99 protein-coding genes and 3 pseudogenes (1 of these 102 running past the window's edge) are annotated in these 115,343 nt (G+C 66.2%); 50 read left to right on the forward strand and 52 right to left on the reverse strand.

Annotation, left to right across the window (positions count from 1 at the left end; translation table 11 throughout):
• Positions 1–205: 205 nt before the first annotated feature.
• Entirely contained in the window at positions 206–574 is a 369-nt protein-coding gene (locus ACT86A_RS20765) for a hypothetical protein (RefSeq protein WP_445093837.1), read from the reverse strand.
• 115 nt (positions 575–689) lie between these two features.
• Here ACT86A_RS20765 and ACT86A_RS20770 point away from each other — a divergent pair, with 115 nt between their 5' ends.
• The 4 genes from ACT86A_RS20770 to ACT86A_RS20785 all read left to right on the forward strand — a co-directional run bounded on the left by ACT86A_RS20770 (position 690) and on the right by ACT86A_RS20785 (position 2,807).
• The gene (locus tag ACT86A_RS20770) at positions 690–1,823 is read left to right on the forward strand and encodes an NsdA family TPR-like regulatory protein (RefSeq protein WP_445093838.1); all 1,134 of its coding nucleotides are present in this window, start codon (positions 690–692) and stop codon (positions 1,821–1,823) included.
• Between the two features lie 242 nt (positions 1,824–2,065).
• Positions 2,066–2,221, forward strand: a complete 156-nt coding sequence (locus ACT86A_RS20775; protein ID WP_445093839.1) for a hypothetical protein — start codon at positions 2,066–2,068, stop codon at positions 2,219–2,221.
• Entirely contained in the window at positions 2,218–2,571 is a 354-nt protein-coding gene (locus ACT86A_RS20780) for a hypothetical protein (RefSeq protein ID WP_445093840.1), read from the forward strand. The genes ACT86A_RS20775 and ACT86A_RS20780 overlap by 4 nt, the downstream gene beginning before the upstream one ends.
• Entirely contained in the window at positions 2,568–2,807 is a 240-nt protein-coding gene (locus tag ACT86A_RS20785; protein ID WP_445093841.1) for a hypothetical protein, read from the forward strand. The genes ACT86A_RS20780 and ACT86A_RS20785 overlap by 4 nt, the downstream gene beginning before the upstream one ends.
• 18 nt (positions 2,808–2,825) lie before the next feature.
• On the opposite strand, the gene ACT86A_RS20790 is transcribed toward ACT86A_RS20785, so the two are convergent.
• Positions 2,826–3,245 (reverse strand): MarR family winged helix-turn-helix transcriptional regulator, encoded by a 420-nt coding sequence (locus ACT86A_RS20790; protein WP_445093842.1) that lies wholly within the window; start codon positions 3,243–3,245, stop codon positions 2,826–2,828.
• An 89-nt stretch (positions 3,246–3,334) separates the two neighbouring features.
• Between ACT86A_RS20790 and ACT86A_RS20795 the strand changes: the two genes are divergently transcribed.
• Both ACT86A_RS20795 and ACT86A_RS20800 read left to right on the forward strand, forming a co-directional pair.
• Entirely contained in the window at positions 3,335–4,060 is a 726-nt protein-coding gene (locus ACT86A_RS20795) for a glucose 1-dehydrogenase (RefSeq protein WP_445093843.1), read from the forward strand.
• 172 nt (positions 4,061–4,232) lie between these two features.
• Entirely contained in the window at positions 4,233–5,741 is a 1,509-nt protein-coding gene (locus tag ACT86A_RS20800) for a plasmid pRiA4b ORF-3 family protein (protein ID WP_445093844.1), read from the forward strand.
• Between the two features lie 172 nt (positions 5,742–5,913).
• Here ACT86A_RS20800 and ACT86A_RS20805 read toward each other — a convergent pair whose 3' ends face one another.
• The 4 genes from ACT86A_RS20805 to ACT86A_RS20820 form a co-directional block, all read right to left on the reverse strand.
• Positions 5,914–6,345 (reverse strand): DUF4189 domain-containing protein, encoded by a 432-nt coding sequence (locus ACT86A_RS20805; protein ID WP_445093845.1) that lies wholly within the window; start codon positions 6,343–6,345, stop codon positions 5,914–5,916.
• 38 nt (positions 6,346–6,383) lie between these two features.
• Positions 6,384–6,977: a DUF4352 domain-containing protein gene (locus ACT86A_RS20810; RefSeq protein ID WP_445093846.1), complete on the reverse strand. Its 594-nt coding sequence runs from the start codon at positions 6,975–6,977 to the stop codon at positions 6,384–6,386.
• A 33-nt stretch (positions 6,978–7,010) separates the two neighbouring features.
• On the reverse strand, positions 7,011–7,502 hold the full coding sequence (locus tag ACT86A_RS20815; RefSeq protein WP_445093847.1) for a hypothetical protein: 492 nt from the start codon (positions 7,500–7,502) through the stop codon (positions 7,011–7,013).
• A 451-nt stretch (positions 7,503–7,953) separates the two neighbouring features.
• Entirely contained in the window at positions 7,954–8,280 is a 327-nt protein-coding gene (locus tag ACT86A_RS20820; protein WP_445093848.1) for an Rv1352/Rv1906c domain-containing protein, read from the reverse strand.
• Between the two features lie 833 nt (positions 8,281–9,113).
• Here ACT86A_RS20820 and ACT86A_RS20825 point away from each other — a divergent pair.
• Positions 9,114–11,054: an N-6 DNA methylase gene (locus ACT86A_RS20825; protein ID WP_445093849.1), complete on the forward strand. Its 1,941-nt coding sequence runs from the start codon at positions 9,114–9,116 to the stop codon at positions 11,052–11,054.
• 46 nt (positions 11,055–11,100) lie between these two features.
• Here the strand turns inward: ACT86A_RS20825 and ACT86A_RS20830 are convergent, their stop codons facing one another.
• From ACT86A_RS20830 to ACT86A_RS20845, 4 genes are all read right to left on the reverse strand, one after another.
• Positions 11,101–13,062: a UvrD-helicase domain-containing protein gene (locus tag ACT86A_RS20830; RefSeq protein ID WP_445093850.1), complete on the reverse strand. Its 1,962-nt coding sequence runs from the start codon at positions 13,060–13,062 to the stop codon at positions 11,101–11,103.
• A 130-nt stretch (positions 13,063–13,192) separates the two neighbouring features.
• The gene (locus tag ACT86A_RS20835) at positions 13,193–15,409 is read right to left on the reverse strand and encodes a 3'-5' exonuclease (protein ID WP_445093851.1); all 2,217 of its coding nucleotides are present in this window, start codon (positions 15,407–15,409) and stop codon (positions 13,193–13,195) included.
• Positions 15,410–15,440: 31 nt separating this feature from the next.
• Positions 15,441–17,678, reverse strand: coding sequence for a 3'-5' exonuclease (locus tag ACT86A_RS20840; RefSeq protein ID WP_445093852.1), 2,238 nt, complete (start codon positions 17,676–17,678; stop codon positions 15,441–15,443).
• Positions 17,678–24,013 carry a DEAD/DEAH box helicase gene (locus ACT86A_RS20845; protein WP_445093853.1) on the reverse strand — a complete coding sequence of 2,112 codons (6,336 nt, stop codon included), beginning with the start codon at positions 24,011–24,013 and terminating at the stop codon, positions 17,678–17,680. Before ACT86A_RS20845 ends, ACT86A_RS20840 begins: the two co-directional genes overlap by 1 nt.
• A 252-nt stretch (positions 24,014–24,265) precedes the next feature.
• On the opposite strand from ACT86A_RS20845, the gene ACT86A_RS20850 reads away from it, so the two are divergent.
• The 6 genes from ACT86A_RS20850 (at position 24,266) to ACT86A_RS20875 (ending at position 28,108) form a co-directional block, all read left to right on the forward strand.
• Entirely contained in the window at positions 24,266–24,430 is a 165-nt protein-coding gene (locus ACT86A_RS20850) for a colicin E3/pyocin S6 family cytotoxin (RefSeq protein ID WP_445093854.1), read from the forward strand.
• Positions 24,431–24,479: 49 nt separating this feature from the next.
• Entirely contained in the window at positions 24,480–24,710 is a 231-nt protein-coding gene (locus tag ACT86A_RS20855) for a DUF7683 domain-containing protein (protein WP_445093855.1), read from the forward strand.
• Between the two features lie 274 nt (positions 24,711–24,984).
• Positions 24,985–25,620 (forward strand): DUF3558 domain-containing protein, encoded by a 636-nt coding sequence (locus ACT86A_RS20860; RefSeq protein WP_445093856.1) that lies wholly within the window; start codon positions 24,985–24,987, stop codon positions 25,618–25,620.
• Positions 25,621–25,738: 118 nt separating this feature from the next.
• Complete coding sequence (locus ACT86A_RS20865; RefSeq protein WP_445093857.1) at positions 25,739–27,001, forward strand: hypothetical protein; 1,263 nt, start codon at positions 25,739–25,741, stop codon at positions 26,999–27,001.
• Between the two features lie 20 nt (positions 27,002–27,021).
• On the forward strand, positions 27,022–27,495 hold the full coding sequence (locus ACT86A_RS20870; protein WP_445093858.1) for a hypothetical protein: 474 nt from the start codon (positions 27,022–27,024) through the stop codon (positions 27,493–27,495).
• Between the two features lie 112 nt (positions 27,496–27,607).
• The gene (locus ACT86A_RS20875) at positions 27,608–28,108 is read left to right on the forward strand and encodes a hypothetical protein (RefSeq protein ID WP_445093859.1); all 501 of its coding nucleotides are present in this window, start codon (positions 27,608–27,610) and stop codon (positions 28,106–28,108) included.
• 396 nt (positions 28,109–28,504) lie between these two features.
• On the opposite strand, the gene darG is transcribed toward ACT86A_RS20875, so the two are convergent.
• The 4 genes from darG to ACT86A_RS20895 all read right to left on the reverse strand — a co-directional run bounded on the left by darG (position 28,505) and on the right by ACT86A_RS20895 (position 32,893).
• Positions 28,505–29,575 carry a type II toxin-antitoxin system antitoxin DNA ADP-ribosyl glycohydrolase DarG gene (gene darG, locus ACT86A_RS20880; protein WP_445093860.1) on the reverse strand — a complete coding sequence of 357 codons (1,071 nt, stop codon included), beginning with the start codon at positions 29,573–29,575 and terminating at the stop codon, positions 28,505–28,507.
• 14 nt (positions 29,576–29,589) lie between these two features.
• Positions 29,590–30,231, reverse strand: a complete 642-nt coding sequence (darT, locus tag ACT86A_RS20885) for a type II toxin-antitoxin system toxin DNA ADP-ribosyl transferase DarT (RefSeq protein ID WP_445093861.1) — start codon at positions 30,229–30,231, stop codon at positions 29,590–29,592.
• Between the two features lie 353 nt (positions 30,232–30,584).
• Entirely contained in the window at positions 30,585–31,481 is an 897-nt protein-coding gene (locus ACT86A_RS20890) for a phosphotransferase enzyme family protein (protein WP_445093862.1), read from the reverse strand.
• Positions 31,482–31,483: 2 nt separating this feature from the next.
• Positions 31,484–32,893, reverse strand: a complete 1,410-nt coding sequence (locus ACT86A_RS20895) for a helix-turn-helix domain-containing protein (RefSeq protein ID WP_445093863.1) — start codon at positions 32,891–32,893, stop codon at positions 31,484–31,486.
• A 514-nt stretch (positions 32,894–33,407) separates the two neighbouring features.
• Here ACT86A_RS20895 and ACT86A_RS20900 point away from each other — a divergent pair.
• From ACT86A_RS20900 to ACT86A_RS20925, 6 genes are all read left to right on the forward strand, one after another.
• Positions 33,408–33,875: a hypothetical protein gene (locus ACT86A_RS20900; protein ID WP_445093864.1), complete on the forward strand. Its 468-nt coding sequence runs from the start codon at positions 33,408–33,410 to the stop codon at positions 33,873–33,875.
• A complete protein-coding gene (locus tag ACT86A_RS20905) occupies positions 33,872–35,128 on the forward strand; it encodes a phosphomethylpyrimidine synthase ThiC (RefSeq protein ID WP_445093865.1) in 1,257 nt (418 codons plus the stop codon). The genes ACT86A_RS20900 and ACT86A_RS20905 overlap by 4 nt, the downstream gene beginning before the upstream one ends.
• A gap of 4 nt (positions 35,129–35,132) precedes the next feature.
• Positions 35,133–36,164 (forward strand): nucleotidyltransferase domain-containing protein, encoded by a 1,032-nt coding sequence (locus ACT86A_RS20910; RefSeq protein WP_445093866.1) that lies wholly within the window; start codon positions 35,133–35,135, stop codon positions 36,162–36,164.
• Positions 36,165–37,145, forward strand: coding sequence for a UDP-glucose 4-epimerase GalE (gene galE / locus ACT86A_RS20915; protein WP_445093867.1), 981 nt, complete (start codon positions 36,165–36,167; stop codon positions 37,143–37,145).
• A gap of 16 nt (positions 37,146–37,161) precedes the next feature.
• Positions 37,162–37,962, forward strand: a complete 801-nt coding sequence (locus ACT86A_RS20920) for a class I SAM-dependent methyltransferase (RefSeq protein WP_445093868.1) — start codon at positions 37,162–37,164, stop codon at positions 37,960–37,962.
• A gap of 327 nt (positions 37,963–38,289) precedes the next feature.
• Positions 38,290–38,601: a hypothetical protein gene (locus tag ACT86A_RS20925; protein ID WP_445093869.1), complete on the forward strand. Its 312-nt coding sequence runs from the start codon at positions 38,290–38,292 to the stop codon at positions 38,599–38,601.
• Between the two features lie 134 nt (positions 38,602–38,735).
• Here the strand turns inward: ACT86A_RS20925 and ACT86A_RS20930 are convergent, their stop codons facing one another.
• Positions 38,736–39,029: a hypothetical protein gene (locus ACT86A_RS20930; protein ID WP_445093870.1), complete on the reverse strand. Its 294-nt coding sequence runs from the start codon at positions 39,027–39,029 to the stop codon at positions 38,736–38,738.
• A 21-nt stretch (positions 39,030–39,050) separates the two neighbouring features.
• On the opposite strand from ACT86A_RS20930, the gene ACT86A_RS20935 reads away from it, so the two are divergent.
• Together ACT86A_RS20935 and ACT86A_RS20940 are read left to right on the forward strand one after the other, a co-directional pair.
• Positions 39,051–39,923, forward strand: coding sequence for a polymorphic toxin type 44 domain-containing protein (locus ACT86A_RS20935; protein ID WP_445093871.1), 873 nt, complete (start codon positions 39,051–39,053; stop codon positions 39,921–39,923).
• Entirely contained in the window at positions 39,920–40,354 is a 435-nt protein-coding gene (locus ACT86A_RS20940; RefSeq protein ID WP_445093872.1) for a hypothetical protein, read from the forward strand. The genes ACT86A_RS20935 and ACT86A_RS20940 overlap by 4 nt, the downstream gene beginning before the upstream one ends.
• A gap of 188 nt (positions 40,355–40,542) precedes the next feature.
• Here ACT86A_RS20940 and ACT86A_RS20945 read toward each other — a convergent pair whose 3' ends face one another.
• A complete protein-coding gene (locus tag ACT86A_RS20945; RefSeq protein ID WP_445093873.1) occupies positions 40,543–40,866 on the reverse strand; it encodes a hypothetical protein in 324 nt (107 codons plus the stop codon).
• A gap of 68 nt (positions 40,867–40,934) precedes the next feature.
• Positions 40,935–41,282: a hypothetical protein gene (locus ACT86A_RS20950; RefSeq protein WP_445093874.1), complete on the reverse strand. Its 348-nt coding sequence runs from the start codon at positions 41,280–41,282 to the stop codon at positions 40,935–40,937.
• Positions 41,283–41,449: 167 nt separating this feature from the next.
• Between ACT86A_RS20950 and ACT86A_RS20955 the strand changes: the two genes are divergently transcribed.
• On the forward strand, positions 41,450–42,775 hold the full coding sequence (locus ACT86A_RS20955; protein ID WP_445093875.1) for a helix-turn-helix domain-containing protein: 1,326 nt from the start codon (positions 41,450–41,452) through the stop codon (positions 42,773–42,775).
• 17 nt (positions 42,776–42,792) lie between these two features.
• Positions 42,793–43,455, forward strand: a complete 663-nt coding sequence (locus ACT86A_RS20960; RefSeq protein ID WP_445093876.1) for a GDSL-type esterase/lipase family protein — start codon at positions 42,793–42,795, stop codon at positions 43,453–43,455.
• Between the two features lie 739 nt (positions 43,456–44,194).
• Here ACT86A_RS20960 and ACT86A_RS20965 read toward each other — a convergent pair.
• From ACT86A_RS20965 to ACT86A_RS20975, 3 genes are all read right to left on the reverse strand, one after another.
• Positions 44,195–45,325 carry a hypothetical protein gene (locus tag ACT86A_RS20965; protein ID WP_445093877.1) on the reverse strand — a complete coding sequence of 377 codons (1,131 nt, stop codon included), beginning with the start codon at positions 45,323–45,325 and terminating at the stop codon, positions 44,195–44,197.
• 30 nt (positions 45,326–45,355) lie between these two features.
• Positions 45,356–49,915 (reverse strand): DNA methyltransferase, encoded by a 4,560-nt coding sequence (locus tag ACT86A_RS20970; protein WP_445093956.1) that lies wholly within the window; start codon positions 49,913–49,915, stop codon positions 45,356–45,358.
• Positions 49,916–50,013: 98 nt separating this feature from the next.
• A complete protein-coding gene (locus tag ACT86A_RS20975) occupies positions 50,014–52,881 on the reverse strand; it encodes a helicase-related protein (RefSeq protein WP_445093878.1) in 2,868 nt (955 codons plus the stop codon).
• Positions 52,882–53,133: 252 nt separating this feature from the next.
• Here ACT86A_RS20975 and ACT86A_RS20980 point away from each other — a divergent pair, with 252 nt between their 5' ends.
• Positions 53,134–53,859, forward strand: a complete 726-nt coding sequence (locus ACT86A_RS20980) for a hypothetical protein (protein WP_445093879.1) — start codon at positions 53,134–53,136, stop codon at positions 53,857–53,859.
• A complete protein-coding gene (locus ACT86A_RS20985) occupies positions 53,849–55,270 on the forward strand; it encodes a serine/threonine-protein kinase (RefSeq protein ID WP_445093880.1) in 1,422 nt (473 codons plus the stop codon). Before ACT86A_RS20980 ends, ACT86A_RS20985 begins: the two co-directional genes overlap by 11 nt.
• Before the next feature lie 101 nt (positions 55,271–55,371).
• Here the strand turns inward: ACT86A_RS20985 and ACT86A_RS20990 are convergent, their stop codons facing one another.
• Both ACT86A_RS20990 and ACT86A_RS20995 read right to left on the reverse strand, forming a co-directional pair.
• Entirely contained in the window at positions 55,372–55,767 is a 396-nt protein-coding gene (locus tag ACT86A_RS20990; protein WP_445093881.1) for a PIN domain-containing protein, read from the reverse strand.
• Positions 55,755–56,015 carry a type II toxin-antitoxin system Phd/YefM family antitoxin gene (locus tag ACT86A_RS20995; RefSeq protein ID WP_445093882.1) on the reverse strand — a complete coding sequence of 87 codons (261 nt, stop codon included), beginning with the start codon at positions 56,013–56,015 and terminating at the stop codon, positions 55,755–55,757. Before ACT86A_RS20995 ends, ACT86A_RS20990 begins: the two co-directional genes overlap by 13 nt.
• Positions 56,016–56,056: 41 nt before the next feature.
• On the opposite strand from ACT86A_RS20995, the gene ACT86A_RS21000 reads away from it, so the two are divergent.
• Positions 56,057–56,479: a CHAP domain-containing protein gene (locus tag ACT86A_RS21000; RefSeq protein ID WP_445093883.1), complete on the forward strand. Its 423-nt coding sequence runs from the start codon at positions 56,057–56,059 to the stop codon at positions 56,477–56,479.
• Positions 56,480–56,875 (forward strand): hypothetical protein, encoded by a 396-nt coding sequence (locus ACT86A_RS21005; RefSeq protein ID WP_445093884.1) that lies wholly within the window; start codon positions 56,480–56,482, stop codon positions 56,873–56,875.
• Positions 56,876–56,914: 39 nt separating this feature from the next.
• Here ACT86A_RS21005 and ACT86A_RS21010 read toward each other — a convergent pair.
• Positions 56,915–57,052, reverse strand: a pseudogene (locus ACT86A_RS21010) (IS3 family transposase); the annotation flags it as partial.
• A gap of 416 nt (positions 57,053–57,468) precedes the next feature.
• On the opposite strand from ACT86A_RS21010, the gene ACT86A_RS21015 reads away from it, so the two are divergent.
• Positions 57,469–57,726 (forward strand): hypothetical protein, encoded by a 258-nt coding sequence (locus ACT86A_RS21015; RefSeq protein WP_195046562.1) that lies wholly within the window; start codon positions 57,469–57,471, stop codon positions 57,724–57,726.
• A gap of 62 nt (positions 57,727–57,788) precedes the next feature.
• Entirely contained in the window at positions 57,789–58,118 is a 330-nt protein-coding gene (locus tag ACT86A_RS21020; RefSeq protein WP_445093885.1) for a DNA-binding protein, read from the forward strand.
• A gap of 186 nt (positions 58,119–58,304) precedes the next feature.
• Here the strand turns inward: ACT86A_RS21020 and ACT86A_RS21025 are convergent, their stop codons facing one another.
• The gene (locus ACT86A_RS21025; protein ID WP_445093886.1) at positions 58,305–58,541 is read right to left on the reverse strand and encodes a hypothetical protein; all 237 of its coding nucleotides are present in this window, start codon (positions 58,539–58,541) and stop codon (positions 58,305–58,307) included.
• Between the two features lie 660 nt (positions 58,542–59,201).
• Between ACT86A_RS21025 and ACT86A_RS21030 the strand changes: the two genes are divergently transcribed.
• Both ACT86A_RS21030 and ACT86A_RS21035 read left to right on the forward strand, forming a co-directional pair.
• Positions 59,202–59,396: an antitoxin VbhA family protein gene (locus ACT86A_RS21030; protein ID WP_445093887.1), complete on the forward strand. Its 195-nt coding sequence runs from the start codon at positions 59,202–59,204 to the stop codon at positions 59,394–59,396.
• A 12-nt stretch (positions 59,397–59,408) separates the two neighbouring features.
• Positions 59,409–59,976: pseudogene (locus ACT86A_RS21035) on the forward strand (Fic/DOC family protein).
• Positions 59,977–60,043: 67 nt separating this feature from the next.
• Here the strand turns inward: ACT86A_RS21035 and ACT86A_RS21040 are convergent.
• Positions 60,044–61,210, reverse strand: coding sequence for a lipase family protein (locus tag ACT86A_RS21040; protein ID WP_445093888.1), 1,167 nt, complete (start codon positions 61,208–61,210; stop codon positions 60,044–60,046).
• A 599-nt stretch (positions 61,211–61,809) separates the two neighbouring features.
• Here ACT86A_RS21040 and ACT86A_RS21045 point away from each other — a divergent pair.
• Positions 61,810–63,330: an alpha/beta hydrolase gene (locus ACT86A_RS21045; protein WP_445093889.1), complete on the forward strand. Its 1,521-nt coding sequence runs from the start codon at positions 61,810–61,812 to the stop codon at positions 63,328–63,330.
• Positions 63,331–64,173: 843 nt separating this feature from the next.
• Here ACT86A_RS21045 and ACT86A_RS21050 read toward each other — a convergent pair.
• The 4 genes from ACT86A_RS21050 to ACT86A_RS21065 form a co-directional block, all read right to left on the reverse strand.
• Positions 64,174–64,461, reverse strand: a complete 288-nt coding sequence (locus ACT86A_RS21050; RefSeq protein ID WP_445093890.1) for a hypothetical protein — start codon at positions 64,459–64,461, stop codon at positions 64,174–64,176.
• A gap of 119 nt (positions 64,462–64,580) precedes the next feature.
• Positions 64,581–65,498, reverse strand: coding sequence for a hypothetical protein (locus tag ACT86A_RS21055; RefSeq protein WP_445093891.1), 918 nt, complete (start codon positions 65,496–65,498; stop codon positions 64,581–64,583).
• A complete protein-coding gene (locus ACT86A_RS21060; protein ID WP_445093892.1) occupies positions 65,495–65,680 on the reverse strand; it encodes a hypothetical protein in 186 nt (61 codons plus the stop codon). Before ACT86A_RS21060 ends, ACT86A_RS21055 begins: the two co-directional genes overlap by 4 nt.
• Before the next feature lie 4 nt (positions 65,681–65,684).
• A complete protein-coding gene (locus ACT86A_RS21065; RefSeq protein WP_445093893.1) occupies positions 65,685–65,975 on the reverse strand; it encodes a hypothetical protein in 291 nt (96 codons plus the stop codon).
• A gap of 104 nt (positions 65,976–66,079) precedes the next feature.
• Between ACT86A_RS21065 and ACT86A_RS21070 the strand changes: the two genes are divergently transcribed.
• Positions 66,080–66,331 carry a hypothetical protein gene (locus tag ACT86A_RS21070; protein WP_445093894.1) on the forward strand — a complete coding sequence of 84 codons (252 nt, stop codon included), beginning with the start codon at positions 66,080–66,082 and terminating at the stop codon, positions 66,329–66,331.
• Between the two features lie 96 nt (positions 66,332–66,427).
• Here the strand turns inward: ACT86A_RS21070 and ACT86A_RS21075 are convergent, their stop codons facing one another.
• The 6 genes from ACT86A_RS21075 to ACT86A_RS21100 all read right to left on the reverse strand — a co-directional run bounded on the left by ACT86A_RS21075 (position 66,428) and on the right by ACT86A_RS21100 (position 77,945).
• The gene (locus tag ACT86A_RS21075; RefSeq protein WP_445093957.1) at positions 66,428–70,123 is read right to left on the reverse strand and encodes a multifunctional oxoglutarate decarboxylase/oxoglutarate dehydrogenase thiamine pyrophosphate-binding subunit/dihydrolipoyllysine-residue succinyltransferase subunit; all 3,696 of its coding nucleotides are present in this window, start codon (positions 70,121–70,123) and stop codon (positions 66,428–66,430) included.
• Positions 70,124–70,297: 174 nt separating this feature from the next.
• Positions 70,298–74,224, reverse strand: a complete 3,927-nt coding sequence (locus tag ACT86A_RS21080) for an ABC transporter ATP-binding protein (protein WP_445093895.1) — start codon at positions 74,222–74,224, stop codon at positions 70,298–70,300.
• Between the two features lie 50 nt (positions 74,225–74,274).
• Positions 74,275–75,057 carry an ABC transporter permease gene (locus ACT86A_RS21085; protein WP_445093896.1) on the reverse strand — a complete coding sequence of 261 codons (783 nt, stop codon included), beginning with the start codon at positions 75,055–75,057 and terminating at the stop codon, positions 74,275–74,277.
• Positions 75,054–76,046 (reverse strand): ABC transporter ATP-binding protein, encoded by a 993-nt coding sequence (locus tag ACT86A_RS21090; protein WP_445093897.1) that lies wholly within the window; start codon positions 76,044–76,046, stop codon positions 75,054–75,056. The genes ACT86A_RS21085 and ACT86A_RS21090 overlap by 4 nt, the downstream gene beginning before the upstream one ends.
• Positions 76,043–76,810 carry a hypothetical protein gene (locus tag ACT86A_RS21095; RefSeq protein WP_445093898.1) on the reverse strand — a complete coding sequence of 256 codons (768 nt, stop codon included), beginning with the start codon at positions 76,808–76,810 and terminating at the stop codon, positions 76,043–76,045. Before ACT86A_RS21095 ends, ACT86A_RS21090 begins: the two co-directional genes overlap by 4 nt.
• Before the next feature lie 109 nt (positions 76,811–76,919).
• On the reverse strand, positions 76,920–77,945 hold the full coding sequence (locus tag ACT86A_RS21100) for a glutathione S-transferase family protein (RefSeq protein ID WP_445093899.1): 1,026 nt from the start codon (positions 77,943–77,945) through the stop codon (positions 76,920–76,922).
• A 459-nt stretch (positions 77,946–78,404) separates the two neighbouring features.
• Here ACT86A_RS21100 and ACT86A_RS21105 point away from each other — a divergent pair, with 459 nt between their 5' ends.
• Positions 78,405–79,661 carry a class I adenylate-forming enzyme family protein gene (locus tag ACT86A_RS21105; protein ID WP_445093900.1) on the forward strand — a complete coding sequence of 419 codons (1,257 nt, stop codon included), beginning with the start codon at positions 78,405–78,407 and terminating at the stop codon, positions 79,659–79,661.
• A gap of 7 nt (positions 79,662–79,668) precedes the next feature.
• On the opposite strand, the gene ACT86A_RS21110 is transcribed toward ACT86A_RS21105, so the two are convergent.
• Positions 79,669–80,415, reverse strand: coding sequence for a tyrosine-protein phosphatase (locus ACT86A_RS21110; RefSeq protein WP_445093901.1), 747 nt, complete (start codon positions 80,413–80,415; stop codon positions 79,669–79,671).
• 415 nt (positions 80,416–80,830) lie between these two features.
• Here ACT86A_RS21110 and ACT86A_RS21115 point away from each other — a divergent pair, with 415 nt between their 5' ends.
• Positions 80,831–81,313, forward strand: a complete 483-nt coding sequence (locus ACT86A_RS21115; protein ID WP_445093902.1) for a TetR family transcriptional regulator — start codon at positions 80,831–80,833, stop codon at positions 81,311–81,313.
• 50 nt (positions 81,314–81,363) lie between these two features.
• Positions 81,364–82,542: an alanine racemase gene (locus ACT86A_RS21120; protein ID WP_445093903.1), complete on the forward strand. Its 1,179-nt coding sequence runs from the start codon at positions 81,364–81,366 to the stop codon at positions 82,540–82,542.
• Between the two features lie 6 nt (positions 82,543–82,548).
• Here ACT86A_RS21120 and ACT86A_RS21125 read toward each other — a convergent pair whose 3' ends face one another.
• Entirely contained in the window at positions 82,549–85,905 is a 3,357-nt protein-coding gene (locus tag ACT86A_RS21125; protein ID WP_445093958.1) for an AAA domain-containing protein, read from the reverse strand.
• Positions 85,906–86,145: 240 nt separating this feature from the next.
• Positions 86,146–87,933, reverse strand: a complete 1,788-nt coding sequence (locus ACT86A_RS21130; RefSeq protein ID WP_445093904.1) for a DEAD/DEAH box helicase — start codon at positions 87,931–87,933, stop codon at positions 86,146–86,148.
• A gap of 62 nt (positions 87,934–87,995) precedes the next feature.
• On the opposite strand from ACT86A_RS21130, the gene ACT86A_RS21135 reads away from it, so the two are divergent.
• A complete protein-coding gene (locus tag ACT86A_RS21135) occupies positions 87,996–88,850 on the forward strand; it encodes a carbon-nitrogen hydrolase family protein (RefSeq protein WP_445093905.1) in 855 nt (284 codons plus the stop codon).
• An 11-nt stretch (positions 88,851–88,861) separates the two neighbouring features.
• Positions 88,862–89,485 (forward strand): phosphoribosyltransferase, encoded by a 624-nt coding sequence (locus ACT86A_RS21140; RefSeq protein WP_445093906.1) that lies wholly within the window; start codon positions 88,862–88,864, stop codon positions 89,483–89,485.
• A 65-nt stretch (positions 89,486–89,550) separates the two neighbouring features.
• On the opposite strand, the gene ACT86A_RS21145 is transcribed toward ACT86A_RS21140, so the two are convergent.
• From ACT86A_RS21145 to ACT86A_RS21160, 4 genes are read right to left on the reverse strand one after another with little or no spacing between them, the layout of a single operon-like run.
• Positions 89,551–90,399: an ESX secretion-associated protein EspG gene (locus tag ACT86A_RS21145; RefSeq protein ID WP_445093907.1), complete on the reverse strand. Its 849-nt coding sequence runs from the start codon at positions 90,397–90,399 to the stop codon at positions 89,551–89,553.
• An 11-nt stretch (positions 90,400–90,410) separates the two neighbouring features.
• On the reverse strand, positions 90,411–91,727 hold the full coding sequence (locus ACT86A_RS21150; RefSeq protein ID WP_445093908.1) for a PPE domain-containing protein: 1,317 nt from the start codon (positions 91,725–91,727) through the stop codon (positions 90,411–90,413).
• Entirely contained in the window at positions 91,720–92,154 is a 435-nt protein-coding gene (locus ACT86A_RS21155; protein ID WP_445093909.1) for a type VII secretion target, read from the reverse strand. Before ACT86A_RS21155 ends, ACT86A_RS21150 begins: the two co-directional genes overlap by 8 nt.
• Before the next feature lie 40 nt (positions 92,155–92,194).
• Positions 92,195–92,923, reverse strand: a complete 729-nt coding sequence (locus ACT86A_RS21160; protein ID WP_445093910.1) for an alpha/beta hydrolase — start codon at positions 92,921–92,923, stop codon at positions 92,195–92,197.
• Between the two features lie 103 nt (positions 92,924–93,026).
• Between ACT86A_RS21160 and ACT86A_RS21165 the strand changes: the two genes are divergently transcribed.
• Positions 93,027–93,938 carry an SMP-30/gluconolactonase/LRE family protein gene (locus tag ACT86A_RS21165; protein ID WP_445093911.1) on the forward strand — a complete coding sequence of 304 codons (912 nt, stop codon included), beginning with the start codon at positions 93,027–93,029 and terminating at the stop codon, positions 93,936–93,938.
• Between the two features lie 660 nt (positions 93,939–94,598).
• On the opposite strand, the gene ACT86A_RS21170 is transcribed toward ACT86A_RS21165, so the two are convergent.
• Together ACT86A_RS21170 and ACT86A_RS21175 are read right to left on the reverse strand one after the other, a co-directional pair.
• Positions 94,599–95,219 (reverse strand): Uma2 family endonuclease, encoded by a 621-nt coding sequence (locus ACT86A_RS21170; protein ID WP_445093912.1) that lies wholly within the window; start codon positions 95,217–95,219, stop codon positions 94,599–94,601.
• Between the two features lie 80 nt (positions 95,220–95,299).
• Positions 95,300–96,001: a hypothetical protein gene (locus ACT86A_RS21175; protein WP_445093913.1), complete on the reverse strand. Its 702-nt coding sequence runs from the start codon at positions 95,999–96,001 to the stop codon at positions 95,300–95,302.
• 296 nt (positions 96,002–96,297) lie between these two features.
• Here ACT86A_RS21175 and ACT86A_RS21180 point away from each other — a divergent pair, with 296 nt between their 5' ends.
• Both ACT86A_RS21180 and ACT86A_RS21185 read left to right on the forward strand, forming a co-directional pair.
• Positions 96,298–97,470, forward strand: coding sequence for an acyl-CoA dehydrogenase family protein (locus ACT86A_RS21180; RefSeq protein ID WP_445093914.1), 1,173 nt, complete (start codon positions 96,298–96,300; stop codon positions 97,468–97,470).
• Between the two features lie 9 nt (positions 97,471–97,479).
• Positions 97,480–98,604: an acyl-CoA dehydrogenase family protein gene (locus ACT86A_RS21185; protein ID WP_445093915.1), complete on the forward strand. Its 1,125-nt coding sequence runs from the start codon at positions 97,480–97,482 to the stop codon at positions 98,602–98,604.
• Positions 98,605–98,646: 42 nt separating this feature from the next.
• Here the strand turns inward: ACT86A_RS21185 and ACT86A_RS21190 are convergent, their stop codons facing one another.
• Positions 98,647–99,078 (reverse strand): hypothetical protein, encoded by a 432-nt coding sequence (locus tag ACT86A_RS21190; protein WP_445093916.1) that lies wholly within the window; start codon positions 99,076–99,078, stop codon positions 98,647–98,649.
• Between the two features lie 349 nt (positions 99,079–99,427).
• Between ACT86A_RS21190 and ACT86A_RS21195 the strand changes: the two genes are divergently transcribed.
• Both ACT86A_RS21195 and ACT86A_RS21200 read left to right on the forward strand, forming a co-directional pair.
• The gene (locus ACT86A_RS21195) at positions 99,428–99,652 is read left to right on the forward strand and encodes a hypothetical protein (protein WP_445093917.1); all 225 of its coding nucleotides are present in this window, start codon (positions 99,428–99,430) and stop codon (positions 99,650–99,652) included.
• Positions 99,653–99,739: 87 nt separating this feature from the next.
• Positions 99,740–100,579, forward strand: a complete 840-nt coding sequence (locus tag ACT86A_RS21200; protein ID WP_445093918.1) for a GNAT family N-acetyltransferase — start codon at positions 99,740–99,742, stop codon at positions 100,577–100,579.
• Positions 100,580–100,708: 129 nt separating this feature from the next.
• Here ACT86A_RS21200 and ACT86A_RS21205 read toward each other — a convergent pair whose 3' ends face one another.
• The 3 genes from ACT86A_RS21205 to ACT86A_RS21215 form a co-directional block, all read right to left on the reverse strand.
• Positions 100,709–102,448 (reverse strand): serine/threonine-protein kinase, encoded by a 1,740-nt coding sequence (locus tag ACT86A_RS21205; RefSeq protein ID WP_445093919.1) that lies wholly within the window; start codon positions 102,446–102,448, stop codon positions 100,709–100,711.
• Entirely contained in the window at positions 102,424–104,214 is a 1,791-nt protein-coding gene (locus ACT86A_RS21210) for a serine/threonine-protein kinase (protein ID WP_445093920.1), read from the reverse strand. Before ACT86A_RS21210 ends, ACT86A_RS21205 begins: the two co-directional genes overlap by 25 nt.
• Positions 104,215–104,340: 126 nt before the next feature.
• A complete protein-coding gene (locus tag ACT86A_RS21215) occupies positions 104,341–105,549 on the reverse strand; it encodes a serine/threonine-protein kinase (RefSeq protein ID WP_445093921.1) in 1,209 nt (402 codons plus the stop codon).
• Between the two features lie 122 nt (positions 105,550–105,671).
• Here ACT86A_RS21215 and ACT86A_RS21220 point away from each other — a divergent pair, with 122 nt between their 5' ends.
• Together ACT86A_RS21220 and ACT86A_RS21225 are read left to right on the forward strand one after the other, a co-directional pair.
• Positions 105,672–106,439 carry a deoxyribonuclease IV gene (locus ACT86A_RS21220; RefSeq protein WP_445093922.1) on the forward strand — a complete coding sequence of 256 codons (768 nt, stop codon included), beginning with the start codon at positions 105,672–105,674 and terminating at the stop codon, positions 106,437–106,439.
• A 617-nt stretch (positions 106,440–107,056) separates the two neighbouring features.
• Positions 107,057–107,989 (forward strand): TauD/TfdA dioxygenase family protein, encoded by a 933-nt coding sequence (locus ACT86A_RS21225; RefSeq protein ID WP_445093923.1) that lies wholly within the window; start codon positions 107,057–107,059, stop codon positions 107,987–107,989.
• Positions 107,990–108,016: 27 nt separating this feature from the next.
• Here the strand turns inward: ACT86A_RS21225 and ACT86A_RS21230 are convergent, their stop codons facing one another.
• The gene (locus ACT86A_RS21230; protein WP_445093924.1) at positions 108,017–108,301 is read right to left on the reverse strand and encodes a hypothetical protein; all 285 of its coding nucleotides are present in this window, start codon (positions 108,299–108,301) and stop codon (positions 108,017–108,019) included.
• A gap of 149 nt (positions 108,302–108,450) precedes the next feature.
• On the opposite strand from ACT86A_RS21230, the gene ACT86A_RS21235 reads away from it, so the two are divergent.
• On the forward strand, positions 108,451–109,662 hold the full coding sequence (locus tag ACT86A_RS21235; RefSeq protein ID WP_445093925.1) for a CaiB/BaiF CoA transferase family protein: 1,212 nt from the start codon (positions 108,451–108,453) through the stop codon (positions 109,660–109,662).
• Between the two features lie 231 nt (positions 109,663–109,893).
• A complete protein-coding gene (locus ACT86A_RS21240; protein ID WP_445093926.1) occupies positions 109,894–110,850 on the forward strand; it encodes a hydroxymethylglutaryl-CoA lyase-like TIM-barrel protein in 957 nt (318 codons plus the stop codon).
• Between the two features lie 114 nt (positions 110,851–110,964).
• On the opposite strand, the gene ACT86A_RS21245 is transcribed toward ACT86A_RS21240, so the two are convergent.
• The 3 genes and pseudogenes from ACT86A_RS21245 to bla all read right to left on the reverse strand — a co-directional run bounded on the left by ACT86A_RS21245 (position 110,965) and on the right by bla (position 112,472).
• Positions 110,965–111,240, reverse strand: a complete 276-nt coding sequence (locus ACT86A_RS21245) for a hypothetical protein (RefSeq protein WP_445093927.1) — start codon at positions 111,238–111,240, stop codon at positions 110,965–110,967.
• A gap of 120 nt (positions 111,241–111,360) precedes the next feature.
• Positions 111,361–111,555 (reverse strand): annotated as a pseudogene (locus ACT86A_RS21250) (serine hydrolase); the annotation flags it as partial.
• Entirely contained in the window at positions 111,546–112,472 is a 927-nt protein-coding gene (gene bla, locus ACT86A_RS21255) for a class A beta-lactamase (RefSeq protein ID WP_445093959.1), read from the reverse strand. The gene bla and the pseudogene ACT86A_RS21250, both read right to left, overlap by 10 nt.
• Before the next feature lie 168 nt (positions 112,473–112,640).
• Here bla and ACT86A_RS21260 point away from each other — a divergent pair, with 168 nt between their 5' ends.
• The 3 genes from ACT86A_RS21260 to ACT86A_RS21270 form a co-directional block, all read left to right on the forward strand.
• Positions 112,641–113,516 carry a LysR family transcriptional regulator gene (locus tag ACT86A_RS21260; protein WP_445093928.1) on the forward strand — a complete coding sequence of 292 codons (876 nt, stop codon included), beginning with the start codon at positions 112,641–112,643 and terminating at the stop codon, positions 113,514–113,516.
• A 53-nt stretch (positions 113,517–113,569) separates the two neighbouring features.
• Positions 113,570–114,475 carry a serine hydrolase gene (locus tag ACT86A_RS21265; protein WP_445093929.1) on the forward strand — a complete coding sequence of 302 codons (906 nt, stop codon included), beginning with the start codon at positions 113,570–113,572 and terminating at the stop codon, positions 114,473–114,475.
• A 114-nt stretch (positions 114,476–114,589) separates the two neighbouring features.
• On the forward strand, positions 114,590–115,343 hold the 5' portion of the coding sequence (locus tag ACT86A_RS21270; protein ID WP_445093930.1) for an ABC transporter ATP-binding protein. It continues 20 nt past the right edge of the window; the window shows 754 of its 774 coding nt (coding positions 1–754); its start codon is at positions 114,590–114,592; its stop codon lies beyond the right edge, outside the window.

Here is a 115,343-nt window from a genome sequence, read left to right on the forward strand (position 1 = left end):
TGTCGACAGCACGATTCGCGTGCCGTTGACAGTCGATTCCGCCCGGCCAACCGACAGGAATACAACACAACATCGCAGAGCGGCGGGCCGTCGACGTTGACCACTGCAGGCAGTCAGTCGTCGTAGTCGGATGGCCAGAAGATCATGGCGAAGACCACCACCAATGGGATGGCGATTACGAACATGAGGCCGGTCTGAGCCCAGCTCATCGGCGCACCCCGCCGATGATTGTCCAGCGGGTGAATGATGCTCGGGGCGCGGCGCATTCGACATCGACCACGGCCATGAGCCGATCCAAGGTCACCAAGTCGATGTGCGCCGAAGACGGAAGCAAGACCACGTATGCCCTGGACGCTCCGACCTGTTCGACCAGACTCAGTGCCGAACTGGTGTCGGCCCAGTGCAGCGTGTAGCCCAACCGCCGCGCCAGACGCCGCACCTGGCCCGCGTCCCATTCCAGTGTCGGCAAACACGGATCTATCCAGCCGATCGCGTCCAACGCCATTCCTCCCCTGCTGGTCTGGATGGTGTGCACCCGCCGCCGGGGACCGGAGTCGACCCGGCGGCGGGGCATGAAAATGGACGGTAGGCGGGCATTTTGGGGTCCGGAAGGATTACGGTGGTTGCAGGGCGTCTGCAAGTTGTTTGCAAAGCGCAATTGGTCGCGGCGGTCGGGAAAGATGTGCGAAATGAACGATGCGCCCATGCTCGGCCCCGCGCTGCGCGCCGCTCGGGAGGCAGCGGGCGTCGGGTTGCGGGAATTTGCCCGACAAACACACTGGAGCGCCGCCTATTTGAGCCAGGTCGAGCGTGGGCTACGACCGGTCAGCGGCGACATACGGCAGGCGTACGCGGCGGCGCTGGGCACCGCACCAGAGACATTGACGCCGCCGCCTGGTGATCCGTTGCGCATCGCGCATGAGTGGCTGTTGAGCGACCCGCCTTCGGCCGAACACATGGCGTCTGGGCGGCGGATCGGGTCGAGCCTGGTGGACGAGATGGAGCGGCGCGTGGTGGAGCTGCGCCGACTGGATGACGTGGTGGGCGGGACAACGTTGCACCCGGTGGTGCGGTGCGATCTGGACGCCACGCGGGCCGTGGTGCGCGACGGCACGCATGCCCCGAACACGCGGCGCCGGTTGTTGCGGGTGGTCGGCGAGCTGTCACAACTGGGCGGGTGGGTCTACGCCGACGCCGGGCACTACCGGCAGGCGCAACGCGTCTACCTGGACGGCGTGACGGCAGCAACCGGGGCCGGAGACAGGCCGCTGGCAGGGCAACTGCTTTCGACGCTGAGTTACCAGCTTGCCAACGTTGGCGACCCGAAAGAGGCTGCCCTACTTGCGCGTACGGCGCTGCACGGTACCGCCGAATCACCGCCCATCGTGCGGGCGCTGCTCGGTGAGCGCGTCGCGTGGGCGTCAGCGAAGTCCGGGGACGCCGACAACGCACGGCGCGCGCTCGATGCGGTGGACGACGACTACGACCGTCGGCGACCAGGGGACTCCGAGCCGGACTGGACATACTGGCTCGACCGCGACGAAATCGACGTGATGCGCGCACGCTGTGCCGTGCAGCTCGGCGACATCGCCGAGGCGGAGACGCTGTTGTCGCCCGTGGTCGAGCGGTATCCCGCCGACAGGCAGCGAGAAGCTGCACTGTACCGGTCCTGGCTGGCCGAGGCATACGCGCGCACTGGGCAGAACGACGCCGCGCGCGAGACGTTGCACCGGGTGCGGGCAGATGCCGCCGAACTGGGCTCGGTGCGGCTGGAGCAGCGGGTAGCTGAGGTTGAGGCCATTTTCACGGAACGCCGCGTGTGAATGGCAGCGGTGGACGTATCGAATCAACGGCAGACGCGCAGGTCAGTCACCTGAGACCTGGTGCCTCTTGCATGAAGGTCTGAGCAGGTAGGCCCTGGAGTACACGCGCCGCTCTCCGAGAGCAATTCGGCGGTGGCGCAATGGCTTTGGATGACTGGTGGGCGAGATGATCCGAGGCGGCTACTACCTCGGCCATTCACTGTCGTCGACGGTCCAACCTGCACACCTGCACCATTCGAAATATGTATCATCGGCTCGAGTTCGATGTCTTCGACGAGACCCACAACGAATCCGGCATCAATCACGGGCATCACAGGAGGTGGGAGAAACTCACCCAGGAGATGCAGAATGCCCTGGTGAAAGCCGGTGTGGTGAACAGGAAGGGCCAGCCGCTGTGAGTACCTATCAACGGCTGGATCCGATCGAGCGCAACGAGGCCATCCCGTTGCTCGAATCAGGTGCGGGCCGGGTGGTGGCCGAAACCATTCTCCGAGTGGCGCTTCATGATCCAGATGCAGCATGGGTGACCGACCGGGCCTTGGCCCTCACTGACAGTCCCGACGACGACGTACGTAACAGCGCGGCCACCGCCTTGGGGCACATCGCTCGTATCCATCGCAGCATCGACCGTGACCGGGTCGTGCCCGCACTCCAGCGCCTTGTGGACGATCCAAAGACCGCTGGCCGGGCCGACGACGCCCTGGACGACATCGCAATGTTCGCCCCACCTGGTGCAGGCACAGAGTGACGAACCTCTATGGCTGCCGGACGACGTACATCGTCTGGGCAGGGAACTTCCAGTTCGGCACCATCGAGGCCGAACGCCTGGCCGACGACTGCGCAGGTGACTTTCGAGGAGCGAACGGGGCTGATGTGAAACGAATTGGCCGGTCTCAATACCCTTTTGACACGCAACAGCGTGGCGAGGCTATGGGCTACATCGCCACCATCATGACCATGTCACGCCGACTCACCCGAGCATGACCGATCCTGGACTCACACTCAGCGATTGTCTGCGAGTGCTGATGCGGCTTTCGTCAGCTGAGCAATCAGTCGCGCTCGATCGGTACGGGGCAGCCGGTCGGTCAGCTCCTCGGCGAGCGCGGCGCGAATATCCCCCCGGACCGCCATACCCGGCCTGGTCAGCACGACCCGGGTGATCCTGCGGTCTGCGGCGTCGGCTTCCCGCACCAGGAACCCGCGTCGCTCCAGCCGATCCACCATGCCGGTCACGTTGGTCTTGTCGCAGCCGAGCAACGCCGCCAGCTCACCGAACGACGGCTGCCGACCGTCCAACGCGCACAGCAGTTCAGCTTGCTGCATGGTGATTCCCAGGCGCCGCGCGATGATCCCGTAGATGGCTCGCACCTCGCGATGCAGCCCGGCAAAGGCAGTGGCCAGCGCATCGTCCTCCGAGGTCATGCGGAGAAGTTTAGATCATCGACAATTGACACTCCAGGAGAATTAGTTGAGTATCACGACTATCTAAGAACTCATCTATTGGAGGTGCCATGCCGGTCGCGATCGTCACTGGAGGGTCCCGCGGAATCGGCCGTGCCATCGCCGAACGACTTGGCTCCGACGGCGCCTCGGTGGTCGTGAACTACCACTCGAATCGGTCCGCGGCGGACGAAGTGGTGCAGCGGATCGAGTCCGGCGGCGGCCAGGCCGTTGCCGCCCGCGCAGACGTGGCCGACCCGGCTCAGCTGCGCGGCCTGTTCGACGCCGCCGAGGAACACTTCGGCAAGCTGGACATCCTGGTGAACAATGTCGGCATCGCCCGCTTCGCGCCCATCGCGGAGGCGACCGTCGACGACTTCGACGAGATATTCGCCGCCAATACGAGGGCCACCTTCGTCGCGCTGCGGGAGGCCGCCAACCGCCTGAACGACGGCGGCCGAATCGTGCTGGTGTCATCCGGCGTCACGGTGACCCACCGCCCCGGGTCCGGCATCTATGCCGCGAGCAAGGCCGCGAGCGAAGCACTGGCCCAGGTACTGGCCCAGGAACTCGGTCCGCGCGAGATCACCGTCAACAGCGTGCTGCCCGGCGCCGTCCGAACCGAAGCGCTCGCCGCGAGCAGAGGCCGGGCGCTGACCGAACAGATCATCGACCAGACCCCGCTCCGACGCATTGGTGAGCCCAGCGACATCGCGGATATCGTTGCCTTTCTCGCTTCCGACGGGGCGCGCTGGATCACGGGCGAAACCATCCGCGCCGGCGGAGGTCTCTTCTGAGCTGAAGCCTGATTCCGCGCGAATCAGACCACAACAAAAAGGGGGATTCATCTCCAGCGTGTCGATATCGCCGTGGGGCGAGGCAGTTCACCCCCAGCCACGTCTGACGAGAGTTCCCGGACGCTCACTGGGGCATTCCGCCCGGCGGACCGAGAGTAGTGTACGGACCGTGATGGGACTCGGTTCTTTGCCAGGCGATGACGGTGCGTCGCAGGCCGGTGGGCTGATCGCGTTCCCGCTGGCGTCGGCGCCGGATGATCCGGCTGACCGGAACGCGGTGCCTTCGCGGCGGCGTCCGCGCCGTTCCGAGCTGGTGACTTTCCAGGTGCGGATCGACTTGCGTTACACCTCACCGCCGGTGTGGCGGCGGCTGGAGCTGGCCTCGGATCTGTTTCTCGACGAATTGCACGACATAGTGCAGAGTTCATTCGGTTGGGATGACAGCCATTTGCATCAGTTCGGCAGCGGGCGTGAATATTACGGTGCCGGGACCGAGTACTACTTGTGCCCGCAACAGATTGCATTCGGGGAACAGGGCGTTCCCGAGGATGAGGTCCGGCTCGACGAGGTACTCACCGAGATCGGCGAAGTGCTGTTCTACTGCTACGACTTCGGCGACGACTGGCAGCACATGGTGAAATTGGAGAAGGTGTTGCCGCGCACCGCGCAATCGTCGCGCGCGCGATGCATCGCCGGGCGGCGCCGCGCACCGGTCGACGACTGCGGTGGTGTGCCCGGATTCGAACTGCTCGACGCGGCGACCGATCCCGAACACAAAGACCAGGCTCTGGCTCGTGTCGAGTTCATCGACCAATTCGGCGACGACGTCGATGCCGATGACTGGGCGCCCATCGCGTTCGACATCGACAAGATCAACGCCGAGCTGGCCGGTTTCGGGGTCGGCGGCAGTACCCGTGATACGCCCGCCCCGCAGTCGCCTGGCTTCGGACGGGTGCCGGGTGTGCTGGTCGACGCTCTGCTCCACTTGCCGAGCCCTGAGCAGCGGAAGCTCCGGCGGCTACTGGCCGAGGCCGGATTGGACGGCCCGGTCGAGGTCGATATCGATACCGCCGCCGCCCTGGCTCGCCCCTTCCGTATCTTGCTCGACCACGTCGGGCGGGACGGTGTGAAACTCAGTGCGGCCGGGTATATGCCGCCTGCGGTCGTCGCGGCGACCTTCGCCGACCTCGGACTCGCCGAGCGTTGGATCGGCAAGGGGAACCGGGAAGATCTCACGCCGCAGGTTGCTGAACTGCGGCAATCTGCGCAGCGGCTCGGGTTACTCCGCAAGTATCAGGGCCGTCTGATGCCGACCACAGCGGCCCGTCGTTTGTACGACGATCCGGTGGGGTTGTGGTTCCACATTGCCGAACGGTTCAGTGCGCTGAGCAAAGGCAGCCCGGGGAAGGAGGCTGCCGCGGTGTTCCTTCTTGCCATCGCCGCCGGCCGAGCCGAGCAGGCCGACCAGATCGCGGCGGAATGTGTGACCGCGCTCGGCTGGCGGGATTCGGCAGGTCGGATGGCAGGCGGGCATGTCGCATGGCTCGTGCGGCCCGTCGTCGATGTGCTGGTGATGGGTGGGTTGTTGCAGGAGGAGTATCAGGATCTGCGGGTTGTCCGCAGTGCCGGGCCGAATGCGGCGGTGTTCGCGCGGGCGGTGCTGGGTGCTATGGCGGGTTGAGTCGATCGCCGAGTTTCCGGGTCCGCTGGATCTGCCGAGATCGGACCGGTCGCAGTTCCTGCGAAGTGCAGCGCAATCCCGTGCTACGTGGACATTGGAGTGAACCGGCAGGTGATCAACCAGCCGGTCGCCCGTTTCGGTCACGTGTGCTTCGAACACGTCGGTGAGCAGCTTACCGCTGGCACTGCGACCACCAGACGGATACGCCGCGTCCGGGGTTCTTCAGCACCGCGTCGAAGTCGGCCTCGGTGAGACTGTTTCCGACCGAGTAGGAGTAGATGCGGCCGACCTTCTCGCCGCTGGAGATCCGGTCTCCCGCGGCGACGGCGCCGCACTGCCCGCTGGCGAAGGTCAGGACGATGCGGCAGTCGTGCACCGGCGCGCTCGATCCGCTGGGCGGCGGAATCCGGCGGTCGCAGTTGGTGATCGCGACGTTCTTCGCCTCTTCGAGGTCGGTGTAGTTGTATGCGCTGTTCAGCAAACCGTTGTTAACGGACACCGCCACAGCCGTCCACTGGGGTGTGTCGGCGTAGGCCGGACCGGCGGTTGCGGTGGCCCCGGCGATACAGGTCAGCAGGATTCCGGTGGTGATCGAGATTTTCATCAGCGCGACTTTCGTTGTAGTAGAGGTGTTATCGGCCGTCATTTGACCGCGACGCGGGCGCCACCGGAGAACATCGAGTCGTGAAACTCGACCGCGGCCGGCGTGGTGCCTTCGGGGACGTCGAACGCGAGGATCACCGAAATCTTGTTGCCAGGGTTGATCTCCGATACCAGGTGCGCGTTCAGGTTCAGCTCGGCGCGAGTATCGTTACCGAATACCCGGCCGCCGTCGTCGACGAGCTTCTGGTTGTCGCCGAAGTAGGTCTGCGGTCTGTCCCCGGTGTTGGTGACCTCGATGTGCACCAGGATGTATTCGCCCTGGGCGTTCTGCTTCAAGAACTGGTTGTCGCCCACGGTCTTTACCGGTGCGTCGACCTGGGTCACGACGAAGCTGAACTTCCCGTCTCGTACATTGGTGCCGGCAGGCGCCGCGACAGTGCGTTCGTTTTCCTGCTTCGCCACTTCGTGTGCGGCACTACCGATCAGCAAGGCGCAGCCGCCGAACAGCAGGATGATGCAAGCGAAGAAGCCGCCCAGCACCCAGGGCCAGACGCGCCGCTTCCGCTGGGGCGGATCCGGGACGAACGGCGGTTGGCAGCTCGTCGGCAGATGAGGTTGCTGTGGGTTGGTCATGATGATTGCGATTCCTTTGGGGTAGTGGTGAAGTCAGGCAGCGCCGCTGGCGAGGATGTCGGTGACCGATACCGTGAGCAGGTCGTTCGGTCCGCTGGTACTGACGCTCTCTTCCTGCGCGATCCGATAGCTGACGTTGTCGGCGGAGTCCCCGCGGGTGAAGGTGAAGTTGTTGATCTTCGGGCCGTCCTCACCACCGCGGATCTCGTAGATCACCGTCCACTTCTTGCCGGCCGGGATTTCCTGTTGAAACAGGAACGTAGGGTCGACGTGGACATTGACATTGCACCCGGCCGAGCCGAAGCAGCTCTTCTTGACAGTCGTCAGGGACAGCGAGATCTGGTCGGGTGTTGGATGGAACACCGGCTTCGGTGCGGCTGCGGTCGTTGTAGGTTGCCGCCACGGTGTCGTGGACGGCGTTGGCGCCGTACGTGCAGTATCCGCATCGCACGCCGACAATGGCGCCATCAGCAAAGCGGCGGTGGCGACCGAAAGCGCAATAGCAGTCCGGCGCAGGCGCACCAACGGGGTGCGTCGAGGCCAGAGGAGGCTGGAACCACGATACTCAGACATTTGCGATTTCCTCTAATTTTTCGCCACGGGAGCTTGCGACTGTTGATTCCGGTATCACGCAGCCGGGTCCTGGCGCAGGTGTCATCGGCACTGAATGGATCAGTGCTGGCAATGTGGGGGATCGAAGGTGTAGAACTTGCCGACGGCCGTTGGGCGCCGACTACGTGTATTGCGAGAAGCGGAAGTGTTGCGCTCTTTTCCGGATTTTGCGACTTTGTTCGTTGCCCCGTTGATCAAGGCGACGCAGCTGCCGGACAGCAGCAGAATTACGGCGACGATCGCGCCGAGCACCCACGGCCACACCTGCTTCTTCCTCGGTGGCCGCGGGTAGTGGGGTCCCGGCGAGAAGCCGGATGGGGATTGGTCACGGTGACTCCTTGGGAGAGAGGGGCAATGGGGGAGATCAGTTGTCGAGCGTCCAGCGGCACCCGGTGACCGTGACGACGTCGCCGTCCCGCAATGTCACGTACGACTCACCGGTGTAGCTCTGGATGTCGATCAGCTCGGAGCTGCGGGCGCCCTTGTAGGGCAGCCATTCGATGAAGTAGAAGCCGTAGTCGCTGTCGCGGGGGCCGGCAGTGTGATAGATCCCGGACGCGACATCGGTGCCGACGACCTGGGTGCCTTCCTTCAGTGACGTGCGAGGGGCGGCTTGCGCGGTGCCTGTGACGGTGAGGATGCCTGCGGTCGTGAGGAGCGCGGCAGTTGCGGTACGAACGATCGTGTTCATGAGAATTCCTCGGGTAGAACGGCAGTGGCTATTCAGTTGTCGTCGGGATTCGGCGCCGAATCTCGCGGAGCAGTCGCCGCCAGAGCCGCACGGTCGGATGAGGTTTCGGCGCCGCGAGCGCTGCAGAGGATCTGGCGAGCCGCGCGGCGAGCTCGGCGGGGGTCGGAAACGGACCACTGCCGAGCGGAACGTCGAGTGTGATCGGCGCCCGCGCAGTTAGAGCCGCCGTGCCGGCGGCGCCGCTATGGACGGTTCTGGCGGCGGAGTACTGCTCCAGGGACTTACTGGTCAAATGCCACCCGTGGCAGGACGGGCACTCGTAGCTCCGCTTCTCCCGGCGCCGTGGATCGCTGGCGTCGAGGCCGCTGAGGACGAGCTCGGCGTCAGAGCGGGTGAAGTATCGGCGTTTGCCGTGGAAGCATCGAGTCGTCGGCATCCAGAACCACTGTTTGCACAGGTCGTCGCCCTGCAGGAGGGTCAGGATGGATGGATTGCCGGATCGGGGCCGACGATGGCGAAGGTGTCGGCGGGTGGACATACGTTCTCCTGTCAGGCGCATGCGGGTACGACGAATCACGGCTCGATGCCGGGTGTTGGGTGAGATCTGTTGGGGGACAGAGTCTTTGGCTGCTCTGCAATCGACGTTGTTCGCCGTTGTTGCAATGAAATTAGCATCTAGATGTCGAGCAAGCAAGCGATTGACATTGTTTTCAATCAGATTAGGTGTGGCGATAAGCCCCTGCCTGCGGCTTTGTTGAAAACATCGTCAATCTGACGCCGTGTTATCTTGGGCTACGACCTCCTCCGAGTGGGGGCTGGTCGGGAGGAGGCTCATGTCGGACTCAACGCCCACGGTCGCTGCGGCGGAGATCGCACGGCTGGCCGGCGTCACCCGTGCGACCGTCAGCAACTGGCGGCGTCGGCATGCCGATTTCCCGGCGCCGGTGTCCGGCGGAACCGAAGCTCGGCCGGTGTTCGATCTCGGTGAGGTGCAGGAATGGCTGCGCGGGCACGGTGTACGGTCCGCTGACTCGCCTGTCCAGCGGCTGCGTACGGTTCTCCGCGCCGAGGTGGATCCCAGCGAAGTGCCCGCATTGATGAAAGCCGTCAGCGATCGGGATGTTGCCGGTGGCACCGCGGTGCATGCCGCGATTCATGACGCGGTCGCGAAGGCCGGAATCAAGGCGACATTGGATGTGCTCGCTGAACGTGGGCTGGATGCGGTGCCGAGCACAGGCGTCTATCCAACGGACCTGCCGGTCGCCGCGTTGATGGCCGACCTTCTTGCCGCCGCTTCCTCCCTCGAACCTCAGAGCATTCTCGATCCTGCCTGCGGCAGCGGTGCCCTCCTGCGCGAGGCTGCCCGGATCGGTGCCTCAACCCTGGCAGGACAGGACGTGTTGGCCGTCCAGGCTGCCCGCTCCGCCGCCTTGTTGCATGCGGAGCTCCCCGATGTCGGTGTCGAGATCCGCACGGGCGACAGCCTCCTGTCCGATGCTTTTCCGGGCGAGCAGTTCGACGCGATCCTGTCGAACCCCCCATATGCGCAACGTGATTGGGGCGCAGACCAGCTGGCCCTCGACCTCCGGTGGGAGTACTCGGTGCCCCCGCGAGGCGAATCCGAACTGGCTTGGGTCCAACATGCCCTATCCCACGTACACCCCGGTGGCACAGTGATCGTTCTGCTGCCGCCGGCCGTCGCCTCGCGGACATCCGGGCGACGGATCCGGATGGAACTGTTACGCGCAAATGCGCTGCGCGCTGTCATCGCGCTCCCGCCCGGGGCGTCGACCCCCAAGCAGGTGGGCCTGCATATCTGGGTGCTCCGCCGCCCAGATACTGCGGCTAGGTCCGAGTTCGTTCTGTTCACCGACGCCGCTAGAGTCCTCGACTCCGGGGAGAGCCAATCGGATTGGCAAGCCTTGGCCGAGCGAGTGACCGACACTTGGCGTGCCTTCGACCACAGTGACGTGGAAGCCGCCACAATTGCCGGATTCACCGCCGTGGTTCGCGTCATGGATGTCCTCGACGACGACATCGACCTCACTCCGGCCCGTCGAGTCCGCGCCGCCGTCGACCCCGACAGTATCGCTGCTTCCGCCCACGCCGCCATCGAGCTCCTCGGCCACAACCTGGCTGAACTCCGTACCGCTGCCGAGACCATCGAGCGTTGGTCCCCGGGCGGCAACCTCACCCTGCGGACGGCCACCGTCGGTGACCTCGAACGAGGTGGCGCGGTCCACCTGGTCCCACTAGCGGCGGAAGATCAGGCCGTGGGTTCACCCCAGCGCCCGGTACTGTCTGGTCGTGACCTGCTCGCCGGCCGGGGGCCGTGCGGTCTCACCGGCCCCGGCGTCCACGCCTCCACCGAGGTGATCCGCGAGGGCGACATCCTGGTCTCGCGATTTCGCGATGACCATGGCACCGCACCTGGTGCTCGGGTGGCGGAAGGCGCCGACGTGGGGGCAGTTCCCGGGGCAGGCGTGATCGTTTTTCGTGCCGATCCCGCCCGATTGGATCCATGGTTCTTTGCCGGTTTCATCGGCAGCCCCGACAACTCGGCGGCGATGTTCGGCGCGACGACCATCCGGATCGACCCCACCCGCTTGCGGATTCCGATTCTGCGGCTCGAAGATCAGAAGCCATATGCCGAGGCGTTCCGTCGGCTGCACCTGCTGCGTGTGGCGGCGGCCCGGACGGCCGATGCGGCGCAGCGAGCGGCGGAGCTGATCGGAACGGGGTTGACCTCGGGGGCGATCGAACCGCCCAGATAGTTCTCGGCTATCTCGGGCGGGCCGATCGGTCGCCGAAACTTCCGGATCAATCGGTCAGATAGGCAACCCACAGGTAGTCGCGCGGGCGGCTCGTGGCGACGAGAAGTTGTCTGGCGAGCATATCGGCCCGGTCCCTGTCGCCCCCGGAGAGCTGTGTCGGATCGGTGGGCGGCTCTTCGGTGATGTGGAAGACCGCGGCGAAGTCCATCCCTTTGGCGCGCCTGACCGTGCCGACCTTGATCGGACCGACCTGGCTGCCATCGTAATGTTCCAGCGAAATCGCGGGGAAACCCGCGCGCCGCAGGACTTGCAGATAGCGGTTCGCCTCGTTGGGCCAATTGACGATCACCGCGATCTCGGCGCTGGAAGGTAGTGATGCGTCACGGATCGCTTGGGGGAGTGCCCGGTCGATGCCTCGACGTTGGACGCGTACGTCGCGCGCTTGGCCGCCGGGCAGCGTGGATTCGCTGTCGCGGAGGATGACGCCGGCACCGCCGTCGAGGTCGTCCACGGTGTTGCCCGCCTCGATCCGTTGCGAATACCGCAGGACAGCTTGCCTGTTGCGGTAATTCTTGCGGAGCACGCGGCCACGGCCACCGGCGAGAGGGATGCCTGCTTCGGAGAGGGTGCAACCACCGGCGTAGACCTGTTGTTGTCCGTCGCCGACCAGAAGCAACGGTGCATCAGGACCGCCGCCCGCTATCTGGTGCACCAGCTCGAGCTGCCGAAGTGTGAAGTCCTGTACCTCGTCCACCACCACCATCGCGTAATCCTCAGTGCTGTCGAGGGGGCGCTGTTTCAGCTCGTCGACGGCCAGCGCGATGACGTCGTTGAAGTCGTGCGCGCCGCGCGCTTCGAGGCCCTGCTGATAGGGCGTGTACCAGTGTTCCCAGACATACTCGCGCTTGTTCGAATGCAGACTGATCCCTTCGCGGCCGGTACGTTTGACCGTCTTGTACCTCCCCAGTTCCGAAATCCCTCGGCCTTTGATCACCCGATCGATCTCGTCGGTCCAGTAACCGTGGTCGGTGCCTTCGACACGGTCCAAAATGTCCCGGGCGCCCTGCCACGCCTTGGCCAGCGCTGTATTGATCGCGCCCTCATCGAGATCGAAATCGATTCCACGGCTGCGTAGGAAGCCCGTTGTCCAGGCATGCAGCCCGGTGAACTTGGCGCGATCTGCCGCGTGCGGAGCAAGACGCCGGAACCCTAGTTCGTGGTAGGCGGGTAGCGTCTTGACGAACGTGGTGAACAGAAGCCTGCCTGGATTGCGCTTGGCGAAATGGGCCATGCGATGTAGTGCTACGACCGACTTTCCTGTCCCGGCCGGCCCGCTGAATCTCGCCGGACCATTGAAGGTGGCATGCACGTGGGAGAGCTGATCCGGGTCGAGAAAGGTCATCCAGTCGCCGAACGGCCGGGCCAGCGCGACATTGCGAGCCGCGGAGCGAAGGTCGACTTCATCGAATAGTTTTCCGGCGTCGATGGATTCGGATTCGGGAGCATCATCGGCACGTAGCCACTGGTGTGATGACAGTTTCGCCGCGGCGGTCGCCGCGAGTTCGTCTGCGCGCTGGGCGCGCATTCGTTGATCACCGCGCACCAGCATGCCGACGAACCCGGGTTCGTCGGCGACAAGGAAGCGACCGTCGGCGAGGAAGTGCTGCGCGTCGGGCACCAACAGCACCAGCTCTACGGAGTACGGAACGAACTGGGTGCCGACGAGAGCGAGGCGGGCGAACGACTCTTCGGCATTCTTGCGAATTTTCGCTATGGTGGCGTAGTCCGGCACCGACTCGGCGAAGACGAGCGCGAAGACGCCGGTTCGTCCCACTGCGAACGCGGCTGCTCGATCCGAGCGCGGCGTACTACGCTCCACCAGAAGATGCCAGCCGCGGACGGTCAGCAGACCGGCGAGAAAGCGGCGCTGTGCGGAAGTCAGCTGTCGCTGCTCGGACAGGGTGCGTTCGGCCCAGCGGGCAACCCGCTCACGATGAATGTTCGCCATGATCCCCCGATCTGCACGGCCGGACGCTGCCCCGGCACACGGGTTCAAATACCTTGTTGTCCAACATAGTTGAAGATCGAAGGTGGAGAAACGGAATCAGACAACACCGGCCTTGGTGATGGGATTCGTGTCATGCCAGCAGCTCTGATATCCGCCCACTCCAGATCACCACCAGCTGGTCACGCGCGCGGCTGGCCGCAACATAAAGCAGAGATCGTTCGCGCCGCTCGGCTTCGTCGCGCTCCTCCGTCGGCACATTGCGCACCCTCTGCTGTGCTGGCACATGCTCCTGGTCGATGCCGGCGAGCACCACGCATCGGAATTCCAGCCCCTTGGAACGGTGCATCGTCAGCACTGTCACCTGGCTCCCGGACGGCAGCGCGTCGCCGAGAACCTCTGCGGCTACACCACGCTCGCCTAGCGCCCGCACCAGGAAGTCCCGTTCACGAGCGCTGTGGGCGAGCACCGCGATTTCACCCGGACCGATACCATCCTCATCGATCCAGGCGGTGACCTGGTCCGCGATGGCCTGCAGTTCGGCGGCGGCGCAATCGCAACGGATCAGTGCCGGGGCAGGCCCCAGCCGTGCGGAGGTGTAGCCGGCGGTGGATTCCTCGCCCTCCTCGAGGTCGTGGTAGGTCGTTCCTTCGAGAATGCTGACAGCGAAGTGCAGGTTCTGAGCTGTGGTGCGGTAATTGTGGGTGAGCTTGCCGTTGCGGCCGCCGCGAATATTGATTCCGAGCCTGCTGAGCACGACAGGCTGACCGTAGATGCGCTGGTGCGAGTCCTCGGCGATGAATAGGTCGTTGGGAGCTTCCGCGACGAGGGCGCGCAGCAGCTTCCAGTGCGTGGCATGCAGATCCTGCGCCTCATCAACGATCACATGGTCGGCAAGGTACTGCCCGGTGGATTCGGCGCGCCACTGCAGATCTGCCGCGGCGAGCGCGAGGACCTCTGGAAAACTCAAACGGCCAGCGGCTCGGCCCAGTTTCCGGAATTGGGCGATGATCTGCCACACCGCAATTCGCTGGGGTCGGCTGAGTCGGACGCCGCGGCCGGCTCGCGAAACCTTCAGGTATTCCGTTTGCGTGGTCACCTGGTTGCCGAGCACCACGTTGACGTATTCGGTCGACAGGAACGAGGTCTGGGCGAGACGACGGTCGAGGTTGTGCTCCGCTGATGAGGTTGCTTCCGCCCAGCCGATATCGGGCGAAACTGCCTGGCCCGAGCGGGCCGGCGTATCGGCGCCGAACACAATGCGAAAGGCCGAGTCGAGATCGGTGGTGTTCCGAAGATGGGCGGCTGCCAGCCTGTCGATCCCGGTGACGTAGACGCCGCGCTCACCCGGTCGGTCGGCGAGCGTGATCGTCGGATCCAGAGCGAGAAGACTGTCACGAAGCCCCTGCGCGAGGGCCTTGTTGAAGGTCGTCAGCACGATCCGTGCGCCAGGGTTCTGCCTGGCGAGGTGACGTGCACGATGTAAGGCGACAATGGTCTTACCTGTTCCCGCGCCTCCGGATAAGCGGAAGGCGCCGCGCTGGTCCTGCTCCACGAACCGGCGCTGGCTCGGATGCAGGAAGGTCCGCCAGGCCGTGAAATCACCGCCCTCGATCACTCGGCGCAGCTCGTCGCTGTCATCGACCAGGGTGAACTGCATCCTGCTGGCCGGATGGGACAGGGCAGCCAGAATCTGCTCGTTTTCGTCGAGAACCGGTTCCGGATACGGCTCTGCCAAGCCCAAAGCATCACGGATGTCATCGATGGAACGCCCCACCGCCAGTTCGAGGATCGCGTTCTGCTGCCAGGCGACTTCTGTCATCTGCGCCACGGTGAACACGCCGTCTTGATCCTGTGCGCGGAGCACTTCAGCGGCTAGGTCCGCATCGAGGCCGAGATGGTCCGTGAGTTGTTCGAGGGTGTAGCCCGCACCGGCCAGGTAACCAAGCGTCGGCCGTGCTGGTGCCCCGCCATAGCGATGGGGGACGTCCGGCCGCTTTCTGCCTCCGTCGAGCTGGCTGACAATGCCTTCGAGGACGCCATTGATCGGGTTGACCCGCAACGTCGCCTGCTCGGCAAGCTTGTTGGCGACGTCATGCTTCCACGTGCCGAGGTAGATGTAAGTCGGCTCGCCGAATCGGTCGTCGACACGGAACATGACGGCCCGATAGTTGAGGTCGACCCGCCCGGTACGCACACGGGCGTCGACGGCTCCGCGCAGCGGCTCGATGTGCAGGCCGGGTGCGGTGTCGTCAGCGCGCAGCTTGTCGAAGAAGTCGCAGACTTTATCTTTGATCGATCCGTCGATCTTCGGCATCGCCTTGTTGTTCGCCAGGACGAGATTGGCCACGCCATACCCCACTTCGTTCGATCGGCGTCGGTTACCCGCGGTGTCGGCCGCCGACGCTTGCTGCCTCGATCAAGCTGGGCCGGAGGAAAGCCGATGCCCGGCCACTCCAGGTCACGACGAGCTGATCGCGGGCACGGCTGGCCGCCACATAGAGCAGGGACCGCTCCCGCAGTTCGGCGTCACCGCGCTCTTCCTCAGGCGCCTCATTGAGGACGGACTTGGCGGGAACGTGGGCTTCGTCTACACCGGCGAGGATCACCTTGGCGAATTCCATTCCCTTGGCCCGGTGCATCGTCAGCACCTGCACATGACCGGGGCCTGCGGGGTTGTCGTCGAGAACGCGCGCTTCGATGCCACGTTCGCCCAGAGCGCGCACGAACTGGCTGCGTTCGTTGCGGCCTCGGGTCAGGATCGCGATGCTCGATGGTTCCACGCCCTCGCCCAGCCATCCGCGCACCGTTTCGGTGACTCGATCGAGTTCCTCGGCCAGCGAATTACATTCCACCAGAACAGGTTCCGGCCCGGTGCGGGCAGAGCGATAGCCGTGGGTGGACTCGTTCCCTTCCTCCAGGTCCTGGTAGTCACCGCCGGAGAGGATGTCGACGGCGAACCGCAGGTTCTGCGCCGTCGTCCGGTAATTCAGCGTGAGTCGGCGGGAGCGGCCCACGATCTTGACACCCAGCCGGCCGAGGACGACCGGCTGACCGAAGATCCGCTGGTGGGAGTCCTCGGCGATGAACAGGTCGTCGGGGCCTTCGGCGACGAGCGCGCGCAGCATCGACCAATGGGTGGCATGCAGGTCCTGCGCCTCGTCGATGATGACGTGATCGGCGACGAATGGCTCACCTGCGGCGCTTCGCTGCCGTAGGTGCTCCGCGGCCAGCGCCAATACCTCCGGGAAGCTGACAGTTCCATCCATGCGGCTGTGCCGCCGGAATGCTTCCATCAGCTTCCAGACCGCGATCCGCTGCGGACGGTTCAGCCTGACACCACGCCCCGCCCGCGCCACTGTGGCGTACTCCGTGACGGTGGTGACCTTGTTGGCCAGGACAACAGCGGTGTACTCGTTGTCGAGGAACGCGGCTGTGGTGAGGCGCGAATCCAGCGACGTATCAACAGATTTCGTGACCTCGCGCCAGACCTTGGCGGTATCGGTGCGCCGGGAGGAGACGGTGGTGGCACTGCCGAGTACCGCTTCGGTGACAGGGATGAGGTTCCGCGCGCGAACAAGAACATCGCTGGCGAGCTTGTCGACTCCGTCGATGTAGACGCCTGGTTCGCCGGGGGCGGATGCGATGGTGACGTCCGGTTCGAGGGTCGTCAGATCCGCCTGGAGTTGCCGAGCCAGAGTCCGGTTGAAGGTGGTCAGGACGATGCGGGCATTCTTGTTCTGCCGCCAGAGATTGCGTGCCCGATGCAGCGCCACCACGGTCTTGCCGGTGCCGGCTCCACCGGACAGCCGGAAGGCGCCGTTGTAGTGCTTCTCTGCGTAGGTGCGCTGCTCTGGGTGCAGGAAGGTCCGCCAGGCGGTGAAACTGCCGCCTTCGATGACGCGCCGGAGCTCGTCGGTGTTCTCACCGACATAGGTGAAACGCAGTTGCGAGGCGGGATGGGTCAGTGCCTGCAGGGTCTGCTCGTCCCGGCCGAGCGTGGCGTCGACAGGGTTCTCGTCGAGTCGCAGTTTCTCCCGGATGTCGTCGAGGGCGACGCCGCATGCCAGGTCGAGAATCGCGGAGCCTTGCCATCCGTCGACCTCGGCTGCGAGGTCGTTGAGTTCGTGATCGTCGGGGGCCGCGAGGACCTTGACCGCCAGCTGCGGTGTGAGTCCGAGCTCGCCGGTGAGTTGAGCGAGCGTGAAGCCGAGGCCTGAGAGGTAGCCTCGCTGTTGCGGAGCTGTTGCGGTGGCAGCGGGAACGATCTCCGCGCCGGCCTCGTGCACGATCAGGTCGAGTACCCCGTTGACCGGGTTGACCTGCAGCTCGGCGCGGGGCGCCAACTCTGCGGCCGCAGCATCCTGCCACGCGCCGACGTAGACGTAGGAACTGTCGCCGTTGGCAGGTACGACCTGGAACAGGATCGCGCTGTGGCCCAAGCCGATCCGCCCGAGCCGGACACGCTCGTCGCGCGCGCCGGGGACGGTCTCGATGAGCCCGGCGGCGGCCGACTCGTCGTTCTGGACGGTGTCGAGGAAGTCGTAGACCCGGCGCTGGACAGCCCGCTCGAGTTCGACGCCGGACTTGCTCGTACTGGTCATGACGATGTGCGCCATCACATCACCCCGTTCGTCTTCAGCGCTTGGACGAGCTCTGCCGGATCAGCCGGGCAGATCGTCCAGCCCTGCTCGGTCATCGTAGGGGCCGCATCGGGGCTTTCGAGGAGCACCCCGATACGGGCATCCGCCCACCCGATATCGATGACGTCACCACGATCGGTTTCCAGACCGAGCTCCGGTACCGGCGCCCCCACCGCGGCCAGGCCGAGGACGAGTTCGCGTTCGGCGTCGGAAATGGTGTCGTCATAGAGGGCCTGCCATTCGGGGGTGAGTCCGGCGCCGGTGGAGTCGGGACCGCGCTCGGGCACGGTGCTGTCGGCCGCCAGCAGGCTGCGGGTGGTGACCACGTGGTCGGCGAGGCCGAACCAGTTGGCCAGGCGCAGCCATTCCTTCCAGGCGTGACCCTCGCGCAGTTCGAGCGTGTCGTCGCGGTCGTCCAGGGCGAGAACTGCGTCGAGGACCTTCTTGTCCTTGCGCAATGCGGCGGTGAGGGTCAGCGGCCCGTCGGTGTAGGACCAGCACGCGTATTCGCCTGCCGTGATCTGTGATCCGTTGCCCTCGATGAGATCCAGCGCCCAGCCGGCGATGGCGTCACCGTCGCCGGGCACCCGGCCGTCGAGCATGAACATCAGTGGCAGCCAGTGCCCGACGGCGTTCCAATCCTCCCGTTCCGGGTTGAGCATGAACTCGATCAGCTGGGTGATCGGATCTGCGTGCAGGAGTTTGAACAGAGCGGGCCGCAGGTTTCCGTGGTTGAGGGTGAACTTGGCGAGCTTGTCGGTGTACCAGGACGGCTGCATCGGCTGGGCGCCCGTGAATTGCAGCAGATCGTCGTGGCTGAACGACCACACCAGTACCCCACCCGACCGCAGGATCTCCCGCTTGCGGGCATCGTCGGTGACTCGGTTCTTTCCGGGCACCGCGTGGAACCGGCGACCGTCGGCGAAGAGGGCGATGATCGGGATGTCCGGGTCGGCGGTGCGGAGCTGGAAGTCGGGCTGGCTGTTGCCCATGAGTACCTGGGGTTCGAGCTGCCACGTCCGGATCTTCGAGCCCGGCAGCTTGATCGTCGCTGTCGGGCCGTAGGTGCCCGGCTTCTCGACGATCGTGGCTCCCATGGTGGTGAGGCGTTCGGTGAAGGCACGGTAGAACTCCCGCTCCAGCGGCGACTCTTCACTGCCGAGACGTTTCTCCGGCGTCTCCTCGGTGATCGATGCCAGCCAGCTGTCCGCATCCGGTTCACCGCCTTGGCAGGCGAGTAGGTCGTCGAGCACCTTGGCGGCGGTGATCCGCGAAACCTTGTCCAGTTCCCGCGGCGGTGCGAACGGCAGCAGGCACTTGTGGCAGGCCAGCCGGTCGGTGCAGTCGCAGTTCTTCACCACCTCCCGTGCCGCGGCCAGCACCGCCCACACCCGCGCCGGATTGGCGAAGTCGGCCAGGTAACCAGTGCCGCCGGGCACGGTGTCGTGGATGAGCAGAGCGCGCTGATTCGGTGCGTGGAGTGCGTCGGTGATGGTGGCGACGTCGAGATGTTCCGGTGAGCCACCGATCACCTGACGCAACCCGAGCAGGATGGCCGCGCTCAGGCTCGGATGGGCGAACGAGTCGTATTCCAGCCAACTCGGCAGGTGCAGCAGTACCGCCTGTGTCCGCAGCGTCCGCGCAAGGGCGATCTCGCGAACGTGCTTCTCGTCGTCGGCTTTCCGGTACTTGCACCAGCTGCGGTGCTCGTGCGGTTGATTCTGTCCGGCGATCTTGTCGAGCTGTCCGCAGCCGGAGCACACCCGGAACAACCCACCGGTTGTCGTATTGCCGGCGATGGTGCGTTTGCCGCCCTGGGAGTTGCGCCGCCCCATATTGATCCAACGAATATCCATGCGGCGCAAGTACTCCGCGCCGAAGTCCTGTTCGGCGACAAACCAGCGTTTGGTGATGTTGTCGGGGTTGACGTCGGCCGCGGTGAGGACAGTGAAGGACTCCTTGCGCCGTTCGTCGCGGATGTCGGTGATCGCTGATTCGTCGCGGCGGACTTCGGCGGATACCTTCGTCATCTCGACTACCTGCAACTGCTGACTCACATCAGCGATGGCCGAGGTGTGGCAGCGGGGGCACTGGATCGGCGGCGGGCTCTGATCCGCGGCGTGGCTGATCCCGGTCCACCCACACGATGGGCACACCCGCCAGGTGTGAATGGCGGACTCACCCGTGCCGAGGTCGACAGCGTCGATCTCGACAGCCAGTCCCTGCGCGTAAAACGTGGCGCCCGGTGCGAGCTCGGTCAACGCGACCCGGGAACCGCGCCGGTAACTGGCTGTGTCCTCGGCGTATTCGTTGGTGTCGGGGTCGATCCAGGTGATGCCGACATCCAGGGTGACCGCATCGTCGAGCAGCGTGTAGTTGGGCAGCACTCCGTAGCGTTCGAGCACGCCGACCCAGTGCTCGGTGGTGAGATCGCTGATGCTGCGGGACAGCAGTTTCAGCGTGCCACGTGCCGTGCGGAGGTCGCGTTTGTCGTCGTCGGTCGCGGCAGGCGAGTTGGCTCGCTGCTCGAATTCGGGGATCGCGGCGTCTACGGCGGTGCGCCGGTGGCGCAATTCGTTGACATCGCGGTTCCAGCGGTGCACCGCTTCGCGCAGCAGCACGCCGAGCCCGCTGTGGTCGCCGAGACCGGGTGGTGTGGCCCAGGTTCGCAGGTTGGCCGCGGCGGTTTCGCCGAGGGTGTCACCGAATTGGGCGAGGAATTCATCGAGAAGCAGATCGGCGTCCTCATCGGCGGTTTCGACGAGGGTGCCCATCCAGGTCCCCTCGTCGAAACTCGACAGGACGTTATTGGCGCTACCCGGGTCCTCGGCGCCGGCCCTCCGGGACAGCCGGTCGACGATGTGCGCGATGTATTGGCGCTGCAGGATCTCTTCGGCGGTGAGGAAGGTGGCAGGCGGGCGGACCTCGCCCTGGATCACCGAGGTCGGGTCGCCGAGCTTTGGCAGATGCTCGCCCCGGCCACGCACGAACGCGAGCGCCAGGGAGTTGCCGGTGAGACGTCCGGCGCGGCCGACTCGCTGCAGGTACGACGAGACCGTGCGCGGCATCGAGCCGAGCATGACGGTGGACAGGTCACCGATATCTATACCCATCTCCAGGGTGGGCGTGGCGACGAGCACGTTCGGCGCGGCGGGGTCGGTGGCTGTGGTCTTGAACTTGGTCTCGTATTCCAGCCGGGTCTTTGTCGGGAGCAGCGAGGTGTGTTCCCGGGCGACGACCCGCTTCATTTCCGAGCTGTCGTAGAGACTGCGATAGAAGTTGTCGTGCTTGGCCGCCCGAGTCAGCTTGCCGGGGCAGCGGGTGAGCAGGCAGGGCGCGCTGTCGAGCTGGTCGATGACGGCGGCGCTGCCCGGTGTCGGGGTTTGGCAGACATCGCAGACCAGCAAATACCGCATGTCCGCGAGCCCGTCGGCATCGGGAATCCCGACAAGGATCGAGTCGTGGGTCAATTGGTAGGCGGTGAGCGACTTCTCGGTGCTCTCCGTGGTGACGATCCGCTCCTCGGCGAGCACGTCGAACAGCGCCCGAGCGAGGAAACCGCCCTCGTGCGGCGACACATTCAGGCACTGCGCCGCCCATCGCGCATACCAGGACGTGGCTGCTGTGATGGGGTCGAAGCCCTCGGGGATTGTGCGCCCGCCTACAGCCGGAAACGCCGGGGCAGGCCGGCCCTTCGGAAATGCGGGCATGCCTTGACCTTTGGGCCGACCACCCCACACCCACCGACGGTTGGCGTCGCGTTGCACGTACTTCGTCAGCCATTCATGCGAGATCGCGCCACGGGTGCGCATGCGTTCTGCCACGCCACGCACCCACTGGGTGACCGCGTCAGAGGCCGGTGCGGAGAACGCAAGCTGGTGCTCAGTGCGTTCGAGTGCGGCGGCACCGAGCTGCGCAACCCGTTGCGGTGAACCGAGATCTACCTCGGCGACCACACTGCCGGTCAGCTCGAGGGTGCGGCCCAACCGCGACTGCAGACCGAATTCGAGGTCGATGTCGAACTGGACGCGCCGCGTAACATTCTTGGCCGCTTTGCGGCGTAGCGCGGCGGGCCGGTCCGGCTGCCAGTACGCGGTGAACTCGTCGTGCTCGACGATGTCGGGAGGCAACAGCCGGTAGCGCCGATTCGGGTCCTCACCGGCTCGGTCGAGCACAGCGGCGCACAGCTCCGACAGGGTCAATGTCTGTGACCCGCTCACCCGGTCGCCCAGTGCATTCCGCAATGTCGAGCGCAAGCTGAGCGTGTGCGATCGCGCCTGGACGAACCCCGCCCGATGCGCCGCGTCCTGCACGCTGTCGGTGAAGATCAGTGCCTTCTTCTCAGCGTTGTCGAGGCGCGCATCACCGAAGAGGTTCGACAGGGCCACCGACAGCTGGGTGGCGATGGCACTGCCGAGGAACCTGATCCCGTCCTCGGCGCCGCATGCCGGGCACAGGTCCTTCGTCGAGTTCTCGTCGGCTTCGGGGCCGCTCAGGTACAGCACCGGCAGCACCCGTCCGTCGAGCAGGTCCGAGCTGTCGGCGTCGGGACGCTTGTCGATGATCTCGCGATCGTCGACCCGGAACCACTGCAATCCGTCTACGGCGTTGTCGAGTTCGGCCTCGGTCGGCGCCGAGATCAGCGCACGGAACCTCGGCCCGCCGGTCGCGTGATAGCCGCGGATGTCGTCATCGCTGGAATCGAGCGTGCTGCCGGTCGGTGCCAGCCGCACACCCCATCCCGACCGCCCGCAGTGCCGGCAATACAGTGACGGGTAGTACTCGGTCGTCGGATCATCGAGCTTTCCGTCGTCGGACCACCGGAACAGCGGAGTCACCGTGGCCGCCCGGTCGATCCGAGACAGTTCCCGAAGCCACAGGTGCACATCGACATTGAGCGCCGAACGTCCGGCTTCGGCCCGCAGGTGCGACAGTGCGGCAAGCAGATATCCGAGGTACCGTTCCCGCTGCGCTTGTCCTCGTGCGAGATCCCGCTCACCGGTGTGCGCCGGCAGCGCTCGCACCGCAAGGTCTTCGATCGAGCAAACGTCGAGGGTATTGCGCAGCAAGCGTGCGACGGTGCCGTGCCGCTTGATCAGGTCGAGCATGTCGGTCTCGTCGAGCCGGTTCAAGCTCGCCGCAGCACGGTCGAAGGTGTCATCGATATCGGAGGTCTGGCGGAACAACGTGGCCAGCACCGAAGCCGTCAACCGCTTGTTCGTCGGGGCCTGCGCCGCAACCTTGTTCAGTTCCTCGACCGCGTCCGCGATTACCGGCTCGATCGGTGAGAAGGTCCGGTCCAGCGCGAGGCTGCGCGCTGCCAGCCAATCCTCGACCGAGAGTCGTGTCTCTCCGATCAGGGCGTCTTCGCCGAACGTTTCCCCGAACACGGTTTTCGCGAACGCCAGCATGGTCTCCGGCGAAGAGTCCTTGGATCCGAGCGTCGCCGACGTCGCCACCGGGGTGATCTTGCCCAGCGGCCGCTTCCGGTCTTCCTCGCCGACGGGCGATCCCGACGTCCAGTGCGCCTTGATCGTCAACCCGAGCCGCCGCAACAGCATTGCCACATCAGTGCCCTGCGCACCGTCATAGGTGTGGAATTCGTCGAGAACGACGTACTGCAGCGAATCCGCCGACTGCCGCCACAGCGCTGCCCGATCCGACCGCAACAGCATGTGGTCGAGCATCTTGTAGTTGGTGAGCAGGATGTCGGGCGGTGAATCGTGCATCAGCCGTCGGTCGGTGATGAGACCCGCCTCCGACACCAGCGTTCGCCCACCCGAGGACTGCTCGCCGGTGTAGAGCCCGGCGGTGATTCCTGACAGCTCGGGATGCCCGGTGATCATCTTCGCCAGTCGCTGCTCCTGGTCGTTGGCCAGGGCGTTCATCGGATAGATGATCAGGGCCTTCATCCCCACGACCCCGGCCTTCTTGGCTCGCAGCACATGATCGAGGATCGGGATCAGGAACGACTCGGTCTTACCCGAGCCGGTGCCCGTGGTAACCAATGTGGGCTGGGGCCGTCGCTGGAACTTGGTCGACAACCGTTCGAACGCCGCTGCCTGGTGCCCGTACGGCTCGAAGTACTTCGGCCACCAGTCCAGGTGCATTCCCCAGTTGCCGCCGGCAGGGGAGAAGGGCAGCCGGAGGCGGACGTAGGGGCCCTTGAACAGGCCGTCCTTGGGATGGCCGATGAAGTCGGTGAGGGCGCCCTGCGTGTCCGGGTCGGTCAGGGCGAAGGTTGTCGTCAGGTAGTCGGTCAAACCCTCCCGCAGCCGCTCGGCTTGCAGAGTCGGAAGCAGGGCCCCCACGTGTGCTCCTCGAATATCAGTCGGCTGTTGGGCCGGGTCGTTATGGAAGGCATCTGACCTGTGGTTCGTCAGGTGCTTGCCACGTCTTTTGGATGCTAGTCGACCGGGCTGTCTCGGCTGGTTGTTTGTACGGTCAGGGTCGTTCGGGCCATTGGACGCTAACACGACCTCGACGCCGATGCAACGTTTGACGATGTTTTCACTGACTCCCAGTCTGGGTGAAACCATTCAGGCAGGTTTGGGGAGCGATCGATGAGGCAGCGATGGGAGGACAGCAAGGGGAATTCGTATGAGTGGGACTATCAACACGGAAAGGTGGAGGCGTATGACAAGAATGGAAATCACCTAGGCGAGTTCGACCCTGATTCGGGAGCCCGAACCAAACCTGCCGATCCTTCACGTAGGCCAGGCTGGTGAGCATCGGAACAGATCGCCGTCGGCCATCGCACGAGTACCGGAGAATTCATTGAACTATTTGGAAGCCTATGACAAGCAGACGGGATTGCTAGTTGTCGAGTATCCGTTGCGGGGTATAGATGTTCCTGACTTGAAGAGGATGTTGGGCATCGACGAAAGTATCGAGATTTATGGATATGATCTTCTTCCGGCGCAAGCGGAGGAGCTCGCTCAATACGTCGATGATCCTTTCAAGGTAGACGATTCTTGCGACTATCAAGTCGGCTTCTTTCGCGAGTAGTCCACTCGATTGAGGCGGACCAATCCAATCGTCAGGAGTCAATGTGGATTACTTGGACCAGTGGAATGGCGTCAACAGCATGCTTCATTGCAGCGGGCGGAGCCGAAGATAGGTGATCTTGCCATGTGCATCCACCGTGACTCCGAGCTCACCAGTGCGTGAGCTGACGTGGACCGTTACCTCTTTCAGTGGTCCTGCGATGATCACGAACGACTAGTGACCGTCTGGTCCCGCTGGGATAGGGTGGCGACCCCAAACGATTAGGGTTTCGATGATGAGAAGAAGGTTCGCAGCTGGTTGCCTGGTGGTGAGCGCGACGATGCCGGTCGCCTGTGCTGGTAGTTCCACCAATCAGGCCACGAACACCGTGGTTTCGGCGACGGCCTCGCCCGCGACGTCTGCCAAGATGACCGCCTCCGTGAAAGTGAACGTTCCACCGGCGCCGGTGCAGAGCGGCGCCCAACAGGTTCGGTTCGATCCGTGCGTGCGTGTGGGTGACGACGTGGTGACCCAGGCCGGATTCGACCCGGCGACTCGCGAAAGATCCACAGCCGAAATCGTTTCCAGCCTTTTCACGGAAATCGGCTGCCAATTCTGGCGTGAGACACTCATCGATGGCGAGAAGTACCCCACTGGCTTGGTAACGGTAACGTCGAGCGACTTGACTCTTGACGACATCCGGAAGAACCCTGGCAACAGCATATTCAACTCCGATCCGATCGGCGGGCGCGAGGCCGTGCTGTACCGGACTCCACAGGTTGAGGGCGTTTGCTCGGCATCGGTCAAATCATCCGACGGGACTTTCACGGTTGGCCTGCATGTGCAGCTCGGTCCGGTTGCCGTGCCGCCGGCATGTGACCAGATCCGCCAGATCGCCGAGACCTTCAGCGAATCACTCGGCGCCGCCTAGTACCTTCATTTGACGGACCATGCCAGCACGCATAGAGTCCAGATGGCCGCGAATTCGGAGGTGGGGCAACAATGTTCGGCTGCACGTCGGGGAAAGTACAGAGTTAGGGCATATGCAGATGACTGAGACATTCGCGGCGAATCCCAGCGAGATCGCTGGTCTGAGTAATCTTGTCGCCTCGATAGCTGGGGACGCACTGTTGGCGTCCAGCTTCGTGGCGAAGGAGGGGAAGGCGGCGGATTGGCTCCACGGGCCGATCATCGACACGCTGGTGGCCCCTATCAATGATGCGGCTGATTGGATGTCTCAGCGCCACGCGGTGCTCGCGAATACCACCCTGGGCACCGGTATCGAGCTCAATAAGGCCGCCTGGATGTATCACAGCCAGGATCAGAAGTCCTACGCCGAGCTGAACGCGCACACCGAATCGAATCTCCAGGTAGGCGACAGCACCAAAGAGATCGGCGTGACCGCGCAATATGCCGGTGCCGCTACCTACCCGAAGCCGGAGTCTTTCAAACTCGAAGCGCCGACGGCGAACAAAGAGGAGCTTGCCGGTCTCATCGCCGAAGTTTTCCCCGTGCTCGGCAATGTGAACGAGTCCATCAAGAGCATCACTCGCGCAGCGGGAACTGAATACGATCCGCTGGTAACATGCTTGGAGCCGATTCCAGGAAACTGGTCCGAGATCCGCAGGCTCGGTGAGGTTTACAAGGCAGCTGGCAACGGGCTCGAGGCGTGCGGTAAGAATCTCGAATCCGGCGTGAAGCGGATCGACGGTAACGCGGACGGCAAACCCAACTGGGACGGTCGAGCCTCCGTATCCTTCAGCGAGTGGGCGACCAAACAGGTTGCGGCCATGAAATGGGAAGGTCCGGTCGGCCGGATCGTCAGTGATTGTGCGGGAAAGGTTGCCGACGAAATCAGGAACGGCATCAAATCCATCCTTGACGGCCTGTGGGGGATGCTCAACAAGTATGTCGATTTCGACGACATCAAAGGCGCTCTCAAGTCGGTCGCCAATATCTTGTCCGCGGCCGTACCAGGTCTCGGTGCTGCCCGCATCGCCAAGCTGGTCTATGACATCGGTGTGCTCATCAATGCCGCTATCAAGGTGGTCGGCAAGATCAAAGAGCTCGCCGATGCCTTCAAGAAGCTCCTCGACATCATCAAGGATCCGGTAGGCCAGTTGAAGAAGAAGGGGAAACAGAAGCTGGATGAGGCCATCGCGCCCGTCACCAACAAAATTGACGACGCGACCCGTAAGGCGGCCCTCGCCAAGGATATCGAAACAATTTCCCATTACGGCGATACCGTGGACCGCCCGACACAGTCGTATGACGCCGGGTCCGGCACCGCACCGTGGGAGAACGCGTCGTGACGCGGCCACAATGGGGCAGCATGCGGGAGCCCGACCTCGACCCTCAGGTGGAGGCGATCGCCCGTAAGGTCATGGACGCGGTCGACGACCTACGCACCGCAACCATCCGCCTGGCCAACATAGACATCGACGAACTGTTCGACGGTCCCACCGAGGTAACCGAGGAATTCATCTCGATGGTCGCTGGCATGGACTCCGCGTCCCCGGCGCTGAAGGCATACGCTGCACGAGTCGGCAACGGTGAATGCCGTTGGCGCGACATCGAAACTCTCGCCAGCCCGGTACCACCGGAAGTCGCCGAGATGAAGAGCTCGCCCCTGTTCACCTGGAAGTGGACCCCGGAACCCCCGCAAGCGCCAACACCGCCTCCAGCCCCCTCGTGGCCGCCCGCCCCGAACCCCACCCGTCGTCCGCGACCAGCCGAAACCGTGGTTGGCCCCAGCGACTGGCCGGACGACTTCGAGGACTACCCCGATGAGCGGCCCTGGCGCTGAGACGCAGTGCGCCGTGACTTCGCGTTCCGAGATGTCGTTACAGTCGGTGGATCAGTGCCGGTTTGTTCGAGGAGTTGGTATGGGGCGGCGGTGCCGGAAGATGATCGGCCCGATGTCGCTGGTGTGGACGCTGGGGGTCGCGGTAGCCGCGGTGGCTTTCATGGCGGGCGTGCTGAACCTGGGTGCCGCGATAGCCCAGTGGACCGGTTCGCAAGTCGCCATGGCGCTGTTTCTTCCGGTGAGTGTACTACTGGGCACAGGTGCGTGGATGCTCGTGCTAGCCGCCGCATGGCGGCTGCGTCGGAATTACCTGCGGCGGGCCGGGATCGCGATGTCCGCGGTGGTGGTCGAGTCGGATCTGCGATACAAGTACCGTTCGGGCACGCTCAACTTCGATTTGTGGCGGGTACAGGTCGAAGCCCAGTTCCCGCACCCGGACTCGGGTGCGGACGCCCGTGTGCAGAAGCAGTACCTGTACCCACAATTCCGCGAGGTCAAAGCGAGAGCATTGGCCGAACGACTGAGCGTCGGCTCCTCAGTTCCCGTTGTGGTCCACAAGAATTCCGCATTGTTGGACATTCCCAAACGGCCCGTCTGGACCGATATCTGGTGACCGTCACCGCGGTTGGGCCCAGTAGAATCGGCAGTCAGCCCGCTGTTGGGGCCGTCCGCCCCGACCACCCCTGCGGCGGCGCACAGCTGGACGGAGGTCATTGCCAGCGAGGCTGGTGAAATAGTCGATCACTCTCGACGGCTGGCGGTGAAGCAAAGGGTCGGTGGCGGACCTGGCGAGGCTCGCCTGTCCAGGGGGCGCCATACCTGTCATAAGGGTTTCCGAGTTCGGACGCCGTTCGTTCGCCTTGTTCGATGAGATCAGCCCGGAACATCTCATTGGAACCGATTTCGTCGTCAGAGGGGCCTCAGCACCGTGAATTTGCAAGGTATTATTCACTTCGACGATTACTGCGAGATCCGATGGTGTCAATTACCTCGGAGGCGGGTGGATATTTTATCCTGCATTGCAGGCTTCTGCCGATGGCAGCCAGTTCTGGCTAGACAGATGCGCTAGCGCGGTGTCGATGTGATTATCGGTGAACAAGGCCGCCTTCCGCGGTGTCCAATTCCGAATGCTGGCGATGACATCGTCGCGTCGGGTGGTGCGTTCGTGCGTAACTGTCCAGTGCACCGTTGCAAGCAACTCGAGGCCGTACATACTGGTAAATCCATCGGTCAATGCGATCACACGATCGACCCGAGCCGCGGTATCGGGGTCTTCCGCGAGAACACGGTCCGCGCGTGCGTGAGCGGTGGCCACAACACATATCGGCTCGGCCTCCGAGACCTTCGCGCTGCCGTCGCCGAACCCTGAAATGAAGTGTCCTTCCATTTCGCGCAACGCTTTTCGGAGATTGTCTGCGTACGGTCCGTACTGTCCTTTGGTGAAATTGAGACGCAGGCGCTGACCGGCCTGCTGGAGAAAGTACGCCAACTTCTGGATCTCGATAGGGCTGGCTTCGTGGAATGAATATTCTTCGTATGCGTGAAGCAGGCGGATCACAGCGGCGCGGGCTGCCGTCATACGCGGCGCAGACGTGCGGTTGATCATTTCGGAGGCAGATGGGGCGCCCCCGGGAGGGTAGATACGGATGTCGACAGTATCGGCCACAGGACGTAGTGCCTGCCACAGGAGAGGGGCGACATCGGACCAGTCGAGCCCTCCGTTCCCGCATCCGAGCGGCGGAATGGCGATGGAACGGATGTCGTACTTCTGGATCGCGGCGATCAGTGATGGCAGACCCGCGGCGATGTCGCGTAGATCGCTCGACGAGCGCCAGTGGCGCTTCGTCGGGAAGTTGATGACGAAACGCGGTCCGGTCATGACGTCGGTTTCCCAGACCTGCACTTGCCCGACGCGGAGCTCACCTGCTTTGGCTGCGCGTTCGTACTCCTTGAACATGTCCGGGTATGCCCGCTTGAACTGAAGGGCGATGCCCTTACCCATGACGCCGACAGTGTTGACGGTGTTGACGAGTGCTTCGGCATCGTCGCGCAGGAGGTTCCCGTGTTCCTCGCGGAGCATTGTCGACCTCCTCATCAGAAGTACCATTCGGGTTTGGTCGCCACCCTTGTTGTGGCGCCATGCGTGCTGAGCAGCGCGCTGACCTCGGCCATCGTGCGCTCATCAGCAGTAGCTACGCCGAGGATATTATCCCAGGGTACGCGCTGATGGACCAGTAGCTCGGCTTGGCGACGGTCGGAGCGGTCGGGGTCTTCAGCCGTGTCCTTCCAGTAGCGAGCTTGCATCAGTGCCCAGTCGACTGACGCGGTCAGCACGTCGTCGTCTGTGGTGAACCGGGCCAATGGAGTCGCAGCGTGACGGTCGGAGGTGACGACCACATGCCCACGGCTGCGTAGATGCTGCACGCTGGTCACCAGGTAGGCGATCCGGGTGCAGTCGGTCACGCCCTCACCGACCTTCCCCCGCGAGATCGCATTGAGCATCGGGCTTCGTGGTGCGAAATAGAACGGGACGTAATCGGCCAAGGTACCGCGAGAACCTGCATCCACGAGCCGGCGCGCGCGACGTTCTTTGATGTGGCTGTAGGCGATCGAAACCTTGGTCAGGCCGCGAGCTGATGCTTCGGTATCGCTCCATACGCCTTCGGTGATCATCGACGGCAGGTGCTCGATGCGTGTGATGTGGTAGACCCAGGTCGGGAATGGTCGATCTGTCATACACGTTCCTGCGCCAGGGGGGAGAAGTAGCGGTGGCCAAGTTCCATGTCGCGTTCGCGGTCGACGCTGGGGGAAGGGTTCTGCATAGGCATTCCGTCGATGGTGAGGTCGATGTGGGAGGGAGTCGTTTTGCGGTATTCGGAGGACAGTTCGGTGGGGGGTTGGCGGACATTGGTGTTGTGGAAGCGCTGCCGCCGCGAAACATTCTGCACATCAAAAGGACTCCCGACCCAACCGACAATCCTGGCCCGGAGTTCGCAGTGTGTTCGTCAAGGACTTGGTGCGGCAGCGTTCGCCCAGGTGACGATCAGGATCGGGTCTGTTTGCCCGCACTCTTCTGGCTTGGTTCATCTTCAGCTGACCGTCTGCCATACGACGCTACGGTCTGCGGTGCGTAGCGATTCGACGCGGCGGCGAAGTTCACGAGCGGCTTGGGGCACGGTCGCGGCGAGCCGTATGTAAGAACCGAGCGAGTGGTATTCGGTGATATCTCGCAGTAGAGGCCAGTCCGGCCAGTCGAGCAAGTCGTATCCGTAGGCGTTGACGAACTCGGCCCGTTTGCTGTTCGGGGTGTGGAAGTGGTCGGGCAGGGTGCCGGCCAGGTCGAGTTCGCGCGGGCCGAGGCAGGCGTTGTCCCAGTCGATGAGCACCCAGCGATCGTTGTCCAATACGACGTTCTCGTCGTGTGCGTCTGCATGCACCAGTCCCTGGCCGAGGGGGAACGCAGTCGTGTCGAACGCTGCGATCAGCTCGTGAGCTCGCGCGCGGAGCCAGGTGCGCTCTTGGCAGGTCAACGCTGGTTCTTCTCGAACATCGTCAGCATCGAGCGCATCGTGTAGTCGCTGCAGCGGTTGGTATTTCGGAATGCTGAACGGCGGCACCGGCTGTGCGTGCAGGCACCGCACGAGACGGGCAACGTCGGCTGCGGGCGGCCGGCCGGGGCTTGCCCGGTAGGGCCAGAAGGTCGCGACCGCGGCTCCGGTCAGTACCGGCTGTGGTCCGGGTAGTGGGTTCAGCGCGACCGCCGATTCGGTCGTTGTGTTCGCGAGCCATCGGGTGACCGCGATGCTGGTGGCAGCACGCCTTCGACGCAGCGTCGTGTCCGGCGCCAACCGAACGACGGTGTCGTCGACCAGCCAGACAGCGTTCGACCGCTGATGCAGCAGCTGGGCTCTGGTTGAACTCAAACCATATGTCCGGCAAGCCTTTTCGAGTTCCGCCAGGCCGGGGAGGGCGTCGTCCGCTGCCATGGTCAGACCGCCAGCGCGGCCGCGATATCAGCTCGTAGCTCCATGACACCCGGCGCATGTTGATGGCGTGCGGCGACGGCATCCAGATCGCGCAGGCGCGCGTAGCAGCGCTGCGAGGACAGCGAAGTGACCGCAGCGACGGCATCATGCCCGGTTCGCACGGCCGAGTCGGTGTCGCCGGCTTGGAAATGTGCGACGGAAAGGGTCGGCAGGACGACGGCACGGCTGCGTTCGTGTTCGGCCGGGTGGCCTTGAACCGCGACAGTCAGGTGAGCAGTGGCCGGCTCGGCGTATTGCAGATGGGTCAGCGACAAAAGGTGCAGTGAATGCCCTTGTTGGGCAGCGATTTCCGCGCTGGTGACGAACCATGCCCATGGTGGTGTTGTGTCGGCTGTTGCTGCGGTGTAGAGGTCTCGGGATCCGTCCAGGGCTCTGTGGGTCGGCTCTGGTTCGCCGAGCATCGCCCAGCACCATGCGGTGACGGCGTGGATGTATCCGGCGGTGATCTGGGATACCGGGTGCCGTCGGCTGATGGAGGTGGCCGCGGCCAGCTGGGCGAAGGTCAGGGCATCTTTCGGCCGCTGCAGGTGCAGCGCCTGGTGGGCCATGTCGAGCAGGATGACCACCATCATGTCGGTGGACCGCAGGTGGCCGTCGGCGCGCTGTGCGGTGTGCAGGGCGTAGGTCCACAGCCGTCGAGCGGCGTTGTGGTCCTCGACGTCGTAGGCCAGCCATCCGGCCATGCTGGCCAGATCGGCGGTAGCGATCTGCAGGCGGCCCCGCACGCCCGGGGTGCATGCGGCATCGTCGAGGGCGGCGACCTGATGTAGTTGGCTGAGGGCGGCGGTGCGGCAGAGGCCACCGCCATGGGCGAGGTCCCAGCGGCGGAATCCGTCGCTGATGGCTTCGATGGCGTCGATGTCGGTGTCGCCGATGTGTGGTCTGGTGACCGGTTCGAGTCGGCCGGGTAGCAGGCCGGCCAGTCGTTCGAGTTCCGGGTGCAGCCTCGATCCGAGCGCTGCCGCGGTTGCCAGGGTGACGAAATCTCTGCGGTCCACCCAGTCCACCTCCTCGGTGGCCAGGCTACTGGCCGCAGGCGTGGTGGTGTCTACATGGAAGCCGAGCAGTTGCGCGGGCACCGCGAATACCTTCGAGATCCGGGCAGCCAGCTTGGCGCCGGTCAACCGCCGCGCTCCGGCTTCAACCTCGGAGACCCGTGCCTGGCTCAACCCGACCAGCCCGGCCAGCTGGGACTGCGACAACCCGGTGCAGTCCCGGATCGCGGCGAATACGACACCGAAGTCGTGGTCGGACAACGCGGTTCGAATCGCATCGGTGGTGAAGAAGCCGTCGGGCAGTGGCTGGCGGAAGCCGGCTGCTCGAGCGCATCCGCTGCACAGGCGCGCGGCCATGTCGAGTGCGGTCCCATTTCCGCAGGATCGGCACTGGTGTCGGTTTCGCATGAGTCCACGCTTTCGGCGGGGCCGCGGCTGGTTCACCTCACCGTAACCCGCGGTAGCTGGTGTCGGCCCGGAAAGTGATCGGTTGCTTTCGAAGCAGCAATCCCCAGCGGGGATATCCCGCACGGAGATTGGGCCGCGTGCCGGTAGGCGAGACGCTGAATGCGGCCTCCAAGGGCAGGACCTTTAGCTCGGAAACGCGAGCAACCAGCCACGTCACGATGCTGACGTACACCCGCTCCCGGATGCCACTGACTCCCGATCAAGAAGGGCGGCGGAAACGAATGCTGACATCGGCAGATAGGCGGGACCTTCTCAGCGCCCGCTACCAGGATTGCGGCCAAGACCCGGGAGGGCTCGGCCACGACTGTGCCCGGCTCGTATTGGGCCTGCACGCCGGGCACGGGCCCGGATGCGTTCCCTATCAGACAGCGCTGGCGTCGCTGTCGACGGTCTTGGACTGATCATGCTCGACGTCCTGCCGACCAAGCACGAACTTCTTTTGGCCATCACCGGCCACAACGTCACTGGGGCGGTCTGCGAGTGGGCGCGCGAGCTGGCAGCTCTGCACGCCCAGCGCGGCCAGGCTCCGGAGCGGGTGCAGGAGATCGACTGCCGCAGAACGGACATCGTGACCGCAATCGATGACTGGCTGTCCGGTCTGATTCCGCACCTCGACGACCGGAACGACATGGTGTCGGTCGGTGCGCTCATCGACCACGCTGCCGCGGCAGCGAACAGGTCGCTGGTGGTCCTGGCGACCGACGGCGCGAACTGCATACGGATGCACGAGGCGTGGACACATCTGGGCGAACTGGAACTGATGTATGACCACCTGCTCGCCGACCTCACGGGCCGGCCGGCCACGCCGCCTCCTCGGATCGTCAGCAAATGCCATTGCAGTGGAACACTATTGGAAGGAGCCGTTGAATGACTGTGTTGACCGCCGACCCCCAGTTCATCGAGACCTGCGCCGCGGAAGGCATTGATCCCGAGGACGCGGCCGTCGCCATCGCGGCCGGGCAGCTGGTGTTTCTGCGCAGCGCCGCCAGCCGCACCCAGAACGGCTATTCGCCGCTGCTGGTCGGTGCCGGAACGCGCCGCAAGATCAGCGCTCTGATCGGGTTGGGTCCCAAGGACACCGATCGCGACAAGATCGTGCAGACGATGAGCGTGATCCTGGCCGCCCGTCCGGACGCGGTGATGGACCTGACCACCAACCCCGAAGGGATCGCGCTGCGCCGCGACCTCAAGGAGGTCATGGGCGTGCCGCTCGGGGCTTGCGTCACCTATGACCTGTTCACCGACCCACGCAAGAAGCTGTCCCGTACAGAGTTCCTCGACCGGTTCGAAAAGGGCCTTGCCGGAGGCGTCGACTTCGTACTCGCCCACTTCGGGATAAATCCGGCACTGGCGGAGATGATGGCCCGGTCGAACCGGATCATGCCCACCACCTCGCGCGGTGGTGGCCTGATCGACCGGTATATGCGCATCCACCGGTGCGACAACCTGCTGCTGGAACACCTCGACGGCATCATCGACATCTGCCGCCGGCTGGAGGTGGTCGCGGATCTGGGCGATATCTTCCGGCCGGGCGCCACCGCCGATGCGGGTGATGAGATGAAGTGGGCGGAAATCCAGCTGCTCGCCGAAGTCCGCAAGGAGATCTTGGCCGCAGGAGTGCAGGTGCTGTGTGAATCCGGCGGTCACATCCCGTTGCACCGGATCGGCAAGCTGATCCCCGCCTACAAGCAGGCTCTCGGCGGCGCCCCATTGTGGCTGGCCGGGCCGATGGTCATCGACAACGCTGTGTCGTTGGACTCGGTCGTCAACACCATTGGTATCGCGACCGCCGGCGCCTGCGGCGGCGACATGTTCGCCTCCATCACACAGGCCGAGCACTACGCGATGCCGACCGCCGGGGACACCGCCGAGGCGGTCCGCAACGCACGTGTTGCGATCACCGCTCTGGAGCTGAGCCGCGGCAACGCCGCCGAGATCGCCCGGCAGGAGGCGATGAGCCGGGCCCGCCGCAAGAATGCCTGGAAGACCCAGGCCGAGCACGCGATATTCCCGGATCTGGCCAACCAGGTGTTCCTGCAGCAGGATCTGCTCACAGACGGCAAGCCCTGCACGATCTGCGGAATCTACTGCCCGCACGTGGTGACCGCGAAGGTCGGGCGATAGCACGATGGACACCACCACCCTGGCCCGGCGCATCATCACCAGCCTGCCCGGCCCCGACCCCGCCGTCACCCTCGCCGCCCGGGAGGTCGCGGACTCGCTGCGCAAGCTGGGCGAGTTGGTGCCGGCCCGCGACTGGCTCATCGTCGGCGGGTCCCTGGCCCGCGGGGAGCCGAGCTTCACCCGCACCAGCAGCGAGGAACCGAAACTGCTCAGCGACATCGACCTGCTGTACGTGCACTCCGGTGAGCGGCCCTCAACCTCCTTGCGAGAGGTACTGAGTCTCGCCGAAACCGTCTTCCCCGCAGTGGAATTGATGTCGATGCCCGTCAAGCACTATCAGGCCGTCTCCACCTCGCTCGGCCACGACTTCAAGAACATCGGCGTGCCGCTCACCCGCCACGGTCTGCCACCGCACACGCGAGTGCGGCTGGACGAACGCGACGCATACGAGATCCTGCTGTACTACGTGATGTGCTGGTTCTGGTCCGGCCTGTCCGAAAGCTGGTTCGACGGAGACGCCACCACCGAGTTCCACCTCACCGTGAACCGGCTGTGCATGAAGGTGCTGCGCGCCACCGCGATGCTCGACGGTGCCTACCGCCACCACGATCTGCACCTGATGGCGCCGCCGGTGGCCGAACGGATGCGTGCCGAGCTGAGCTGGCGGAACAACCCGCTCGGCCGGCCCGCCGACCCGGGGCGGTTCTGGTCCTACCTGGACGAGGCGTTCCGGCGGTTCGATGCCCGGTTCGGGCGGCCGCGGCCGGACGCGGTGGCCTTCAGCCCGTACGCGCACACCCCTAGCGGTCACATCGTCGCCGAGTACCAGCAGACCGCACAGCGCCTGGGCCGGTCGCTGGCACATACCTGGGTCGCGACCGGGAACTGTGCCGATGTCGCTACCGTGGTGCCCAGTGCCTGGGCCCGTATCACCGGCTGGACCGGAACGAACCCGCCACAAGGCCCGAGGCAGTACTTCCGTGAACACCGCACCGCCATCCACGACCATCTCCTCGCCATGAAAGTGCAGGTCTAAGTGAAGGTTCTGGTCACCGGCGGCGCCGGCTACGTCGGCGCCACTGTCGCCCGCATGCTTCTGGACCACGGCCACCAGGTCACCGTCATCGACGACCTGTCCCGTAATGACGACCGGCAGATCCCCACCGCAGCGGAATTCATTCGCTGCCGGGTCCACGACATCGCCGAAGTCCTGACCCCCGACGCCGGATTCGATGCGGTATTGCACTTCGCTGGGCTGATCGCCGCCGGGGAATCGATGCAGCATCCCGGGTGCGGATGGCATTGGGACAACAACACCCGCGCCTCCCTGGCCCTGCTCGACGCCATACACACCGCAGGTGTGCTGAGACTGGTGTTCTCCTCGACCGCTGCGGTATACGGCGAACCGACCGAACTGCCACTGACCGAGAGCTCGCCAACCAACCCGGTCAACACCTACGGCGCAACGAAACTGGCCGTCGACCACGCCATCAGCTCCTACACCCGCACCGGATCTCTGGGCGCGGTCTCGCTGCGCTACTTCAACGTCGCCGGCGCCCACACCAACCCCGACAGCACCATGATCGGCGAACGCCACACCCCAGAAACGCACCTGATCCCGCTCGCACTGGACGCCGCCGGGAACGGCAGCACGTTCAAACTGTTCGGTGACGACTACCCGACCCCCGACGGCACCTGCATCCGGGACTACATCGGACTAACCGACCTCGCGCGCGCCCATCTGCTCGCCGTGGAGGCGATCCAGCCCGGTGAGCACCGCATCTACAACCTGGGCAACGGCATCGGATACAGCAACCAGCAGGTCCTCGACGCTGTTCGCGAAGTCACCGGTATGCCGCTGAATATCGAGATCGCCCCACGCCGTCCTGGGGATCCCGCCGCCCTCTACACCTCATCGGTGCGCGCTCGAGAAGAACTCGGCTGGACACCAGCCCAACCCAACATCGCCGACATCGTCGCCGACGCCTGGCGATTCCACCAGCAGCAGTCACACTGACCAGGAGGAAATCCTGATGTCTGCACCATCATTGGACAGCGAATACTCCGACACCACCGCGCTGGCCACCCGCATCGACACACATGCCCGATACTCCCAACACCCCGACGACCCGATTTCCGCAGTTCTCGACGCGCTCCGCCTGACCGGAACCGAGGACCTCGCCGACATCGGCTGCGGCGACGCACGATTCCTCATGCGCGTCGCCGACAGCGACCACCACGGAAGGCTGGTCGGCGTCGACAACGCCCCGGCGATGGTCGCAGCCGCCGCGCAGGTGCCCGGCGCGGCGGCCGTCCTCGCCGATGCGACACGAATACCGTTTCCCGACAATACCTTCGACATCGCCACCGCACGGCACATGCTGTACCACCTGGCCGCACCCCTGGACGCGCTGCAGGAGTGGCGGCGCATCACCAAACCTTCCGGCCGGGTCGTGGTCACCGTGAACCACGCCAACACATGCCATCGCACCCACCAGCTCGTGGTCGAGCACGCCCGCCGGCACGGGATCACCGAACCCGCCGGACTGATGAACCCGGACGTCCACTCCGGCACCATCGCCGACATGATGAGCACCGTGTTCCCCCGGCACACGGTCGTCACCTGCGACAACACTCTTGTCTTCAACGAATCGGCGCCAGTGCTGCGCTTCGCCGAATCACTGTTCAGCTTCTGCGGAATCGCCGCCGACACCCCCGAACGACCCCAAATCCTGGCGGACCTTTCGGACACCCTCGATACCTGGTTCGACGCGCATCCCGGCCAGCAGTGGCGAGACCCCAAGGGCTACAGCATCATCGTCGCCTACCTCTGAGGCCGAGTTCGGCAAAGGGCCTATAGCCGTCAGCGAGGCGCTGCCGGCCCCGCTGCAGGCAGGCAGGCTGGGGTCGGGCTCGATGAGCAGCCTTCCGCCTAGCGTCCCAGGCGCTGGCTGATCGCGGTCCTCGTGACCGAGATCGGGCCGCGGGCGACCAATCTCAGGGCTACCACCGGCGCGAAGACCAGCCAGGATGAGCTCCGGTGGTAGTCGCAGTAGAACCGCCACGCGCTGCGATCAAGGCTAGCCCGAGGCTAGACTCGTGCCCTGAAAGATGGGCGCCACCCGGGTAGGCGGCGGTGTGACTAGGGAGGGGAGTGTTTCATGCTCGACGCTGACATCCAGCAGTTGCGCAAGCTGGCGACCACAGTGGCTGACGTGGGCGTCAAGATCGACGAGATCGATGTGCGCACGACCGGTGACTCGATCCGTACCGCTTTGCCCGGGTGCGAGATTGGGGCGGAATGCGCAACCGCGGGTGAGTACATCGAGGGTGCGTGGTTGCGGGTTTCGTGGCGTCTGGCCAAACTGGCGACGTTGATCACCTCGTGTGCCGACAGCTACTCGATGACTGACGACGAGTTCAAGCAGAAGCTGAATTCGATGACCTTCGACTCGGCAGGAGGGCACCACTGATGCCGACGCGGTCAGAACTCGACAGGTGGGATGTCGACAAGCTCCGCGTCTGGGCGACCGAGATCCGGACCGACAGCACCTACTATCAGAACGAGCTTCGGCGAATGAACACCCACTTCGCCGACACTCAGTGGTCAGGAAAGGCCAAGGACGCCGCGGGGGACCGCGTCGCCGAGCATGTCGACGAGGGCCGGAAACTCGCCATTGAGAACGGTGAGTTCGCTGACGCGTTGGACGCTGGCGCCGGCCGACTGGAGAGCGAGCGGAATACCGTCCGCGCGAAGGTCGGTGACGCCGAAGGCGATCAGACCACCGCGGCGACGTTCAAAGTCAGCGATAAATGGTTGGTCGAGATCAATACCGTCGAGTTCCCCGTCGACGAAGAGGATTCGCGATTCAAGCAGATTCCAATCCAGCAGCGGGCGCACCAGGATGCGATAAATTCCGCGGTGAACAGCCTCAATACGGCAATCGGTGAGTTCAAGACCGTGATCGCGACGAACGCGCAGGAGATTCGCACGCGCGGCAATCAGTTCGGTGACGGAAACTCCAGGATATCGGCAGCCTCGCCGCTGACCGCGCAGCAGGTCGCAGCGGCCAAGACCGAGCTAGATCGCCTGATCGCGTTGAAGTACATGGGCGTTCGGGTTGATCCGACGACTGGCGAACCGATCGACACCGCGCTGGAATGGGCGAAGAACGAATACAGCAAGTGGCAGCAGCTCGCGGACAAACAGCTGAACCTCGCGGACTACACCGACAGTGAGAATCGATTCACTCGAGCGGAGAAGTTCATCTTCGATGAGATGAAGACCAATATCGCCTCGACGGAGGTTGCCCGCATGTCGCATCTCAACAACCCGAACTGGTGGGAGTTCGCCTCGCCGACCACCAACGACAAATCGGCTGCCGCGTTGCAGTTCTACAACATGGTCAAGACGGGCGGCCCATGGGATCACAAGCCGATCCTCGAGGAAAAGTTCAATTTATCCTCGGAAAATGACTACTACTTCAAAGATCCGTCGCAGGATCGAGCGGTGTTCTATGACATATATTCGAATATCCACTATGGATATGTCGGTCGCGCGGCGGGATTCTCGGAGGAAAACCTGATTGCGGCTGCCAACCTCGGCACCGGCGCGACGGGCGTAAATGACGCGGGTGACGACATCACCATGCGCATCGGTTCCCAGCTCTACGAGAAGTACGGCAGTAACCTCACGCAGGCGCAGCTCCATGAGGGTATCGAGCAGGCGATGAGGGAGATGGATTCGGCGATGAGCTCGGGGAAGACGACCACGCAAATCCGGGTTACTCAATGAAGCCGGACGACGGTTCCGGTCCGGCGGGACCCGCTCGGTCGACGGCTGGCATTCTCACGCTGTATTTTATTGTCGCCGTTGCTGCGGGGCTCATCACCTCGAAGGTGATAACCAGCGCCGTCGCGCGATCGTGGCACGACTGCGACGCGGCGGGTCCGGGCGATCACCTCATCTTGGCGGTGATGTGGCTGCCGAACGCGATCGCGGTCGCATTGTGGTGGGTTTTGGCACTCATCGTGAGTCACCGGCTCAGGGGGCGCGTGCACGAAGCGATCCGCCTGCCGTTGACCCTGCTGGTGTGCGTCATCGGGTCGCTGTCAGCTTTGTGGATCATGATGCATTGGCTGCACGATCCGGGAGGCACAATTGTCAATCCCGTTTGCCCGCCGGGAAATACGCCACCGTGGTGGCCGACCTGGTTGCCGTTGTAGGCCCCGAAACGGGCAGTGACCGTTACGCGGTGGGACCGGCGGGTTCCGCTGAGAGGTGGTGACTTTGTTTGTGGCGGTTCGCCTTCGCAGCCAGCGGATGGTCGGCTTGTCGCTGTGTTCCGGCAACGTCACCGACAGGATCAGCACGGCCGATGGCAGGCCGATCGCGATGACGATCCCGAGTGTGATCACTGTTCGCGTCCCGTCTGCGTGGTGATTGCCGACCACGGGGGATATTCCTGTGTTCCGGTGATCAGGTCGGTGGCTTGGGTGACTTTCCACCAGGGGGCGCCGGGCTGGAGAGTGCCGAGGTGGGGGACCACGACCGCCTCCGCGGCGTGCTCGAGGGAGTACTGCACAGCGATCAGCGCGGCCAAGACGTCGACGGTGTCGGTGTGCACGGTGTAAACGATCTGCAGTCGGTGCTTCCGCGTCAGTGCTTTCAAGGTGGCGGGGTCGTGGTCGCTGTGCAGCAGCGCAATTGCTCGTATCGGATTGTTCATTTCCGTCAAAGCGCCTGTCCCTTCACGATTCGGGATCGAAGTACCGCGACCGAGAGGGACATTCTCAGGACCGGTGGTCACTGTGAGGCCTCGATGTACTGTGCTGCGAGTCTGAACCGGGGGCAGCCGTGCTTGGTGTGATCGGCCATCACGTGGATGGCGTGTGCTCGCCCGCGAATGGGTTCGGTGCTTTTGCAGCCCGCCGGAGAATCGAGGTGGCGGAGGCCGGCGACGCGCTCGAGGAGGTCCCGGTTCCGGGTGTGCCAGAGTCGCAGGGTGGCCGCCATCGACTGGTTGTGCGTGCGCCTGGTGGGGAGTTTCGGTAGTTCCTGACGCATGCAGTCGCCGATCGGGGCGATGCCGGTCGGGATCGGCTTCACGCCGATCGGCTCGTGGGCGCTGGTTTCGGCTGCGGGTACGGGCATAACGGTCGGCTCCGGGTTCTGTCGGGGCGAAAGTTGAGCGTGCGCCTCTGCGGATTGCGGTAATAATTGCTTCCAGCATTGCCGTGTCGTCGCGGCAGAAGGACTCACCGAACCCGTACTGAGCCCGTATCCTGGCGGTACTACAGCGGAGGGGAGAACGCCGAGAGATGACGATTATCAGGTGGACCGGCCTCGAGGTCGCCGCGCTGCGTACGGCGTTGCGAGACACGCAAGTTCAGTTCGCGGACCGGATCGGATGCTCTCTGGAAGCGGTCGGCGAATGGGAACGCAGGGGTGTCGACATCACCCTTGGGGCGAAGTACTCCGAGTGCATGGACACCACCCACAGGAGGCTCGACGACGAGGAGCGGGCGCGCTTCGATGCCGCGCTTCAGAAGGGACGAACGGAGTTCGCTAGCGTATCCGCGCAACTTTCCGGAGTTCCGACCTTTTGCTTGCGGTCACCCGCGGTGATGATCCGGCCGAGCGGCGAGGGAGTCTCGGATAGCTCACACGGCGATTCGCACGATGACGGTATTTCCGCCTTGCGGCGGATGCTTATGGGATACATCCCGGATGTGCCGCCATCCAGACAGTCCGAAATCGCTGCTACGGTAGCGAGCGCATGGCACCTGTTCTTCTCGGCCCGGCTCGGCGAAATGGAGCAGGCGCTTCCCGCCGCTCTGGCGGGTGCGTATAGCGCCGCCGAGGAGGCAACCGGCGAAAGGCGCCGGCAGATACACGTTTTGCTCGCACAACTATTACATGCAGCCTCCAACCTTCTTGGCTATGTGGCACATACGGACTTGGCAGCCCTCGCCATCTTCCGCGCGGATTCATTGACCGCAGAAAGCGGAGATGAGCTGACGCGGGCCGCCATCAGAGGATCACAATCGTGGCTTTTGACGAAAAGTGGCCTGTACGACGATGCTGTCGCGTGCGCAGAAGATGCCGCTGCCGAGATCGAGCCACGGTTGTCTACGGCTACAGCGCGCCATATCGCCATCTGGGGAGAGCTTCTTTGCTATGCGGCATTCGCAGCCTCTCGAACTGGGGACTACCGTGAGGCACGGCAATTTCTCCGCCTGTGTGAATCGGCCGGGATGCTGCTTGATGACGAGTACAGCAGCAGACCTGAGGCGTCCAATGCTTTCGGTCGCACCTCTGCGGCCAGCTTCGGTGTGATCAACGAGATCGGAGCAAATCGGCCGCGTGAAGCTCTGAAACTTGCTGCGGTCATAACCAGCGGTGATGCGGGAATTCCACCCACGCTGCTGAGCCGTAGGCTCGTTAATGTCGCACAGGCTCAGATCGGGAATCGAGACGATGCTGGGGCCGTGGATACGCTTCGCCGAGCATGTTCGATGGCTCCAGAATTCGTTCGTCACATACCCCTGGCTCATGCGCTGACCGATGAACTGCTGTCTCGTCGAGGCAACCTGCTCACGAATGGTATCGGCGGGGTTGCCGAACACCTCGGTTCGTTTGAATGACCTTAAGGAACCCGACTTTGATCGTTAACCCCTCCGCATTCACCGTTCTGTGCTTCGGAGATTCCAACACCTTCGGCCAGCCCTCCGAAGGACGCGGTCGATGGCCAGTCGATGTGCGCTGGACCGGACGGCTGCAGCAAATACTGGGAACCGAGTATGCGATTATCGAGGAAGGTCTCGGCGGCCGCACCACCGATCTTGACGACCCGGATAGAGATGATCGCAATGGCCGCAAGTACTTTCAACCTTGTCTCCGTAGCCACTCGCCGTTGGACATCGTGGTCATCATGCTGGGAAACAACGATCTCAAGGCCAAGTTCGGTCGGGAAGTAGACGCCGTCGCTACCGCGCTAGAGGGCTATATCGACAACATCGAGGGCACCGCCTGGACCCGGGCCGGTGGAGTGCCGGCGACGCTGCTGGTCAGTCCGATACATCTCGACGCCGACCAGCCTGCGTTTGCCGAGCAAAGTTCCGAATACGATTCCGAATCCGTGCGTAAATCGCGCGAGCTTGGCGAGGCCATACGCCACGTCGCGCACAAGCGCCGTGCCTTGTTTGTGGATGCGGCTACGGTTGTGCGTGCGGGAATTGACGGTATACACCTGAGCCGCGACTCTCACGAGCAGCTTGCGAAACTGATAGCTCTAGAAATATCCACGATGTCGGGTAGAAACTAACCGAGCAGTACTTTCGACCTACGACCGGATCGCGGATGCCTCCCAGCGAAACCGCTGCTGATGGGAAGGCCTGACACTAAGGCCTTCCCGGTAGCGGTGTGCCGCGGTGGTCAGATTGGATAGCGAGATCTGACCAATAAGAGCACTTTCCGGCAGCAATCCTCTTGAATATAGAGATCCTCTCTTGCGGCCGGTACATGCAGGTATCTCGGCGCGTGCAATCCTACGTTCCGTATACAGCTGTTATGTCTTTTTGGGGGTCTCGGCAACCCTCTGTCCCGCGAGCGCCTCGGCCTGGTGGCGAAGTCCGCCGAGTAGAAAACAAATTCGAGCTCCAAGATGCGTAAGCAGGCCTAGTGATATTGCCATAAGGGCGATTCGTGGCCTTCCGGCGGTCACGATCAATTGAATGACCAATAAGCCGGTAACGGTGACTGAGACGTAAGTAGCTGCAAAGACGCTTCTTGCGAATCTGTACGCTGGCTTGATTGGGTCAACGCCGACCCAGGGTTGCCCATCATCTCCAGAGAGATCCTTAATTCTGTTCAAGCTGAGCGTGCACAAGCCAAAGAGAACTCCGGATATGATCGAGGCTCCCGATAGAAGCTGGGCTGCCTGGACATCGGGTCTAGTTACAGCGGTATATCCGACGATAAATGATGGTATTGCTATGCTCGCTACAAATCTGGAAATTGTAAATCTTCCATCAGGTATACGGCGCATCCCGTAGATGGCTGAATCAAACGAGAGCTGAAGTCTCCTCGATAGATTCGACGTCTTGGCTCGGAGTATCACTTGGTTTGACCTCCATCAGTATCGCCGTGTCCGGGTGGCTCCAGTCTCCCGAGTCCCACCCCGGTGGTAGGGCGACGCCACCCGACCGTGCTAAGTCTCCCACTGCGGTACGACAATCGCGGATGAACCGATCCTGAGTGGGGGAACCGAGTGACGTGTCATCCATGACGTAGGTCTGCTGGGGGTCCAAGCCTTCAAACACGATCGTGCGGCTGAGGCCGTCTTCGGTCAGGACTGTTGCCTTGATCTCCGCGACGTCGTCACGTAATCGGATCTGGAACCGGGGGTCGGCAAGGTCGTCCACCTCGAGCGGCGCGTCGATCTGCCGAATGCCTTCGGGCGTGCGCATGCGGGTATATCTCCGGCGAAAGCGACGAAGGATATGACCGGGGACGGGAGCGTCCGTGGCAGCCCAGATCTCTCTGGTCTGCTTGGTCATACCGCGTTCGAAACCTGCTGCCTGGCTGGTCGCCGACGGTGTATCGGCGCTTCGGAGCGCGACCTCAAATCCGACCAGCCGGTTGTCATCAACGGCATTCTCTACCTGACTCCAGAGGGATGCCTCGCGAACCGTCGAGATGCGCAGCTTATATCCACGATAGGCAGTAGCGAATTGCTGCGCAAGCTCTTTTCTCCATTCGGTTGGCAGCGTATACCTTCCGTTTTTCTCGATCAGCAGCCATGCTTGGTTGGAGTTGTACGGAACTACTGCGTGGACCCAGTACGGCTCCCACTCGACGCCAGATCGCTCACGCGATTGCTTCTCCCCATCTCTCGTAAGTTTGATCGAACTGGCTCTCCCGGATTCACCGCCCTCCATGCGCCAACAAATTGTTCGGCCCTTACGCCGAATATCTGATGGAAGTCCGAAATGGCGTTCGTCTCGCTCAACTAGTCTGTCTGCCGGCAATGCTTCAATAAACGAGCTGATGACATGTAACAGATCTGCTCCAGCGCCATTGAAATTGGCCGCATAAGGTTCGCGATCAATGCTTTCCGGCCTAAAGACTCTACGATCCAATTCGACCCGCATGCCATACGGCACAATCCGTCTGTCGGATCCCCATTTGCCCATAGATATCTCCTCAGTGAATCTTGTCTAGTACTATTCTTCTATCGTCATTCGTGGTACGTGCCTCGCTCTCGTAGTGCCGCGCTCGTTCAGAGACCAGTCTTGGGCAACCTCCGAGAAGTATTTATGGGCGATTTTCATGTCGAATTCTCGGTCTACGCTAATAAAAGGTTCTTGGTAGGCAATGCCGTCCACGGTTAGGTCTGATTTCGGAAGGGAGCCCTTTTTGCGGTATTCGGAGGCGAGTTTGGTGGGGAGTTGGCGGCCGTTGGTGTCGTAGAGGGCTTCGCGTTCGTATTTTTGGAGGACGGGGAATTGGGTGCGGTAGATGGTGAGGAGTTCGTCGGCGGTGATGTTGAGCATTACGGCGACGATGGCGTCGATTTCGATGAGGGCTTGGCGGCGGTCGGCGTCGGTGCGCAACGGTGTGCTCCAGGTCCAGTCGGGTCCGATCGCACCGAGGTCCGGATTGCCGCTGTAGGCGGTGGCAAGGCCGGGTACCCAGGAGTCCTGTAGCCAGATGGGGTCGTAGAGCTCTGCCCAAAGAGGAGCGTACGGTTCGACCAGGCAATTGAGTCGAAGAGTGCGCAGGACCAGGGCACTTTCTAGCGAATGACCCCGGATGTGGGGAAGCCGGCGCATCAGTCCATGCTTCAGTTCGGTGGCGCCGCATGCCTTGATGAGGAAGTCGGCCAGTACGGACGACCAGATTCCCGATGCAACTACCAGGTCGGTTGACGTGGGGAGCTTGGCTGTCAAGACCGTTCCAACAAATGCTGGTCCGGGCGGGACTATGGCTGAGTGAAGTGTGCGGACTGTTGCGGAGTCGGCCATTCGGCGCCAGGCGAGGCGGAAGTAGGACGAGCTTGGTTGGTCGTTCCACTTCGGGTATGCGGCTTGGTATTCGGGGAGGGGACGGGCGGGCTGGTAGTTGGTTCTCGGGATGAAGTTGTCTGGGATTGACTGGAGGTCGATGGGGGAGTAGTCGACGTTGCTGCGCATGGTCGGGTTGCCCTGTTGGTAGATCGGGCAGGCGACGGTGAGGTGGGGGCCTTGGAGGATGGTGTTGTCGAGGGTGTCCGGGACGGCGGAGCGGGATTCGAAGAAGCCGAGTTTACGGTCACGGTCTTCTTCCCAGCCTCGCGTCCATTGGAATTCGATATCGGTGAGTCGCGGTGCGGCGGCAATCTTGTCGAGAACCGCTGCACTCGCGCGGTTCACGGGGTACAGCATGCGGGCTTCGACAGCGGGGGTGCCGGGTTCGTCGATGAGGGTGGCCCAGCCGGCGAGGTCGGATTCGGTGATGTCGATGATGCGTTCGGGGTGGGGGCGGACGTCCCATTTCCCGTCGGGGTCTTTCACGCCGGGGACGATGGTGGAGCTGTCGTTGCCTGAGCGACGGGCGTGGAGTGAGCGGGCAGGGACGTCAGGGTGGTAGAGCGCTGAGCCCTGGAGGAAGTGGACGGTGGAGTCGCTGCCGTAGACGTGGACGCCGTACTGGCGGGTGTTGTTGATCTCAGTGAAGAGCTTGAACTCATTGCGGAACTGCCAGTGCCGCTTGAGTCGTCGGTAGCAGGCTCGCCGGAGTCCTTGAGCGCGGGCTTCGGTGAAGTGGCTCTCGGGGTGGATCAGCGACGTGATGCCGCGCGCGGACGATGATCGCCAGGTCCGCTCCATGAAGCAGCGGTACAGGTCGGGCTGCAGGCCGGCGAGGACTGGTCGGTCGATACCGGAGCCGACGTGCCGGTTTTGGCCGGCCTGTGCAGCTCGCTCGTCGAGCAGCATCGCACGGACGGCCGGGATGGCAAGCGCCCATGTAGCTTTGGCCTTCTTCTCCGCCTCGGAGGCTTTGTGCGCCAACTGCCACCACGGATCGAACTCGGCCAGAACGCCTGCCTCGTCCCAGTCCGGCCGCACCCACGGCGGGTTACCTACCTGCAAGTCGAACCCGCCTCGCGCGAAGACCGGTGCGAAATCAAGCTCCCAATGGTGGAACCCCTGCGCTTGGGCGATCCGGGCAGCGACCGCCAGCCAAGGGAATTCGGAGAGAGCCGCATCGACAGATCTGGCCTGCGCGTACACTCGATCGTGGTCCTCGGCGATATCGAGTTCGGACCAGTCCATGTCTGAAGCGAAGCTGAACTGCCCGTCTCTCTGGAACTTGCCCGCCCTTGCGGTTTTGCCGAGAACCGCCTCGAGGCCGCCGACCCATTGGTCCCAGTCCGGCGCTGCGATATCGCCGGTCACAGGCCACGACCACAGTGCACACCAGGCGTCCATTACCCGCCGCAGCCGCTGGTAGGTGCCGTTCTCGTCATTGAGCACTGCTTCGATCTGTTCGCGGGAAACGGCGGGGACATGGTCGACAGGCTCGCTGCGCCATAGGTGCAGATCACGCCGAATTTCGGATTCCGCGATGGTGAGGCGACGCAGCGTGAATTCCCACAGGGTTTCCACGCGCTGAGCCAGGGAGGCGAGACGTTTGGTCATCTCCTTGGAAGGAGACTTGCGGATCTCGTTGCGCCACAACCGGAGTACTTCGCGTTGTTCCGGAGCGTAGGTTTTGGCTTCGGCGGTGTCGACCACTGCGCCCCAACCTTCGGCGGGGAGGAGGAAATGGTGGATTCCGGCGCCGATTTCGGCGCCGAGGGGGATATCTTTCGGCACGGTCTTGAGCCAAGCCTTTTTGGCCAGCTCACTGGGCGCGTATACCGCTCGGCGCGCACCGATCAGCGAGTTGCCCCGTCGCAGGTGCAGCCCGAACCATGGTGCTTGCAGCCCGGCAACCATGGTGTCCAGCCACAGCGAGATTTCAGCCAGCTCGACAGCGGTCGCATTGAGGTCGACCCCGTACACCTGGTGAAGGGCGATATGCGCCTTCACCTTCTGCAATTCGACCGTGTATTGGTCAGCATCGATCAGCTCGCCCAGATCCTCCTGCTTGCGCTTGAGGTATTCGGCGGCGAGCTGACGGACAGCCTCGATGGCGAACGCGCCGGACCCGAGGGCGGGCTCGCAGATGGTGAGGGAGAGGATTTCCTCGGGGGTGGTGCGGTGCCCGTCTTGGTCGAGGAGTTCTTCGAGGGCTTGGGAGACAACGAACTTCGTCAGGACTTCCGGCGTGTAGTACGACGCGGACTGCTGGCGTTCGCGGCCCGCGAGGCGGAAGACGAAGGTGCCCTTGTAATGGATGACCGGCTTGTTTTCGTGGGTGACGGGGTCCTCGGCACACACGAAATCAGAGGGGGACAGGTGGTCGGCGCGGTTGACCGGAACCACCCAGGAACCCTTCTCCGGGTTGCCGTCCTTGGCGACCTCGTAGAGGTCTTCTTCGGCGAAGAAGCCGGTGTAGGACATCAGGCCCTCGTAGACCGCGCCCAGCTGGTTTATGCCCAGTTCGGCGTAGCTGATGAAGCCGCGGTCGGCGCCCTTGCGGGACTTGCTCTCCTTGGTGAGCAGCAGGTGGGCGAGGACCTGTTGGGTGGTTTTGTTGCCGAGGCCGACTTCGTCGATAAGGGCGGTTGCCTTGGGGGAGAACAGGTCTGCGCGCAGGGGGTTGAATTCGAGACCGGGGGCCGGGTCGTCGGTGACGTTCTCGCGAACCTTGGGCGTGTGGCCCTTGTCGACGAGGTCGAACAGCCGCTTCAAGGATTCGTACAGATGTGTGCCCGTGCGGGCGTGGTTGGAGACCAGTTCGGTGAGGGTGAGTTCGCGGAGGCGGTCGAGGCCGTAGCCCTCCTCGTATTCGGCGGCACCGGTCGGCAGCACCTGCATTTCCGGTGATGCTTCGGCGTAGAGCAGGAACAGGATGCGATACAGAAACCGCAGGGAGTGCTTGGCGAGCTCGTTGCCGTCGATGCCGTCCATGGTCAGCCCACGGGCGCGGCGGCGGCGAACGACCTCGTTGGCGATGATTTCGATGGACAGGCGGATGCCTTCGCGCAGGTCTTTGGAGACGCCGACGGTGTGTTTCACCGAGTCTTCGAGGACGCCGGTCCACCAGATGTTGCCGTCGGCGTCGGGCTTGAGGGCCTGGTGGCCGAATATCGCTGCGGCGCGGTCGATTTCGCCGCCACGGGCGTCGTGGCGGCGTTCGACGACTACAAGCAGGTCCACGGCGAGGTAGCGGCCTTCGGCCCAGCGTTCGGCTTCGGCGAGCAGGAGCCAGCGGCCGGCTTGGACGACGACGAAGGCCGGTGGGGTGTCGGATCGGAATGCGGCGGAGACTGCTTTGGAGGCCGATTCGAGAGGCTTGTTGTCTTCGACGGCGGGGGTGATCAGGGTGCCCATGCCCAGGAAGTCTTCGATCGACTCGACTGGGTCGGCTTGCAGGAAAACTACGTTCGGGGTGCCTGCCAGTTGGGCGTCGGGGATGGTGAGTTCGGAGCCTGCGCGTTCGGCGGTGAAGGGGGTCAGTTCGCCGTCGAAACCGAATGCGGTGCGGACAGCGGCGTGGGCCTTGGGGGCGGCCTCGGGGTTCTCGGCGAGGGCACCCAGTGCGGTGTGCAGGTCGCCGGCGGCGGACAACAGGGAGCTGCGGACGGTCTTCCGACCCTCTTTGGCCTCGGCGTCCCAGGCCTTGCGCAGCTCCATCACCTTGCCGTGAAACGACTCCTTCACCGAATCGGTGGTGAAGTAGTGTTCGCTGATCCAATCCTCGCCGACGACGATGGAATCGAAAGAGGCCACGGTTACTGGTCCTTTCCGGGGACGATCACCAGCAGTGGGCGCACCAATTGCTGGGTGGGGGCGAGGGATTCGGCGAGGCGTTGTTCTTCGGCGATGCGGCGGGCGTAGGTGTCGACCTTCTTCTTCTGGCTGCCGACCAGTTCGAGTTGGACGGCGCCGGAATGCCAGCGGTCGGCGCGGCGGCGCCATTGGGCGAGGCGCTCGTTGGCGGTGCGTTCCTGCTCGCCGAGGACGAGTTTCATCGACTGGGTAGCTTTGTCGACCGCGATGGGAATCAACTGTTGGAAGCGTTCCGGAGCGGGGATCGGGCCGGGGTTCGCGGTCCCCGGCTTCAATCCGGTGTCGGTGAGCAGGAAGTCGAGGTTTTCCAGCGGGGTAGAGAAGGCCAGCGTGGGGCGTTCGGTGTCGGGGAACTCGACGGTGGAGAACACGCGCGAGACGAGCTGGCCGCGGCGGTTCATCAAGGTGCCCATCAGCAAGACGGTGACGGCGTCGACAACGCCGCGGATGACGAAGATCTGATTGCGGCCCAGGGCGGACAAAGCGCGGTCGCTGGCCCAGTCGAGGACCGGGTGCAGCGGGCCGAGGAAGTGGGCCTCCGGCCAGGTGGTGTTGTTGATGCCTTTGCCTTGGCGGGCGGCGCGGAGCTGGGCGTCGCCGACCTGGCGGGAGGTGGCGAGCTTGAGATGGGTGTCGATGCGACCCTTCTCGCGATAGTTCTGCGGCAGATGCGCTAGGCGCTGGCGGAGGTCGGGAGGCGGGACCAGTTCGGCGATACCGTGATTGGCGTGGATGGTCCAGCCGACACCACCATTGCCGGGAGCCGCATGCGGGACGTCGTCGTAGGCGGCGCGCAGGGCTTCGTCGAGGAAGCCGATGTCGTCGGTGTAGAGGCTCTGGCGGGGGAGCTCCGGGAGCACGGGGGTGTCGTCGTTGTCGAGCTGGGCGAAGAAGGCGTCGAAATCGTCGCCTTCGAGGACGTCTTCGACCGTCCTGACCTGATCGTCGAGGTCGGATTTCCGGGCGAGGACATCGCGGATCGCCGATTCCTCGTCGCCCACACTGTGTTTGCCCATCAGCGAGGCGACGTCACCGAGCGTGGAATGCGCCTGGTTCTCGCGTTCGAGCAGGCGCGACAGCACGCGCAGGTCACCGGAGAATTCGGGATCCGAAGGCTCCAAGATGAGGGAGGAGATCACCGGCGGGAACTTCTGGCCGTAGCGATCTACTCGGCCGTTGCGCTGTTCGATGCGGATGAGCGACCACGGGATGTCGTAGTGGATCAGGTTGTGGCACTGGGCATGCAGGTTCACGCCCTCGGACGCGACATCGCCGGTGACGAGGACCCGGATCGGGGAGGTTTCGAGTTTGAAGCTGTCGACGATCTCCTGCTGCTCCACATCGGACAGGCCGCCGTGCAGCATGGCGATGTTCTCCGGCTTCAAGCCGAGAGCGGCGGGTAGGAGGTCGGTGAGCCACTTCAACGTGGCGACACGTTCGGCGAAAACGACGGCGCGCAGGGACGACTTGGGGCTGACACCGATCTCGCGCAGGCGGGAGACCAGGGCGGCCTGCTTGCCTGCCGACTCGGTGAACGCCTTGTCGTTGAGGTCGCTGAGCGTGTTCAGGGCGGCCAGTTCGATGCGCTGGGCGGGGGTGCCGTCGCGGAGCTTGTCACGGCGCTGGTTGATCGACTCGCGCAGAGCTGCCGGGGAGGACAGGAAAGCCTTGGCCAGCGTCCACGGGAACAGGGCCTTGGTTTCGCCGGAATACGGAGAAGCGCCGGTTTCCGGGTGCAGCCATACCTGGGAGAGTTCGCGAGCGACAGCGTCTTCGGCGTCGGACGGCTGCACGAGGCGGTGCACCGGCTCGGCGCGTTCGGCCCAGTCGCTGCCGACCTCCGCGGCAACTTCGTCGTGGTGACGGTGTCGGCGGATCAGCAGGTTCTGCACATCCTCCTTGGTGAAGGAGCCGTCGGCGGCGACCGCGGTGGGATCGAGCAGGCGCAGGAGTTCGGCGAAGGATTCCTCGCGGCCATTGTGCGGCGTCGCCGAGGCCAGGATCAGGGCCTCGGTGTTGGGGGCCAGCACCCGGGCCAGCTCGTTGTTCTGGGTGCCGACATTGGTGAGATTGTGGGACTCGTCGATTACCACCGCATCCCAGTGCTGGCGTTCCAGATGTGCCTTGTAGCGGGGACTTTTGAGCGTGTCGATGGAGATGATCGCGCGCTTGTAGTAGGTGAAAGGGTTGCGGGTGGCGGGGAGCTTCTGGCGGACCTTCTGGATGCCTGCCGAGTCGAGGCGGACGAACGGTAGCGCGAAACGGCACCACAGTTCGTGCTGCATCTGCTCGAGGACGTGCTTCGGGGTGACGATCAGGATCCGCTCGCCGCGGCCGCGGCGAACCAGCTCCGACAGGATCATGCCGATCTCGAGGGTCTTGCCGAGGCCGACCGCGTCGGCCAGCAGAATCCGCGGCCGGATGTGCTGGGGGTCGAGGGCTTTGGCGACGGCGGCGCGCTGGTAGCCGAGCGAGTCGGCGAGCATGTGGGTCGAGACAGTGACCGTCTGGTCGCCGTAGGGGAACGGGGTTTTGCGCAGGAGGGCCTCGAGCCACAGGCGGGAGTTGCGGTAGCCGGAAGAACCGTCGGGGATGACCTGGGCCTTGGCCGGGTCGAGCACCTCGATGTGGTCGAGGCTGTCATAGAACGTGGCGGTGGTGTCCGCGACCAGCTCGGACAGGCCGCGCACGTGCAGCAGCCAGCCGTCGGACCCCTGCTCGGCGGAGGTGACCAGCCATTCCTCGTCGCGGACTACGACGATCGAGCCGGGGGCGACGTTGAGCTCGCGAGGCTCGACGGGGTGGGGCATCAGGGGTACTCCTGGTGGGTCGATGCAGAGGAGATCCAACTTAGTACCGGATCGGAAGTCATTCGGAATTCTGCATGTTTAGCTTCGGGATTGCATGTCGTTCGGTGGTCTCCCCGAACCTTAAGATGCACTGAAAACTATGTCAATTGATGAAGAGTGGAGGTTTGCGTATTCGGGCGAGTAAATGGTCCGACCAGCAACGCAGCTGGCGCGCTGCTACCGTTGTCGCATCCGAAAAGGACAGGTGGGGAGGTGGCGATCGTGGAGAACGACGCGGCGGGGGCGCCGCCCGGGCTGGCCGCCGACGCCGTGCTCGCGCCTGACGTCGCCACCTACACCGCGCTGCGAACCTCCGTTTTCGCATTCCGCTCGCCGGTCGCGCCGGAGCTCGTCGCCGGAGACGGTCCGCGTCCGACGGTGTCGATCGGTGAGCTCGCTGAGGCCGGGGCGCTGACCGTGCTGGAGTCGCCACCCACCCTTGTGGCGATCGCGAGTGGAGCTCCGATGTTGACGGCCAAGGACATTCGTCTCGGCCGGGAACCGTCGAGAAATGGCGATCCAGGCACGCCCGGCGCGGTGTTCGGGCAGCCGGGCGACGTGGTGGTTGTGACCGGAGTCGGCCATGCGGTGGTGTCGATGCGCACGGATGCGGCGCTGCTCGCGCCAGGGGTTGTGGTGCTACGGGTCAATCCGGATGTCATCGACGCGTGCTTCTTGTCCGGAGTCGTGCGAGCGGCCGCAGATGCCGCGGACAGCCGACCGATCGACCTGTTCGGGGTCGCCTTTCCCCGGGTGCCGATCGGTGAGCAGCGGACCGTCGGCGAAGCGGTCGCGCAACTGATGGAGATCGAGCAGGCATGGCGCGGTCAGCGTCTCGCTGTCGAACGCATGGTCAGAGAGGGCCTGTCCGGGCTCTCCTCGGGAACGCTTCGGATTGCGGACGGGGCGGGCAATGCGGGTGGGGCGCATGGCCAATGACATGGTGCCACGGATCATCGCCGAGCGTTACGAGCTGATCGAGGTCATCGGTAGCGGCGGCATGGGACGGGTATTCCGTGGGTTCGATCGTAGGCTCAAGCGCCGGGTCGCTATCAAAATCATCCATCCCCATCTGGCCGAGAACGACGAATGGGAACGCCGTTTCGTGCGGGAAGCCGAACTGATGGCGCGGATGAGTCATCCCGGTATGGCCACGGTGTTCGACGCCGGCATCGACGCGGGGCCACCCGAGCAGCCGTTCCTGATCATGGAATACGTCAACGGTGTCACGCTCGACAGCATCCTGGCTGTCCGCGGTCGGCTGCCGCTGGGCGCGGTCGCCGGAATCTGCGCGCAAACCGCAGCAGTGCTTGTGGAGGCCCACGGGCACAGGATCTTCCACCGCGATCTCAAACCATCGAACCTCATGCTCTGCGCCGACGGAACAATTCGTGTGCTCGACTTCGGCATCGCGGTCGCGCTCGACGCTGATCAAACACGCCTCACCCGGACCGGATCGGGCATCGGAACACCGGAATATATGGCGCCCGAACAGGTTCGGGGAAGCTCGGTGGTGCCGCAGACCGACCTGTATGCGCTGGGCCTGGTGATGTACGAACTGCTCACCGGCGTTCGGGCCATGCTCGGGTCGTCGGAGTTCGACACGATGTTCAACCAGATCAATACGGCACCACCGATTCTCGAGCCGGACCGTGACGAGGTGCCCGAGGAGCTGGCGGTGCTCGTGACGAGCATGCTCGCCAAGGAGCCGGCCGACCGTCCGGCGGATGCGACGACCGTGCACGGAGTACTGATGCGGTATGTCGGTGCGCTCGACGGGCTGATGGAACGTCCCGATCCGGCGAGCCCCGCACGGCTGTATGCGGCAGCCGTCGGTGCGTCCACGGCGACTCGGATCGCGATGCCCCAGAAACGGCCCGAAATCGGCGACGCGGCCCCCGCGCCCGAGTTCACCCGCGGTGATCTCGATCAGGCGATCCGCCGTGCTCGCGACCTCGCCGACGAGTCCCGTTACGTGCCCGCCATCGGAGGGTTGAAAGACTCTCTCGACGTTGCCGTGCCACAGCTCGGCGCTCGCGATGTAGACGTCGTCGACGCGCGGATTCGGCTGGCCGATCTGTGTCTGGAATCCGGTGACCATGCTCAGGCCGGCTCGCTCTACAGCGACCTGATCGACGACCTCACCGCGGAACGCGGGCCCTATGACGACCAGGTCATGTACTGCCAGCGGCAGCTCGCCACCTGCCAGGTACACAGCGGTCAGGTTCGGGCTGCGCTGACGCGACTGCGGAAATTGCACGCGCAGCTGGCGGCCTGGCACGGGGAGAGCGATGCACGAGTGGTGCAGCTGTCGGAGATGATCGCCCAGATCAGGGCGAGCGCAAGGTGATCCGATTTCGTGACCGATGACGCCGCCGCGCGGTGCACGAGGATCTGTGCGCGCGGGCCCTTGGCGCCTCACCCGCCTGCCTACGATGTCGACACTGGAACCTATGCGACGTGGACGCCGGGGAGATCGCCGAACTTGGCCTTTCCGTCGATGGATCGGAGCATGCGCGCCGTAACCACCGAGGTGGCTGCTATGAGTAGATCGTGCGCGCCCCGTGGCCTACCCTCACGCTGGACGTAGGCAAGCAGGCGCGCGTGCGCTCTAGCCGCCTCCAGCGTGTAATCCTCGACCGGGATGGTCGCGAGTATCGCGTCGACGAAGTCCTGCCGGCGCTGTCGTATCGGCTCGGTGCCGGCCCGCTCGACCCCGGTCAACAACTCCGCCGCAGTGACTGCCGCGATCACCGCGTCGTCATCGGGCCGGATCAGCTCGTCGAGCGCGGCTTGTCCACGTTCGACCGCGATCAAGAGGCGGGTGTCGAGAATTACTCGTGCCACGGATCGTCCGCCCGCAGCAGATCGCGGACACCCAGAACATCCGTCTCGAACGAGGCATCATCGTCCGGGTACCGCTCACGCCAGCCGCTCAGCGCCGCACGGATCTGCGCCCCGTTCGCCACCGGCGCCGGGCCTATTACCGCCAGTCGTCGGCCGCCCCGAGTGATCACCACAGTTTCGCCTCGCTCGGCGCGACTGAGGAGGTCGGCGAAGTTGCGGGAAGCCTCCGACGCGGACACAAGCTTCATGAGTTCAGAATATCAGATCAACTCAGATATTCTGAACTCTCTTGGCCGGCGGTGCGAAGGCATCCCCTCGTTCGGATGGCTGGGGCCGCAGCCGCACCGCCGGTATCGACTTCGATCCGCCGGGTCCGGGGTCACTGCAGGGTTTGAGCCACACCGACACCTGGTTCAATGCCGAGAAGCAGAAGAACTTCTTCCTGAACAATGGCGCGCAGGAGGTCGGTACCGGCGGTGCGAAACCCGGTGATCTCATCTACTGGGAGCACACTCAGAATGTCGACGATTACAAGCCGGGCGAGGCGCACCACACGGCAGTGGTTACCGCCGTCCTGCCCAACGGTGACATCCTCTACTCCCAGCACACCACCAACGGGAAGGACTTCAGCCTGACCGACCGGATCGGATTCTCGAATCAGGACGGCGGCACCCAGAACGTCCGGATCATCCGACCGAAGGAGACCTGGTAGTTGAAGCGCCCTGCCCTCGTATCCGCCGTTGTCTTCGTCGCCTGCTTCGCATCTGCGGTCGGGCTGCTGGTTGCGGCCGACCACAAGCTGGACGAGCGGACCGATGCCCTGCGAGCGTCGCATTGTGCGCGAAAAGTCCCGGTTCCCATCGCAGCCACAGCAGCCAGTTGGTCGGCGACGATCCTGTTGCTCGTCGCCGCGGCCGCAGCGGTCACGTTCATCGTGTCCGCAGTGCGTCTATCCTCGGTCGCGGTGAAAGTCCTCGCGATCGTCATCGCCGGCCCGGCGGTTTTGGTCAGCGCCGGTTATGCCCTGCTGGTGGGAATCTCACTGCTGCAACCGAGTACCGATGAACCCATATCGCCTCGCTACCATCCGTGCGAAGCCTTCTTCTGATAGGTCCGGGACTGCTGCAGGATCAGGTGACAGTTTCGGTCACGCGGCCTGACTGGCCGACGCGGTCATGATTGTCTCGAATTCGATCGGGGTCAAGCGGCCCAGGCCGGTTTGCCGTCGGCGCCGGTGGTAGGTCCGTTCGATCCAGGTGACGATCGCGATGCGCAGTTCCTCCCGAGCGATTTCGAATCCGATCGCGGATTATGCCCCTGCGGTCGTGCTACGCAAGCGTAGCAATCGAGGGATGGTGAACGCGTTGCGAGCCGTCGCCGACAACATCAGGAACACCGGATCGTTGCCCGCAGGTATGGTAAACCTCGTCGATCCCGATCACGAGCCGACAGTTACCACTCGCCCCCACCGCGGCGGCTTCAACTTCCTGGTTCTCATTGCGGCACAGAATAATTCTTTGCTGCTCGGCTGTCTCAGAGGTCTGCGGGATCGGATCCGGGAGTGCGGCCGTCCATGGAACGCCCTCGCGGCCCGTCGCCAGGTGACTACGGTTGGCTGTGTCTGGCGCGGCTTCCCGCCCCGGTGTCAGATGAGCCTTGTGTCCGACCGCAAATTTTGCTACCGATGGTAGCATTTATGGCATGGGTGGTAGTAAGAAGTATTCGATCAGCCTTCCGGAAGATCTCGCCGAGCAGGCTCGGGCTCATGTCGGTCCTGGCGGCTTCTCCGCCTACGTTGCCGAGGCGTTGGAGCAGCGTGTGGCGATGGACAAGCTCGGCGAGTTGGTGGCTGATTTCGAGAAGGACAACGAGCCATTGACGCGTGCGGAGATCGATGAGGCGCGGGCGGAGTTAGGTTTCGAGCGGCGTCGTCGGGGCTCCCGCGGGTCGGCTGCCTGATGCCGGATGTGCTGTTTCTCGACAGCGAGGGGTTGTCGATGCTGTATCGGAAGGATCGTCGAATGCTTGCGTGGGTGCAGGCGGCCAAAGAGGACGGCGTGCGGGTTGCCGCCACGGCGATGACGACGGTAGAAGCCGACTACAGCAAGGTTCATCCAGCCCGGATCGCATGGACACTCTCGCAGATCGACATCCACTCGGTCACCCAAGAGTTGGCGGCGCAGGCCGCCGCACTGCTGCGGGAGCACGGTCTGAGCGGTCACAAGTACGCGATCGACGCAGTTCTCGCGGCGTCGGCGCGTTCGGTGCGAGGGCTGGTCACAGTGGTGACGTCCGATCCCGAGGACATGGCGTTACTGTGCGGTCCGGAGGTCGAGATCGTGAAGGTATGAGCGCGGTTCGGTAGGCCCCCGAATGCGTTGGCCGCCTCCAGTACCACTGCCACCCCAGTCTGGCGGATCGTGGCGCGCGGTCGTTGCAATTCGGCGAACGCGTCGCCGCGCGCGGATTGGATGCATGAAATCGAGTGCCGGCCGGGTCTATTGAACCGATCAGCGACACACCTCTGGGTGCCGGCACTACCCCAGCGAGACCACCTTCGCCTGCCCGGAAACGACAATGTCGTCGCGATCGACAAGCGCGACCCGCACTTGCACCGTCTGCCCCGCCTGCAACGGCGCATCCTCACCAGCTGTTCCGACCAGCATGATCACGGCGGTATGTTGGGCTCCGTCGCAGGTGACGGCGTTCTGCGTGCCGGTGGCCGACGGACTGTTTGCGTTGGGATCGCCCACCATCGCCTTGATGCCGGCCACTCCGGCCGAGGCTTCGCAGCTGTAGTCGACCCCCACGTTGGCCGGACCGACACCACTGATGTCGATAGTGTTAGCGGCGAGAGCGGGAGCAGCGCCCGACCCAATGGCCAGCCCTATCGCCCCGAAGACAGTCACGATGAGGGCAGGACGTCGGTAGTTCCGGATAGTGACCATAAATCTCGTCCTCCTGGGTAGGGAGCTGGATAGTGGAGCACAATTCGGAAGAAACCACGGCGCTCACCGTTCCACGCATCCATGGGTTCCCTAGCTACCCCGTGGCAAACAGACTCCCGCCGATCAGGTCATTTCTGGGCTGCCGTCACGTATTCCGCCGGCGGTGGGCTCAGGTATAGATCTGCGCGGCCGGATGTGGTAGTCGACATCGCCGTGGCGGACGAGCTGCGGTACGGCCCGCGGACGGCGGTCAGTTCAGCGCCGCCGATCCAGGCCGTCACCGCACCTGTTTCCACTGGTCGCACGCTGGGCGGCTCACGGTGCACCGGCCGGCTCACCTGGAGCATCACGGTTCCGTTACGACCTCCAGTTCCGCTGGCACTGCTCACCAGCAATGAGTTCCTTCCGGTGACTCGATGCGGCCTCCTCCGGCTCGCCTTGGCATTGACATCCGCCAGTCGACTATCATGCAGTGATCGACAGAAGGTGGGTGTCCAGATGACCGAAGGGCAGAAGGCTCAGCGCCGAGTCAAGACAGTCAGGGCGATCCGCCGAAGCACAGAACTCGAGGGTTCACGCAGCACCAAAGCCACCCGCGCCGACCAGGACGCTTACGCTCGTGGGACCATCACGGCCGCCGAACTCGGGGAGCGCGTCCGTCGTCGGTATCACATCCAATAATCAGAGCAAGGGATGCCGCATCCCTGGGATACTGGCGACCCCGAACGGAACTGGCAAGGCTATTTCATCGATCACATCGGAGTCCTGAGGAACCGAGTCGGCGCACGAACTGTCGAGACACTCCAAGATGCCGAGAACGACCTCGTCGAGGCACGCATTGGTTGCGTCCGGCAAGGTGGTGTACGACTGGGCCGGAGATCTGCGGACCGTCGGCATCGAAAAGGGCAATGAATCTTTCTGCCCCCCGGCCAGCATCCGCCGACCGATGGACTATGTCGCCGCCGAGATCCACGGACTCCAGCAGCTCACGAGTGTTCCCGATGCGGAACTCCCGCGCACCGTGGCCTATCTATACGACTACGTCAACTTTGCGCATCCTTTCCGCGAGGGCAACGGCCGTGCCACACGCGAGTTCTTCGACCTCCTCCTGTCTGAACGCAGCGCCGGACTCGACTGGGAAAAGACCGACCAAAACGAGTTGTACACCGCTTGCCACACCGCGCGAGCCGACGGCAAGCTCAAAGGCTTGATCGCAATGTTCAGTGCGATTCTCGACGCTGAACCCGCATATGACTTCTGAACCGCGTCCCAGACCGGTCAAAGTCCGACCGGCGGCCCGGTGAGGATCCCGGCCTGGTGGGCACCGCTTACTGCACCACACACCCCGGGGCCTGTGGAGTGCCGGCGAAGCGGTCGGCGAGGAAGTTCATGGCGTCGAATGCTTCGCCCGCGGCGGCGCCGATGTGGGTGGGGAACGGCGAGTGGATCGCGGTGAGGGTGGCGCCCTGAGCGCAGTAGGTATCGACGAGGGAGGTGTAGCCGGCGACGGGGATCTTCTCGTCATCGATGCTGTGGTACAGGTACAGCGGGGTGTCGGGGGTGGTGCGGCCGAGTTCGTTGGGGGTGGCGGCGTTGCGGAACGCGGGCTGCGCCAACAGGTTCGGGACCGCGGCGAAGTCGTCGATGTGGGGGTCGGGGTATTTCTGTGCCAGGTCGGCACTGCAGGCGGAGGTGTCTGTGGCGAGCAGCGCGCGGCGGCCCTGGTCGTTCAGCAAGCCGGCCAGCCCGGAGTCGGGTTCGTTGCGGGCCAGCCCGAACAGGATCAGCAATGCCCCGACGGCGCCGTCGGCGCGTTCCGCCATGGCCGGGATATCGATGGGGACTCCGCCGGCGCTGGTGCCGACGATCTGCACGTCCGGTGCGTATTCGCGGCGCAACTGCGTGGCCCACAGGGTGGCGTAGGCTCCGCTCGAATATCCCCAGGCGCCGATCGGGCTCGAGGCGTCGATGCCGGCCGGTGCGAAGGAGCGTGCGGCCCGGATTCCGTCCAGGACGCCACGCCCGGATGTCACGCCGTCGAAGAGCCGGGACTGCGGCCCTTCGTAATCGCTGACCACGACGGCCCATCCGCGCCGTAGTGCGTCCGCGATGAACGGTGCGTCCTGCATGGTGCTCGCCATGTCGGTGCCGCTTGCGCCGCGCAGCGTGGACGACGGTGCGCACCGGCTGTCGAGACTGTTCTCGGGTACCTGGTACGACAACACCGGCCGTGGCCCGTTCCAGGGCACCGGTGGTACCAGCACCGTGGTCACGTTCAGCTGTGGACGCTCTTCGGAATCGGTTGTGCGATACCGTAATTGCCACGCCGACACCGGTATCGGCAGACCGAGTAGGGGGATCGTCCGCGACCCGAGGACCGCTCCGTTCGGCTGTGCCGCGAGATCGGCGGGTGCGGCATAGAAGGGATCGTCACGCGGGGGCAGCACCGCGGCCTGCGCGACCGGCATCGAGAAGGCCGCCGCCAGCATGCTCATGGCGAGCGCGAGGATCGCAAGCCATGGCCGACCGATCCGCTGCCGGATCGCTGGTTGCCGGGGCGCGCCGTCGACGGGCAGGCCAGGCGCATCGGTAGCTGCGCGGCACGCATTTTTCCGATATGTCGATGACGTATTCCCGGATTCCATCGCGCCTCCCGCGTCCGACTATCCGACTCGCAGGCAAGGCAAGCCCGCGCTGACCGGTCACACCGTTTGGGTTCAGATCACGATAACATCACGACTTCACATTCGCAGCTGAAAATTTTCTGAGATTGTTATCCAAGCCCAAAAGCGGGAAAGGCGGATGGGCCGCGCGGACGCCAAAGCTTGATCTTGATAGACATGTTGGGCAATTGCTTGGCGATACTCTGCTATCGCGCCGTTCTGTGAGCCGTTCACGTCAGAGATCCCAACAAAACTTGATGTCAGAGGCTCAACCCCGATGTGACCGGGGCAAATATGGGTGGCGCACTTCGAAAACTTTGCTCCGCCTAGCCATTGCCAGCAAATGGCAGTAGGGTCGCGGTTCGAGATACCGAAAATGACTGTGATGCGGAAACGTGATGCGCACACGGAGATCACGGGCAGGAGATGTGATGCCGATACCGGGGATTCGAGGGCTCGTGCTGGGGGCCATATCGGCAGCCGTATTCGCCACATTGCCCATGGGACTGGCAAGCGCCGATCCGGTCGATGACGTCCCGCGTGGGCTGGAGTCGTTCTATCAGCAGCAGCTGGACTGGAAGCCGTGTAACGACGCGGTTCTCGATGGGGTGGGGGCTCAGTGCGCGGGTGTTGTCGTACCGCTCGACTACAACCGACCGGACGCACGCACGCTGACGGTAGCGATCTCGCGTATCCCGGCCACCGACCCGGACCGCAGACGCGGGATCATGCTGTCCAATCCCGGCGGTCCCGGCGGTCCGGGCCTGAGCATGATGGCCGACCTGCAGGATCGGCTCACCCCGGATGTCCGGGCCCAGTACGACCTGATCGGCATGGACCCGCGTGGTATCGGCCGATCGGACCCGATGAAATGTGCGCTGCCGCTGCCCACCATGTTGTTCTCGGCCGGCTTCGACGCCTTCGGTTACGCCCGCGACGCCACCCTGGCCGCCGCGTTCGCGGCCTCCTGCGTAGCGCCCGATCCAGCGAAAGCCCAGTCCATCACCACCCGCAATACCGCCCGGGACATGGATGTCATCCGCAGCGCATTCGGCGAACCAAAGCTCAACTATTACGGCGGCTCCTACGGCACCTACCTGGGCGCCGTGTATATGCAGATGTTCCCGCAGCGCAGTGACCGGATCGTGCTGGACAGCGCCATCGACCCGGACCGCTACTGGATCGGCACGTACCAGGACATGGGCGCCGTCAACGAGGCTGGGCTCGACGACTGGGCGACCTGGGCGGCCGGCCACGACGCCGACTACCACTTCGGGAGCAGCGGACCGCAGGTCCGAGCCTTTGTCGAGGACATGATCCGAAGTGCCGCAACGCATCCGGTCATCGGTAGCGGCTTTCTCATCGATGAACACACGGTACCGATGATGCTGCTGGCGCTGCTGTCGAATCCGCAGAAGAACGCCAACCTCGCCGAGGTCGTGCGGATGGCAGCCGACGCAGTGTCCGGCCTGCCCGTCGACCTGGAGCAGCTGAAAGCGAAGATCAGCGGCCCCGTTCAGATGGACGCCTCGAGCATGGCCGCAGTCCTGTGCGGCGACAAAGCCGCACCCCGAGATCCGGCCTGGTATCGCCGCAACATCGAAAGCGTCCGGGCGAGCCAACCGGTGTTCGGCGCGTTCGCGAACAACATCACCGCGTGCGCGTTCTGGCCGGACCCGATCGAGCCACCTACCGTTGTGCACAACTCGACACCAGCCCTGATCCTGCAGGCGACCCGCGACACCCGCACCCCCTACCAGCACGGCGTTGCGCTGCACCGGGACCTGACCGCGTCACGAATGGTCACGCTGGCAGATACCCGCGTGCACGGCGTCCTTCGCGCCGATCTGAGCCAATGCGTGAACGACATCGTCAACACCTACTTCAGTGATGGCACCCTCCCCGATACCGACCTGACCTGCCAGCGCGACTCCAGCCATATCCCCGACTGATCGTCCGCAGCCCCGTCCGCTTGCACGCCGACATGGGGACGACACTGCCGAGCCGCGTCGATGGATACACGAGCGGGGCATCGTGGTATGGATTGCTCGTAAGATATCGAGTCGTCCGAGCGCCTGAGCCGTCAGAGATTGGCCATTCGAGCGCACCCGTTTTGACGGCGCTGTCAATCCAACGGCTCTATCCCACTTGTATTTACAGTCCCTGGTTGACCGGATCGACAGGCATGGAATCGCTTCCGCTGCTGAAAGGGTCCCCGAGGCGATCGCAACGAGGTGGGCCTGGCTGAGCTTTCCCGCGGCGTTGCCTTCGCGCGCGTTTCCGTGGCGAGAACCCAGCCCGGGCTCGGCATCCAGTGCGACCGCGAGGCCCGAAATCCAGGTAGTCGATGAGATCCCGTTCGGTCAGCGTGCTGCCTGGGCGCACCTTTTCGCTGCCCATCAACCGATCTCGACCGGCGGTCTCGGCGCGGTCGACCCTGCCGGGCGGGCGGCGCGGCTGAGCGGGTCGCGCGTCCCGCGATATCGCCACGACGGGTTGCTTTCGAACTCTTCCGGAAATGGCCGTCCCCGTTCGGCGAGTTCTCCGAACGGGGACGAAACCGGTATTCATGGAAGCTCGGACGCGCAGCGCGAAGAGCTATCTCATTTGGCGGAAAAACGGATGAATCTTCATAGTTCACCCGCCGTGTCTACTCGACTCGGCGAATGAACTTTCTGATCATGGCAAATTTAATGCAATAGCGCGCAATCGACGATGATCGGCGTATCGGCACAACAGAAATCCGGCCCGATAGGCGACACGGGCGGACGAAGCGGTGATCTACCGAGACCGGATCAGGCGGCGGGCTTGGGCTGGTTCAGGTCCTTGACGCCGGTGATCACATCGATGATGTTGACGATGGCGTGGGTGCCGCCGTCGACCGCCGAACTGCCCGAGTCGAGCATCGCGGAACCAGAGGAAGAACCAGCGGAACCCGTGGACGAGCCGCCTCCGGCCGAACCCGAGCCCGCGGAGCCGGTGGCGGGGGACTGGGCGGCGGAGGCTACCGCGACCGGGCCGAAGAACAGGGTGGCGGCGGAGACGGTGGTGGCGGCGACGGCCAGGGCCTTGCGAGAGAACATGTACGTGCTTCCTTTCACAGATGGATAACGACGCCATCACGGGCGCACCACAAATGTAATGATGAAGACATCCTCAGATCAATGATCTGACTGTGCTATTAATCACGGTTAACAGTTAGCTAACTGAATATTGTGCTGAGGTAACGCAAGTTGATCTTAATCTCAGGCTCGAATCCGAAGATCAAATTCGGCCAATTTTTTCCGGCGGTGGCCGCGTATCTGCGTGTGGCGTACCCGATTTCGCGGCCAACGCTCGATCCCGGCGCGGCACGATCAAGCCTCCTGCCGCCGGGAATTCGTCGAGTAAGTGGGGTTGTGAGCTCGGCCGGCGGCGCGCACGGGTCGGACACCCATCGGTCGATACATGACACCTGGCATCCGGCCGAGGGGGCGTGCGGTGTCGAGGGGTCTGGGTGCAGGTAGTTGGCGCGATGGTGATGATGCGGTGAGGTCAGTCGTCTCGTTCCAAAAGGAAGGCGGGCGGCTTGTTTGGGGTCCATGAGGTTGGACCAGACTTGTTCGGCGGGCATGAGTTCGCGTTCGGGCAGTGACGATTCAGGGAACCAGCCGTCGGGTGCGCATCCGGGGACTCGGTGCAGGATAACCGCGGTTAGGTCGGTCGGGACCGATCCGGTGATGCGGATGGCCACATAGGTTTCGTGGCCGTCGTCGGCGCGTACCTGGACCCCGAGGCGGAACCCGGCCAGGTCGACGGCGTGTTCGTGGCCGTCGTGCAATGACCCGACGATGAGGTCGATGATCAACTTGTTCAGGCGTAGGGCGAAGCGGGTCGCCGCTTCGATGCGGTAACGATCGTGATCGTCGGCGCTTGGCAGGAGATGTCGGCTGTAGGTGTCGGTGGTGACCGGTTTGTCGTGGGCGGCGTTGTAGCGCTGCCGAGCGGTGCGGCATTCCTGCTGCAGGACTGCGTAGAAGTCGTCGCCCGAACCGTCCTGCCTGATCCCGGCGCAGACGAGCCAAGCCGTAATCTCGGTGTCTGGCGCGTCGCAGTAGACGGCGCCACGCCAGCGGTTCACCTTGACTTGAAAAGGATTGTGTCGTCGATCGCGCGGATCCGCTCATGCGGGATGTCGGGGTTGGCGAATTGTTCGTGCGCTTTGGCCAGTATCGGGTGGTCGATTCGGTCCAGTGGGATGTTGGCGGGTGGGACGGGCAGACCCAGGTATTCGCGCAGGCAGTGCGTTGGCCGTATGGTCATCGCGCTATTCCTCCCAGTCGCCCACGCCGCCGAGTTCTTCGATCCGTTCTGTGGGCAGGCCGGTCAGCATGGCGACGCTCGCGGTGAGCGATCCGTCGAGAACCTTCATCGACTCGATCATGCCGCGGCGAATCTCTTCCCTTTTCTGTTCCAGATACGCTCGGCTGGCTTCCGCGACGAACTCCTTCTTTGTCATGCCGAGGAAGTGTGCTGCCTGGGAGATGAGTTCATCGGTAGCTGGGTCGACTTTCAAGGGTGCTGGTCGCTTGGGTGCACCGGTGGCTGATGTGGTCATACTGTGCCTCCTGGGACCATGGTACCCAAGTACCCTATGTACCCAGCCTCGTCGAACGCATACGGTCCGCCGCCACATGTCCGTCCTGGAGCCGGGCCGTCCTGGTGACCGGAACGCGAGCGGTGGAGGAAGTCAACGAGCGCCGGCTCAGTCTGCGGCACTCGGAGACAGGCCAGACGTTCAACCGTCAGATCGACGAACTCATCGCCCAGAGCGTTAGGGTCGGTGCCTGCGTCAACGCCGCTCGTGCCGACGGCGCCGAGGACGAACTCAGGTCCCGGGGCATCGACCTGCAAGTAGCTCGCGACAACTTCCTCCGCTGGACGCTCGAACGCGCGACCGTCATCACTTTCTGATCCGGACACAGCTCGTGGACATCCATCCATGAAACGCGAACCGGGCCGAATCGCTCTGTGTGAGAGAGTGATTCGGCCCGGTATCGGTTCAGGGGATTACACCGTCGGTTCGAACGCTTCGGCGATGATCTCCGCCTGTTCCACCGCGTGCACCTTGCTCGATCCCGAGGACGGGGCCGACATCGCGCGGCGGGAGATGCGGCGGAGTTTGGCGAAGCGGGCCGGGAGGGTCTCCGGGAGGTTGAGGCCGAAGAAGGGCCAGGCGCCCTGGTTGGCCGGTTCCTCTTGGACCCACGCCAGATCGGTGGCGTTGGGGTAGCCCTCCAGGGCCTCGTTCAGGCGGCGGGCGGGCAGCGGGTAGAGCTGCTCGATCCGGACGATGGCGACGTCTTCGCGCTTCTGCTTGGCCTTTTCGGCGGCGAGTTCGTAGTAGAGCTTGCCGCTGGTCATCAGGATGCGCTTGACCTTGGCGCGGTCGCCGATGCCCGTCTCGTAGGCGGGTTCGTCGAAGACCGAGCGGAACTTGCTCTCGGTGAAGTCCTTCAGGTCCGAGACCACGGCCTTGTTGCGCAGCATCGACTTCGGGGTGAAGACGATCAGCGGGCGGCGGATGCCGTCGAGTGCGTGGCGGCGCAGCAGGTGGAAGTAGTTCGCCGGGGTGGAGGGCACCGCGACGGTCATCGAGCCCTCCGCGCACAGCTGCAGGAAGCGCTCGATGCGGCCGGAGGTGTGGTCCGGGCCCTGGCCTTCGTGGCCGTGCGGCAGCAGCAGCACCACGTCGGACAGCTGGCCCCACTTGGCCTCACCGGAGGAGATGAACTCGTCGATGATCGATTGCGCGCCGTTGACGAAGTCACCGAACTGCGCCTCCCACAACACCAATGCGTCGGGGTTGCCCAGGGAATAGCCGTATTCGAAACCGACGGCGGCGTATTCGCTCAGCGCGGAGTCGTGCACGGCGAACCAACCGGGGTTCTCGCTGCCGATGTTGTGCAGTGGGGTGTACTCCCCGGCGGACTTGCGGTCGATGATCACCGCGTGCCGCTGGGTGAACGTGCCGCGGCGGGAGTCCTGGCCGGTCAGGCGCACCGCGCGACCCTCGTCGATCAGCGTGCCGAACGCGAGCAGCTCGGCGAAGGCCCAGTCGACCTTGCCTTCGTACGCCATCTCGCGACGCTTCTCCAGCACCGGCTTGACGCGCGGGTGCACGTGGAAGCCATCGGGAACGTTGAGGAAGGCGTCGCCGATCCGCTGCAGGACGGCCTTGTCCACGGCGGTCACGACCGTCGCGGGCACCGGCTGGTCGCCCTCGACCGACTCGCTCGGTTCCGGCGAGTACTTCTCCAGCTCGCGGACCTCGTTGAACACCCGCTCCAGCTGGCCCTGGTAATCGCGCAGGGCGTCCTCGGCCTCTTTCAGCGAGATATCGCCACGACCGATCAGGCTCTCGGTGTACGCCTTGCGGACCGAGCGCTTGGTGTCGATGACGTCGTACATGTACGGCTGGGTCATCGACGGGTCGTCGCCCTCGTTGTGGCCGCGGCGGCGGTAGCAGATCATGTCGATGACGACGTCCTTGCGGAACTTCTGCTTGAAATCGACCGCCAGGCGGGCGACCCAGTCGCACGCCTCCGGGTCGTCGCCGTTGACGTGGAAGATCGGTGCGCCGATGAACTTCGCGATGTCGGTGGAGTACTCGGTGGAGCGGCTGTTCTCCGGCGAGGTGGTGAAGCCGATCTGGTTGTTCACCACGATGTGGATGGTGCCGCCGACCCGGTAGCCGCGCAGACCCGACAGGTTCAGCGTCTCGGCGACCACGCCCTGACCCGCGAACGCGGCGTCACCGTGCAGCATCAGCGGCACGACCGAGTAGCCCGCCGGGCCGTCGCCCTTGTTCAGCAGGTCCTGCTTGGCGCGTACCAGGCCCTCCAGGACCGGATCGACCGCTTCCAGGTGCGAGGGGTTGGCGGTGAGCGAGACCGCGATCTCGTTGTCGCCGAACATCTGCAGGTACGTGCCCTGCGCGCCGAGGTGGTACTTCACATCGCCGGAGCCGTGCGCCCCCGCCGGGTTCATGTTGCCCTCGAACTCGGTGAAGATCTTCGAGTACGGCTTGCCGACGATATTGGCCAGCACGTTGAGGCGACCGCGGTGCGGCATGCCGATGACGACCTCGTCGAGACTGTGTTCGGCGCACTGGTCGATCACCGCGTCCATCATCGGGATGACGGCTTCGGCGCCCTCCAGCGAGAAGCGCTTCTGCCCGACGTACTTGGTCTGCAGGAAGGTCTCGAAGGCCTCCGCGGCGTTCAGCCGGTTCAGGATGTACTTCTGTTGCGCGACCGTCGGCTTCGCGTGCTTCTGCTCGACGCGGTCCTGGATCCACTGCAGCTGCTCGGGATCGAGGATGTGGGTGTACTCGACGCCGATGTGGCGGCAGTAGGCGTCGCGCAGGATGGACAGCACGTCGCGCAGCTTCATCCGATCCTGGCCGTGGAAGCCCGCGACATCGAACGTGCGGTCCAGATCCCACAAGGTCAGGCCGTGCTGGGTGACGTCCAGGTCCGGGTGGCTGCGGAACTTGTCCTTGACCAGGCGCAGCGGGTCGCTGTCGGCCATCAGGTGCCCGCGGTTGCGGTAAGCGGCGATCATCTCCAGCACGCGGGCGCTCTTGTCGACGCCGCGTTCGCGGACGTCCTTGCGCCAGCGGACCGGCTCGTAAGGCACACCGAGGCCGTGGAAGATCTCGTCGTAGAACTCGTCGGAGATCAGCAGTTGGTGGATGGTGCGCAGGAAGTCGCCGGACTCCGCGCCCTGGATGATGCGGTGGTCGTAGGTGGAGGTCAGCGTCATGAGCTTGCCGACGCCGAATTCGGCGATGCGCTCGTCGCTCATGCCCTGGAACTCGGCGGGGTACTCCATCGCGCCGGCGCCGATGATCGCGCCCTGACCGTTCATCAGGCGCGGTACCGAGTGCACGGTGCCGATGGTGCCCGGGTTGGTCAGCGAAATGGTCACGCCGGAGAAGTCCTCGGCGGTCAGCTTGCCGTCGCGGGCGCGGCGGACGATGTCCTCGTAGGCGGTGTGGAACTGCCCGAAGGTCATCGTCTCGCAACCCTTGATGGCGGCGACGACCAGCGAGCGGCTGCCATCCTTGCCGGGGAGGTCGATCGCGAGGCCCAGGTTGGTGTGCGCCGGGGTGACCGCGTTCGGTTTGCCGTCGATCTCGGCGTAGTGCCGGTTCATGTTGGGGAACGCCCTGACCGCCTGCACGATGGCGTAGCCGAGCAGGTGTGTGAAGGAGATCTTGCCACCCCGGGTACGGGCGAGGTGGTTGTTGATGACCAGGCGGTTGTCGATCATCAACTTGGCCGGGATGGCGCGCACGCTGGTCGCGGTGGGGATGCTCAGCGAGGCAGCCATGTTCTTCGCCACCGCCGCGGCGGCGCCGCGCAGCACCTTGGCCTCGTCGGTGGCGGTGTCGGCAGGCTTCGGGCCGGAGGTGGGCGCGGCGTTCGACGTGGGTGCCGGGGTGGTCTGCGGGGCGCGGGCGGTCACCGCCGCGGGCTTCGGGGCGGGTGCCTTCGGGGCCGCGGGCGCAGGGGCCGCGGCAGGCTTGGCGACAGCGGGCCCGGGGGCTGGGGTGACCGCGGCCGCAGCGACAGTCGGCGCGGGTGTGGGGGCGGTCTGGCTGTTGCCGGAATCACCACTCGCGTCGGGAGTGTAGTCGGCTAGGAACTCATGCCAGCTCTCGTCGACGGAAGATGGATCCTGTTTGAACTTCTGATACATCTCGTCGACCAGCCATTGGTTCTGACCGAACTGGGAAGTTGAGCTGCTCACAGCAGGTGTTCGCCTCATTTCATTCTTCGCGCTGCGACGTTTGCGACGTGCCCGGCACGCCGATCAGCGGATGCGCGCCGATGCGCCCTATCAGAGGATAGGCCCAGCAGCGAATCGGCCGATTCACGGACCACCCGACACCCCCGACCTAATAGGTGACGACTCGTCAGCACCCGAGAATATTCCCTCGGATTCGCGGGCCGCTGCCCAGAGCCGGGAATACGGTCCGCCGGCGGCCAGGAGCTCGGCGTGCGGACCGTATTCCACGATCCGTCCGTGGTCGACCACGGCGATCCGATCGGCGCGCGCGGCGGTGCCGAGCCGGTGCGCGACGATCACCGTGGTGCGATCACGGCTCAGCGATCGGCTCGCTGCCAGCACCGATGCTTCGGTTTCCGGATCGAGCGTCGCGGTGGCCTCGTCGAGCAGCAGCAAATCCGGAGCGACCAGTTCGGCGCGGGCCAGCGCGATCAGTTGACGCTGCCCGGACGACAGACCACGGCCGCGTTCGCCGACCGGCTGGCGCATCCCGAGCGGGAGGGCGGCGATCATGGCGGTCGCGCCCACCGCGGCAGCGGCCGCAGCGATCTCCGCGGCGGTCGCGGATGGTTTCCCGAATGCAATGTTGCTCGCCACGTCGCCGGTGAACAGGTGAGCTTCCTGCGGGACGATGCCGAGCCGCGAGCGGTAGTCGCCGAGGCGGTAGTCGCGGATATCGGCGCCGTCCACCCGGATCGCACTGGATGCCGGGCCGTGGTCACCGTTGTGCTTCGACTCGGCGGTCCGGTGCGCGGCGCCGTTACCCGAGGACTCGATCGGACCCGGCGCTGCGATATTCGGGGAACTGATATGCGGGGGACTGATAGGCGGGGAACTGATATGCGGGGGACTCGGCTCCGGCGGATGCCCGCCGGAATGGTTCGACTCGTCCCGAGGCAGGTCGTAGAGACGCGCCAGCAACTTCACGACGGTCGACTTGCCCGCGCCGGTCGGCCCGACCAGCGCCAGGCTGGAACCCGCCGGTATCTGCAGGGAAACGTCGTCCAGGGCCGGAACGCGGGCGCCCGCGTATCGGAACCGGACGTGGTCGAAGGCCACATCACCGCGCAGCCCCTGCTCGATCGGCACCGGGTCGGCCGGATCGGCGGTGATCGAGGACGGTGTGCGCAGCAGGTCCGCGATCCGGCGCAGGCCGACCCGGGCCTGCTGGTAGCCGTCGAAGACCTGGGAAAGCTGCAGGATCGGACCGAACAGCAGTTGCAGATACAGCACGAACGCGACCAGCGTCCCCGCGCTGGTCGCACCCGCGGCGACCTCGCGCGCACCGAAGTACACCACCGCGGCCAGCGCCAGGTCCGCCCAGCCGACGACGAACGCGAAGTACAGGGCGATCGCCCGCTGTGACCGCACGCGGCTGTCGCGATAGCGCTGCGAATACTCGGCGAAGCGGCGGGCCGCGCGGGGTTCGTGCCGGCTCGCCTGGATCGCGCGCAACCCCGTGACGTTCTCCTGGAAATCTGCGTTGACCACCGACACGTGCTCCCGCGAGACGGTGTAGGCGATGGCGGCGACCCGCCGGAACAGCACCGTCGCCAGCACCAGGGCGGGCACCGTCGCCAGCACGACGGCCGCCAGCGAGACATCGATGACCAGCAACGCGACCGCGATGCCGACCAGCGTCAGCAGACCGACGAGGGTGGTCGCCACCCCGGTCTGCAGGAACGTCGACAGCGCGTCGATGTCGGTGGTCATCCGGGTCATGATCCGCCCGGACAGCTCGCGTTCGTAGTAATCCAGCCCGAGTCGCTGTAGATGCGCGAAGCTGCGCACCCGCAAGGCGAACAGCACTCGTTCCCCGGTGCGGGCGGTCAGCACGGTGGTCGCCGCGCCGACCAGCCAACCCGCCGCGGCCAGGGCCGTGCCGAGCAGCGTCGCGCGGACCAGCGCCGCCGCATCGTCGCCCAGCACGCCGCCGTCGATCGCGTAGCGCACCAGCGGCGGGAACGCGACGCCGATCAGCGCGTCAGCCGCCAGCAGCGCCATGACCGTCAGTACGAGCCGGCGCACCGGGCGCAGCATGCGGCGCAGCCCGAAGCGTGGATCGGGGTCGCGGAAACGCTGTGCGTCCAGACCGGGCTGCTCGGTGGCCGGTGGCAAGCGCTCGATGGTGCGGCGCAGTTCGGGGGTCTCACTCACACCGGTCGCGGCGCGGGCGAAGCGGCCGCTGCCGGCCGGGGCCGGCGCCTGCCCGTTCCCCGCGCCGGACCGGATGTCCGGCGCCGGTGCGACGTGTCCGGCGGGTGCGGGCAGCCTGATCACCCGGTCGGCGTGGGCCAGCGTCGACTCCCGATGCGCCAGGATCAGCGTGGTCCGTCCGCCGCGGTCGGGCAGCGCGTCGAAGATCGCCGCCTCGGTCACCGCGTCCACCGCCGAGGTGGCGTCGTCGAGCACCAGGATGCGCGGGCGGGCCAGGAGGGTCCTGGCCAACGCGATCCGCTGCCGCTGGCCGCCGGAGAGGGTCAAGCCGCGCTCGCCGACGACCGTGTCGTATCCGTCGGGTAGTTCGGCGATGAACTCGTCGGCCGCGGCCTGCTCGGCCGCCTGCCTGATCTCCTCGTCGGTGGCCTCCGGCCGCCCGAGCGCGATGTTCGCGGCGATCGTGTCGGAGAACAGGATGGGGTCGTCGAAGACGACGCCGATGGCGGCGCGCAGGTCGGCGGCGCGCAGGTCGGCGATGTCGACTTCGACGGCGTCCGCCGTGGCCGGCGCCCCGTGCCCGGCGCTGCGGTGCGGGCACGCCGGATCGGCCTCGGTGAACAGCCGGATGCGGCCGGAGTCCGGCGCGTAGAACCGGGGCAGCAGCAGGGCGAGGGTGGATTTGCCAGCGCCCGCGGGCCCGATGACGGCCACCGTCTCGCCGGGCCGTACCCGCAGGTCGAGTTCACGCAGAACGGGCTGATCGGGATCGAAACCGAAGCTCAGCGCGTCGAATTCGATGCCGAGCGGGCCGCCCGGCAGCTCGACCGGACGGTCCGGCTCGGCGACCACCGGCGCGGTGTCGATCACCTGGAACACCCGTTCGGCCGCGGCCCTGGTCAGCTGGGCCATCACGATCACCGACGACAGAATGCGCGCGGTGCCCGTCATGACAGCGACGTACGCGGCGAACGCGACGAAGGTGCCGACGCCGATGCTGCCGTGCAGCGCGAGCACCCCGCCGATCGCGATGACCGCGACCATGCCCAGTTGTGGAATCGACGCGACCGTCGGCGCGAACCCGGCGTCGATCCTCGCGGCGCGCATCCGTTCCGCGAACAGCGTGCGGCCGTGGCGTTCCAGCAGATCGACCATCCGGGCTTCCTGACCGAAGCCCTTCACCACCCGCACCCCGGTGACGGTCTCCTCGACGTGCTGGGCGAGGTCGGCGGCGCGCTGCTGGGCCGACCAGGTCGCCGCGTGCAGCCGCGGGCGCACCCGATACACCACCAGACCGATCGCGGGCACCACCAGCAGCGCGACGGCGGCCAGCGGTGGCGAGAGCCAGATCATGACCCCGGCGGCGAGCGCGAACTCCAGCAGCGCCATGCCCGACAGCGGCGTCATCGCCATCAGGCCCTGGACCAGCTGCAGATCGGTGATCGACCGGGACACCACCTGCCCGGTGCGCAGGGTGTCCTGCCCGATGCCGTCGAGTCGTTGCAAGGAACCGAGGAGATTCACGCGCAGCGCGTGCTGCACGTCCAGCGACAGCCGTCCGGCCAGCAGGCGACGCCCGAATCCGGCTGCGGAGCGGCTGAGGGCCAGCAGCACGAACAGGCCCGCGACCGCTCCGATCGCCGCCGTGTCACCGACGCCGGCGGCGTCGATGGCCTTTTTGGTCAGCAATGGCCCGGCTGTCTCGATGACCGCTCCGCCGAGGACTGCCGCCGCGATGCCGGAGAGCACGCCGCGGTGCGGCCGGCACTCGGCCCACAGCCTGCGTATCCATCCCGGTCTGCCGCCCCCGTCCACTTCGCTCGCTCGCCCCCTTTGCCGTACCGCGTTCTTCATCGACGGTACCGACACCCACCGACAGGCCGTTGTTCCCGGGTGGGCTCAGGTCACAGGTCGCGGGTGCGTAGACTCCACCAGCTCGCGGCGCCCGAGCCGATGGTCCACAGCAGCAGGACCACGATGGCCGCCGGAGTGGGGGCGAGGAAATCGGCGTCCGGGAAGGAGCCGACGGCCACGGTGGCGACGGTGGCCGAGACGGGAAGCAGGGTCACCACGCCCGGAATGCCGAGACCGTGGGCGAGCAGCCACAGCAGAGGTTCGGCGACCACGATCCAGCCGAGCAGCAAGCCCATCGCCTTCGCCGAGGAACGCGCCAGGATGCCCGCGCTCGCGCCGATCAGCGACCAGCAGACCGCGGCGAGCAGCCCGCCGCCGAGCACGGCGAACAGCTCGGCGGTGACGGTGATCTTGTGGCGGCCGACGCCGAATATCCCGCCGAGCGCGACCAGTTCCACCGCCACCACGGCCACCGCCGCGCAACCCGCGATGACCAGGAATTTCGCGGCGGCCAACCGGTCGCGGTCGGCAGTGAACAGCGCACTCACCGCCATCGTGTGGTACCGGTACTCGGCGCCGGTGCCCACTGCTCCGAAGACGGCCGCGGCCAGCACGACCACCGCGAGAGCGACATACAGCCCGATCGTCGCGGCGCCGGTGGCGGGCTGGCCGCGCGGGTCCGGCGGTCCGGCCAGGCTCGCCGACGCGATGCTCGCGATCAGCGCGATCGCGAGGACGGCGCCCGCGAACAGTTGGCCGCGCGGGATCGTGACGACCTTGCGGATCTCGGAGTTGAGGTTCGGCACCAGGTCCGTGGGCAGAATGGCGATCATCGTGGGATTCCGTAAGGCAGCGGCGACGGTTGCCGGCCGCCGGGCGCGGCGAGGCCGGGATAGTGCGGTGCGGGCGCGGCGGCGGGTCTGGTCAGCGACGCGAGCACTCGGTCGGGGTGGATGGGGTCGGCGACGATGCTGTCGATGCGCACCTTCGCCGCGGTGGCGGCGGCCCGGATCTGCGCCTCGGTCGCCTCGGCGACGGCGAGGCGACCGTCCGGACGGATCACCGCGTCGGTGAACCCTTGCGCCGCAAGCATGGTCGCCAGCCCGATGGGCGGGGACGCCGCGACCACCAGCCGGTCGGGGTGTCCGCGCCGCAACCGCGCCGGGCTGCCCTGGAACACCACCGTGCCCTCGCTCAGCACGATCAGGTGGTCCGCGCCGGGCAAGACGGCGGCGAGGCTGTCGCTGGACAGCACGGCGCTGCCGCCGCGGCGCGTGTGCCCGCGCAGAAATTCCGGCAACCAGCCGCGTTCGGCGGCGTCCAGGCCGTCCATCGGATCGTCGAGTACCAGCAGCGGAGGATCGCCGAGCAATGCGGTGGCCAGCGCGAGCCGGGTCTGCTGCCCGGTCGACATGCGGCCGATTCTCGTCGCGGCGTATTCGCCCAATCCCACGAGTTCGAGCACTTCGCCCACCCGTGCGTTGCCGACGCTTGCCGCGGCCGCGTAGATCAGCAGGTGATCGCGGGCCGTCCGAGCCGGATGCAGCCCGCGCGGCGCGAGCACACCGCCGACCATCCGCGCGGAACCCGCGGCGGCGGGCCGCGCCGAACCTGGTCCACCCACGGACGCGGTGCCGGAAGTGGGGTCGACGAGGCCGAGCAGCACCCGCAGGATGGTGGTCTTGCCCGCCCCGCGCGGACCGACCAGCGCCGCAGTGGTGCCGGAAGGCACGGTGAAGCTCACGTCCGTGACGGCGATCGCCGAGTCGTACCGCTTGGTCAAGCCCCGGACCTCGAACGCGACCGCACGCACGCCGCTCACCGTGGCGTCGTCGGCGGTTGTGGCTGCGCCGGAGGTTGTGGCTGCGCCGGTGGTTGTGGCTGCGCCGGATCGATCATGGTGAGCGGATCGGCCTCGATGATCAGCTGCCGGTCGGCCGGCCACGTCGCCGGTGGTGGCCCGAATGCGTTGCGTGCGTTCGTGATCGTAGCCTTGCCGAGCGCGCGGTTGCCCGCGCCGCCGATCACGGCGCCGATGCCCGCGGGGAGCACCTTGCCCGCCATCAACGCGGCGCGCTTGGTGATGAACCGGATGATGAACCGCTTCAACAGCGAATCGTTCATGCTCGACAGCCCCGGAATCCGGTTGGCGAATGTCGCGCCCCAGTTCTTCGCGGAGGAACCGACCGTTTTCTGCACGATCTCCATGCCGCTCTCGCCCAGCACGACGGCCAGCACCAGTGCCCTGCGCTGCTGTTGATCCTGCGGCGAAATACCGTGCACCGCGGCCACCGCGAGGGTGAACACCGCCGACGCCTCCATGAAGAAGGTGGTTTCCGCGCTCACCGCGGCGATCGCGGCGACGGTCCCGACGCCGGGGAGCGCGGCGGTCGCGCCGACCGCGCTGCCGCTGCCGGTGACGGCGAGCAGGTACTGCTTCTCCAACCGCTCGATGACCTGCGCGGGGCTTTCCTCGGGATGCGAGCGCCGGATCCGGTCCACGTACTTGGCGACCGCGGGCGCCTGCAGGCGGGACCCGGTATCGAGCAGCTCGACCACCGTCTTCTCGAACGCGCCTTTGGGCATCGGCGGCATCCTCCTCTTCCGGTCTGCTGGGTTGAACTGTATGGCACCGGTTTGCCGTCAGCTCGTCATGACAACGAAGTACCCAGGCCGATCGGTTCCACTGGCGGGGTCAGGCAGGAGCTCGCACCACGGGTACGCGCTCGGCCGGCAGTGGCGGGGGCGGCGGGGTGCCGTCGCCGAATGGCCGACCGCCCAGGGCCTGTCTGCCGTGCGGGGCCGACCAATTCGCCAGGTCTGGTCCCTTCGGGACGATTCCGGTCGGGTTCACGTCCCGATGCACGACGTAGTAGTGCGTCTTGATCTGCTCGAAGTCGATGGTGTCGCCGAAGCCGGGGGTTTGATACAGATCGCGCGCGTAAGCCCACAGCACCGGCAGCTCGGTGAGTTTGGACCGGTTGCACTTGAAGTGCCCGTGGTAGACGGCGTCGAAGCGCACCAGCGTGACGAACAGCCGCACGTCGGCCTCGGTGATCGTGTCGCCGACCAGATAGCGTTGTGTGGCAAGGCGTTCGGAGAGCCAGTCCAGCCGGTCGAACAGCCGGTCGTAGGCGGCGTCGTAGGCGTCCTGCGCGCCGGCGAACCCGCACCGGTAGACGCCGTTGTTGATGTCACGGAACACGGCGAGGTTCACCTCGTCGATCTCGGCTCGCAGCGGTTCGGGGTACAGCTGCGGCGCGCCGGGCCGGTGGTGTTCGGTCCATTCGGTGGAGAAGTCCAGTGTGATCCGCGCGTAGTCGTTGGTGACGACCTGCCCGGTCGGCACATCCACGATGGCGGGCACCGTGATGCCGCGCGGGTAGTCCGGGAACCGGGCCAGGTAGGCGTCGCGCAATCGGGGAATGCCGAGCACCGGGTCGACGCCGTCGGCATCCAGGTCGAAAGTCCAGCTGAATTTGTCGTGCGTGGGACCGCACAGGCCGAGCGAGAGCACCTGTTCGAGTCCGAGCAGGCGACGCACGATCAGCGTCCGGTTCGCCCACGGGCAGGCCCGCGCCGCCACCAGCCGGTAGCGCCCCGGCTCGACCGGATAGCCGTCGCGGCCGTCGGCCGTGATTCGGGTGGTGATGTAGTTGGTGTCCCTCTTGAACTCGCCGGGCTCGACGTAGGAACCGCTTGCACTTGCCGACTCGGTCACGTGGACAGTTTTGCAGATCGAGGTCTCGGGCGGCGGGATGAGCCGAACGAAGGCGACCGCCTGGAACACGACGGCACCGACAACGGCGTACAACTGGCGGCCTGACGTTTGCCGCTGCCGCGCAACCTGTTCGATCGCGCGATGCTGCTCGCTGATATCGCACGGGTCCTGCGCGCGTCCGCTGACGGCCCGACGAAGACGTGACGACCGAGCAGATCATCGCGGCATGGCGTTGCGGCGGTGTGCCACAGATGGATTCGGTGCCGCCCGAGGCGCCCGGCGCTCGGTTCGGCACTGATGATCCCGAAGGCGCCGCGCGCGATTTCCGCCGAGGTGCCGCACCGGTCGGTGACATCGCAGCCGGTGACATATCGGACACGTTCGTCGCCTATCCCAGCGAGATTGTGACGCGAGTCATATAGTCGCAGTGCCTGCTCACTCGAGGCACGCGGAGGACGAATGTCGCAATTGCTCGTCGAATACCCCCTGACCAGCCCGCATGTCTGGGACAACCCGCTGGCCCGGGGTGCCGACGGGGTGCTGCGGTACGGAAACCTCACGCCGGCACTGACCGAACTACTGGATCTGCAGGTCCACGCGTTTTCCACGCGCGAAGCGGTGGTGGAGGTCGGCGGGCCGCGCCTGACCTACCGGGAGCTGTGGCACTCCGCCTCCCGGATCGCCGGCGGTCTGCAGGAACATGGCATCGGTTACGGCGACCGGGTCGCCGTCCACATGCCTTCGGGCGTGCGCTGGGTGCAGGCATTCCTCGGCGCTCTGCTCAGCGGCGCGGTGCCGGTGCTCGTGCACGACGGGTTGCCCGAGGCGGTGGCCGAGCGCGTGATCAACGACAGCCGAGCCGATTTCGTGCTGGGGCGTCGCGGAGTTGAGACCGAGCTGCCCGACGGCGCCGCGTACATCGATGACGGTGCGGCGCTGAGTGATCTGGCGCTGCTGTGTTACACCAGCGGCACCTGCACGCCCAAGGGCGTGGAGCTGACCAACGAGAACCTGCTGTCCGCGGTGCGCTCGATGGTCGCCGCGCTGGATCTGCCCACCGATGGCCTGCGCAACCTGGTGCTGTTGCCGTTGGCGCACGCCAGCGGCTGTGTCGATCAGCTTTTGCCGACCCTCGCGGTCGGTGGCACCGTCGTGCTCGCTCGGGACCGGTGTGGCACGGCCGAAGCGATCGCGGCCGAGCGCGTCGACATGGTCTCCGCGACGCCGCGGATCTTCGCGGGCCTGGCGCCCGAGTTGGCCGAGCTGCGCGCCGCGGGGCTGCGCACCGAGGGCGTCGCGCGGATCAGCAAGGCCGGTCACCGAGCCGAACGCACGGCGGCGCGGACCGCTCCCGGAGACCTGAAGGTCGAACTGCGCGGCGTGTTCCCCGTCGCGCGGCAGTGGTCGGTCTGGGGCGCGACCGAGACCAGCGGCATCGGCCTCGCGGTGGACGACGTCGAGCGGGCGGCGGACCGGTCGGACGCGGAGGTGGTGCTCGGATTCCCGTTCGGCGGTACGGAATTGGCGCTGTGGGGGCCGAAGGCGACGGCAGGGCACGGGGAACTGCTGTGCCGGGGGCCGAACGTCACGCCACGCTACTGGGATGACCCCACCACCACCGCCGCGCGATTCACCGGAACCTGGTTCCACACCGGCGATCAGGTGACGATCGACGCCGACGGCTTGGTGCGCCGGGAAGCGGTGCCCGTCGAGTGATCCCGGCTCACTCCAGCAGGCGGGTGCGCAGCCGGGCGAGCAGCTCGGGCGTCAGGCCGATCACCGCGAGATAGCCCGGCAGATCACCGTGCAGTTCCAGCATGGCGACCGTGGCGGCCTCCAGGTATTCCGCGCGCACGCCGAGCAGGTCTACCGAGAGTTCCTCACCGCCGAGCAGTTTCGTCATCATCAGCGAGCGCAGTGGGGGGATGGCGCCGTTGCTCTCCAGGTAATCGGCTCGTACGTCGGCCTCGCAGACGCCCACCGCACGAAGCAGCGTCGCGACAGCCCAGCCGGTGCGGTCCTTGCCGGCCGCGCAGTGCACCAGCACAGCGCCGCTGCCGCGCACGATGGACTCGGCGAGCGTGGCGATGGCGACGTGCGCTTCGGGCAGCGCGGGGAACCTCCGATAGACCTCGAGCATGTGTGGAAAGGCGTTGTGCGCGGTCGCCTCGTGGGGCGGCGCCTCGGCCATTCTGGAGTCGAACGGGGTGATGGTCAGCCGGACGTCCGCGGGCAGCCGGTCGGCGCCGATATGGTCGATCTCGCGGTGTCCGCGCAGGTCGTGCACGTCGCTGACGCGAAATTCGCGTAGTGCGGCATGGCCTGCTTCGTCGAGTCCGCTCAGTTGGGCCGAGCGAAGCAATACTCCGGGGCGGACCTTGGCGCCGTCGTCGGTCCGCAGACCGCCGGTATCCCGGAAGTTGAACGCGCCGGAGAGGGCGTACTGGTCGGAGGGTGGCGAGAGAGTCACCGATCCAGACTATCGGCGCTGTTGCACGACGGACGGCGGGCGTGGTGCTTGCCCGGGACGGCATGATGACCGATTTCGTGCGCATGCAGTGTGTGATACGTCACAAAATTTGGGTTCATCAAGGTTTCAACCGTACCGTATTCGACGGTCTGTCGACTTGTCGGCAGGGGCCAGATCCACCGTCATAGCGCGAATTCCGGGCGGCACGGTGTGGTCGCGCCGCGATCGCGGTTGGGTAACAAAACATTCCTTTAGTCTGAAACTACCCGCTCAACCCGTTTCTTAACCAGGAAAACCCTCTAGCATTGATGAGCGTTGGACTGGGCTGCGCGGACTTTTCCGGAAGTTTCCCGCCTGTTCAGCGAGGTCGCGCCAACCGAGGTGCGTGAGAGCCTTTCGCCGAGGGAGTCGTTCGTTGAGCGCAGGTGGAGAAGTAGTAACGGAGGATCAACTGCGGCCGCCCGTTCTCGTTGCGGTCGAAGCCGCGGCAGTCACGCTCGATTACACCGGCATTCGCGCGCTGCGGGCGCTGCTGCATGCCGGGGTCAGTGCGTACTGGCCGCACGTGAAGGCCACTCCGATCAAGCAGGTCAAGTCGTACGAGACGACCGTGAAGGCCTTGCGTACCCGCTGGGCGGTGCGCAGCGACTGTGCGCCCGACCCGGTCGCGTCGGAGTTCTATCGAGATAAGGACGTCGAGGTCACCGCCTTTTTGCGGCTGTGCGCGGAGCGCTCGGGAACGCAGTGGCTGGAGCCGATCGAAGCGATCGCGTCCTATGTCGTGTCGGTTCTGGAGGGCACCGTCCTACGCTGGCTGGCCGACTGCAATGACGAGACCGTGATCGTCGTGCTCGATGATCTGGTCGGCAGCCTGACCACCAGGGCCGTCGAGGTCTAGCGGCCGGCAATTTATGGACGATCGACCAGTTTGATGGTTGAGTTGTCCCGGTGACCGAGACGTCGCCGATCGCGGGGCTGCACGCCGCCACCGCGGAGCTGGACCCGCCCTTCGCCGTCCTCGACCTGGGCGTCCTGCGCGCCAACGCCGCGGACCTGGTTCGTCGGGCGGGCACCGTTCCGGTGCGCGTGGCCAGTAAATCGGTGCGCTGCCGCGCTGTGCTCGCCGAAGTCCTGGGCGCTGAGCTCACCGCCGCGGGTGGCTTCGCCGGCATCATGTCCTACTCCCTGCGCGAGGCCATCTGGCTGGTGCGCCACGGTGCGCGCGATGTCCTGCTCGGATATCCGAGCGTGGATCGCGCCGCGCTGGCGGAGCTGGCCGCCGACGACATCGTGCTGCGATCGATCACGCTCATGGTCGACGACTCCGCTCAGCTCGACCTGATCCGCGCCGCCCTCGGCACCGACCGGGTGCGGCCCCGAGTCTGCCTGGACGTAGACGCCTCACTGCGCATCGGCCCGCTGCATCTCGGTGTCCGCCGGTCTCCGGTGCGGACCCCGCAGGACGCGGCCGCCTTGGCGAGTGACGCGCTGCGCCGTGGTTTCGAGGTGGTGGGCGTGATGACCTACGAGGCGCAGATCGCCGGGCTGCCCGACGCGAATGCCGCGGTGCGGCTGGTGAAGCGGGTGTCCGCGGCGGAGATCGGCAAGCGCCGGGCCGAGGTGCTCGATGCGGTCCGCTCGGTGACCGGCGAGCTGGAGATCGTCAACAGCGGCGGCACGGGGTCCGTCGAAGTCAGCGTGGCCGACCCCGATGTGACCGAGGTGACCGCGGGGTCCGGGCTGTACGTGCCGACGCTGTTCGATCATTATCGATCGTTTACGCCCAGGCCCGCACTGTATTTCGTCACCTCGGTGCTGCGGCGGCCCACCCGCAAGATCGCCACCGTCTTCGCGGGCGGCTACATCGCCTCGGGCCCGGCCGGGCCGTCGCGGGTGCCGAAACCGGTGTGGCCCAAGGGATTGCGGCTGCTCGCTACGGAAGGTGCGGGAGAAGTGCAGACTCCCGTATCGGGTGCGGCGGAACTGCGGATCGGCGATCGGGTGTGGTTGCGGCATGCGAAGGCCGGTGAACTATGCGAGCGATTCGACACGGTGCATCTGGTCGACACCGACGGCTCCCGGGCCTGTGTGCCGACCTATCGCGGCGAGGGTGTCTGCTTCGGCTGAAAGCTGTCAGCCCAGCCGCAGGAATGCGCTCAGGTCGGCCAGTTCGTCCACCGTGGCGGGCAAGTACTCGGTGAGCAGCGGGGAGCGGATGATGATCGCCTGCCACATCGCCCGGCACAGTGCGGCGCGGATCAAGCCGCGCGACAACAGCGACCGCATGCCGTACGGGGCGTCGAGGGGGCTGGAGGTGGTCATCGAAACCAGCACCACAGCCGCTTCCCGGCCACGGAATCGCTCCGGCGTGCCGACCAGTACGTCCTCGATCTTGGCGCGAGCCAGCATCGTCCGGATCAGGCCCACCTGCGCGGCGTACGGCGCCACCACGAAGATGTCGTGTGGGTGCACCCGGCGCGTCGTCGCGCCGATCGTCCAGGACATGCCGAGCAGTGCGCGCACCCGGCGCACCACCTCGCGCGCTTCGGCGGGTGAGCTGGTGGCATTGCCGCAGTGGTCGACCAGGACGGTGCGCACACCGGGCTCCGCGCCGTCCAGATGCCTTGCCAGCGTGACGGTTTCATTGGAGCGAAGACGTCCGTCGTAGTACAACCGGGAGACCGGTTCGCACACCGCTGGATGCATCCGCCAGGTGCGGTCGAGGAAGTAGCCGCGCTCGGCGGGCAGGGTCTGGCGCCCCTCGGCCAGCCAGCCGAGCACCGATTCACCGACCGGAGCCGGGTGCGTGGCGCGCGTCGTGGACGGTACGGGATCGCCGAGCAGCAGCAGGTTTCGCGCGCTCGCGGCGACGGCCATCAGGTCGGCCAGCACGAAGCGGCCCGCGTCAGCGACCATGAGCAGGTCGAGCCCCTCGCGCGGCACCAGATCCTCGTTCGCGAAATCGGGCGCAGTGCCGCCGAGTACACAGCCGCTGATGGCGTTGTCCAGGAACCGTGGATAGTGGGCGGCGTCGATCACGGCCCACTCCGGGGCGAGGGCCACCGCGTCCTTTTTGGCGACCAGCTCCGGCAGCACGCCGGTCCGCACGATCGCGTCGAGCAGGTTCTCCACGGTGGTGTGGTCGCGTGCCACGATGCCGATGCGCCAGTTGTGCCGGGTGACCAGGCGCTGCAGTACCCGGGCCGTGGTCGAGGTCTTCCCGGTTCCGGACGGCCCGTGCACTGCGAGGTACGAGCGGTCGAGCGCGCGCACCGCGGCCGTGATCGCCGCGGCGTGGTCGCCGTGCACCTCGGGCAGCGCGACGCCGTCATGCAGCCGGGGCGGGCGGCGCGCGAGGACGTCGAAGACGGCCTCCCGGGGTGTGTCCGGCAAGGTCATGAGCAACTGCTGCGCGGCGAATTCGACTGCCACTTCGGCATTCCCGTCCCAGGCGGGGAGGTCGGGCGCGATTGCCGACGGGAGCTCGTCGTAGAGTTCGCAACCCTCGGGCAGCAGTTCCTCCAGCCGCACGGTGTCATCGAACTCGGTGTCCACCGAGCAGCCGAGCACGGTCGCCGTCGCGGTGGCGCGCCGGCCGATGGCGGTGATCATGCCTGCCGGCGGCGGCGGATCGTAGAAGGTATAGACCGTGGCGCCGGGGGTGAGCACGCTCGGCCCCGTGGCGCCGCTGGAGCCGGTGCCGATCCGACCGGTCAAGGTCAGATACCGGCGCATGGCCGGGCGGTCGGGGCGGCGATGCCATTTGGTATCCACCGTGCCCCAGTCGGCGACGAGAACGCCCGGCGCGTCGTCCCATTCGTCCACGGGGTGGCTGAGCCGGTCAGCGTGCGCCCACCACAGCTGCTGCCGCTCCCGCCGGTGATAGCCGAGCGTCGCGGCCAGCAACGCCGACGGGTGCAGCGAATCGCCGAGTCCCGCAGCGTACTCCGCGAGCGCGGCGGCCAGCGAGGACGGCCGGTACGGCGGCGTGGGGTCGGCCTGGCCAGGCATGGCCGCCGTGCGCCACTGGGTGGCTCGCGTCGCCGGATCGGGCTCGACGCGCTGCTCGGACGCACAGTTGAGCAGCCAGTCGCGCAGCTGCAACACGGTGTGGCCGTCGTCCGCACCCGGCGCATGTCCCAACAGCTGCCGTATCGCGCTCAGATCGTAGGACGGCTCGCCGATGATCATCGCGTTGCGGACGACCGGGTACAGGTCGACCAGGACACCGGCGTCCAGCAATTCGTCGACGAAGTCCTCGCCGACACCGTGCCGCCCGATGCAGTGCAGCAGCGCCGTACGCACCGCAGAGGTGTAGTGGTAGATGTGCAGGTCCGGATACCGCCGACGCCGCTGAGCCAGGTAGTCGAGCACCTGCTCGAGCGCGCGTCGTTGCGCGGTTGCGCTGCCCGGTGCGCCCGCGCCGGAAGGTCCGCTCAGAGTTAGCGGTACGGTGCCCGGTCCGCCGATCTCGACCGTGTGCGGTGGCTGCCCGCCGCCCCCGACGGTGAGCGCGAGGTCTCCAGAGGAGGGCAGCGGCAGCGTGCTGAGCGCGGTCGGGTTGGTCACGGTGTATCGGGGTTCGCTGGAATGTTCCTGCCGCAGTTGGGCTTGCGCTTGGTGACGCAGCGCCGTGACGGTACGCGGCGGCACGCCCGGGACCGAGATCTCGGTAGCGGCCAGCCGATCGATGGTGCTCACTCCCGCTTCGCGCAGGCGAGCCCGGATCATCGAGGGCATGCCCGCCACCAGCAGCAGATCGCGCGCGGCCGACAGGGCGGCGGTACAGGTGCGGCATCGGCCGCAGGCGAGATAACGCGGGTCGCCCCACTGGACCGGCAGCAGTTCGCCGAGTTTTTCGTCCAGGATGCGTTCCACCCGGCGCCTGCGCGCCCGATACACCGGGAGCAACTCGCTCAGGGCCGGCGCCACGTTCTCGTCGCCCCGATGCAGCCGGACGAAAGGCGCGGTCAGCGCGCCCGAACGGTCGAGCGCGGCGGCGCAGGCGGCGAGTTCGAGCGCGGCGCCCACGGGATCCGCCGCCGGGGACACGGCGCTGTGCACGGTATAGCGGACCCGGTGTTCCGCACGTACCAGAAAGTCGCAGGAGCTATGGAATCGGCCGTCGAAGAAGAGGGCGCCGTGGACGACGTGCATGCCCGCACGCAAGGCCGCGACGGTAGCGGTGTGTGCGGTCGTCAGCGCGGCGATCCGCTCGGCCGGGCCGCCCGCGTCGTCCGGTGGATGGTCGATCTCCACCACTGCTGCGCCGAAGCGGGCACGGTAATCGTCGAGATGTCGTTGCCGGATATCCCGGACATCATTGCTGTCGAGTGTGATGTCGTGTGCGAGGTCGGGCACCGGTGCGCCTGCGCCGGGTTCGGCCGGGAGGATGCCCAGTTCGGTGTCGAGAGCGCGCAGCACTGCGAATTCGCAGTGCGCTGCGCGCACGAGATCGACGGCGGTGCAAACGACACGATCCCCGAACACGAACAAGCGCGGCCCTCCTGTGTCTTCGCGGGACACCCGCTGCCGCATGCGCCTCGTTACGCACCGACGGCAACACTGTAGCTAGCCAGCTGCCTCGCTTCCGCTCGACCCGGCGCAAGAGCGGTTGCTCGAGCCTCTGCCCGGCCTGGCGCGAGCCGGTGGACCCGGCCCTGTCCGGCCTGGCGCGAGGATGTGGACCGGACTCCGCCCGGCTGCGTCTTCGCTGCGTACCCGCCCGGTTCAGGAGCGTGGCTTGCGGCGCTCCGGTCGCTTGGCGCCCTCGCGCTCCCGGCGCGGGCCACGGCTGAAGGTGCGATGCTGCGGTGGACCCTCGTCCAGCTGCAACTGAATCAGCACACCACTGATCCTGGTGCGCCGCAACGCCTCCAGCGTCTCGGCGGGCAGTTGCGCCGGCAACTCCACGAGGCTGTGGTCGGGACGGATGCTGATGTGCCCGAAATCGCTGCGGCGCAGGCCACCTTCGTTGGCGATCGCGCCGACGATCGCGCCCGGCATCACGCGATGCCGCTTGCCGACGCTGATCCGGTAGGTCGCCAGCTCGGTTCCGCTGACGCGGTGGTGCGCGGCGCCGCGGTCCTCGTCGAACCGTCGGGCGGGCCGCTCACGCGGGGGACGATCGCGCTGCGGGCGTTCGATCGGCTCCGGCTCGGGTTCCATGAAGAAGTTGTCGCCGTCGTACGAGCCGACCGCCAGCGCCGCCGCGATATCGGCCAGCGGGATGTTGTGTTCGCGTTCGTAGTCCTCGATCAGCTTGCGGAACAGCGCGACGTTCGACGAGGTGAGGTTCTCGGTGATGGCGTCGCCGAACTTGGTGACGCGCTGGGCGTTGACGTCTTCCACGCTGGGCAGCTGCATTTCGGTCAGCGGGTGCCGGGTGGCCCGCTCGATCGACTTGAGCAGGTGCCGCTCGCGCGGCGCGACGAACAGCAACGCCTCGCCGCTGCGTCCGGCCCGGCCGGTGCGGCCGATCCGGTGCACGTAGGACTCGGTGTCGTGCGGGATGTCGTAGTTGACCACGTGCGAGATGCGTTCCACATCCAGTCCGCGGGCCGCGACATCGGTGGCGACCAGGATGTCCAGCGCACCGGACTTCAGCTGACCGATCGTGCGCTCGCGCTGGTTCTGCGCGATGTCGCCGTTGATCGCGGCGGCGGAGAAGCCCCTCGCGCGTAGTTTCTCCGCGAGCTCTTCGGTGGCTTGCTTGGTGCGGACGAAGATGATCATCGCCTCGAACGACTCGACCTCGAGCACCCGGGTGAGCGCGTCCAGCTTGCGCTGATGCGAGACCAGCACCCAGCGCTGGGTGATGTTGGTGGCGGTCGAGGTCTTCGCCTTGACCGTGATCTCGACCGGGTCGTGCAGATACTGCTTGGAGATCTTGCGGATCGCCGGTGGCATGGTCGCGGAGAACAGCGCCACCTGCTTGTCCGAGGGCGTGTCGGCGAGGATGCGCTCGACGTCCTCCTGGAAGCCCATCTTGAGCATCTCGTCGGCCTCGTCGAGCACCAGGTACTGCAGCTGCGACAGGTCGAGCGTGCCCTTCTCCAGGTGATCGATCACCCGGCCCGGCGTGCCGACCACGACGTGCGCGCCGCGGCGCAGGCCGGACAGCTGGACGCCGTAGCTCTGGCCGCCGTAGATGGGCAGCACGTGCAGGCCGGGAATATGCGCGGCGTAGCGGCCGAACGCCTCGGCGACCTGGATCGCGAGCTCGCGGGTCGGGGCGAGCACGAGCGCGCGCGGGCTGCGGCCGGTGGCCTCCAGTCCCATCAGGATGGGGATGGCGAAGGCGGCGGTCTTTCCGGTGCCGGTCTGCGCGAGACCCACGACGTCGGCGCCGGAGAGCAGCGGGGGAATCGTCGCGGCCTGGATCGGCGAGGGCGATTCGTAACCGACGTCGGCGATGGCCGCGAGGATGCGGTCATCGATACCGAGATCGGCGAAGGACGGGCCGTCGGTGTCCCTGTCGTCGTCGCCAGGAACGCTGTCGACCTGATTGGTGCTCATTGAGCAGGAGTTTACTGCCTCGTACTGGTCGTCCCGGCCACCGCCCCAATACGGTGAGGTCTATGCAACCCGACGACTCACTCGTGCATCAGGATCGGACGCCGGATCAACTGGACGTGTCGGTCGTCCAGTTCGCCCCCTCGACCGACCCCTCGGCCAACCTCACCGCGCTGCGCGAACACGTGCGCACGGCCCGCGAGCGCGGCGCGCGCGTGGTGGTCGCCCCGGAATACTCGATGTTCGCGGTGACCCGGCTGGACGAGCGGGTCGTCGCGGTCGCCGAGCCGTTGACCGGCCCATTCGTCACCGGTCTCGGCGGCATCGCCCGCGAGTTCGGGGTGTTTCTGGTCGCCGGAATGGTGGAGCAGGTCGCGCCCGGCGGCGACCGGATCCGCAACACCCTCGTCGTGCTCGGTCCGGACGGCGCCCTCGTCACGCGCTACCGCAAAGTGCACCTCTACGACGCCTTCGGGCACCTCGAATCCGACGTCGTCGAGCCGGGCGCGATCGAGGCGCCCGCCACGTTCACTGTCGCAGATGTGAGATTCGGCATGCAGACGTGCTTCGATCTGCGCTTCCCCGAAGGCGTGCGCCGGGTGGCCGCCGCGGGCGCGCAGGTCCTGCTGCTGCCCGCGCAATGGATTCCCGGGCCCGGGAAGGTGGACCAGTGGAGCACGTTGGTGCGTGCGCGCGCGATCGAGAACACCGTGTACGTGGCCGCAGCCGATCAGGCCGCGCCGCGCGGCGCGGGCGCCTCGATGATCGTGGACCCGACCGGCGCGGTGCTCGCCGAACTCGGCGACGAGCCCGGTGTGCTGACCGCCGGCATCGACCTGGCGTATCTGAGCAAAGTGCGCACCACCAACCCGAGCCTCGCGTTGCGCCGATTCGCGATCACCGAACGCGGACCGGAGTAGCGTTCGAATCGATGGTCTACACCGATCGGAGCTCGGCCGGTCGCGCGCTGGGTGCGCATCTGGAACACCTGCGGGCGTCGAACCCGCTGGTGCTCGGTCTGCCGCGCGGCGGCGTCCCGGTGGCCGCCGCGGTCTGCGAGGTGATCGGCGGCGACCTCGACGTCCTGCTGGTCCGCAAACTCGGCGTGCCGTGGCAACCGGAGCTGGCCATGGGCGCCGTCGGCGAGGACGGGGTCCGGGTACTCAACCCGGATGTGCTCACCCACACCGGGGTTTCGCTCCAGGAAATCGCCACCATCGAGGCCCGCGAGCGCGCCGAGCTGGAACGGCGCAAGCGAGTGCTGCGCGGCGACATCCCGCCGATCCCGCTGGAGGGCCGCACCGTGGTGATCGTCGACGACGGCATGGCGACCGGCGCCACCGTCGTGGTCGCCTGCCGCGTCGCGCGCCTGCACCGGCCCGCGCGGGTGGTGGCCGCGGTCCCGGTCGCCTCCACAGAGGCGATGCGCCGGGTCGAGACCGAGGCGGACGAGGTGGTCTGCCCGTGGGTGCCGCGTTCGCTCGGCGGCGTCGGCGGTGCCTACCATGACTTCCACCAGCTCAGGGACGCCGAGGTCACCGCGCTGCTGTGCTGAGCGCGCTCAGCGCTGTCGATCAGGGTGTGGTCACCTCCCTGAAGGTCGCCGGACCGGTCGGACGTTCAGCGTTGGGCATAGGCCGTGGACGTGCGCGCGGCGGCGCTGACCAGCGGGCGCAACTGGGCGGCGAAACGGTCCGCGGTCACTGCGACGATGTCGACCTCGGTGCCGGTGCGCACGGCGTATCGGCCGTCGGCGACGACGTCGATCCAGCACAGCACGCCGAATGGGTGCGGCTCGCCCGTGCCGCGGCGGGCGGAGACGACGATCTGGCCGATGCCATCGCGCGGCTGCTTCAGCAGCTTGCGGATCCGGGCCGGCGTGGACGGACCGGCGACCGGGATGGTCACCAGAGTGCGGCTGTCCTCGCTCACCTGGGCCAGGGGCGCGGTCAGGCGTCCCAGGGTGCCCGGGGCATTGTCCGGCAACATCGAAACCACCCGCGCGCACAGGGTTTTCGAGCTGCCGACGAACAACCGCACGTCGCCCCCGCGATCCGCGGTCGCCCCCGCTCGCTGCGCGGCGACCACCGCGACGTTGCCGGTGACAGCGCCGAGAATCCGGACCGGCCGCGAAGCCGCGCCGGGTGCCTGCCCGCCATTCGTGGACGGTGCCGCAGGCGGCGTCAACGGTCCGCCATCCCGGTGCGGAACGGCGGTCGGTGGCGCCGGTGCCGAATCACGCTGACCGAACACTTCGATCCGCAGGTCCGGCTGCGCGAGAACCCGCAGTGCCGCTTCGAGATCGGCGTCCAGCACCTCATCGCACCAGCGCTCCAGCGCGGGCAACTGCGCTGCTCGCTCCCCGGTGTCGCGGGCGGACAGCCGCACGGCGAGGGGATAGGGGATTCGATCGCCGTCGGTGCGCGACCAAGCCAGCGCGAACTGGTCCGGAGTCAGTGTCCAGTTCATCGGCGTCCAGTTCACTCGTACTCGGCCCATTCGCCCAGCACGGGCGGCGTGGTCGGATCCATCGGCCCGATGAGTTCACCACCGTCGTCGGAGGGCTCCAAGAAGGTCGGCAGGTCGTCCAGGTCGAACTCGTCGTCCTCGTCGTCGAGGGGGACGGCCCGCGTGGTCGCCGCGTTCGCGGCGGGGCTCGCGCCCGATCGCGGCGTGTCGGCCGAGGCCAGCGCGCCGCCCATCAGACCACCCACCGCGCCGGCGCCGAGGCCGGTAACCGTGTCACCGCTGTCATTGTCGTTGCGCCGCTCGTCGCGCTTGCGTTGCTGCTCGGACGGGAGTTGGCTGCCCGCGCCCGGCGTGCTGAGCGCCTCGCCGGCCGCCGCGGCTGGAGCGGTTGTCGGCCGGGATGCGTTCGCGACGGGGGCTGTGCGGATGATCTCGACCGCGGCGGGGACCGCCGAGAGCGGCGGTATGTTGGCGGCAGGCGCCACTCGGGGCGCGGTCGGCTGCGCGTCGGCCGTGACCGCGGTGCCGGTCGGTGTGACGCCCGCGGTGGTCACCGTCGTGCCGGCCTCGGCGGGGATTTCCTCGGCGGGGATTGCCTCGGTCGCCGCCGGGCTCGGGTTCGGGGCCGTTGCGTGGCTCGCACCGTGCGGGGTGCTGTCGAGTGAAACCGTTTGCGAGGCCAGTGGAATAGGGATGTCTCGCGTGAGTCTGCCGGCCGGTGCGGCAGCGGGCGGGGGAGGGGGAGGGGCGGGGTTGTCCGCGTCATCGGGGAACGCGGGCACGTCGGTGCCGGTCCGGATCAACACGCCCGCATAGACGTCGTTCATCGCCCGCACGACATCCTGACGCGCGTGTTCGCCTGCCTTCTGGCCCTCGACATTGCTGGTGGCCCGGTCCGGGTCCAGCAGGGCCGCACCGAGATCCGGCGCGCCGGAGGTGGGCTCGGACACCGCGGCCCGCAGCGCCTCGGCCGCATCGGCGGCCTGCCCGAGGCGCTGCGAGACCACGGCGAAGACGTCGGCCAGGTCTTGGCCGCTCTGCTCGAACACCCGGACCACCGCGTCCGCGCTGTCGGCCGCGGCGCCGCGCCAGCCGTCGGCGATCGCCGCACGGATCTCGTTGTGCGCCTGGAAGATCGCGTCGGATAGCTGCGCCGCGGCGTCACCCCAGGCCTGCCGGCCGCCCGCGAGGACGGCAGGATCGAGCAGCTGGACCTTCGCGAAGATCTCGGCGTGGGTGAGGTTGTCGAAGATCTCGACGCTCGGTGCGTAGGCGGGGTCGGTGCGCCGCGGTGTCGCCCGCTCGCGGGTGCGTGGTATCTCACGCATGTGCCGCTCCCGTCGTGTCGAGCCGGTCGACCGCGCCGGCGAGCGCACGGTCGGCGTTCTGGTACGCGGCGGCGGCGGCGCGGAAGGTCTGCGCGAGTTCCCGTGCGGCGGTGGCGTATTCGGTCAGCCGGGCGATCGCGCCGTCGGCCTTGCGTTCGAAGCCGCCGCGCAGCGCGTCACCCGAGGCGAATCCGCCGAACCCGGGCAGCGACGTAGCCGCGCCCAGGATCCGAATCTGCGCCTCTACCTGGTCGGCGAGCTGCTCGTACCGGCGTGCGCAGCGTTCGTGCGCACCCTCTGCGACCAGCAGGCCGTCGATCCACAGCGAACCGTCATCGACCGCACGGTTCAGCGCGGCGACATCGACTCCTGGTGCGGTTACCTCGGCGGCCGGCTCTGCGCCGAACCCGTTCTCCTGTGATGGCATCTGCGCCGTCCCCCTTCCTCGTCCGAAATGCGTGTTCGGTTCACAAATGTCGCGCCAACCCCACGACGACACCCTGCACCCAGCTCGCGATGTCGGCCGTGACTCGCGCGTGCACCCGCTCGTGCAGCAGGTCATGCCCTGCGTCGGTGTACTCATGCAAATCTACCGATTCGTGGCGGCTGGTCCATACTCTCACCGCGTCGATCGGCGCGCGCCGATCATCCACGCCGTGCACCGCGAGCACCGGAAGTTCGCGTGGCAGCGGCGTTCCCGGCGATCCCGGCGCTCCACCGCCCAGCGCGCGCTTCGGCACGCCGGACAGCACAAGTCCGGCCAGCTCACGTGCGGGCAGGGCCGGACGCAGCGGCAAGTCCCGTTCGATAACCGCCGAAGCCGTCTCACCTTCGGCCACCTCCGGCACCGCCGCGCCGAGCATGCCCAGCGCGGTGGCCGCGCCGAGCGAGTGGCCCATCAGGACCAGCGGCGTGTGCGGCTGTGCCGCGCGGGCCAGTTCGACCAGGCCTAGCGCGTCGGCCACCAGTTCGGCGAGCGTGCCCGGCTGCTCCGGATCGCCCTCGCTCAGCCCGTGTCCAGAGGTGTCCAACGCCCAGGCGTCGATCTCGACAGCAGCTTGCAGGGTTCGGGCGAAGCGGTGATAGTGGCTGCTGTGCTGGCCTATTCCGGGTAGTAGAACCACGGTGACCAGCGGGTTTTCGATCGGCCACCGCCGATAGTGCATCCGGCCGCGCGCGCCGTCGAAAAATGGCATGCACCGATAGTGCCAAAGATCGTGTCGTTGATGGGAATGCGCAATTTTTGCTGACAGGCGAGTATACTGCGCGCGACCCGCCCGCTCCCGAGACGAGGTGTCCGTGTCGAGAACCTGCTTCCGGCGAGGCATCGTCTCCCTCTCCGCGGCGGCCGCTCTCACTGGCGTGATCGCGCCGGGCGCCACCGCCGCGCCGCCGGTCGCCTCCTGCGCCCCCGCGCTGGCGGACAGCGCCATTCCCGCGCAGGTGCCGGTGCTGGACTGGTCGGAAAACCTGGGGTACGACGCGCAGGGCAACCTGTGGGTATCCCGGATCTACCGCAACGAGGTCCAGCGCTACGACGCCGCGGGCAGACTCATGATGACCGTCCCGGTGGAATTCCCCGGCGCGGTCCGGCTCGGCCCCGATGGACTGCTGTACGTCGTCTATGGTGATACGCCGCTCAGCGCCGTTCGCCCCGGCGGCGTGGTCCGCTTCGACCCGGCGGCTGCTGTGCCGAAGCCGGAGGTCTTCGTCTCCGGCTTCACGATGCCCAACGGCGCGGCGTTCGACGCGAGCGGCAATCTGTATGTCGCGGCCATGTCCGGCGTGGTCCGGGTCCGTCCCGATGGGAGCGTCGATGCCGCGTGGGGCGAGCCGGTGGCCGGGCTCGCCGCGAATGGTGCCGCAGTGCACGACGGTGTGCTCTATGTCACCAGCAATAGCGGCCCGCTCGGCCGGATCATCCGCATCCCGCTCGCCGCACCCGCCGACCACGCCACCGTCGCGGACCTGTCCGCACCGCTGCCCGGCCTACCGGATTTCGCCGACGACCTGCTGGCCGACCCGGCAGGTGTCCTCTACGTGACCACCCTCGCGGGCCAATTGGTCCGTGTCGATCCCGCCACCGGCGCCACGTGCGCGGTTCTCGACGGACAGCCGCTGACCGCGATCACCGCCGTCCCCGGCCGACCGGACGAACTGCTCGCGGGAACCGAGCACGGCACGATTCTGCGAATTCGCTTGTCCCACTGACCGATCGCCATGATCGCCAGGGGCAGGTATCCCAGCCTTGCCGCTGCGCCCTTGGCCTCGGGTAGCCGCGTCGACCGAAACGGCATCCCCGCGCGCTGATCGACGTCGTTCAAGCGCACCTGGACACTGACGCGACCGTTGTCGTCGCGTCGGGCGATGGCATGCCCGGATCGTTCGATACCGTCCAGCCGCAGCGAGAGCGGGTGGCCCGCACCGAGAAAGTTGCGCCACCATGCCTTCCGGTCCGGCATGGCCACATTGATGGTGACTTCATCGCCGGAGCGCCGGAATGCCACCGGTGTGCTGACCGTCCGACCGGATCGTCGGCCGACGTAGGTGATCTCCGTGATGTTCCGGCCGACCAGGGGCCCGATCCACGGTGCCTTGGTGAGTGCCATGAACCCGGCGTTGAATCCGCGCACTACTGTTCCGAGCGCCATCCTCAGCTCCATCGGTTGTCGTGATTGCCGAACCCAACCTTATTCGCCCCTGGATCGTTTCACACCGTCCCGAGATGGTTCGGCGACTGCGCTGAGCGCTCACCCCTGCCGTGCGAAGAGGACGAACAGCCGCATCATCGACAGCACCGTTGGCATGCGGATGAGCTTTGGTACCAAGGGAATGGGCAATACTCGTCCGGCCGCCGACGTCTCGGGCCGGTCAGCGAGTGACGTGACCGGCCTTCGGATCAGTGGCCTGGGCCAGATCGAGATCGATGTGAAATGGCACAGAGAGCCGAAGCCGATCGTGATGGATGCCGGTGGGCGAGTAGGACTCCGTGGCCGGGTCGAGTTCGTATACGTAGAGCACCGCACGGCCGTCGACATTCTCCACGCGCCAGAAATGCGGGATACCTGCCTGCGCATAGAGCTGCGGTTTGCGCTTGCGGTCCCGCTCGACGGAATCGGGCGATACGACCTCGACGGCGAGGACAACGTCGGCGGGTTGATAGGTCGTCTGATCGAGGCCGGTGTCGGCCGCAGCATCGACGATCATGATGTCGGGCTCCGGGCGCTGGCGCGGACCGAGCGTCACCGTCATTTCCCGGCACACCTCCAGATGTTCGGGGGCTTGCCGAGCGAGTTCCCAGTCGAGGAATCGGATGACACGCATATGAAATTTCATCTGCGGGCTCACGAAGACGAGGCTGCCGTCGATCAGCTCGGTATGCGGGGGAAGGCCGGGTAGGCGGTCGAGATCTTCGGCGAGGTATCCCCTGGGCGGCGGCACCGGCCAGTCCAGCACCGTGCGATCGCCTGTCGGGGTCGGGTCGGCGGTCATCGGCTCCTCGCTCCATTCACAGTGATCGACTGATCCGTCCAGTATCGCACCGTGCGCTGAACTCCAGCCGAGGTCGAAGGCTAGGGAGCTGTGGGGGCGGGCGTGGGTCCGGAGCCGTTCGGGCCGGACGGGACCGCCGGAACGGGGGCCGGGGCCGGGCGGTCGGGCACCGTGAAGACGCCGACCGTGGGCGTCATCACGCAGTGCGCGAACGGGTAGTCGATGATGCCCCACATCGAGGCGAGCACTGTGCCCGGGCCGCTGTCGACCGTTTTGGACAGCGACGGCAACCGGTATTCGGTCAGGTCGTCGAGCGGGGCGAGGCCGCTGGCGCCGGTGTTCACGTTGACCCACGCGACGACGAGCCCGGAGGCCAGCGGTGCGCCGGAGTGTGCAGGGGTCGCGCTGAACCGCAGCGCGCCGGGCGGGACGTTCAGGTCCCTGGCGGAGCCCGACCCGTCGGTGGTCGCGGCGGCGATGATCGTCGTGATCGGCCCGTTGCTGCCGCAGCCGAAGGTGGGCGCGGCGTAGGCGAAGGGGGTGAACGCGCTGGAGACGTCCCGCAGGTTGGCGGCGTTGACCAGGGTGGCGTACCGCGTGAGTGCGGCGACGCCTTCTTGTGTGGTCGGGTCGGATCCGGCGGTCTCGGCCAGCTGGGCCAAGCCCGTGTCCACCGGCGTTGGGAGCTGCTCGGCGGCCGCCGGAACGGCGAAAGTCAGAACCGCGCCGATGCCGAGCGAAACCGCGGTTGCGGCGGCGCGTGCGATGGTCCTGCCGGTCACTCGTTCTCCTCGATACGAAATCGTGCCTGGTCCCCGATCTACGAGCAGCAACGTACCAGGTCCCTGGTTCCTTCGTGCTGGATAGTCGGCTGCCCCGCCTTCGTCTGATACTGGTGTGCGGCCGTCGACGTCCGCTGCGCCTCCCTGTGGCGCCATCCTCGTGTAGGACCGGCTGCGACGCATGGAAGCCCGCCGGTGAACAGACCCGTGCGGCCACTTGCCGTGATCCGGCCGCAGTGGACGTTTACCACCGGGTAGGTTTGACTCGGACGTACGAGACACACATGGAGATTCGTATGAAATTATCCTTGTCGCCGGACGACGCCGCGTTCCGCGACGAACTGCGAAAGTTCTATCGGACCGAGATCCCGGAGGACATCCGCGCGCGCTTCCGCGTGGGCCAGGCGCTGACCCGCGACGACATCGTCACCACCCACAAGATCCTCAACGATCACGGCCTGGCGGTGCCCAACTGGCCCGTCGCGTGGGGCGGCAAGGACTGGACGCCGATGCAGCGCCATATCTGGCAGGACGAGATGCAGCTCGCGTCGGTGCCGGAGCCGCTGACCTTCAACGCGCAGATGATCGGCCCGGTGATCGCCCACTTCGGCTCCCAAGAGCTGAAGGAGCGCTTCCTGCCGCCCACCGCCGCGCTGGACATCTGGTGGTGCCAGGGCTTCTCCGAGCCGGACGCGGGCTCCGACCTCGCGTCGCTACGCACCACCGCGATCCGCGACGGCGACTCGTACCTCGTCAACGGGCAGAAGACCTGGACCACGCTCGCCCAGTACGCGGACTGGATATTCTGCCTGGTCCGCACCGACGCCAGTGCTTCGAAGAAGCAGTCGGGGATCTCGTTGCTGCTGTTCGACGTGAAATCGCCCGGCGTGACCATCCGGCCGATCAAGCTGATCGACGGCGGATACGAGGTGAACGAGGTCTTCTTCGAGAACGTCCGGGTGCCCGCCGATCAGCTGGTCGGCGCGGAGAACATGGGCTGGACCTACGCGAAGTTCCTGCTCGGCAACGAACGCACCGGAATCACCGGCGTCGGCCGCACCAAGGTCAAGATCGGCATCGCGAAGCAGTACGCGGCCGCCACCCGCTCTGGCGACGGCACGCTGCTGGCGGACCCGGTGTTCGCGGCGCGGATCGCCGAACTGGAGAACGAACTGCTCGCGCTGGAGCTCACCCAGCTGCGCGTGGTGTCCAACTCCGCGGACGGCAAGCCGAACCCGGCCTCGTCGGTGCTGAAGTTGCGTGGCTCCGAGCTCCAGCAGGCGGCGACCGAGCTGCTGCTGGACATCGCGGGACCGGACGCGATCCCGGTGGCCGCACCCGACATCGCCTCGCCGGGCTGGGCGCAGCGCAGTGGCCCCGGCTACCTGAACTACCGCAAGACAACCATCTACGGAGGCTCCAGCGAGGTGCAGCGCACCATCATCGCCTCCACGATCCTCGGATTGTGAGGCGCCGGCATGGATTTCGATCTCACCGATGAGCAGGTCATGCTCCGTGACACGGTGCGCGATCTGCTCGCGCGCAGCTACGACGCCGAATCCCGGCTGCAGATCACCGATTCCGATCTGGGCTGGAGCCGCGAGGTCTGGCGTCGGCTCGCCGATCTCGGCGTGCTCGGCCTGAGTTTCGCCGAAGCGGACGGTGGCATGGGTGCCGGTCCGGTGGAGACGATGGTCGTGCTGGAAGAGTTCGGCCGCAGGCTCGCGCCCGAACCGATCCTGGACGCGGTGCTGGTGCCAGGCGGGCTGGTCGCCGCGGCGGGCAGTGCCGAGCAGCGGCAGCGGACTCTGCCGCAGGTCGCGTCGGGCACGAAGCTGCTCGCGTTCGCTCACGCCGAGCCCGGGGTGCGCTGGCCGTCCACCGAACTGGCGACCACCGCCGTGCCGCACGATGATTCGTTCGAACTGACCGGGATCAAGAATCCCGTCCCGCACGGCGACAGCGCGGACGAGCTGGTGGTCAGTGCCGGATTGCCGGACGGCGGGGTGGGGCTGTTCCTGGTCGCCCCGGATGCGCCGGGCGTCGTCCGCAAGTCGTACCGCACGGTGGACGGCCGGCGCGGCGCACAGCTGGAACTCACCGAAACGCCCGCCGAGCGCCTCGGCGAGGCCGATGCGGCCGGTGTGATCGCCGCGGTGCTCACGCGCGCGCAGGCGAGCCTGTGCGCGGAGTCCGTCGGTGCGATGGAAGAGGCGCTGCGGCTCACCACCGAGTATCTGAAGCAGCGCAAGCAATTCGGGGTCACGCTGTCGAAGTTTCAGACGCTCACCCAGCGCGCGGCCGGCATGTACGTCTCGCTGGAGCTGGCGCGCAGCATGAGCCTGTATGCCACGGCTTCGCTGGTGGACGGCGGCGACGACCCGGTGATCGCCTCGCGCGCGCGGTTGCAGGTCGGCCGCGCGGCACGGCACATCGGGCAGGAAGCGATCCAGATGCACGGCGGCATCGGCGTCACCGCCGAGTACCCGGTCGGCCACTACGTGGCCCGGCTGACCGCGATCGAGCGCATCCTCGGCGGTGGGCTCGAGCATCTGCGGGTGCTCAGTTCCCGAGTAGGCGATTACGAGTTGCCCGAGTTGTAGGACCGCATGCCGTGGTGCGCGTTCGGCGCGCCCCACGGCGGCTCACTCGTCTTCGTCTCGCGGGCCGCTGGTTCTGTGCTGCGGGGCGGTGGGCTCGTCCGAGGGGTCGCCGGTCGCGCGCGCGGCGGCCGGTGGCCGGGAGTCGTCGGCCGGTGCGGCGTGCGCGGGGTCGTCGACTCGGTCGGACGGCTCGGCGGAGGTGCTGGTGATGAAGCCCGCGAATGGGGTCGCGCGCGGCAGGTTGTTCTGCGCGACCCGCCAGGTCGGCGACGGCGGGATGATCACCTTGGGGGTTGTGGAGCCGTTGGTGTCCTCCCGGACGACCAGCTCGGCCTGCTGCCCCGCCTTCAGTGGCGGTGGTGGCACGTAGGTGTCGTGCTTACCGACGCCGAACGAGCCGATCAGGACCAGTCCGATGGAAACCGCTCCCGTGGCAATCGCCGGACCGGCGATCTTGGCCCTGCTGTTCTCCATCGGTGACACTCCTCGTCGTTATCGAGTCGGCTCACCTTACTCGAGGCCGGTGCGGTCGAGCGAGGTGAGTGGTCGCTGGGGATGCGCCCTGAACGCACATTAAAACGCTTGTAGTTCAGATATCGAATTGGTCTCGTCGGCGTGTCGCGGGCACGTGTCGCTGTCTTCTGAGTTCCCGGAGTCGTAGCGTGTGTGAGCAAAGTTACGGGTGAGACGCCGGTATCGGACTGTGAGACACGTTGTGTGAGAACGTGAATGTGGTTCTCCGACCGGTGTCATCGAGGAGTAGATGATGGGAGCTTACTCGACAGCGCCCCGGCGTGGGTCATCCCATGCCGTGGAAGCTGCGGTGTCGGCAACTGCGCAGCATCTGGCGTCGAACCGGCAGGCGCGCACGCTGTCCACGATTTTGTCGCGGACGCTGGGCTGGCTGATCTTCATCGGCGGTATCGTCGGGGCGGTGCTCGGCATCGCGGGCCTGCACGTCGAAATCACCGTCGCCGGACTCATTCTCGCGTGCACCGCGGGGTTGACCCTGCTCAAGCTCCGCGCGGGTGGTGGCGAAGCCGACTGAACCGTCCGCGTCGCGCCTCGTTCCGGCTACGATGCCGGACGCGAAAAGTACGGGCGCGCAACATCGTAGGCGCCTACCGTGATCTGTATGAGGATCGAGATCACCACCGACGCCGGCGAGTTCCGCTCGCGTGCCGAATCGTTCTTGTCGCGTGATCCGTTGCGGCATACCGTGATCACCACCAGTATCGCCAATCACCTCAACGGCGTCGTCGTTCCGGCCGGGTCTTCGCGATTCGTCTCGGTCCACGACGAGGACGCCTCGGTGATCGGCGCGGCCATGCGGGTGGGAGGGCGCGACGTGTATCTCGGTGAGCTACCGCCCGACAGCATTGCCGCGGTGGCCGAATCGCTGGCCGCCGTTGTTCCGGAGAGCGCGGGTGTCGAGGGGGTGGTCGGCGACGCGACGGCCTTCGCTCAGCACTGGTGTGCGCTGTTGGGCACGGAATTCCATCAGTCGTATGCCGTCCGGCTCTACCGGCTCGGCGCGCTGCAAATCCCGGACGTCGCCGGAAAACCGCGCCGGGCGGTCGAATCCGATGTCGCGCTGTGTGCACGGTGGCTGGGGGCCATGAGCGATGAATCCGCGGAACTGCCGCTGGGACTGGACGAGACCGCGATCCGGCGCCGCGTCCTGGCGGGCCATTGGTGGCTGTGGGAGCGGGATGGCGAGCCGGTGAGCCTCGCCGCCCACCAGGTTGCGATCCAAGGCTGGTCGCGGATCGGCCCGGTCTACACTCCGCCCGCCGAACGCGGGCACGGCTACGCCAGCGCCGTGACCGCGCACGTGGCGAAACTGCTCCGCGCCAAAGGCTTGGACGTGTGCCTGTTCGCCGATACCGCCAACGCCACGGCCACCCGGATCTACCGCACGATCGGCTTCCACCCGACCCACGATTTCGCGCACTACGTCTTCGATGGAATCTAGGAGGCAGCCGCGCGGTGGGCGCGCAGAGCGGCGGTGAACAGACCGGTTCGCTCGGCTACCGCTGCGATGGTGCGGCGGGTGTCGTCCATGCCACTACCGTCCCGTCTTCCCCGAGGGGGACGCAAGAGGTCAGTTGAGCGGGGCGGACTTCCACCAGTTCATGAATTCGGCCTCGGTGGCGATGAACCCGTGGCTGTACATCAGCATGGCCGCTCGGCGCGGGTCGGCGGGGAACGCGGTGACCATTCGCGGGCGCAAATTGCGGCTGCCGCGCAGGGTGTAGTTCGTGTAGGTGTGGCCGTCGTTGTTGGTGGCGGTGGCGCGTTCGTTGGCAGGCAAGGCGTCCAGCACGGCCTGCGCGTCGGCGGGGGAGCCGTAGAGGTAGAAGTCGAAGGCCGCCTTGTTCGGTCCGCCGAAGCAGCTCCACATCAGCACCCAGTTGCCGAGATCGGGGTCCTCCTGATCGGCAGTCGCTTCACCCGGTTCGTGCGCGAAGCAGCCCGCCTTGTTGTATCCGGTGCCGGCGTGCACCAAGCTGTCGGCCGTGGTCTTGGGCAGCATGTCCGGGAACGCGGCACTGAGCTCCGCGGCACGGGCTCCGACCGTGGCGCGATCCGCGGTGGCCGGCACGGTCGTGGTCGCGGTGGTCGTGGTCGAACGGACGCTGGTCGAGGGCGCGACATCCTGGGTGCGCACCGGGGTCGTGGCAGCGGTGGAGCCGGGGGATCCGGTGTCGTCGAGCGCTGCCTCGATGATCAGAGCGATCAGTCCGACCACCAGCAGCAGGCCGAGCCATCTGCCCGCCGAGACATACCGGCGGGACCGTCGCGCCGGGCCGGGATACGCGCGAGCCTCTCGTGGCCCGATCGGCGAATCAGTCTGGAGGCCTGAGGTATTCAGTGGGGGCGACCAAGCCGGCGAATCGGTCTCGGGGGTCGGGGGATGCGGCGGGGTCGGCCACGCCGATGAGTTGGGCTGGGGGACCGGGGGAGAGGCCGGCTGCCACAACGGGGGCGCTGTCAATGCCTGCCATGCCGCAGCGGCGAATGCGGTACAGGAGTCGAAGCGCTCCGCCGGGTGCTTGGCCATCGCCTTCGCCAGCACCGGGTCCAGCGCCGGCGGCAGTCCCGGACGCAGCCTGCTGACCGGTGGCGCCGGTGCGCTGAGATGTCCCTGGATCACCGCGACCGGATTGCCGGCGTCGAACGGCACCGTGCCGGTCAGCAGCCGAAACAGCGTGCAGGCCAGGGAATACTGATCCGCCCGGTGATCCAGTACCGCCCCGGACAGCTGCTCCGGCGCCGCGTAGGCCAGGGTGGCGGTGAACGTGCCGGTCTGGGTGAGGCGTCCGGTGTCGTCCCGCAACCGTGCGATGCCGAAGTCGGTGAGGTAGACGCGCTCCGGCCCGTCCTGGGCGCGTTCCAGCAGAATGTTCGCCGGTTTGACGTCGCGGTGCAGTACGCCGCGACTGTGCGCGAAATCCAGCGCCTTGGCCGTCTCGGCGATGATCTGCACCGCCCGCTGCGGCGGTAGCGTCCACGCGTCCACCTCGGCGGCGTCGGTGCCGTCGATGTAGCGCATACAGATCCACAGCCGCTCGCCCTCGACGCCGCGGTCGAACACCGTGACGATGTTCGGGTGGTCCAGCCGCGCGACGAGATCCGCTTCCCGCTCGAAGCGGGCGCGGATCTCCTTGTCGTGGAACAGCTCCGGATTCAACAGCTTCATCGCCGTCAGCCGGGGCAGCCGTGGATGCCGGGCCAGGTACACCGATCCCATCCCGCCGCGGCCGAGCAGGCGTTCGATGGTGTACCCGGCGAAAACCTCACCGGTGTGCAACATGGTCAGTTCAACGGCGCCGAGCGCCACCAGCGCAGCAGCTCGTCGACCGTGGTGGAGCTGAAGCCGTCGCTGTACATCAGGAACTGCGCGCGATCCGGGTCGCCGGTGAACGCGGTGACCATCTTGGCGCCGTCATCGTTGTATTTGTAATTGGTATAGGTCTTTCCGCCGTTGGTGTCGGTGGATTTGGTGGCCTGCGCGGGCAGGCCCTTCAGCACCGACTGCACGTCGGCGGGCGTTTTGTAGGCGTAGATGCGGTAGAACGGATCGTCGTTGTTGCCGCCTTTGAAGCAACGCCATTGCGCGGCCCAGTCGCCGAAGTCCGGCTCGCCCTTGGACGGCGACGGTGGCGAACTCGACGAGGCCAGCCAGCACTCCGCGCCGTTGTAGCCGATCTCCTCGGTCTTGGAGGCGGGCACCATCCGCGGAAACTCCGCGCTGATCGCTTCCGGGGTCGCGTCCACGATGTTCGGCTTGACCGTCGAAGTATTCGTCGGGCCGGTGCTGTTCGAACTCGGACCGGAGACCGCGCCGATGATGCCGAGCACCAGCACGATCAGCACCACGACAGCCACCGCGATACCGATGATCAGGCCGGTGTTCTTCTTGGCCGGCGGTCCCGCCGAGGGGTGTACGTGCGCGCCGCGCGGCGGGGCGGCGAAACCAGAGAACCCGGTTTGCTGGGTGTAGGGATTGGTGGCTGTCGGCTGGGGCGCCGGGCCGGTGTGTGGGCGCGGATTCACCACAGCAGCGGGTGGCGCAGGCACCGGCGACGCCGCAAGGGAATTCGGGCCATGGGTGTGCGGGCCGGGACCGTTCACCTGGTAGCCGGGACCGCTCATGTGCGGGCCGTTCGCCACCGGGTGCGGCGGGCCGGTCGTCGGGCGCGGGCCCAGCGTCGGCTGCGGTGGCCCGGTGACCGGCCGTGGACCGCCGACCACCGGAATCGACGGGGCGCTCGAGTTGGTCAGCGCCTGCTTGGCGGCCGCGGCGAACTCCGCGCAGCTGCCATACCTGTCATCGGGCCGCTTGGCCATCGCTTTGGTCAGCACGCCGTCCAGCGCCAAGGGCAATCCGGGCCGCGCGCCGCTCAACGCGGGCGGCGCAGCTTGCAGGTGCCCCTGGATGACCGCGGCCGGGTTGGTCGCCGCGAACGGGCCGGTGCCGGTGAACAGCCAGAACAGCGAGCAAGCCAGCGAATACTGGTCGGAGCGGTGGTCCAGCGCGGCGCCGGTGAGCTGTTCGGGTGAGGCGTAGGCGAGTGTCGCGGTGAAGGTGCCGGTCTGGGTGAGATGACCGGTGTCGTCGCGCAGTCGCGCGATACCGAAGTCGGTGAGGTACACCCGCTCACCGCGCCCGGCCCCCGAACGGGCGAGCAGGATGTTGGCGGGCTTCACGTCGCGGTGCAGGACGCCGTTGCCGTGCGCGTAGTCCAGTGCGTCCGCGGTTTCCTTGATGATCTGTACGGCACGTTCGGGCGGCAGCGAGGTCGGTTGCACCGACGCGGCGTCGATCCCGTCGATGTACTGCATCGAAATCCACAGTTGCTCGTCTTCGAGCCCGCGGTCGTACACCGTGACGATGTTCGGGTGATCGAGCTGGGCGACCAGATCCGCCTCCCGTTCGAACCGCGCCCGCACCTCCTTGTCGAAGAACATCTCCCGATTCAGCAGCTTCAGCGCGGTCATCCGCGGCAGCCGCGGATGCTTCGCCAGATAGACCGATCCCATGCCACCGCGGCCGAGTTGCCGCTCGATGACATAGCCGGCGAAAACGTCACCGCTGGCCAGCATGATTGCTCCACTTCCCGCCGCGCGCCGGGACCCACCAGCGAACAGGCGTACAGCAATAGAACGCGCGGTCCGAGATGGGCCGGACCACGGGAAACATCGAAACCATAGCAGTAGTCGCGCGGCCACTCACCGCTCATCGAGCGTGGCGACACGCAGTGGCGAACGGCGGCCGGACCCGCTCGGCGGCGGCCGCGGCTGCGGGGGTTGCTGGTGTGGTCGCACAGCCGGCCCGGGGCGGCTGTGCAGGTTCGGCAGCTCGATCAATCCGGGGTGGGCGGGTCGCCGCGGCGGTGGGAAGATCGGGCGCGGTGGCGCAGCTCGCCGCGGCGGTTCTTGCGGCGACGATGGATGCGGCGCGGGCTGTGGTGCGGTGTGCTGTGCCGGCGGCGCAGGACGTTGTGGTGCCACCGGGGCGGGGTGCTGCGCCGGCGCGTGCCCGTCGGGGCGGATGCCGAAGTACGGCGCAGGACCATGCGGCGCAGTGGGGTCCGGCGCGACGCGCTGGGCGTCGAGAGCGTATCCGGCCGCGGCCGCGAACTCGGAGCAACTGGCGAACCGGTCCGCGGGCCGCTTGGCCATAGCGCGCGCCAGGACCGGGTCGAGCGCCGGCGGCAGGCCGGGACGCATCCGGCTCAGCACCGGGATCGGTGCGTACAGATGGCTGTTCAGCACCGCCGCCGGGTTGGCGGCTGGGTACGGCGGCGCGCCGGTGAGCATCCAGAACAGGGTGCAGGCCAGCGAATATTGGTCGGCCCGGTCGTCGAGCGGCTGACCGGTCAGCTGCTCCGGTGCGCCGAAAGCGAGCGTCGCGGTGATCGTGCCGCAGGAGCCGGCCGTGGTGTCGGTGCCGCGCACGCCCGCGATGCCGAAATCCGTGAGCAGTACCCGCTCCGGCCGGCCGATCGGCGCCTTGGCGAGCAGGATGTTGGCCGGTTTCACGTCGCGGTGCAGCACCTGGTTGGCGTGCGCGAAATCGAGTGCGGCGGCGGTGTCGCTGGCGATCTGCACCGCGCGGGCAGGCGCGAGCACATCGACGTCGGCGCAGGAGGCGTCCGCGCCCGGCACGTACTGCATGGAGATCCACAGCTGCTGGTCCTCGGCGCCTCGATCGAACACCGTGACGATGTTCGGATGATCCAGGCGCGCGACCAGATCGGCCTCACGTTCGAAACGGCGCCGCATTTCGGGGTCCGCGTAGAGTCCGCGTTTCAACAGCTTCAGGGCGGTAAGCCGGGGCAGCCGAGGATGCTGGGCCAGGTACACGGTGCCCATGCCGCCGTGGCCGAGCACGCGTTTGATGACGTAGCCTGCGAAAACATCGCCGGTCTGCAACACCGCTATACCCCCCTTGTCGAATCGAGCGCGGGACACTAACCATGTATCTCGCCGAGCCGCCGGGATGCAACAGTCGCGGCGCGAGCTCATCCGCTGTCGGTGCGGCCGGTTACGCTGACCACATGCGCATTGGAGCACATGTCCGGCTCGACAGCGACCCGATCGGCTTCGGCGAGAAACTGGGCGCCGATCTCATCCAGATGTTCGTCGTCGATCCGCAGAGCTGGGACAAGCCCACCCCGCACCCGCGGACCGCGGAAATCCTCGCCAGCCCGATCGATGTCGTGGTGCACTCCTCCTACCAGATCAACGTCGCGAGCCTGAACAACCGGCTGCGCATGCCCTCACGCAACGCGGTCGCCCAGCAGGCGAAGGCAGCCGCCGACCTCGGTGCGTTCGGTCTGGTGGTGCACGGCGGACACGTGCGCGGCGACGCCGAACTGGAGACCGGGATCGACAACTGGCGCAAGCTGTTCGAGCGCCAGCAGGACAAGGGCGGCTTCGCGGTGCCGATCCTGATCGAGAACACCGCCGGCGGCAACCACGCCATGGCCCGGCACTTCGATTCCATCGCCCGGCTGTGGGACGCGGTCGGCGACCACGGCGCAGGGTTCTGCCTCGATACCTGCCACGCCTGGGCGGGCGGCGAGGAACTGGTCGGCGTCGTCGAACGGATCAAGTCGATCACCGGCCGGATCGACCTGGTGCACCTGAACTCCTCGCGCGACGAATTCAACTCCGGCGCCGACCGCCACGCCAACTTCGCCGACGGCACCATCGACCCACAGTTGCTCGCCGAAGTGTGCCGAACAGCGGGCGCTCCGGTGATCTTGGAGACCCCCGCCGACGGCCTCGCGGAGGATCTGGCCTACCTGCGGGATTGTGTTTGATTTGCAGCGCTGTGTTTGATTTGCAGCGCCTGCGGCGCTGCGTGTTCGCGGCCCCGGGGAGTCTCGCGTCCGAGCGGGCGAGACTCGCGCCTTCGGCGCATGCGCTTCGCCCGCTCGGACGCGAGACGGGCCGCGAACGGTGCTCGTAAGACTCGCACCCGGTGGGGTTGGGTGGGTTCGGTTGTTGCGTGATTGTTCGGCGGTGATCGGGTGAGCTGTCCAGGCGCGACTTGCGACTGCGGCGCGTGCGCTTCGCTCGGATGCGAGACGGGCCACGAACGGCCGGTAAGACCCGCACCGGGCGGGGTGGGGTTCGGTTGTTGCGTGGTTGTTCTGCAGTGGTCGGCTGAGCTGTCTGGGCGAGACTCGCGTTTTCGGCGCATGCGCTTCGCCTGATCGGATGCGTGATGGGCCGCGAACGGTGCCCGTAGGAAATCGCACCCAACGAGCTGAGTTGGCCTTGTTTTCCAGGGATCGGCCGAGCGGGTGAGATCTCCGCTCGGTGAGGGTCGTTCGGTGTTCGTTTGTGATCAGCGCGACGAAAACCCTGGTTGGTGGGGTGGCTTCGGTGGTGTGCTCGAGCACGCACAACTGATCTCGACAACGAAGGTGATTCTATGACGGTCGCGCCCGCCACCCCATCCACCGCTTCCGTGACCAGGCTCGGCGCCCGCATCGGCGCGCGAGTCGACAACGTTCGGCTCGGCGGAGACCTGGACCCGGCCACCATCGACGTGATCCATCGCGCGCTGCTGGAGCACAAGGTCATCTTCTTCCGTGGGCAGGACCATCTCACCGAGGACGGGCAGTACGAGTTCGCTCAGCTGCTCGGCACGCCGACCACTCCGCACCCGACCGTCACCTCGCACGGTGTGAAGAGTCTCGCGATCGATTCCGAGCATGGCCGCGCCAACAGTTGGCACACCGATGTCACGTTCGTCGACCGCATCCCGAAGGCATCCATCCTGCGCGCGGTGCACCTGCCGAGTTACGGCGGCGCCACCACCTGGGCGTCCACCGTCGCGGCCTACGACTCGCTGCCGGAGCCGTTGCAGCGGCTCGCGGAGTCGCTTCGCGCGGTGCACACCAATCTCTACGACTACGCGGCTCGTACCGGCGCGGCGCCTGATCCGAACGCCGCCGCCTACCGCGCCGAGTTCGAGTCCACCTATTACGAGACCGAACACCCGGTGGTGCGGGTGCATCCCGAGACCGGCGAGCGGGCGCTGCTGCTCGGCCACTTCGTCAAGCACTTCGTCGGGCTGTCCAGCACCGAGTCGCACACTCTGTTCCGGCTTTTCCAGGATCGGGTCACCCGGCTGGAGAACACGGCCCGCTGGAACTGGGCGCCCGGCGACGTCGCCATCTGGGACAACCGCGCGACCCAGCACTACGCCATCGACGACTACGACGGCCAGCCGCGCAAGCTGACCCGCATCACGCTGGCCGGCGATGTCCCGGTCGGTGTCGACGGCCTGGCCGGCACCAGCATCGCGGGCAACGCCGAGCACTACTCGATCATCGAGGACGCGCAGCTGCTCGCATCCTGAGCGCGGGCCCGCATGGCCGCGGGTGCATCACTGCGGTAGTTGAGGGGCTGTGCGGGCCCGACGCGGGCGGCTCCGGGCGAGTGCGCCGCTGCCGGACGCGGCACGCCCGGCAGCGGCATCGGCGGGTCCGGTCGTGCGCACCGCCGGGCTCGGCGATCGAGCCGTCGTCGCGCAGATCTCGTACTCCCACGGGTAGCTGATCCACGTGCCGGAGCCGGGCGACGTGGTGAAGATCTCCGACGCGGGCAGCTCGCCCGCGGCCAGTTCCGCTACGCCGAGCTGGACGAGATGATCCGCGTCCCCGACTCGCAACCTCTCATTACGGCGTCGCCGAACAGCAAGGTCGCACAACGGAGTCGGCGTCTGTCGGGCCATCGCCGGGCGGCTCGGAGCGTGCTGCGGGGTCGCTGAGTCCGCGGGTAGCGCCGAGACCGGCGGTGGCATGGTCCAGACTGGTAGCCATGAGTATTCGGCCGCTGGACGGGGTGCGCGTCCTGGAACTCGGCAACTACATCGCCGCGCCGACCGCCGGGCGCATCCTCGGCGATTTCGGTGCCGAGGTGATCAAGGTGGAGCGCCCGAAGGTGGGTGATGAGCTGCGCAACTGGCGGCTCTACGGCGGTGCCACGTCGATGCTCTACCGGACGATCAACCGGAACAAGAAGTCCATCACGCTGGATCTTCGCACCGAGGCGGGGCGCGGCATCGTGCTGGAGCTGATCCGGCGCTGCGATGTGCTGCTGGAGAACTTCCGCCCCGGCATGCTGGAGAAATGGGGCTTGGGCCCGGAGGTGCTGAACGAGGCGAATCCGGACCTGGTGATCACCAGGATCTCCGCCTACGGGCAAACCGGTCCGATGTCGCAACGGCCGGGATTCGCCGCGGTGGCCGAGGCGGTCGGCGGCCTGCGTGAGCTGGTCGGCGACCCGGATCGTCCGCCGGTGCGCACCGGCGTCTCGATCGGCGACTCCATCGCCGGTATCTACGCCGCGTTCGGGACCGTGATGGCGCTGTTCCAGCGTGAGCGCGCGGCCGAACCGGTTCCCTTGCGGGAACGGGTGATCGACGTGGCGCTCAACGAGGCGATCTTGTCGGTGATGGAATCGTTGGTGCCGGACTACCTCGCCTACGGCATTCAGCGCGAGCGTGTGGGTGGCCGGATGGAGGGCATTGCGCCGAGCAACGCCTACCCGTGCGCCGACGGAACCAGCATCATCATCGGCGGCAACGGCGATGCCATCTTCCAGCGCTATATGGCGGTCATCGACCGCCCCGACCTCGCCGCCGATCCGGAGCTGCAGGACAACGCGGGCCGCTGGCGCAATCGCGAGCGTCTCGACGCGGCCATCGGCGAGTGGACGATCCGCCGCACCCGCGCCGAGGCGCTGAAACTTCTGGAAGCCGCGGCCATTCCCTGCGGACCGATCTACACGGCGGCCGATATCGTGGCCGACGAGCAGTACCGGGCCCGCAACATGATCCAGCCATTCCCCGTGGATGTCGGTGCGCCGGAACCGAAGACAGTCGGCTTCCCCGGCATCGTCCCGGTGATCGGCGAGCAGTCCCTGCCCATCGGCACCATCGGTCCCGATCTCGGCGAGCACACCCGCGAGGTGCTGTCCGGGGTGCTCGGTATGAGCGAAGCCAAGATTGATGCGTTGGAGGCGCGATGAGCGAGCGAACAAGCGACACGGCCACCCGCATGGTCATAGCGGAGCCGAGTGTGGGCGAGGCGCAGGTATGAGCGCACAGCCGTACGACCGCAGGCGTCCCCAGGGGCGGAGCATCCGGGAACTGCGTTCGCCGGGCAGCAGCAGGCCCGTCGTGCAGCCCAATCCGATGGGGGCGAGCGAAAAGCCATGGGGTGGCGTGATGTGCGGCCGCCGCCAGGCACCGGAGCAACGATGAGCGCGCCGCTGTTACGCGATGTCACCCTGCGTGACGGATTGCAGCTGACCGGCAAGTTGCTGTCGGCGCAGCGCAAGGTGGAACTCGTTCGCCGCCTGCTCGCGCTCGGGGTGCCCGCGCTCGAAATCGGCTCGATGGCCCGTCCGGACCTGGTCCCACCGATGGCCGACACGCTGGAGTTGGTCGCCGCGCTGACCCCCGAGGAACTGCGCCGCTGCTGGGTGTGGGTGGCCACGCCGCGGCACGTCGAGAAGGCCGCGGTGGCGGGCGTGCGCAACTTCCAGTACTGCTTCTCGGTGTCGGACGCGCACAATCGCGCGAACATCGGTCGCGACACCGAAGCCAGCATCGCCGCGATGCCGGACGCGGTGCGCCTGGCCCGCGAGGTGGACGGGTCGATCCAGCTGTGCCTGGCGACGGCTTTCACCTGCCCGTTCGACGGTCCCGTCGACCCGGAGCGGGTGCTCGCCATCGCCCGCGATCCCCGCACCGAGGGGGCGGACGACATCGTCCTCGCCGACACACTCGGCCAGGCGCATCCGGGCCAGGTGGCCGATCTCGTCACCGCGGTACGGGAACGAACACCTCAGCGGCGCATTGTCTTTCACGGTCACGACACCTGGGGGATGGGCGTGGCCAACACCCTCGCCGCCGTCGCGGCCGGCGCGGGCATGGTCGACGGTGCGCTCGGCGGGCTCGGCGGCTGCCCCTTCGCGCCGGGCGCGAGCGGCAACACCTCCTCCGAGGACATCCTGTTCGCGACCAGACCACCTTGGTTTACCCCCGCGACCCTGGCGGCGTTGGTGGAGATGTCGGGCGAACTACTCGCCGAACTCGGTGAACCCAATCGCTCCCGCGCCGTCGAAGGCGCTCACTCGAAAGCATCCGCCTTCGAGTGGGTCGTCGGCGGGAGCGTGCCGGTCGGCCCCGGCTCCAGCCGCGGAAAGCCCTGAAGTCTTAGTCGATAGACGATCTCGATCCGGCTCAGCTAGATCGGTCGCCCCCGAGATGGAGCGACCGCGCTGCAGTCAGGTCCACGATCGTCGATCGCGCGTACCGGGCCGGGGTCAGAAGCTGAGGCCCATCGGCTGGGAACCGTTCGGGCACACGAAACCGATGACGCGAACGCCGAGCGGCTCGATCAGCGCGTTGACCGGCAGAGTGTGCCCGGTGGAGCACACCGCCGTTCCGATCACCACCTGCGGCACGGAGGTCGAGTTCACGCACGTCATACCTACGCAGATCACTCCGGACGGAATCACCGCCGACGCCGGAGCAGCCACCAGCGCAGCCCCACAGACCGCACCCGCCACCATCGTCACGATGGATGCGACACGCTTCATTCCCTGTCCCCTCTCGCCATGGTGGGCAACTTGTGAGCAAAGTGCGACCGGGTCAACGTACCTGCGGTTATGCATTCAGCTCACCCGACTCGCCGCAAGGTGAGTCCAGTTCGGTTCGGCCGGCCCGCCGAGATCACGGAGCAGGAGATTGCCGGCCGTGCCGTCGCTGTAGCGGACCGCGGCGTCACACAGCTGACGGATCGTCATCCCCGCGGCCACATGCCGTGGTGTGATGGACGCGTTCTTCGTGAGGTCGGCTTCCGTGTAGGTGACGACGGTATCCAAGTGCGACAAGGGATTATGTGTTACCCCAGCGCCTCGACAGCGGCGCGGGCGGCATCAGCGACAAGAGGGTTGTCGGCTTGGGCGTTCTGCTCGAATTTCGTGGACAGGACAGCGATGACGAGCGGGGCGCGGCCGGGCGGCCACGCGATGGCGACGTCGAGGGCTCCGCCGTAGGCCGGGCTGCCGGTTTTGTCGCCGATGATCCACCCTGCGGGCAGCCCGGCGCGGATACGTTTGCCCCCGGTGGTATTGGCGATGAGCCACGACTTCAATTGCGCCCGTTCGGGTTCGGCGAGAACGTTGCCGAGGACCAAGGCGCGGTAGTCGGCGGCGAGGGCCGCGGGTGTGGTGGTGTCACGTTCGTCGCCGGGGACGGCGGTGTTCAGTTCGGTTTCCCAGCGGTCCAGACGTGAGATGTTGTCGCCGATGGAACGCAGGAACGCGGTGAAACCCGCGGGACCGCCGAGGAGTTTCAGCACCTGGTTGCCCGCGGTGTTGTCCGACACGGTGATCGTGGCCTCGCACAGCTGGGCAACGGTCATGCCGGTGTCGACGTTCTTGTCGGTCACCGGCGAATTCTCGACGAGATCGGCGCGGGAATAGTGGATCACCTGATCGAAGTAACCCGTCGACAGCGGATGGTCACGCAGGAGAGCACCGCACGCGAGACCCTTGAACGTGGAAGCCATCGGGAACTTCTCACCGTCCCGATGGCCGACGGTGCGGCCGGAGGCGGTGTCGATCGCGTACACGCCCAGCCGCGCTGCGTGGTTCGTCTCCATCTCGGTGAACGGCGGGCTCGCGGCAGCAAGGGTGGTATTCGGGTTCGTCGGCGCACCACCGCCCGACCCGCACGCGGCGGTGACGACGGTCAGCGCGGACACCGCCGCGGCGGCGAGAAGCCGGCGACGACCGAGCGGGGCACGGTGAGTATGGGCTGCGAAGATCACCGCTGCACCACACCATCGACACCACCGCACGCGCCAATATCAGACCACGGCGCGGACGAGTTGACTTCGATATCGCCGCAGGTTCGCCCGCACAGTTCGGTTCCGGCGCGGACTGCGGCGGGGCAACGAAACCGATGTCGTGAACCCCGCTGGTTCAATGACCGCATGGACCTGCTGCGCCACCTTCGCTTCTTCGTCTCGGTCGCGGACGAGGGGCACTTCGGCAGGGCGGCGGCCGCGCTCGACATGACCCAACCACCGCTGTCCCAGGGACTTCGGCGGCTCGAACGGCACCTGGGCGTCGACCTCATCCACCGCACCCGCCAAGGAGCCGTGCTCACCTCAGCCGGTCTCCAGCTGCTGCCCCGCGCTCGACTGCTCGTCGACGACGCCGAGCGTCTGCTCGCCGAGTCGCACCGCATCGCGCACGCCCACGGCGCCGTGCACTGGGGCGCGACCACGGCACTGCCCGACGGGGTGGTCATGGCGTGCGTCGGCGCACTGCGGACCGTGGGCGCCCCGGGTGCCGCGGTATCGACGACGGTGGGCGCGACCGTCGACCTCGTCGCCGACGTGCGCGCCGGCCTCTGCGACGTCGCGGTGATCGAGCATCCGGCCCTCGTCGACGGCGTCGAGGCCCGCCCGGTCGTCAAGGTACCGCGGTGGCTCGTCGTGCCGTCGGATCATCGCAGCGCCTGCGCTGAACGCCCCACCTTCCCCATGCTCGCGGGACTGAATTTCGCCCATCCGCCGCGCGCCACCAACCCGCCCGGTTTCGACACCGTGCTGGACCTGCTGCGTGAGCGAGGCCTCGACGCACCGACCGTGCCCGCGCCCGATGACCGCGCCGTATTCGCCGCGGTGGCCGCCGGAACAAGCTTCGGGCTCACGGCGACTCCTCCGTCCGCCGCGCCGGGCGTCACGTGGCTGCGCATCGCGCCGCAGGCGGTCGCCCTACGCGTGCGCGTAGTCCACCGTCCGGGAGCCGACACCCAAGCCGATGCGGTGGACCGGGTGCTGTACCGGGAGCGTCTCCACTGAGAAAAGCGTCGCATAGCGACTCGATGAGAGGCGGTGGCCGGGCGACGGGCGGGATGGGTGGACGCACCGTCGAGGAGAGGATCCGCGCCGTCTTCGCCGACGCGGGATGTATCGGCTGGCTGCACGCACGCCGCTGCGACGACTCCGCGGCCGAAATCTCCATCGGAGGTCGAGAGCGGGTGGTCGTCGCGTCGGTGTACAAGCTGCCGCTGTTCGTCGCGTTCTGCCGCTACGTCGACGCCGGGCGCATCGATCCCACGGCCCGGCTCACCGTGACCCCGTCCGACTGCACGCCGGGCCCGACCGGCATCGCCGTCATGCGCGACCCGGTGACGATGAGCCTGCGCGACCTGGCGACCTCGATGATGACCGTCTCGGACAACGCGGCGGCCGATGTCCTGCTCGGCGCGACCGGGCTCGGGGCGGTCGAGGAACTGCTGGACCACCTCGGTCTCTCCCAGACCCGGATCGTGGGCGGCACCGCCGACCTGCACCGCAGCCTGGTCCGCGACACCGACACCCACACGACCGCCGAGGCGTTCGCGATCCTGGCGGAGAATGACGACGCCTGGTCGGTTTCGGCGTACGACCCCGCTTACACGAGCGCGACGACACCGGAGGAAATGACCCGGTTCCTGCGCGCGGTGTGGAGCGGCGCGGTGCTGTCTCCCGAACAGACCGAGTTCGTCCGCACCGTCATGCGCTACCAGGTCTGGCCACATCGCATCGCCGCCGCTTTTCCGCACCGCAGCGTGTCGGTCGCGGGGAAGACCGGAACCATCGGCGTGATCCGCAACGAGGTCGCGGTGGTGGAGTTTCCCGGCGAGTATCCCGTCGCGGTCGCGGTTTTCACCCGCGCGGCGCGCGCGGACCCGCACCTGCCCGTCGTCGACGCCGCCATCGCCGAGACCGCCCGCATCGCGGTCACCGAACTCCGCCGCCCCGTGCCGCAGGAGTGACGTCCCGACCGCACCCGCCGGCCAGGTGACCACGGTGACCCACGCTACGAACCAACACAGACTCGGGGTGTTCCCCGATGGCATGTGAACGCGATCCCGGTAAGACTGGACGGCATGACTTCGCAAGCTTCGGTCGGCACCGCCGACACGGCGGTCACGACAGATGTCGCGGCCCGCGCCATCGAACTGACAAAGGTGTATGGATCGGGTGATACCCAGGTCAGGGCCTTGGACGGAGTGTCGACCGAGTTCGCGAAGGGAGAGTTCACCGCGATCATGGGCCCGTCCGGATCGGGGAAGTCGACCCTGATGCACTGCCTGGCCGGGCTCGACAGCGCCAGCTCGGGAGCTGTCCGCATCGGTGATACCGATCTCACCACGCTGTCCGACAAGCAGATGACCCGCCTGCGCCGGGACCGGATCGGGTTCGTCTTCCAGGCGTTCAACCTGGTGCCGACGCTCACGGCGCTGGAGAACATCACGCTGCCGTTGGATATCGCCGGACGCAAACCCGACCAGGACTGGTTGGAGACGGTGCTGAAGCGGCTCGGGCTGACCGATCGGCTCACCCACCGGCCCAGCGAGCTGTCCGGCGGACAGCAGCAGCGGGTAGCCTGCGCGCGGGCGCTGGCCGGGAAGCCGGAGATCATCTTCGGCGACGAGCCGACCGGCAACCTGGATTCCCGCGCCTCGGAGGAGGTGCTGTCGATCCTGCGCGCCGCGGTGGACGAGTTCGGGCAGACGGTCGTCATCGTGACACACGAGCCGCACGCCGCAGGGTTCGCCGACCGGGTGGTGTTCCTGGCCGACGGACGCATCGTGGACGAGATGCGCGATCCGACCGCCGACACCGTGCTGGACCGGATGA

It is taken from the genome of Nocardia glycosmidis (assembly GCF_052545115.1).

Coding starts and splice junctions, on each gene's coding strand:
- ACT86A_RS20765 (WP_445093837.1), bottom strand. CDS start 574: ATGCCCCGCCGCCGGGTCGACTCCGGTCCCCGGCGGCGGGTGCACACC.
- ACT86A_RS20770 (WP_445093838.1), top strand. CDS start 690: ATGAACGATGCGCCCATGCTCGGCCCCGCGCTGCGCGCCGCTCGGGAG.
- ACT86A_RS20775 (WP_445093839.1), top strand. CDS start 2,066: ATGTATCATCGGCTCGAGTTCGATGTCTTCGACGAGACCCACAACGAA.
- ACT86A_RS20790 (WP_445093842.1), bottom strand. CDS start 3,245: ATGACCTCGGAGGACGATGCGCTGGCCACTGCCTTTGCCGGGCTGCAT.
- ACT86A_RS20795 (WP_445093843.1), top strand. CDS start 3,335: ATGCCGGTCGCGATCGTCACTGGAGGGTCCCGCGGAATCGGCCGTGCC.
- ACT86A_RS20800 (WP_445093844.1), top strand. CDS start 4,233: ATGGGACTCGGTTCTTTGCCAGGCGATGACGGTGCGTCGCAGGCCGGT.
- ACT86A_RS20805 (WP_445093845.1), bottom strand. CDS start 6,345: ATGAAAATCTCGATCACCACCGGAATCCTGCTGACCTGTATCGCCGGG.
- ACT86A_RS20810 (WP_445093846.1), bottom strand. CDS start 6,977: ATGACCAACCCACAGCAACCTCATCTGCCGACGAGCTGCCAACCGCCG.
- ACT86A_RS20820 (WP_445093848.1), bottom strand. CDS start 8,280: ATGAACACGATCGTTCGTACCGCAACTGCCGCGCTCCTCACGACCGCA.
- ACT86A_RS20825 (WP_445093849.1), top strand. CDS start 9,114: ATGTCGGACTCAACGCCCACGGTCGCTGCGGCGGAGATCGCACGGCTG.
- ACT86A_RS20830 (WP_445093850.1), bottom strand. CDS start 13,062: ATGGCGAACATTCATCGTGAGCGGGTTGCCCGCTGGGCCGAACGCACC.
- ACT86A_RS20840 (WP_445093852.1), bottom strand. CDS start 17,678: ATGGCGCACATCGTCATGACCAGTACGAGCAAGTCCGGCGTCGAACTC.
- ACT86A_RS20850 (WP_445093854.1), top strand. CDS start 24,266: ATGAGGCAGCGATGGGAGGACAGCAAGGGGAATTCGTATGAGTGGGAC.
- ACT86A_RS20860 (WP_445093856.1), top strand. CDS start 24,985: ATGAGAAGAAGGTTCGCAGCTGGTTGCCTGGTGGTGAGCGCGACGATG.
- ACT86A_RS20865 (WP_445093857.1), top strand. CDS start 25,739: ATGACTGAGACATTCGCGGCGAATCCCAGCGAGATCGCTGGTCTGAGT.
- ACT86A_RS20870 (WP_445093858.1), top strand. CDS start 27,022: ATGCGGGAGCCCGACCTCGACCCTCAGGTGGAGGCGATCGCCCGTAAG.
- ACT86A_RS20875 (WP_445093859.1), top strand. CDS start 27,608: ATGTCGCTGGTGTGGACGCTGGGGGTCGCGGTAGCCGCGGTGGCTTTC.
- darG (WP_445093860.1), bottom strand. CDS start 29,575: ATGCTCCGCGAGGAACACGGGAACCTCCTGCGCGACGATGCCGAAGCA.
- darT (WP_445093861.1), bottom strand. CDS start 30,231: ATGACAGATCGACCATTCCCGACCTGGGTCTACCACATCACACGCATC.
- ACT86A_RS20890 (WP_445093862.1), bottom strand. CDS start 31,481: ATGGCAGCGGACGACGCCCTCCCCGGCCTGGCGGAACTCGAAAAGGCT.
- ACT86A_RS20895 (WP_445093863.1), bottom strand. CDS start 32,893: ATGGCCGCGCGCCTGTGCAGCGGATGCGCTCGAGCAGCCGGCTTCCGC.
- ACT86A_RS20900 (WP_445093864.1), top strand. CDS start 33,408: ATGCTCGACGTCCTGCCGACCAAGCACGAACTTCTTTTGGCCATCACC.
- ACT86A_RS20905 (WP_445093865.1), top strand. CDS start 33,872: ATGACTGTGTTGACCGCCGACCCCCAGTTCATCGAGACCTGCGCCGCG.
- ACT86A_RS20910 (WP_445093866.1), top strand. CDS start 35,133: ATGGACACCACCACCCTGGCCCGGCGCATCATCACCAGCCTGCCCGGC.
- ACT86A_RS20920 (WP_445093868.1), top strand. CDS start 37,162: ATGTCTGCACCATCATTGGACAGCGAATACTCCGACACCACCGCGCTG.
- ACT86A_RS20925 (WP_445093869.1), top strand. CDS start 38,290: ATGCTCGACGCTGACATCCAGCAGTTGCGCAAGCTGGCGACCACAGTG.
- ACT86A_RS20940 (WP_445093872.1), top strand. CDS start 39,920: ATGAAGCCGGACGACGGTTCCGGTCCGGCGGGACCCGCTCGGTCGACG.
- ACT86A_RS20950 (WP_445093874.1), bottom strand. CDS start 41,282: ATGCCCGTACCCGCAGCCGAAACCAGCGCCCACGAGCCGATCGGCGTG.
- ACT86A_RS20955 (WP_445093875.1), top strand. CDS start 41,450: ATGACGATTATCAGGTGGACCGGCCTCGAGGTCGCCGCGCTGCGTACG.
- ACT86A_RS20965 (WP_445093877.1), bottom strand. CDS start 45,325: ATGGGCAAATGGGGATCCGACAGACGGATTGTGCCGTATGGCATGCGG.
- ACT86A_RS20970 (WP_445093956.1), bottom strand. CDS start 49,915: ATGGAGCTGCGCAAGGCCTGGGACGCCGAGGCCAAAGAGGGTCGGAAG.
- ACT86A_RS20975 (WP_445093878.1), bottom strand. CDS start 52,881: ATGCCCCACCCCGTCGAGCCTCGCGAGCTCAACGTCGCCCCCGGCTCG.
- ACT86A_RS20985 (WP_445093880.1), top strand. CDS start 53,849: ATGGCCAATGACATGGTGCCACGGATCATCGCCGAGCGTTACGAGCTG.
- ACT86A_RS20995 (WP_445093882.1), bottom strand. CDS start 56,015: ATGAAGCTTGTGTCCGCGTCGGAGGCTTCCCGCAACTTCGCCGACCTC.
- ACT86A_RS21015 (WP_195046562.1), top strand. CDS start 57,469: ATGGGTGGTAGTAAGAAGTATTCGATCAGCCTTCCGGAAGATCTCGCC.
- ACT86A_RS21020 (WP_445093885.1), top strand. CDS start 57,789: ATGCTTGCGTGGGTGCAGGCGGCCAAAGAGGACGGCGTGCGGGTTGCC.
- ACT86A_RS21040 (WP_445093888.1), bottom strand. CDS start 61,210: ATGAGCATGCTGGCGGCGGCCTTCTCGATGCCGGTCGCGCAGGCCGCG.
- ACT86A_RS21045 (WP_445093889.1), top strand. CDS start 61,810: ATGCCGATACCGGGGATTCGAGGGCTCGTGCTGGGGGCCATATCGGCA.
- ACT86A_RS21050 (WP_445093890.1), bottom strand. CDS start 64,461: ATGTTCTCTCGCAAGGCCCTGGCCGTCGCCGCCACCACCGTCTCCGCC.
- ACT86A_RS21060 (WP_445093892.1), bottom strand. CDS start 65,680: ATGACCATACGGCCAACGCACTGCCTGCGCGAATACCTGGGTCTGCCC.
- ACT86A_RS21065 (WP_445093893.1), bottom strand. CDS start 65,975: ATGACCACATCAGCCACCGGTGCACCCAAGCGACCAGCACCCTTGAAA.
- ACT86A_RS21075 (WP_445093957.1), bottom strand. CDS start 70,123: ATGTATCAGAAGTTCAAACAGGATCCATCTTCCGTCGACGAGAGCTGG.
- ACT86A_RS21080 (WP_445093895.1), bottom strand. CDS start 74,224: ATGAAGAACGCGGTACGGCAAAGGGGGCGAGCGAGCGAAGTGGACGGG.
- ACT86A_RS21085 (WP_445093896.1), bottom strand. CDS start 75,057: ATGATCGCCATTCTGCCCACGGACCTGGTGCCGAACCTCAACTCCGAG.
- ACT86A_RS21095 (WP_445093898.1), bottom strand. CDS start 76,810: ATGCCCAAAGGCGCGTTCGAGAAGACGGTGGTCGAGCTGCTCGATACC.
- ACT86A_RS21105 (WP_445093900.1), top strand. CDS start 78,405: ATGTCGCAATTGCTCGTCGAATACCCCCTGACCAGCCCGCATGTCTGG.
- ACT86A_RS21130 (WP_445093904.1), bottom strand. CDS start 87,933: ATGAGCACCAATCAGGTCGACAGCGTTCCTGGCGACGACGACAGGGAC.
- ACT86A_RS21135 (WP_445093905.1), top strand. CDS start 87,996: ATGCAACCCGACGACTCACTCGTGCATCAGGATCGGACGCCGGATCAA.
- ACT86A_RS21140 (WP_445093906.1), top strand. CDS start 88,862: ATGGTCTACACCGATCGGAGCTCGGCCGGTCGCGCGCTGGGTGCGCAT.
- ACT86A_RS21145 (WP_445093907.1), bottom strand. CDS start 90,399: ATGAACTGGACACTGACTCCGGACCAGTTCGCGCTGGCTTGGTCGCGC.
- ACT86A_RS21150 (WP_445093908.1), bottom strand. CDS start 91,727: ATGCGTGAGATACCACGCACCCGCGAGCGGGCGACACCGCGGCGCACC.
- ACT86A_RS21155 (WP_445093909.1), bottom strand. CDS start 92,154: ATGCCATCACAGGAGAACGGGTTCGGCGCAGAGCCGGCCGCCGAGGTA.
- ACT86A_RS21160 (WP_445093910.1), bottom strand. CDS start 92,923: ATGCCATTTTTCGACGGCGCGCGCGGCCGGATGCACTATCGGCGGTGG.
- ACT86A_RS21170 (WP_445093912.1), bottom strand. CDS start 95,219: ATGACCGCCGACCCGACCCCGACAGGCGATCGCACGGTGCTGGACTGG.
- ACT86A_RS21180 (WP_445093914.1), top strand. CDS start 96,298: ATGAAATTATCCTTGTCGCCGGACGACGCCGCGTTCCGCGACGAACTG.
- ACT86A_RS21185 (WP_445093915.1), top strand. CDS start 97,480: ATGGATTTCGATCTCACCGATGAGCAGGTCATGCTCCGTGACACGGTG.
- ACT86A_RS21190 (WP_445093916.1), bottom strand. CDS start 99,078: ATGGAGAACAGCAGGGCCAAGATCGCCGGTCCGGCGATTGCCACGGGA.
- ACT86A_RS21200 (WP_445093918.1), top strand. CDS start 99,740: ATGAGGATCGAGATCACCACCGACGCCGGCGAGTTCCGCTCGCGTGCC.
- ACT86A_RS21210 (WP_445093920.1), bottom strand. CDS start 104,214: ATGCTGGCCAGCGGTGACGTTTTCGCCGGCTATGTCATCGAGCGGCAA.
- ACT86A_RS21220 (WP_445093922.1), top strand. CDS start 105,672: ATGCGCATTGGAGCACATGTCCGGCTCGACAGCGACCCGATCGGCTTC.
- ACT86A_RS21225 (WP_445093923.1), top strand. CDS start 107,057: ATGACGGTCGCGCCCGCCACCCCATCCACCGCTTCCGTGACCAGGCTC.
- ACT86A_RS21235 (WP_445093925.1), top strand. CDS start 108,451: ATGAGTATTCGGCCGCTGGACGGGGTGCGCGTCCTGGAACTCGGCAAC.
- ACT86A_RS21240 (WP_445093926.1), top strand. CDS start 109,894: ATGAGCGCGCCGCTGTTACGCGATGTCACCCTGCGTGACGGATTGCAG.
- ACT86A_RS21245 (WP_445093927.1), bottom strand. CDS start 111,240: ATGAAGCGTGTCGCATCCATCGTGACGATGGTGGCGGGTGCGGTCTGT.
- ACT86A_RS21260 (WP_445093928.1), top strand. CDS start 112,641: ATGGACCTGCTGCGCCACCTTCGCTTCTTCGTCTCGGTCGCGGACGAG.
- ACT86A_RS21265 (WP_445093929.1), top strand. CDS start 113,570: ATGGGTGGACGCACCGTCGAGGAGAGGATCCGCGCCGTCTTCGCCGAC.